Source organism: Herbiconiux solani NBRC 106740, assembly GCF_001571005.1.
GTDB lineage: Bacteria > Actinomycetota > Actinomycetes > Actinomycetales > Microbacteriaceae > Herbiconiux > Herbiconiux solani.
In genome coordinates, this window is record NZ_BCST01000006.1 from 277,274 (window position 1) to 363,756 (window position 86,483).

Consider the following 86,483-nt stretch of genomic DNA (forward strand, 5'->3'; position numbering starts at 1 on the left):
ACGGGCCTCTCGCGCTGACCGGCAGCCAGGCGTTCCTCGGAGCGTCGGTCGCGGCCCTGCTGCTGGCGGCGGGACTCGGTGCGCTCCTCGTGGTGCGCCGCCGTCGCCGGGCACACGGAGCGAACTGACCCGGGCGTCCTGACGCGTGAACGACCGACGGCGGCCATCCTCACGGGTGGTCGCCGTCGGCGTCTGTCCGGGCGCGTGTTCGGCGGTGTCCGGGAGGCCGGGGCGGGCCGGCGCTGCCGTACTGCCGTGGCGGTGCGGGCCGGTCAGCCCGCGAAGGTGTCGCAGGCCTGGGCGCCGGACTCGAGCCCGGTCTGGAACCACTGCTGACGCTGCTCGCTCGAGCCGTGGGTCCAGGTCTCCGGGTTCACCTGCTGGCCGCTCTGCTGCTGGATGCGGTCGTCGCCGATCACGGACGCGGCGTTGAGCGCATCCGCGATCTGCTCGCCCGACAGCGGGTCGAGGAAGGTGACGCCGTTCTCGTCTTTGACGGTCGACGCGGATCCCGCCCAGGCGCCGGCGTAGCAGTCGGCCTGCAGCTCGATGCGCACCGAGTCGGAGTCGGCGCCCGTGCCGCTGCGGTCGGTCGTCTCGTTCAGCCCCGCCAGCTGCTGGATGTGGTGGCCCCACTCGTGCGCGACCACGTAGAGCTGGGAGAGGCTTCCGCCGCTCGCACCGAACCGGGTGCGCAGCTCGTCGAAGAACGAGGTGTCGACGTAGATCGTCTCGTCCGGCGGGCAGTAGAACGGGCCGGTCGCGGCCGAGCCCTGACCGCATCCGGTGCTCGTCGACTGGTCGAAGAGCACGAAGTCGGCGGGGCTGCGGTAGGTGAGCCCGAGCGCGGGCGCCTCGGCGGCCCAGTAGGTGTCGAGCGAGCTCGCGGCACCGACCATCAGGCAGTCGGTCTCGGAGTTGGCGGCCGCGCCGGTGGTGCAGCGGTCGAGCGACTCCTCCTCGACGCTCTGCCCCTGGCCGCCGCCGGCCTGGCCGGCCAGCCCGGTCAGGTCGACCCCGAGCAGCTGCGACAGCACCAGCAGGCCGACGACCACGAGCGCGCCGCCGCCGCCCCCGATCAGGGCACCGCGCTTGCGCCGCGACACCTTCGAGGGGTCGAGCTTCGAACTGTCGTTGAAGGTCATGCTCCGACGGTACTGCGAACCGCCGAGTTCCCCACGGGTGGGCCGGACCCGCCGGATGGGCGAGAGAGGGGAGACGGTCGATTCTGCGAGGATGTCGCCTGTGATCAAATGGGCGGCGCTGGTGGGGGCGATCCTCACCGAGGTGACCGCGACGCTGTGTCTGCGCGCCTCGCTCGAGCATCCGGTGTGGGTGGTCGGGGTGGTCATCGGGTATCTCGCCGCGTTCGGGCTGCTCGTGGTGGTGCTGCGGCACGGGATGCCGATCGGGGTCGCGTACGGGATCTGGGGCGCGGGCGGGGTCGCGCTTACCGCGATCGCCGCGTTCGTGATCTTCGGGGAGCCGCTGACCTGGCTGATGGGGCTCGGGATCGTGATCGTGGTGGCGGGGGTGCTGCTGGTCGAGATCGGGTCGCAGCGGGCGCAGGCGGCGGCTGCGGCTGCCGCTGCTTCGGCTGCTGCTGCCGCGGCTCCTCGAGAGGGCGAGACCTCGTGAGCTACCTCTTCCTCGCCGGGGCGATCCTGCTCGAGGTGTCGGGCACGCTGGCGCTCCGGCAGTCCGAGGGCTTCCGCAAGAAGAAGTGGATCCCGGTCGTCGCCGTGGCCTACGTCGCCGCGTTCCTCTGTCTGAGCGGGGCGCTCGCCGAGGGGATGCAGGTGGGGGTCGCGTACGGGATCTGGGCCGCCACCGGGGTCGCGCTCACCGCGGTGGCCGCGCGCATCCTCTTCAAGGAGCCGCTCACGGCGCTCATGGGCCTCGGAGTCGTCCTCATCGCGGGCGGCGTCCTCCTCATAGAACTCGCCGCCCAGTCCGTCGCGGCATGATAAGCTGAGTAATCATCAGCAGCCTTGCGGGGACTGCTCGGCGGAGGCTTCTCATGACTCTCGTTATACCGCGTTATACTCTCCCCATGAAGACCGCGATCTCGGTGCCGGATGCGACGTTCCACCGCGTCGACAAGAAGGCGGCCGAGCTCGGGCTCAACCGTTCCGAGTTCTACTCCCTCGCCGCAGAGCGCTACCTGCGCGAGCTGGAGGCGGACGACCTGACGACGCGGCTCGATGACGCGCTCGCCCGGTCCGGCCACGCGGCCGAGAGCGAGGCTAAAGACTTCGCGGCGCACGCCCGACGGCATGCCGACGAACTCGCCGAGTGGTGATCGCGCGCGGCGAGATCTGGTGGTCGCAGCTGGGCGAACCGCAGGGGAGTGAACCGGGAGGCCGGCGACCGGTTCTGATCATCCAGTCCGACGCCTTCAATCGCAGTGCGATCGCCACCTGCATCGTCGTCTCCGTGACGTCGAACACGAGCGTCGCCGGGCACCCGGGCAACGTCTTCGTACCGAGTTCCGCGTCGGGGCTCCCTCGGGATTCGGTCGTCAACGTATCCCAGGTGGCGACCGTGGATCGTGCCGTCCTCGTCGCCCGAGCGGGCTCCCTGCCCGCCTATCTTCTCGAGGAGGTCGAGCGCGGGATGCGCGTGGTTCTCGACGTCTGACGGAAGGGCTGGGCGGGGGCCGACGTACGCTGGGGGTGTGGCTGACGAACCCCTTCTGCTCGACGGCGCCGGGCTCGACCCGATGAGCGAACGGGTGTACCTCGACCTGCTGGCGCAGGGCCGGGGGAGCGCCGCCCACTCGGCCGAGAAGTTCGGGCTCGGGGTGCCGGCGGCCTCCGCGATCCTCGAGAACCTGCGGGTGCAGGGTCTCGCCTCCCGCCTCGAGGGCGAGGAGCGCGAGTACGCCGCGGTCGACCCGGGCTACGCGCTCCGCGCCATCGCCGACCGGATGGGCGACCAGGTGCTGCGCCTGCGCGACGCCCTGCCCCGCCTGGTCGAGATCTTCGAGCGGGTGCCGCCGACGGGCATCGACCAGACCCAGACGAGCATCCTCACCGACGCGGATGCGGTCGCCGCCTGGTACACGCGCCTCCAGCACCAGGCGCGCACCGAGTTCCTCGCCTTCGACCGGCCTCCCTACGTCTCGGCCTCGCTCGACCCCGTCGAGGCGACCGCCCTCGACCGCGGGGTCAGCTGGCGCGCGATCTACACGATCGAGAGCTTCGACGACGGCACCACCTGGGAGGAGGTCGCCGAACTCGCCGAGCAGGGCGAGCAGGCCCGCATCGCGCCCGAACTTCCCGTCAAGCTCGCGATCGTCGACGGCCGCGCCGCCCTCGTCTCGCTGACCCTCGAGCCCGGGCGCATCTCGGCGCTCGTCACCTCGTCGGCGCCGCTGATCGATGCGCTGCGGCAGCTGTTCGAGTTCCACTGGGCCCGCTCGCTGCCGCTGGCCGAGGCTCGCGCGCAGGACCACCCGCAGGATCGGCCGCAGCATCCAGGCGATGACCGTACGACGGAGGGGGCGCCGGCACGATTCTCGCCGGTCGTGCCCGAGGGGTCGATCGCGGGTGCCGGCCGCACCCGCATCCCGACCCCGGAGGAACGCGCCCTGATCGCCCTGATGGCGGTCGGGATGAAGGATGACGCAATCGCTCGCCAGCTGCAGATCTCGCCGCGTACCCTCCGCCGCCGCAGCCAGGAGCTGATGCTCGAACTCGAAGCGACGACCCGCTTCCAAGCAGGTCTCGAAGCCGGCCGTCGGGGCTGGTTGTAAGGGGCAGATTGCCCGCGTGTAACGATCACGTTTCCGGGCCTGGCCGGTAGCGGCCGTTGGCCGATCTCGGCCAACACCCCCCGTTCGGGGTTCCACAGAATGGGACGACTGCACGCCGACCATCGACCAAGGGATCTCGTGAACTCGCTTCCTCCGGCACCACAACGCACCGCGCGTCGCACCACGACCGCGCGCTCCCGGCTCCTCCCGCTCCCGTCCCGGCTGCTCGCCGCGGGCGCCGTCGCCCTGCTCGCCTCTGCGGCCGCGGTCGCCGGGGGCGGAGGCGCCTCCGCCGCCCCGCTCGCGAGCGCGACGACCGCAACGACGACGGGGACGAGCGCATCCGCGAACGCGACCGCCTCCGCATCCACCCCCACCCCCGACTACACCGACGGCCGCTACATCGTGACCCTCCGCGACGACGCCGTCGCCGGCTACCGCGGCGGCCTCGCGAAGCTCCCGGCCACGCAGCCCGCCCCCGGCGACGAGCTCGACCTGCAGTCGCGCCGGGCGGTCGACTACACCTCGTACCTCGAGACCGAGCAGCAGTCGCTCGCCGCCTCCGTCGGCGCCCGGATCACGACCTCCTACACGGTCACGACCAACGGCTTCTCGAGCGCCCTGACCGCCGATCAGGCGACCTCGCTCGCCCGCGACCCGCGCGTCTCCGCCGTCATCCCTGACGAGCTGCTGCACCTGCAGGCCACCTCGTCGACCGACTTCCTCGGCCTCTCCGGCTCGGACGGCGTCTGGCAGCAGACCGGCGGCGTCGAGCACGCGGGTGACGGCATCGTCGTAGGCGTGATCGACAGCGGCATCGCGCCCGAGAACGCCTCCTTCGCCGGCGACGCCCTCGGCACCGCCGCCGGGGATGCGCCCTACCGCGACGGCGACTCGATCGTCTTCGACAAGTCCGACGGCACCACCTTCCGCGGTGCCTGCGAGACCGGCGAGGGCTTCGACGCGGGCGACTGCTCGACCAAGCTCGTCACCGCCCGCTACTTCGTCGACAGCTACGGGGCCGACACGATCGGCCGCGACCGCGGAGAGTACCTCTCACCCCGCGACGGCAGCGGCCACGGTTCGCACACCTCCAGCACCGCAGCCGGCGACGCCGGTGTGGATGCGACGGTGGCGGGCCGCGAGTTCGGCGCCATCTCGGGCGTCGTGCCGGGCGCCAAGATCGCGATGTACAAGGCCTGCTGGACGGGACCGACCGAGTCGGACGACGGTTGCCAGACCGGCGACCTCCTCGCGGCCATCGACGCCGCGGTGGCCGACGGAGTCGACGTGATCAACTTCTCGATCGGCGGGGGAGCGGCGCAGACCACGATCTCGGCGACCGACGAGGCGTTCTTGAACGCCGCGGCCGTCGGCGTCTTCGTCGCCGCCTCCGCGGGCAACGACGGCGCTGCTCCGTCGACCGCCGACAACGCCGCGCCGTGGGTCACCACGGTCGCCGCCACGACGATCCCCTCCTACGAAGCCACCGTGCGCCTCGGCGACGGACGCGTCGTGCTCGGCGGCTCGATCACCGTTCCGGCCGGCGCCCCGGTGAAGGGCCGTCTCGTCGAGGCCGCCGCTGTCGCCGCGGCCGGCGCCGAGGATCCGCAGCTCTGCGGCCCCGGCTCCCTCGACCCCGCGAAGACCGCCGGCCTGATCGTGCTCTGCGACCGCGGGGTCGTCGACCGCGTCGCCAAGTCGGCCGAGGTCGCCCGCGCCGGCGGCATCGGCGTCGTGATGGTGAACCCCACCCCCAGCTCGATCGACCTCGACACCCACTCGGTGCCGACGGTGCACGTCGACGCCGAGTCGTTCGGTCTGCTGCACGATTACGCGAAGACCGCCGGCGCCACGGTGACGCTGGAGGACGGCAACACCGCAGGGCTGCCCTCGCCGGCGACCCCGCAGGTTGCGGGCTTCTCGTCGCGCGGTCCGATCCTGGCCGACGGCGGTGACGTGCTGAAGCCGGACATCGCGGCACCGGGCGTCGCGATCCTGGCCGCCTACGCGAACGCGCCGGGCAAGGCGGGCCAGTACGCATTGCTCTCCGGCACCTCGATGGCCTCGCCGCATGTGGCCGGACTCGCCGCGCTCTATCTGGGCGAGCATCCGGATGCCACGCCCGACGAGATCAAGTCGGCCATGATGACGACGGCCCACGACACCGTGGACGCCTCGGGCGACGCGGTCACCGACCCGTTCGCCCAGGGTGCGGGCCAGATCGACCCGACGCGCTACTTCGACCCGGGGATGCTCTACCTGAACGGGCCGGACGACTGGTACGGCTACGCCGAAGCGGTGACCGGCCTCGACCTCGGGGTCGAGAAAGTCGACCCCTCCGAGCTCAACCTCGCCTCGATCAGCGTGGGCGGCCTCGCCGGCACCGAGACCGTGACGCGCACCGTGACCTCGACGCGGGCCGGATCCTTCACGGCGGCGCCCGTCGACATCCCCGGTGTCGACGTGGTCGTCTCGCCCTCGACGCTGAGCTTCGGCGCGGCGGGCGAGTCGCAGGACTACACGGTCACCTTCACCCGCACGGATGCGCCGCTGGACGAGTTCGTCACCGGCGTGCTGCGCTGGTCGGACGACGCGAGCGGGCAGACGGTCACCACGCCGCTCGCGGTGCGGCCGATCACGCTCTCGGTTCCGCGCGAGATCGCCGGAGAGGGCACGGACGGCTCGGTCGCCATCCCGGTCGGCGTGGGCACCACGGGCGAGATCCCGTTGACCAAGGCGGGGCTGGCCGAGGGGCACACGGTCCGCGGCACCGGTCACGCCGGCGGCGCGCACGATCGGTACCTCGTGACAGTGCCCGAGGGCACGACGCTGTCGCGGTTCGTGCTGACCAGCGCCGACCCGACCGCCGACCTCGATCTGTACCTGTCGCGCTACGACTATCAAGCGGGCCTGCCGCTGTACTCGAGCGCCACTCCGAACTCCGGCGAGAAGCTCGACGTGCCGGCGATGGATGCAGGAACCTACGTTCTCGACGTGGACTTCTACTCGGGAACGGGCGACCTGGGCTATTCGCTGACCAGCTACCTGCTCGGCTCGTCGACGACCGCGGGCGCGCTCACCCTGAACCCGGAGACGCTCGAGACGACCCTCGGTCAGCCGGCCACCGAGCAGGTGTCGTGGACCGGTCTCGAGCCGGGGGCGAGTTATCTCGGCCGGATCGGGTTCGGCCAGACCGGGTCCAGCACGAACGTGACCGTGACGACGCCGGGTGCCCCCGCGGCACCCGCGCCGGCCGATCCGTCCATCCTGATCGACCGCGCGACCACCCGGCCGGGCACCGACGTGGGGTTCCAGGCGAGCGGCATCGTGCCGGGCGATCCCTACCAGATCGCGCTCGACGGCCAGGTGGTGGCAATCGGCCTCGGTTCGGCCGACGGCACCGCCGACCGGGCGTTCCTGCTGCCGGCCGACATCGCCCTGGGCGACCACCTGGTGACCCTCGTGACCCGAGGGCTCACCGCGAGGGCCACGCTGACCATCGCCCCGATGCTCGTCTTCTACCAGCTCGACAACCCGCAGTACGACTCGGACGGAGCCGCCACCGTGGCGATCGAGACCCTGGTCGCCGGCACCGGGACGCTGAAGGTGACGGTCACGGGTTCGACGGGAACGGTGCTCGACGAGCTGCTTCCCGTCGACGTCGACCCGACCTTCTCGATGGACTCCGTGATGTCGTCGCGGGTGGCGGTCTCGCCAGGCGTCTGGACAGCGGATGCGTGGGCGGTGGGCGCTGACGGCTCGCTGAGCCAGCACGTGCAGCACTCGTTCACGATCCTGGCGTACGCCCCGAGCGAGGTCTCGATCACGCAGAATCCGAGCGATCCGAACCTCGCGGATCTCGTCTACCTCAACCCCTCCGAGGACAGCATCGAATTCTCGCTCCGCTACAAGCTCTGCAGCGGTCCGGTCGTGTTCGCAACGGTGCCGACCAACGAGAGGGACATCCACACGACCTTCGACATGACGGCGGTCACCTCGGTCGAGCTGATCCGTCCCGACGGGAAGGTCATCGCGGGCTACCTCAACACCGGGCCGGCGCGCTGTGCCGCGGAGCCGCACATCACCCAGGACTATTGGGCGACGTTCCGCGACGTGCCGTCGGCCGCCGAGCCGGGCAAGCCGATCTCGATGACCTTCAGCAACCGCTACCCGGCCTGGAGTGGTGGCTTCTCGTTCACTGCGGGAACCGGGACGAGCTACCGCCAGGGACAGTTCTACTCGCAGGCGGTCTCGCACCCGGTGGTCACCGAGGTCGGGCCGGTGGTGGACATCACGCTCGCCGTGCCGGAGGACGAACCGATCTGGACCAGGGCGTTCTACGAGGTGCTGACCCCGGACATGCAGCTGACGGCGCACCGCGTGATCTATGCGCAGGCGCTGGATCTCGCGATGCTGCAGCCGGTCGTCGACCCGGCCGATCCGGGGACGCCGGCCGATCCCGGGATCCCGGCCCAGCCGGGCACTCCCGGGAACCCGGGCACGCCTGTCGACCCGGGCACGCCTGTCGACCCGGGCACGCCGGGTGACGGTCCGGGCACTTCGACCGGCGCGGATGCAGCCCATACCGGCGACCTCGCGTCGACCGGCTGGGCGGCGGCACCCGGCATCGTGATCGCGCTGGTGCTGCTCGGGCTGGGCGGCGGGGCGATCCTCCTCCGCCGTCGGCGGGCGCACCGCGCCTGACCCCGCCCGACCCGCCTATGTGTCCGCCATCCGTCACTTGTTGCCGCTTCGAGCCCCCGATAGCGGCAACAAGTGACGGATCGGCGACAGTCGGGGGCGGGCCGGGGGCGTGCGAGCGGGGGCTGCGGGCGCGTTAGGGTTTTCTCATGTCCAAGGTTCTCAGCAGTCTCCCCGTCGGCGAGCGTGTCGGCATCGCCTTCTCCGGAGGGCTCGACACCTCCTGCGCGGTCGCCTGGATGCGCGAGAAGGGCGCCGTGCCCTGCACCTACACGGCCGACATCGGCCAGTACGACGAGCCCGAGATCGACAAGGTCCCGGCGCGTGCCCACGAGTACGGCGCCGAGGTCGCCCGCCTGGTCGACGCGAAGAGCGCGCTGGTCGAGGAGGGCCTCGTCGCCCTGCAGTGCGGCGCCTTCCACATCCGCTCCGGCGGCAAGACCTACTTCAACACCACGCCGCTCGGCCGTGCCGTCACCGGCACCATGCTCGTGCGGGCCATGAAGGAGGACGACGTCGACATCTGGGGCGACGGATCCACCTACAAGGGCAACGACATCGAGCGGTTCTACCGCTACGGCCTGCTCGCGAACCCGCGCCTGCGCATCTACAAGCCCTGGCTCGACGCCGCGTTCGTCGGCGAGCTCGGCGGCCGCACCGAGATGAGCGAGTGGCTCGTCGCCCGCGGCTTCCCGTACCGCGACTCCACCGAGAAGGCGTACAGCACCGACGCCAACATCTGGGGCGCCACCCACGAGGCCAAGAAGCTCGAAGAGCTCTCCGCCGGCCTCGACCTCATCGAGCCGATCATGGGCGTCGCCGCCTGGCGCGACGACGTCGAGGTCGCCACCGAGGTCGTCTCGGTGCGCTTCGAGGCCGGCCGCCCGGTCGCCCTCAACGGCGTCGAGTACGCGGATGCGGTTGCCCTCGTCCTCGAGGCCAACACCATCGGCGGTCGCCACGGCCTCGGCGTCTCGGACCAGATCGAGAACCGCATCATCGAGGCCAAGAGCCGTGGCATCTACGAGGCGCCCGGAATGGCCCTGCTGCACATCGCCTACGAGCGCCTGCTGAACGCCATCCACAACGAGGACACGGTCGCGAACTACCACACCGAGGGCCGCCGCCTCGGCCGCCTGATGTACGAGGGCCGCTGGCTCGACCCGCAGTCGCTGATGCTCCGCGAGTCCATCCAGCGCTGGGTCGGCTCGGCCGTCACCGGCGAGGTCACCCTGCGCCTGCGCCGTGGCGACGACTACACGATCCTCGACACCACCGGCCCCGCCCTCAGCTACCACCCCGACAAGCTCTCGATGGAGCGCGTCGGTGACGCCGCCTTCGGCCCCCAGGACCGCATCGGCCAGCTCACCATGCGCAACCTCGACATCGCCGACTCCCGTGCGCGGCTCGAGCAGTACGCCGCCGCGGGCATCATCGGTGGCGCGACCGCCGAGCTGGTCGGAGAGCTCGAGGTCGGCGAGGCCAGCGAGATCCTCGACCCCACGGTGTCGCCGACGGCGGCAGCGGATGCGCTGGAGCGGGCGACGGATCTGGCGTCGGAGGGTGCGGCGTTTGATGCGGGAACTGACTGATCGCCGGTAGGTGAAGGCGGCAAGACGGGCTTTTGCGTGCCGGCAGGTGGGGGCGGCTTAGACGGTCTTTTTCGTCCCGACAGGTGAGGGCCGCAAGACGTCCTGCTGTGCTAGCTGCCGGGATGCGCGTGCTTCGCGCGCGTATCCCGGGCTGCGCCGGTCCCTGCCCGGCGCAGCGCGACATGTTCGGCCTCGGTCGCTGGCGCGGCCAAGGCCTCACCCTGGGGCGTCGGGTACGGCCTGCTGGCCAGGACTTTCGTGCCGAGGTGCTTGGGGCCGGGCGGTACCCTGGCTGCATGACGCTCAGCCGGGAGGACCTGCTCGAGGCGTGCGCGGCCCTGCCGGCGACGACGGATGAACGGCCTTTCGGACCCGAGACCGCCGTCGCGAAGGTGGTGGGCAAGGTGTTCGCGCTGATGCCGCTCGACGGGGACGTCGTCAGCATCACGCTCAAGGCTCAGCCCGCCTTCGGCGAGGCGCTCGTGCGGGACCATGCGTGGATCGCGCCGGGGTACCACATGAACAAGCGACACTGGATCACGGTGACCCTCACGCCCGACTCCGACTCCGAACTCGTGCGCGACCTCATCGTGAACTCCTACGACCAAGTCGTGGCCGGCCTCCCGCGCGCCCAGCGGCCCTGACCCGGACCGCCCGGCCCGCCCGTCCGGGCGGTTTTTCAGCCGCGCTCCCTAGGCTGTCCTGACCATGGACGACCCTCCGCATCACAGACCCACGCCCCCTCGACCGAAGGGGGCTGCCCCGTGTACGAACTGATCATGATCGGCGTGGGCCTCGTGCTCACCGTCGGCACCGGCCTGTTCGTGGCCAGCGAGTTCGCCCTCGTGAACCTCGATCGCAGCGAGCTCGAAGCGCGCCAGGCCCGCGGTGAGCGGCGGCTCGGCCCGACGATCGCGGCCCTCCGCATCACCTCCACCCACCTCTCGGGTGCGCAGCTGGGCATCACGCTGACCACCCTCCTCACCGGCTACACCTTCGAGCCCGCGATCTCGGCGCTCCTCGCCGGCCCGCTCACCGCGGCCGGGCTGCCCGCCGCGGTGGTCCCCGGTTTCGGAGCCGTGCTCGGCATCCTGATCGCCACCGTCTTCTCGATGATCGTCGGCGAGCTCGTGCCAAAGAACTTCGCCCTGGCGCTCCCGCTCGCGACCGCGAAGCTCGTGGTGCCGTTCCAGAGCGCCTTCACGGCGGTGTTCAAGCCGATCATCCTGCTGTTCAACTCCACCGCGAACGCCCTGATCCGCGCCCTCGGCATCGAGCCGAAGGAGGAGCTCTCGGGCGCCCGCTCGGCCGACGAGCTCAGCTCCCTCGTGCGCCGCTCGGCCCTCGAGGGCGTGCTCGACCGCGACCACGCGACCCTGCTCGACCGCACCCTGCGCTTCGCCCGCCGCGACGCCGACGAGGTGATGACCCCGCGGGTCAGGATGACCGCGGTCGGCCCCCACGAGACCGCGGCGGGCCTGCTCGCCCTCGCCGGGCGCACCGGGTTCTCGCGCTTCCCGGTGGCCGGCGCATCCGTCGACGACATCGTCGGGCTGGTGCACGTCAAGCAGGCCTTCGCCGTGCCGCTCGAGGAGCGCGAGACCACGACGGTCCAGAGCCTCATGGTGCGACCGCTGTTCGTGCCCGAGTCGATGGGCACCGACACGCTGCTCGGCCTCCTGCGCCGCGGCGGCTACCAGTTCGCCGTGGTGACGGATGAGCACGGCGGCACAGCCGGTGTCGTCACGCTCGAGGATCTGGTCGAGGAGATCGTCGGCGAACTCGTCGACGAGCACGACCGGATGACCGCGGGCGTGCTGCGGCAGGGCTCGGCGATCTCGTTCGACGCCGGGCTGCGGCCCGACGAGCTGCTCGAGCGCACGGGCCTCCGGATCCCGGGGGAGGGCGACCACGAGACGGTCGCCGGGTACGTGATCGACGTGCTCGACCGGCTGCCCGAGGCCGGTGACGAGGTGCCTGTCGAGGGCGGGATGTTGCGGGTCGAGCGGCTCGAGGGCCGCCGCCTCGCGCGACTGCGCTTCGTGCCGGCTGCGGACGCGGACGGAGACGCGGACGCCGACGGAGCGCCCGGCGCCGCCGCCGTGCCGACCACGGCTGAAGCCCGCGAGACCGGAGGCCCCCGATGAGCGACATCGTCCCCGGCCTGGTCTGGCTCGTTGTGCTGCTGGTCGTCAACGCCTTCTTCGTCGGAGCCGAGTTCGCCGTGATCTCCGCGCGCCGCTCGCAGATCGAGCCACGTGCCGAGGCCGGGAGCAAGGCCGCCAAGACCACGCTCTGGGCGATGGAGCACGCCACCCTGATGCTCGCGACCAGCCAGCTCGGGATCACGGTGTGCTCCCTGGTCATCCTGAACGTCTCCGAGCCCGCCATCCACCACCTGCTGGAGTACCCGCTCGCCCTCACACCGCTCAGCCCCGAGCTGATCGGCGGGGTCGCGTTCGTGATCGCGCTGGTGGTCGTGACGTTCCTGCACGTGGTGTTCGGCGAGATGGTGCCGAAGAACCTGAGCTTCTCGGTGCCCGACCGCGCCGCGCTGCTGCTCGCGCCGCCGCTCGTGCTCGTGTCGATCCTCGTGCGGCCGGTGATCTGGGTGCTCAACGGCATCGCGAACCTCGTGCTGCGGGCGTTCGGGGTGCAGCCGAAAGACGAGGCCACGAGCAGCTTCACGCTCGAGGAGGTCGCGACGATCGTGGCGCAGTCGACCCGCGAGGGCTCGCTCACGGATGCCTCGGGCACCCTAGGCGCCGCGTTCGAGTTCACGGCCAAGACGGTCGGCGACGTCGAGGTGCCCCTCGGTGAACTCGTGCTGCTGCGGGCGGATGCGACCCCTCGCGACCTGCAGACCGCGGTCGCCACGCGCGGCTATTCGCGCTACGTACTGACGGATGCGGCGGGCGCGCCGACCGGGTACCTGCACGTGAAGGACGTGCTCGACCTGACCGGCGAGGCCTTCGACCGCGCGGTGCCGGTCGCGCGCATCCGGCCGCTCGACTCGGTGCGGCGGGGCGACGACCTCGAAGACGCCCTGGCGGCGATGCGGCGGAGCGGCGCGCATGTGGCGCGGACGCTCGACGGCGACGTCGTCGAGACCGGCGCGGTCACCGGCGTGCTCTTCCTCGAGGACATCATCGAGGAGCTCGTCGGCGAGGTGACCGACGAGACGAGTGCGGCGGGCGCGGCGGGCCCGCTCCGCGCCTGATCGTCTGCCCAGATCTTCCCGCCCGGCCGATGCGTGATCGTGCCGGCCGCGGGAGGCTGGGGGAGACGAAGGAGGGCACGTGAAGATCGCCGTCATCGGGGCATCCGGGAACCTGGGCACCGCGCTGCTGCGCCGGCTCGCGAAGGAGGACGGGGTCGAGGTGGTCGGCGTGAGCCGCCGGGCCCCACGGCCCGAGGGCCCCTACGCCGGAGTCGCCTGGCACGAGATCGACGTGGCCGACGCCGACTCACGGGAGCGTCTCGCGCCCGTGCTCGCGGGCGTCGACGCGGTCGTGCACCTGGCCTGGGCGCTGCAGCCGAACCACGACGAGCACGCGCTCTGGACCACGAACGTCCACGGCACCGCCGCGCTTCTCGACGCCGCCGCCGACGCGGGCGTGCCGCACGTGCTCGTGGCCTCCTCGGTCGGCGCATACAGCCCCGGACCCAAGTCGCGCCGGGTCGACGAGTCGTGGCCGACGGGCGGTCTGCCCGCCTCGCACTATTCCCGCCACAAGGCGATCAACGAGCGGCGGCTCGACGACTTCGAGCGCCGGCACCTCGGCACCGTGCTGACGCGGATGCGGCCGGGCCTCGTCTTCCAGGCCGGCGCCGCCTTCGAGATCGCCCGCCTGTTCGCGGGGCCGCTCGTGCCGAAGCGCCTGCTCGGCCGGCTGCGGGTGCCGATCGTGCCACTGCCGACCACGCTGATCTCGCAGGTCGTGCACGCCGACGACGTCGCCGAGGCGTTCTGGCTCGCGATCCGGGGGCGGAAGGGCGGAGCCTTCAACCTCGCCACCGAGCCGGTCGTCACCCCCGAGGTGCTGGCCGGAGCGGTCGGCGGCCGGCCGGTGCCGTTCCGCCGCGCAGTGCTCCGGGCGATCATGTGGGCGACCTGGAAGGCGCGGGTGCAGCCGAGCGATCCGGGCTGGCTCGACATCGCGACGAGCGTGCCGGTGATGTCGACCGAGCGGGCTCGCGCCGAGCTCGGCTGGGTGCCGACGGTCTCGGCCGAGAGCGCGCTGGCCGAACTGCTCGAGGGGCTGGCCGGCGCGCACACCGTTCCGGCGTCGCCGCCGCTGCACTGAGCCGCCGGTGGCAGCGCCGACGCTGCACCGAGTCGAGGGCACCGGCGCCGACGCGCATCCGGGCTGCGGCGGTCACCGCTCCGCTCTCCGTTCGGACATGATGGACACATGACGAACGCCGGATCGTGGAGCGCCGACCGTTTCGCCACGGTCTTCCAGCCCGTCGTGCACCTCGACTCGGGGTCCGTCGTGGCGTACGAGGCCCTGACCCGGGCTTGGGCGGGCGAGGACTCGCTGCCGATCGCCGACCTCTTCGCCGAGGCGCACCGCGACGGGACGGCCCGGGCCCTCGACGAGACCTGCGCCCGGCTGGCCCGGCGCACGGCTGCCGAGCAGGGGCTGGATGCGGCCCACGCGCTCTTCCTCAATCTCGAGCCGGCGACGCTGGCTGCATCCGACGACCCGGAGAGCCTCCGTGGCCCGCGGGTTGTCGTCGAGGTGACCGAGCGGGCTCTCACCAGCGAGCCGGGGGCCCTCATCCGCTCGACCGAGCGCATCCGCGCGGCGGGCCACCGGATCGCGGTCGACGACCTCGGCGCGCAGCCGGCGTCACTGGCGCTGCTGCCTCTGCTCGAGCCCGACGTCATCAAGCTCGACATGGGCCTCATCCGCGGCCGGCCCGACCGGGACGCTGCCCGCATCATGACCGTGGTCGCCGGGTACGCCGAGTCCGGTCGCTCGATCGTGCTGGCCGAGGGGGTCGAGACCGAGCGGCAGCTGGTGACGGCACGCGCTCTCGGCGCCACGCACGCCCAGGGCTGGCTGTTCGGCCGCCCCGAGGCGGAGATCGGCCCGGTGGCCGCCGGAGTGCCGTTCGCCACTGATCCGCCCCAACCGTCCGGCACCGACACGCCGTTCGAGATCGTCGCGGAGAACACCCCGCTCCGGTTCGCCGATCGTGCCCTGCTGGTGCAGCTGAGCCGTTTCCTCGAGGATCGCGCCGAGGAGGGCGGGGACAGCGCCGTGCTGCTGACGACGTTCCAGGCCGGTGACAACCTCATCCCCTCGACCCGCAGCCGGTACGAGCGGCTGGCGGCCGGGGGCGCGCTGGTGACGGTGTTCACGCAGGGCCCGGCGCCCGAGCTCGCGTCGGCGATCACGCACCGCGACATCCCGCTGGGCGATCCGCTCGCCGAGGAGTGGGACGTGGTGCTGCTCACCGCCGACTACGCCGCAGCACTCGTCGCGCGAGAGCGGGACCCGGGTCAGCACGCCACGGGCGACTACGAGTTCGCGCTGACGACCGACCGCGCGCTGGTCAAGGCGACCGCGGTCGCGCTGCTGACGCGATAGCGCGCCTAGTGCGTGCACGAACGGGCTGAAGAAACGCGTCAGGCGTGCATATAGCGCGCAACGACGCGATCTTCAGCCCGTTCGAACGGCCTCCCGCTGGCGTCAGTGCACCGGCACGGCGGCAGCCCCATCGCCGGCCGGCAGCAACGCCGACTTCGGCCCGCGGATGAACACGGCTGCGACGACCGCGCCCGCCACCATCACGACGGCGGCGGCGAAGAACACGGCGCCGTACCCCGTGGTGAACGCCACGAGCTGCGACGGCCCGTCGGTCACCGGCACGCCGGCGACGGCCGAGGCGTAGATCGCGGTGAAGACCGACAGCCCGATCGACCCGCCGATCTGCATCGCCGAGTTCGCGGTGGCGGAGGCCGCACCCGCGTCGTGCGGGGCGACGCCGGAGAGCGCGAGGTTCTGCAGCGGCACGAACACGAAGGCCATGCCGATGCCCATCAGCACCAGGCCGGGCAGCACCTGCACGAGGTAGTCGCCGTCGGCGGTGATGAAGCTGAGCCAGACCAGGCCGGCCGCGACGATCAGCGGCCCCGCGATCATCAGGGGCCGCGGGCCGATGGCCGGCAGCAGCTTCGTGGCGATCGGGGCGATGACCATGATCACGAGCGTGAGCGGGAGGTTGGCGAGGCCGGCCTCCAGCGGCGGCATGCCGAGCACGATCTGCAGGTGGAACGCGAGGTACAGCGTCGCGCCGATCATGACGCAGCCCGCGATGGCCTGGATGAGGAACGCGCCGCCGCGCACCCGGTCGAGCACGACCCGGAGCGGCAGCAGCGGCTGCGCCACGCGGGTCTCGATGAACACGAAGAGCACGAGCAGCCCGGCGCCGAGCGCGAGGAAGCCGATCGTGTCCGGCGAGCCCCAGCCGCCCTCGGCGAGGCTGAACCCGTAGACGAGCGAGCCGAGTCCGAGCGTGACGGTGATCGCACCGAGCACGTCGTAGCGGTTGTCGCCCTCGGCCTTGGACTCGGTGACGAGGAAGATGCCGCCGACGAAGCCGACGATCACGAAGGCGACGTTGACGAGCAGGCACCAGCGCCAGTCGGCGTACTCGGTGAGCACCCCGCCGAGCACCAGGCCGACTGCGGCTCCGGCGCCCGCGACCGTGCCGAACACGGCGAAGGCGGTGTTGCGCTCCCGGCCGTGCGTGAAGGTCACGGTGAGCAGCGCGAGCGCGGCGGGTGCGAGCAGGGCCGCGAACAGCCCCTGGAACCCGCGGGCGATGATCAGCTCCATGCCGTTCTGGGCGAGACCGCCGAAGGCCGAGGCGACGCCGAAGCCGACCATGCCGACGAGGTAGGTGCGCTTCCGCCCCCAGTAGTCGGCGATCCGGCCGCCGAGCAGCAGCAGGGCGCCGAAGGCGAGTGCGTACGCGGTGACGACCCACTGGCGCTGCCCGTCGCTCAGGCCGAGCTCCTGCTGGGCCTGGGGCAGGGCGATGTTGACGATGGTGCCGTCGAGCACGACGACGAGCTGCGTGAGGGCGAGCACGACGAGTGCGAGCCAGCGATTGGGCGTGCGGGCAGGGGACATGGGATTCCTCCGGGCTTCGATGCGGATGCGGGATGCCGGAGGTTTCCAGCCTCGGATCGACCGCACTCGTGGCAGCTCGGCTGCCGGCACACGTCGACCACACCGACCCGAGGGTCGGTCAGGCCATCAGTCTACCCGTTACGCCAGCGTGGGTCAGCAGAGCTCAGTCGTACCAGACCTTGACCTTGCCGACCGTGCCGTAGAGCGCCGAGAGGAGGGCGAGGAACGGCACGAGGATGCGGAGGAAGTAGCTGATAGCGGTGAGCTCGAGGAAGTCGCCGAGCGCGAAGAGCCCGATGGCGACGAGGCCGGCGATGAGCACGTTGCGGAAGGGGGTGCGGTAGCCGAGCTTGGCCACGCCGAAGCCGACCGAGGCGAAGACGATGCCGCTGTCGATCAGGAACGCGCCCCAGAGCGGGTTCGTCATGAACGGCGCGATCACCCAGAGTGCGATGGCGACGAGCCAGAACAGCACGAAGACCCCGCCCTTCAGCGGCTTCGCCAGCTCTTTGCCGGGCTTCTCGTCAAAGACCACAACCGTCACGTCGCATGCTCCTTCAGGGATGTGCGTGACGTCGTGCCGGTCACGCGCTTCACCCTCACTCTACCGGTCGAAGCGCGCCCGGCTCGCTTCGATCTCGTCGCGGTGGTCGACGGTCCACTGCACGAACGCGCGCACCGGTCCGCTCAGAGTCTCGCCGAGCGGGGTGAGGGCGTACTCCACCCGCGGCGGCGACTCGGCGTACGCGGTGCGCGACACGAGGCCCGCGCGCTCGAGCGAGCGCAGGGTGCGGGTCAGCATCCGGTGCGAGATTCCGTCGACGGCCGCCATCAGGCCGGTGAACCGCACCGGCCCCTCGCCGAGCGCTCTGATCACCGCCATCGACCACTTGTCGCCGGTCATCGCGAAGACGTCGCGCACCAGCGAGCGGGTGTCTTCGGATGCGCAGACGCCGCCGGGTGCGAAATCGGCGCCGACATCGGTGATCGCGGGCTCAGGCGACATGGCGCGAGACGTCCTCTCGTGTTCGTGACGCACTTCGAAGTGCGGGGCCGTCGGTGGGACTATTTCCGCCGGTGGCCGGTTCAGTACGGGTGACAACGTGCGATACGCACGAAAAGTTCCCGACCTCGCAAGGAGACCTCATGACCACGATCGGCATCATCCTCGGCAGCACCCGTCCCGGCCGCAACGGCGAGGCGGTCGCGAAGTGGGTACTCGAGATCGCGCAGCGGCGGGCGGATGCGGAGTTCGAGCTCGTCGACCTCGCCGACTACCCGCTGCCCCACCTCGACGAGCCCGGATCCGCCGCCTGGGGCAACTACCAGAACGACCACACGAAGGCGTGGTCGGCACGCATCGCGGAGTTCGACGGCTTCGTCTTCGTCACCCCCGAGTACAACCACTCGACCTCGGGTGTGCTGAAGAACGCGCTCGACTACCTCTACAAGGAGTGGAACAACAAGGCGGCGGCCTTCGTCAGCTACGGCGGAGTGGGCGGCGCCCGTGCGGTCGAGCACCTGCGGCTGATCGCGTCGGAGCTGCAGCTGGCGACGGTGCGGGCACAGGTCGCGATCTCGCTCATGACGGAGTTCGAGAACTTCTCCGTGTTCGCGCCGCACGACTACCTGCTGCCGCAGGTCGACACGATGCTCGACCAGCTCGTCGCCTGGTCGGACGCGCTGCGCCCGCTGCACGCCCCCGTCGAGGTCCCCGCGCCCGTCGAGGTCTCCGCGGCCTGACCGACTGTCCTCGATCCGTCAGTTGTTGTCGCCAAAGCGCTCGGATAGCGACAACAAGTGACGGATCGCGGACATTCGTGGGGGTCAGGGGGCGGGGACGGGGGCCAGGGAGCGGCCCTCGGTGGCGAGACGGCGGATGCGGGACATGGCCGCCGCCTCGGTCGAGGAGGCGTCGCCCATGAAGGAGCGCACCACCGCGAGCACCCGGCCGGTCGCCCAGATCACCGGGAGCGGCGACCGGCGGAGGCCGAGCATCCGCCGGTACTCCTTCGGCAGTGACGCGACCGCACCCGCGAACATCACGCGGTAGGCCGGCATCATGCCCTTCGCGAGCGGGGGCCGGCGGATGAAGCGCACGGCCTCCGCGACGCGCTCGTCGCTCTTCAGCACACCGGCCACCCGGAAGCCGTCGATCTGCGCCCTCAACCGCGCCGCGCTCCGGGGCGGGTCGGGTACCCCGATCAGCTCGCCGGCGGTCGCCCACTCGTCGACGTAGCGGTCGGCTCCGCCCTCGGGAAGCGGCTTGTCCCAGCGCAGGTGGCTCGCGAGGAACGCATCGGTGAAGACCAGGTGCACCCAGCTCAGCAGCTCGGGGTCGCCGGCGCTGTAGGGCACGGTCTCGCCGCGTGCATCCACGTACTCGCCGCGCACGCGGTCGTGGAAGTGCGCGACCCGCCCGGACTCGCGGCGGGCGAGCGCCGTGTCGGCGAAGGTCACGGTCACCAGCCAGCGGATGGTGCCGGTCAGCCGGCCGAGTGGGTCCTCCTTGTAGCGCGACCAGTCGTGCACACCGGCCATGGCTCCGGGATGCAGCGTCTGCATGAGCAGCGCTCGGATGCCGGCGACCATGGTCGCCATGCCCCCGTGCACCGCCCAGGAAGCCGAGCCCGGGCCGAAGAAGCCGACGTCGTCGCCCTGCTCGACAGCATCCACCCATTCGGGCCGGCCGTCGGAGCGACCGGACAGGGTGGAGAGCAGGTGGGAGCGCCAGCGGTCGGCGATCGTTCCGGAGGATCGTGCCATGACCTCACCGTACGACCGGCCGAGTTTGCCGCCACACCGCGGGGTCGGTTGTCGAGAAGGCTCCCAGCCGCCAGAGTGGAGGGGCCACTCGTGAAGGGGACCACGCATGACAGATCCATCCGCCGCGCCCACGCCCGCGCAGGCACCGACGCCCGCCGCAGCGCCCGCACCCACGCCCGCCGCCGGCACCACCGGCACCGCCGCGATGCAACTCACCGGCCTGACCAAGCACTTCGGCCAGAAGCTCGCCGTCGACGCCCTGAGCCTGACGGTGCCGGAGGGCTCGTTCTACGGGCTCGTCGGCCCGAACGGCGCCGGCAAGACGACGACGCTGTCGATGGCCACCGGCCTCCTCCGCCCCGACGCCGGCCAGGCGCTCGTGCACGGCGTCGACATGTGGCGCGACCCGATCAAGGCGAAGGCGCTGATCGGCAACCTCGCCGACGGCGTGAAGCTCTTCGACCGCCTGAGCGGCGAGCAGCTCGTCACCTACAACGGACTGCTCTTCGGCCTCGACCGCGCCGAGGTCGCCGACCGCGTCGCCGACCTGCTGCGCCTGCTCGACCTCGAGTCGGCGGCCGGCTCGCTCGTCGTCGACTACTCCGCCGGCATGACCAAGAAGATCGCGCTCGCCTGCGCCCTGGTGCACGCTCCGCGCGTGCTGGTGCTCGACGAGCCGTTCGAGTCGGTCGACCCGGTCTCGGCCGCGAACATCCGCGACATCCTCACCGGCTACGTGCAGAACGGCGGCACGGTCATCGTCTCCAGCCACGTGATGGACCTGGTGCAGCGGATGTGCGACCACGTCGCCGTCGTCGCGAACGGCAGGGTGCTGGTCGCCGGCACCGTGGACGAGGTGCGCGGCGGATCCACTCTCGAAGACCGCTTCGTCGAGCTCGTCGGCGGTCGCACGCACGCAGAGGGGCCGGAATGGTTGCGACGCTCGTAAAGCTGCGGTTCCTGCTGCTGCGCAACTCGCTGAAGCGCAGCGCCTGGCAGCTGGTCGCCGTGATCATCGGCGCCCTCTACGGCCTCGGCGCGCTCGGACTCGCGGTGCTGGGGCTCGTCGCCCTGCGGTTCGCGCCGCTCGAGTTCGCCACGACCGTGGTCATCCTCGCCGGCTCGGCCGTGATCCTCGGCTGGATCGTGCTGCCCCTGATCGCCTTCGGTATCGAGCAGTCGGTCGATCCCGCGCGCCTGCGGGTCTTCCCGATGTCGATGACCCAGCTGCTGGTCGGCCTGACCCTGGTGGGCCTGCTCGGCGTGCCCGGAATCGTCACCTCGATCGCCGCGCTCGCGACGGTGGTCACGTTCTCGGTCTCGCTGCCGGCGGCGATCGCCGCGGTCATCGGCGCGATCCTCGGGGTGCTGACCGCGGTCATCGCCTCGCGCACGGTCGCGGCCCTCAGCACGAGCCTGCAGTCGCGCCGGCGGTTCCGCGAGCTCGGCGGCATCCTGATCTTCATCCCGATCCTGCTGCTCGGCCCGCTGCTGGCCTGGTTCACCCGGGGTGTGGCCGACTCGGCGGATGCTCTGCCCGGCCTCGCGCGCGCCCTCAGCTGGTCTCCGCTCGGCGCCCCGTTCTCGATCGCCCCCGATGTCGCGATCGGCGACTACGGCCCCGCCGCGCTCAAGCTGCTGATCAGCCTCGCGACCCTCGTGCTGCTCGTGCTGGTCTGGCGCCACTCGCTCGCGGTCAGCCAGGTGAACCCGCCGGCCGCCGCCCGCAAGCAGGCCGCCCGGGGCAAGACCGGGCTGTTCGGCGTGCTGCCGGCCACCCCGGCCGGTGCCGTCGCCGCGCGCTCGCTGACCTACTGGCGACGCGACCCGCGCTACGCACGCCAGCTGATCATCGTGCCGCTGGTGCCCGTGCTGTTGTGGTTCTACTCGGTCAACAACGACGCCCCGGCCCTGCTCAACCTCACCGGCCCGGTGCTCGCGTTCTTCCTCGCCGTGTCGATCTACACCGACATCTCGTTCGACGGCACCGCGTTCGCGACCCACCTCGCCGACGGCGTACGCGGCCGCGACGACCGGCTCGGCCGGCTCGGCGCGCTGGCGATCATCGCGGTGCCCCTGGTGCTCCTCGGCACGATCGTGCCGATGTTCTGGACCGGGTCGTGGAACCTGCTGCCGATCTTCCTCGGCCTCTCGGCCGCGGCGCTCCTCGGCGGCTTCGGGGTGGTCAGCGTCTCGTCGTCGCGGATCGTGATCCCGGTGCCGCAGGCCGGCGACAACCCGTTCCGCTCGGCGCCGGGTGCGAGCTTCACCACGGCGCTGTCGGGCTTCGCCACCTGGGGCGTCGCCCTGCTGCTCGCGCTGCCCGCGACCATCCTGGCCGTGTGCGCCCTGATCTTCTCGTCGGCGCTGCTCGGCTGGCTGACCCTGCTCGTGGGCGTGGTGCTCGGCGCCGTGTTCCTCGTGGTCGGCGTACGGATCGGCGGCGCCGAGCTCGACCGGCGCGGCCCCGACCTGCTGATGCGGCTCAGGATGCTCCGCGGGGCGTGAGCGGGACGGTGTCGGCCGGTCGCCCGGCCACGTCGCTCAGAGCTTCGCGAGCCGGGCGCGCACGCCCAGGTACACGCCGTAGGCGATCAGCCCGATGCCCACGGCCACGAGCACGGCCACACCGAACGGCAGCCCGACGAGCGCCTTGAGCGCCCCGTCGAGGCCGGAGGCCTTCTCGGGGTCGTAGGTGAAGGCCGCGACGACGAAGAGCACCCCGACGACGAACAATGCGATGCCCTTGGCGATGTAGCCGACCGTGCCGAGCACGACGACCGCGCGCCCGGCCTGTCCCGCAGGCACGTGGATCTGCTTGCGGAAGGTGCGGCGGATGCCGATCACGACGAAGCCGATCCCGCCGCCGACGACCGCGAGTCCGATCGCGACCAGCAGGAAGACGCCGCCGGGTGTCTCGAGGAGCCGCGCGCTCAGGGTCTGACTGGAGTCGGACGAGTTCGACGACCCGCCGAGCGCGAAGGTCAGCGCAGTGACGCCCAGCGCGATGTAGACGACGGCCTTGCCCGCCTCGGAGGCCCGCCGCCCCCACTTCTTCTTCGCATCCGGATCGTCGACCAGCCGCACCTGCACGATCTGCCAGAGGCCGAGCGCGAAGAGCCCGATCACCGCGACCCAGAGCACGAAGAGCCCGCCCGGGGTCGAGGAGACCTGGCGCAGTGCGCCGGACTGGTCGGCCTCCCCGCCGCTGCCGCCGCCGGCTCCGGAGAGCGCGACGCCGATGGCGATCCCGCCGATCAGGATGTGCAGCAGGCCGTTGACGGCGAAGCCGCTCCGGGCCAGCACCTGGAAGACCGGGTTGTTGCTGGCATCGCGGGCGGCGTTCTTCGTAGGGGTCGACATCCTTCCAGCGTGGCATGGCGCACGGGGAACGGCCCCCTCCGTCGCGCGGAGAGGGCCGTTCAGGGTGCCCGGCTCGAGGAGCCGACGCGATGGTGCGCTGGGGTGGGGGACCTAGCGCACCGGCTTCTTGCGGATCGCGAAGGCGACGACGCCGCCCAGCATCATCAGCGCGACGGCGCCGATGGCGAGCGGGGCCGCCTCGGAGCCGGTCTCGGCCAGTGCGCCCGTGTTCGACACCTGGGCCGAAGCCGGGGTGCTGGGAACCGACGGCACGACGGCGGCGGGGGTCGCCGGCGTGGTGGCGACCGGGACCTCGGGGGTGGGGGTCGGGGTCGGGGTCTCGACGACGGCCTTCAGGCACTTCTGCACCGAGACGGTGCCGGAGCTGGTCTGCTCGGTCACGGCATCGGTGACGGTCGCGGTGTACTCCATGCCGGAGGGAATGCCCTCGAAGGTGACGGTTCCGGGCTTGTCGAGCGAGCGGGACTGCACCGCGGTGCCGGTCGCATCGGCGATGGTCACGTCGAAGCCGTGCTTCTCGTCACCGCCGGCGACGACGGTGATGGTGCCGTTTCCGACACCGGTCACCGGGTCACAGCTGGTGACGGCGCTCGAGACGGTGACGACGGGCGGCACCGGGGGAGTGGTGGGAGGCGTGGTCGGCGGCGTCGTGGGCGGCGTGGTCGGCGGCACGCACGGGGTCGAGCTGCCCTTCTCTGTGACCGAGTAGCCCTTCGAGCCGTTCGGGTCGTCCGAGGTCTTGATGGCGACCACGTAGTCGTGCGCGACCGTGCGGTCGGCGAAGTCGTAGGTCTTCGAGAACTGGGTGTCGAACGACGTCTTCGGCTGGACGTCCTTGCCGTCGATGGTCACCGTGATGGTGTTGTCGGCGTTCGCGCTGTAGTTCGCGGTCTTCACCGAGAGGGTGTCGCAGGTCGACGACACGGTGGGGGTGTGGGCGGATGCCGGGCTCGCCACGGCGAGGCTGAGCCCCGTCGCCGCGAGGGCTGCGACGGCCAGGCCGGCCGCCAGGGTCAGGGCTCTACGGGTGAGCGGGGGTCGGGTCGAATTGTTTTCGGGCATGCCGAAGTTGTCCTCTCGATCAGAGATCGACGCTGCGGGTGACAGCAGTCGGGAGGGCTGCGGGGAATGGCAGCGCTCCGTTCCACATTCGCAGGCCTCACCCGGATCGGATGGGTCGCCGAGGGGTTAGATCGAGGGTGACCGGTGGGTGATCCCGAGGCGATGCCCCATCTGGATCGCCTCATCCCGGGAGGCCACGCCCAGCTTCCGGTAGATGTGTCGGAGGTGGGTCTTCATCGTATTCGGCGAGATGAAGAGTTCCTGCGAGAGTTCCCGGGCCGTCCTCCCCTCGCCGAGCGCGACCAGGATCTGGTGCTCCCGCTCGCTCAGCCGCAGCACCGGCTCGGCCGCCGACTCGAAGGTGGCGCCGAGCTCGTCCAGGAGCGCCACGACCGCCGCGGGCTGAGGGCGCGTCCGGGCCGAGGCCAGGAGCGGCACGAGCTGGGCGAGCGGCAGGTGGAGGAAGGCCCGCCGGATGCCGCTCTCGGCGCCGAGGGCGAGCGCGTAGTCGAGGCTCGTCGCGCTGCCGACCGCGTCGCCGAGGGCCGCGCGAGCGGTGGTGTCGATCAGCAGCACGTCGATCAGCGTGCCGCGCGCATGCCCGTCGCCGAGCCGGATGCACTCCTCGATCTCCTCGATCGCCTCCTGATACTGCCCCTGGCTGAGCTGCAGCCAGCCGAGGTAACGGCCCGAGCAGAAGACGTGGCGGGCATCCGTCGTCCGACCCGCGACGGGGTCGACGGCGTGCGGGCGGCGGAGGCCGATCTCGATGCCGAGGCGCACCCCGTAGGAGAGGGCGTCGAGGAGGATGGCGTCCTCCCACTTGCGCGAGAGCTGCCGCGCCAGGCGGAGCGACTCGAGCGCGTCGGTGTAGCGGCGGAGGAGCAGCAGACGGGTCGCGGTGAAGACCGCGGTGTAGGCGCGCCACTCGCTGCCCGTCGAGAGGCGTTCGAGCAGCGGCACGACCTCTCCGGCCGCGTCGAGCCGGCCCCGGTCGAGGAGGGTGAGGGCGTGGGCGAACAGTGCCGGCGCCATCGCGGTCGACTCGGCCAGCGGGATCTCGCTCGGATCGCTCCCGAGCTCGGTCGCCTCGGCGGCGGCCAGAGCCCGGTCGAACCAGAGGTCGGCGCGCTCGGGATTCTCGGCGATGACGGCCTGGAGACCCGCGAGTCCGTAGGCGGCGACCTGCTCTTCCGGATAGAGGGAGTCCTCGGCGAGGGCGAGGGCGGGCCCGATCGAGGAGTCGCCGGTGTCGAAGCCGGCCCGGTGCCAGTCGACCAGTGACAGCTCGAGCTGGAGTCGTGCATCCATCGCCAGCCGCCACTCGAAGGGGACGTCGTCGGTGAGGGCGAGTGCGGTGGTGAGCTCGTCGAGCTCGGCGGCCGCGCGGTCGAAGCGGCCGATGCTCCGCTGGTGCTTGGCGAAGCCGAACCGGGTCATCAGCTCGATCTCGGCCGAGACGCCCGGCGGGCGGCCGAGCGCGACGAGCCGTTGCGACTCCTTGAGGAACAGGGTGGCGCCGGCGCGTTCGACCGAGTCCGGGGAGCCGTACGACGAGGAGGCGAGGCCCAGCAGGAGCCAGGCGTCGGCCTGCCAGAGCGAATCCGGCAGGGCCTGGATGGTCTCGCGGACGCAGGACGGATCGGTGGTCACGAGGGCCGACCACTCGTCGCGCACCAGGGCCGCTGCGGCCTCGACATCGCCCGCGTCGAGGGCCTGCCGAACCGTGCGCGACCAGGCGCGCGCGCGTCGTTCAAGCACGTGAGCCCCCGAATCCCCTACGCCGCACCGATGCGCGTTCTGTTGAATATAGCTCGGTGCGCCCCGCCCCGTAGAATCGGGGGGTCATGAGTGCTGCTTCCTCTTCCCAGACCCATCCCTTCTCCGACGCCACCGGGGCCGATGTGCGCGTGCGGTTCTGCCCGTCGCCGACCGGCACGCCGCACGTCGGACTGGTTCGCACGGCCCTGTTCAACTGGGCCTATGCGCGGCACACGGGCGGGAAGATGGTGTTCCGGATCGAGGACACGGATGCGGCGCGCGACTCCGAGGAGAGCTTCGAGCAGATCGTCGAGGCGCTCACCTGGCTCGGCCTGAACTGGGACGAGGGGGTCGGTGTCGGGGGACCGCACGCGCCCTACCGTCAGTCCGAGCGCTACGGCATCTACCGCGAGGTGATCGCCGCGCTGCTCGAGTCGGGCCACGTCTACGAGAGCTTCTCGAACGCCGAGGAGATCGATGCCCGCAACGAGGCCGCGGGCCGGGCCAAGCAGCTCGGCTACGACAACTTCGACCGCGACTTGTCGGAGGAGCAGAAGGCCGCCTTCCGTGCCGAGGGCCGCTCGCCCGCGCTCCGCCTGCGGGTGCCGGACACGGATCTCTCGTTCGACGACCTGGTGCGCGGCGAGATCACCTTCCCGGCCGGCTCCTTCACCGACTTCGTGATCGTGCGGCCCAACGGGCACCCGCTCTACACGCTCGTCAACCCGGTCGACGACGCGTTGATGGGCATCACTCACGTGCTGCGCGGCGAAGACCTGCTCTCCTCCACCCCGCGGCAGATCGCGCAGTACCACGCGCTGATCGACATCGGCGTGACCACGTTCGTGCCGCGCTTCGGGCACCTTCCCTACGTGATGGGCGAGGGCAACAAGAAGCTCTCCAAGCGCGACCCCGAGTCGAACCTGTTCCACCACCGCGACCGGGGCTTCATCCCCGAGGGGCTCGTCAACTACCTGGCACTGCTCGGCTGGTCGCTCGCGCCTGACCGCGACGTCTTCTCGCTCGAGGAGATGGTCGCGGCCTTCGACGTCGTCGACGTGCTGCCCAACCCGGCGCGCTTCGACCTGAAGAAGGCGGAGTCGATCAACGGCGACCACATCCGGCTGCTCGACGTCGCGGACTTCGCGGCCCGGCTCGTGCCGTACCTCGAGACCGCCGGCATCGTGACCGCACCGCTGACCTCGGCGCAGGAGGGCGTGCTCGCCGCCGTCGCCCCGCTGGTGCAGACCCGCATGGCGCTGCTCGGCGAGGCGCCTGAGCTGCTCGCGCCGTTCTTCGTCGACGCCGCCGCGCTCGAGTACGCTCCGGATGCGCTCGCCTCGCTCCCCGAGAACGCCGGCCTCGTGCTCGCCGCCGCGATCAACGGTCTCGAAGAGGTGCCGCTGTCGGAGTGGGATGCCGCGACCATCCAGGCCGCGCTCGTCTCGGCCCTGATCGAGGGCCTCGCGCTCAAGCCGCGGGTCGCCTACGGGCCGCTGCGGGTGGCCGTCTCGGGTCGCCGCGTGTCGCCGCCGCTGTTCGAATCGATGGAGATCCTCGGCAAGGAGGAGACGATCGCGCGTCTCGACCGGCTCGTGAACGCGCGATGAGCGGGTCGGGCGACTCCGGCAGCTTCGGCGACGTGGCGGGCGACCGCTACGACGTCGTCATCATCGGCGGCGGGCCGGCCGGGCTCTCGACCGGCCTCAACCTCGTGCGGGCGCGCCGGCGCGTGCTCATCCTCGACAGCAACCGGCCACGGCACTCGGCGACGCTCGTCTCGCACGGGTTCCTGACCCGCGACGGGGTCTCGCCGCTCGAGCTGCGGGCGCTCGGCCGTGAGGAGTTCGCGGGGTACCCGACCGCCGAGTTCCACCAGGGGCTCGTCGACTCCGTGACGCCGACCGCGTCCTCGGCACCGGCGGCCTCGCCCTCCTCGTCGTCTCCGACCTCGGCCGGTGCGGACGACTTCACGATCACCTCGCGCGGCGTGCGCGGTTCGGCCGACCGGGTGGTCACCGCCCCCGTCGTCGTGCTCGCGAACGGGCTGGCCGAGACGCTGCCGGCGCTGCCGAGCATCCGGGCTTACTACGGCACGAGCCTGCACAGCTGCATCGAGTGCGACTCGTTCGAGAAGAGCGGGCAGCCGCTCGCCCTGATCGGCACGACCGCCGACCTCGCCGAGCGCGCGGTGCTGATCTCGCAGGTCACCGACGATCTCGTCGTCTTCACGAACGCGTCCCCGGATGCGGTCACGCCCGCCGAGGAGGCGGCGCTCGCCGGTCGCGGCATCGGTGTCGAGCGCCGGCCGATCGCCGACGTCGTGGGCGACCGCTCGGGCCTCACGGGTGTGGTGCTGGAGGACGGCACGACCATCCCGCGCACCGGCGGTTTCGTGCGCCCGCTCTGGAGCGTGCCGCTCGACTTCGCCGACGCCCTCGAGCTCGCGGTCGACGGCGAGGGGCACGTCGTGGTCGACGACCGTGGCGCCACCTCGGTGCCCGGCGTCTACGCCGTGGGTGACATCACGCCTCCCGGGTCGCAGCAGCTCATCGTGGCGGCGGGGGCCGGCGCGCGGACGGCGGCGGCGGTGAACCGGCACCTGCTGGGGCCGCTGCTCTAGCCCTCGCGCTGTCTCCCTCGCGCTGTCTTCCTCAGGGCTGTCGGCCTCGCGCCGGTGCGGGGCTTATGGTCGAGTCATGGCGCATGCGGACCTCTTCAACCTTCAGGAGACGATCCAGGGGGCGGGCGGCTGGGGGCTGCTCGTCGTGTGCGCGATCATCTTCGCCGAGACGGGCCTCTTGATCGGCTTCTTCCTGCCGGGTGACACCCTGCTGTTCTTCACCGGCCTGCTCACCTTCACGGGAGCCATCCCGCTGCCGCTGCCCGTGGTCATCCTGGCCGTCTTCGCCGCCGCCTTCCTCGGCGACCAGGTCGGGTTCGTGATCGGCCGGAGGGCGGGGCCCGGCATCTTCGAGCGGCGCGACTCGGGGTTCTTCAGCCGCAAGAACGTCGAGCGCACGCAGGGCTTCTTCGACCGGTTCGGCGGCTGGGCGGTCACGATCGCGCGGTTCGTCGCCGTCGTGCGCACCTTCGCTCCCGTCGCGGCCGGCGTCGGCAAGATGCGGTACTCGCACTTCGTCGGGTTCAACGCGCTGGGAGCCGCGATCTGGGCGACGCTGATCATCGGGGTCGGCTACGCGCTCGGGAACATCCCCGAGGTGGCCACGGTCGTGGAGCAGTACATGGAGTGGGTGCTGATCGGGCTCGTCGTGATCACGGTCGGGTCGGGTGTCGTGGCGTACCTGCGGCAGCGAGGTCGGGCGCGGAAGGAGAAGGCGGCGGGGGCTTCGGGGTCTTCCGGGGACTGAGGCCACCAGCGCCGCGGGTCAGAGCAGCTTCAGCTTCTTGACGATGCCGTCGACCGTCTCGCGCGGGCCCACGATGCTGATCGCGCACACCTCGAGATCCTCCGGCTGCGTGCCGGCGAGTTCGGCCAAGTACTCGTCGTAGACCCGGTTGGTCTGGGCCGAGAGTGGCATGTCGGCCACCCACACGCCCGTGGCGGCGACCGCCTTGGCGCGCGTGTTGGCGAGCCGCTCGGCCGTGGCGCCCAGCACCGTGCATCCGGCCCAGGCGAGGCCCGGATGCGGGTAGCCGCTCGCGTCGGGGCCGCCCGGTCCCTGCATCCCCTCGATCGCCTCGCCCGTCGCGGCGGCGATGCAGGCAACGGCGTTGACCATGCGGCCCGCGGGCAGTGCGCTGTCGACGACGATCGCCCACTTCAGGCGCGCCGAGCGGGTGGGTTCGCTCGTGACGATCTCGTCGGGGGCGTAGGCGGGGATGTCGGGCAGGGACTCTTCTGGCACGGCGGTCTTCTTTCGATCGGATGGAGAACAGAATCCTATGCACACATGCATCTGCGCTACCGTGGTCCCGTACTTAATCCTGCTGGAGGTGCCGAATGGCGATGCTCGACGAACTAGATACGGCCATCCTGCGCGAACTGCAGGCGGATGCACGGCGCACGAACCGCGACATCGCCGCGGCCGTCGGCGTCTCGCCCACCACGGCCCTCGACCGCACGCGCTCGCTGCGGGAACGCGGGGTGATCCGCGGGGCGGCGCTCGAGGTCGACCTGCCCTCGATCGGGCGGCCGGTGCAGGCGATGATCGCGGTGCGCATCCGTCCGCCGTCGCGGCGGAACATCGAGGGCTTCCGCAACTGGGTCAGCGCCCTGCCCGACACGCTCGGGGTGTTTGTGACCTCGGGCAACGAGGACTTCCTGGTGCACGTCGCCGTGCCCGACAACGACAGCCTCTACGCCTTCGTGATCGACCGCCTGACGGAGCGGCCCGAGGTGGCCGACGTGCGCACGTCGGTCGTGTACGAGCACCTGCAGAACCGGGGCATCCGCCCGGTCTGAGTCCGCCGCCGGCCTCGTGCAGCCGGGTCAGGCAGGGTTCTGGATGATGGTGAGTTGGGTGCCGTCGAGGTCGATCAGGAACCCGGCGCGCTGGCCCCAGGGCTGCACGCGCACGGGGTGGAGGCGGGGGCTGCCCGTCGTCCGCTCGTCGACGCCGGCGGCACGGATCGCGGCGTACAGCGCATCGAGGTCGTCGACCCGCACGGTGCACCGGAAGGAGCTCTCCTCGGGGACGAGCTCGGGGTGCGGGAAGAACTCCAGTTGCAGGTCACCGCGGCGGAGGATCAGCCACCCGTCGTCCCGATGCGCGACCTCGAACCCGAAGCCGCCGTAGAACGCCGTCGTGGCATCGAAGTCCCGCGACGGGAGGTTCGGGACGGCGCGATCGACCATGCGGCCAGGCTACCCACCGTCGTCCCGGCCCGTCGAGCATCCCGTGCCGCGGCGACGGCGGAGTGGGCGGCGTCAGATCGGGGGCTGGGGGTCGTACTGGATGCCGCGGCGCACCTCGACGGCACGGTCGCGACCGGCCAGGCGGTCGACGAGGTGGAGGGCCATGTCGATTCCGGCCGAGACGCCGGAGGCCGTGATGAGGTCGCCGTCGTCGACGAAACGGTCGTCGCCCCGCACATCCGCGGTCGGCTCGAGCTCGGCCAAAAGGTCGAGCGACCCCCAGTGCGTGGTGGCGGGACGGCCGGCGAGCAGGCCGGCGGCGGCGTAGACCAGGGAGCCGGTGCAGACGCTCGTCATCAGCGGCACGGTCTCGCGCTGGGCGCGCACCCAGGCGAGCTCGGCCGGATCGGCCAGCCGTGGCCGCGTGCCCCGCCCGCCCGGGTAGACGAGCACCTCGAGCGGCGGTGCCTGGGCGAGCACCGTGTCGGGCAGCATCCGCAAGCCTTTCGCGCAGGTGACGGGCCCGGGGTCGGCCGCGAGCATCCTGACCTCGTAGCCGTCTTCGGGGTGATTACGGGTCCAGTAGGAGAGCACCTCCCACGGGCCGACGGCGTCGAGTTCTTCGACGTTCTCGAACAGCAGGATGCCGATCGTCTTCACGCTGGTCATGCCCACCACGCTAGTGCCGGCCACCGACGGCACGCCGAGCTGAGGCGATTTGGGCGAGCGCGGTTCGATGGGCTAAAGTAAACAGTCGGCTCGGGCTGAGGCTCGGATCGGTGGGGTATGGTGTAATTGGCAACACGGCTGATTCTGGTTCAGTTGTTCTTGGTTCGAGTCCAGGTACCCCAGCAAGCAATGGTCCACTTCGGTGGGCCTTTTTTGTTGCCTATTTGGTTGGGGTTGTTGGGCCTCGGTTTTGGGTGGGTGGGCGGCCGTGGAGCGGGTATTCCGGGCGAGCCGCAGTCCCACGTCCGCTGCGCGGACGTCCGCCAGACCCGATGCCTGCGGCTCGCCCGGAACACCCGCTCCACGGCCGCCGGCGCTCTGCGCGGCAAGCTGCCGGGACCCTGCGGCAATCGCCGGCGCTTCGCGCGGCGGGGTGCCGGGAGCTTTGGCGTTCGAGATCGTGCTCGGCCATCAGTGGTGTTGACGCCCTGGAAGGGGGTGTATCACGGGTGATACGCTCTTCGTATGTCTACTGTCAGCGTGCGGGAGCTTCGGAATCATGGGGGGGACGTGTTGGCGCGGGTGGCTCGAGGGGAAGAGCTGGTCGTGACGAGTGATGGGGCGGCTGTGGCGGAGTTGCGGCCGGTGCGACGGCATTCGCCGTCGACGCGGCAGCTGATCGAGCGGCGGCGGCGGTTGCCGGTGGTGGATGCGGACGCCCTGCGGTCCGACATCGACGAACTGATCGATCCGTCGCTGTGAGCGACGTGGCGCGTGGGTTGCTCGACACGTCGACGGTGATTCTGCTGGGGCGGATCACGGATCCGGATGCGCTGCCCGATGAACTTGTGATCAGCACGGTCACGATCGCCGAGCTGAGCGTGGGGCCGTTGGTCGCGACCGACGACAGCGTGCGGGCCGCGCGTCAGGCGCACCTGCAGCAGGCCGAGGCCGACTTCGAGCCGCTTCCCTTCGACGCCGCCTCCGGGCGAGCCTTCGGGCAGGTCGCCGCGGCACTGCGGGGCGCCGGCCGGAAGCCGGCCGCTCGCGCGTATGACGCCCTGATCGCCGCCATCGCGATCGCCAACGACCTCCCGGTCGTGACGGCGAACCCTCGGGACTTCCAGGGCATCCCGGGACTGACCGTGATCCCGGTCGACGTTCCCGCCTGACTCCCCGCTCGTCAGGGGGGCGTGAGGCGGAAGGGGTCTTCCTTGTCTTGGGTGACGAGGGCTGTGGTGTCGGTGGAGACGGAGCCGTCGGCGCCTAGGGCTACCGAGTGGCCGTCGGGCCAGGTGCAGGTGACTCCGGCCAGGGCTGCGGTCTCGACGGCGAGGATGGGGTCGCAGTCGGCGTCGGTGAAGGGGAGCCAGGTGCCATCGGCCGCGATGATGCCGTCGCCGAGGTCGGCGTTGCCCTCGGGATATGCGCTGGGTCGGCCGGCGCTGCCTGCCGTGGTGGTGCCGGCGGCCGCGTCGGTGGCGGCGGGGGCGCTGTCTGCGGCTGTGCGGTCGGCGCTACCGGCGGCGAAGCCCGCGGCCGCCGAGATGACGGCCACCGCCGCCAGGGCCGCGGCCGCAGACAGGGCGATGACAGCGGGCTTCCATCGGGGGCTCGACGCGGGGCCGCTCTTCTGTCCGGCGCCCGCGGCGTCGGGATCCGGCTCAGCGGGATCGGGGTGTGCGGGAGCCGGCCGGGCGGGATCGGTCTGCTCGCGGCTCGGCGGTTCTCCCGTGCGGACGGCGGGGTCCGTGCGGGCGGCGGGCGCGGCGTGGCGGCGGTGGAGCTCGGCTCGCTCGGCATCCGTCAGGGGCGGCTGGCCGGGGCCGTAGGCGCGGGTCTGGAGGTCGTCGCTCTCGCTTGTCGCCATGGAACGACGTTACGCCGGTCGGGCCACTTCTGCCGGACGGGCGCGACACGCGGCGTCGGTGAGGCGGTGGCCATCGCGGAACTCGAGCTCGCCGAGTGGTGCACGCGCAACGGCAGGGTCAGCCTGCCGCCGTGACGGCCTCGTCGAGTTCGGGCCCGGGTGCAACCGTGGCAGAGTGTCGGGGTGGATGACGCGACTGTTCAGGATGGCCCGACCGTCGCCGTGAGCGCCTACGCCCCGGCCGATGCGCCCGGCACGCTGGACCTCTTTCTGGCCGCGGTGACCGAGACGGCCGCCGCCGATTACACGGCCGCGGAGATCGACGCCTGGGCCGACCGCGAACGGCGCGACCTCGGGCGGTGGGATGCGGCGATGCGGGCGCGCGGCGCTTTCGTCGCCGAGATCGGCGCCGAGCTGGCCGGGTTCTCCGATGTCGGCCCGGAGGGCTACGTGGACATGATGTTCGTGGCGCCGCGCTTCCTCCGGCGCGGGGTCGCGCGGACACTCATCGCGCACGGTGAGGCACTCGCCCGTGGGCGCGGAGTGAGCGAGCTCTCGGCCGACGTGAGCATCACGGCCCGCCTCTTCTTCGAGAGCCAGGGCTTCGCGGTCGAGGCGCAGCAGGCGCCGGTCCGTCGCGGTGTCACCCTCACCAACTTCCGCATGCGCAAGCCCCTCACCTGACCGCCGGGTGACGCAGCGCGGCGGGCGTCCGCGGTGCTCGTACGCTGGAGGCATGACCGCGCGCATCCGCCTCGCTCGGGCCGACGATCTCGCGGCGTTCGAGCAGCTCGAGAACGACGCCGATCGCATCCTCATCGACCGCCTGAAGCCGGAGAACTGGGGTGCTGCACCGACGGGCGCGGAGCGCGCGGCCCAGCCCGGGTTCCTGCTGGTGGCCGAGGTGGATGACGCGGGCGGGGTCGGTGCTGTCGGCCAGGACGGCGGGGTCGGCGAGGCGGGCGGGGCCGGTGAGGCAGGTGGGGCCGGCCGGGCGGGTGGGGTCGTGGTCGGCTTCGTGCACGTTCTCGAGGTCCACGGCTGTGCGCATCTCGAGCAGCTCTCGGTCGCCCCGGCGCACGCGCGGCACGGCATCGGGCGGGCGCTCGTCGAAGCGGCGATGCGGGAGGCGTCCGACCGGGGCTATCGTCGGCTGTCCCTGCGCACGTACGCCGAGGTTCCGTGGAACGCGCCGTTCTATCGCACGCTGGGCTTCGTCGATGAGGAGCCCGCATCCCCATTCCATCGGGCGCTCGCCGCCGTCGAAGCCGAGGCCGGTCTCGATCGACTCGGGACGCGCATCCAGCTCGCCGTCGACCTCGACGAACAGCAGCATCGGTCAGGTGGTTCGCGGCGGGTGCCGGCGCCGACCGAACGCCTGAGGTTTCGCGAGATGGGGGAGGGCGATCTGGATGCGATGGCCGCCCTGCTCGGCGACCCCGCGGTCATGCGCCACTACCCCGCTCCGAAGACGCGCGAGGGCGCGGCAGCGTGGATCGCCTGGAACCGCGCGAACTACGAGACCCACGGCTACGGCCTCTGGATCGTCGAGACCCACGCGGGCGAGTTCGTCGGCGACTGTGGTCTCACCTGGCAGGAGGTCGGCGGTAAGCCGGCGCTCGAGGTGGGCTATCACGTCCGGGCCGAGCTGCAGGGCCGCGGGTACGCCACGGAGGCCGCGATCGCCTGCCGGGAATTCGCCGCCGAACGTGGTCTCGCCGATTCGCTCGTGGCGATCATCCACCCCGAGAACCGGCCGTCGCAGCGGGTGGCGGAGAAGGTGGGGATGGTCCGGCTGGCGGATGACGACGACGGCCCCGCCGGTGCCACGCGCCGGGTCTACGGCCTCACGTTCAGCCGGTCGGCGGGCTGACCCGGCCTCCACCGCCCGTCAGCGGAAGCGGCGGCGGTAGACGACGATCGCCAGGGCGTAGGCGACGACGAGGATGCCCCCGAGCCACCCCAGCGCCACCCAGATCTCGCCGCCGACGGGCTGCTGAGCGAAGAGCGCCCGGATCGTGTCGACGATCGACGTGACGGGCTGGTTCTCGGCGAACCAGGCCACGGGCGCCGGCATCGACGCGGTCGGCACGAACGCCGAGCTGACGAACGGCAGGAAGATCAGCGGGTAGCTGAAGGCGCTGGCGCCGTCGACGCTCTTCGCCGAGAGTCCGGCGATCACCGCCACCCAGGTCAGGGCCAGCGTGAACAGGATGAGGATGCCGGCGACCGCGAGCCAGGCACCGACGGAGGCCCCGCTGCGGAAGCCGAGCAGCAGCGCCACCCCGGTCACGATCGCGATCGAGACGAGGTTCGCCGCCAGCGAGGTCAGCACGTGCGCCCACAGCACGCTCGACCGGGCGACCGGCATCGACTGGAAGCGCTCGAAGATGCCGCCCTGGAGATCGAGGAAGAGGCGGTAGGAGGTGTACGCGATGCCCGACGCGATCGTGACGAGCAGGATGCCGGGGAGCAGGTAGTCGACGTACGAGGTGCCCGGTGACGTGCCGGACGCGGTGCCGGCGCCGGTGTCGATCGCGCCGCCCAGCACGAACACGAACAGCAGCATCAGCGCGACCGGGGTGACGGCCGTGGTGAGGATCGTGTCGGGGCTGCGCAGGATGTGCCGGAGCGACCGCCCGGTGAGGATGCCGGTGTCGCCGAGGGCGTGGGTGGTCATGATCGGTCGCCTTCCTGCCCGACGAGCGCGAGGAACACGTCCTCCAACGACGGCTGCTTCTCGACGTACTCGACGCGGGCCGGCGGCAGCAGCCGCTTCAGCTCGGCGAGCGTGCCGTTCTGGATGATCGTGCCCTCGTGCAGGATCGCGATGCGGTCGGCGAGCTGCTCGGCCTCGTCGAGGTACTGGGTCGTGAGCAGCACGGTCGTGCCGGAGGCGGCGAGGCCGCGGATCGTCTCCCAGACCTCGATGCGCGCCTGCGGGTCGAGCCCGGTGGTCGGTTCGTCGAGGAAGATCACGGGCGGGTCGCCGATCAGGCTCATCGCGATGTCGAGGCGGCGGCGCATCCCGCCCGAGTAGGTGCCCGCGCGGCGGCGACCCGCCTCGGTGAGCCCGAACCGGTCGAGCAGGCCGTCGGCGATCTCGGCGGGATGCGGGAGGTGCCGCAGCCGGGCCACGAGCACGAGGTTCTCGCGCCCGCTCAGCACCTCGTCGACCGCCGCGAACTGACCGGTGAGACTGATCGACTCGCGCACCTCGGCGGGCGAGCCGGCGACGTCGAAGCCGTGCACCGTGGCGGTGCCCGCATCCGCTTTCACGAGCGTCGAGAGGATGCGCACCAGGGTCGTCTTGCCGGCCCCGTTCGAGCCGAGCAGCGCGACGACCGTGCCCGGCTCGACGGTGAGGTCGATGCCTCTCAGCACGTGGACGTCTTTGAAGGACTTGGTGAGGCCTTCGATGCGGATGGCGGGGGAGGTCATGAGTCCTTCTCCTCGGTGGCCGCGACGTCAGCGCCGCCTGCCCCCACGGGCCCGCCAGCACCCGGCGCCCCGTCGGCCGCGTCGATCGCGTCGGTGAGGCGCGAGCGCTCCTTGTCGATCCAGTGCGTGCCCGCATAGGCGGCGGCGAACGACTCGGCGAACTCGACCGGATCGTCACCGACGATCTCGCGCACCGAGCGGCCGTCGACGGCGGCCTGCTCCCAGAGGTCGGCGTTGTCGACGATCATCTTCACCATCGTCTCGCCGTCGGTGATGCCGCTGGAGTAGAGGAAGTAGCGGTTGATCGCCTTGGCAGCCTCGCGGTAGGGCGAGGGGAGGGCGTCGGTGCGGGCGATCGCCTGCCGGTACTGCTTCTTCTGCTCGAGCGATCCGGTCAGGGCTTCGATCCATTTGGCGGCCATGTCAGTGGGCTCCTTCGGGGTGTGTCGTGGGCGCGGTCTGCGGCGCCTGAGGTGGGGGTGCGATCCGGTTCTGGATGGCGTCGATGCGTTCGGCGAGGAAGATCCAGCTCGCCCAGAACTCGGCCAGGTAGTCGCGGCCGGCGGCGTTCAGGGAGTAGACCTTGCGGGGTGGGCCCTTCTCGGAAGGCTCCTTGGTGACATCCACGAGGCCGCGCTGCTCGATGCGCACGAGCAGCGCGTAGATGGTGCCCTCGACGATGTCGGCGAAACCCTGCTCGCGCAGGCTCGCCGTGATCTCGTAGCCGTACGCCGGGCGCTCGGCGAGACGGGCGAGGACGATGCCCTCGAGGGTGCCCTTGAGCATCTCGGTCATCTGCTTGGCCATTGCGGCTCCTCTGCTACTCGGTGTTGCTGACTACCAGTAGATAGTAACGCCGGGTAGTGGTAGATAGCAAGACTGAATAGTGGGTCGGTTTCGCCATGCGGGTCGGGCCGCGGCCGATGGGTGGCCGGCGGCGGGTTCGGTCTAGGGTCGGTGCATGGCGTTTTCCGAGGCCGCGGCGCTGGAGTTCACCGGCGGCATCCCGTATGCGATGCGGCCGGAGGGTGCTCTGCGGCTCGATGTGCTGTCCCCGCCGGCGGCCCCGGGCACCGCCGGCCCGTCGCGGCCGGTCGCGATCTTCCTGCACGGCGGCGGCTGGCACGAGGGAGATCGCGGTGCGGCCATGCATCCCTGGCTCGCCCCGCTTCTTGCGGCGAGGGGTTTCGTGACCGTCGCGCCCACCTATCGGCTGAGCGGTACGGCGACCTGGCCGGCGCCGCTCGACGACGCGATGGATGCGGTGGCCTGGGTGCACGAGCACATCGCGGAGTTCGGCGGCGACCCGTCGCGCATCGGGCTCTGGGGCTACTCGGCGGGGGCGCACCTCGCGGCGCTCGCCGCACTGGCCGGGCCGTCCGTGCCTTCCCCGGGGGCATCGCCGCATCCGCATGCTCACCCGCCGGTGCGGGCGGTCGCGCTCGCCGCCTGCCCGAGCGACCTGCGCGACACCCCCGCCGATCCCGGCAACGAGGTGAACCGGCTCCTCGGTCACCGCGGGACGCCGGCCGAGTTGAGCGCCATCAGCCCGGTCTGCCAGGTGCGGGCGAGTCCGCCGCCGGTGCTGATCGCCCACGGAACCGCCGACCAGATCGTGCCCTTCGCGCAGGGCGAGGCGCTCCGCGACGCCGTGCGCGCCGCAGGTGGCGTGGTCGAGTGGCACCCCATCGAGGGCGGATCGCACAGCTGGGCCGACGCCCCCGTCGCGGGCCTGGACGAGTCGGCGCCCAGCTTCGGCTCGCTCGCCGCGGCCTTCTTCGATCGGACCCTGGCCTCGTGACACGACGAGACGAGGTGCGCTGATGCTGTCTCCGCAGACCCTGAGCGAGCACGACCGCCGGGTCGTCGCCGCCTGGGCGGCCGACTGCGCCGAGCGGGTGCTGCCGCTGTTCGAGGCCGAGGCTCTCGACGACGAGCGCCCCCGTGACGCCATCGCGCGCGCCCGGGCGTTCTCGCGGGGCGAGTTGGATGCAGCGGGCGAGATCCGCCGCCGCTTCGTCGCGAACCGCGCGACTCAGGTCGTGAGCACCCCCGCAGCCAAGGCCGCCGCCTGGGCCGCGGGTCAGGCGGCCGGCGTCGCGCACATGGGAGCGCACGCCCTCGGCGCCGCCGCCTACGCCGCGAAGGCCGCCGCCCTGGCTCCGCCCGAGGCCGGCTCTGCTGACGCGGGCGCGGCCGAGATCGCCTGGCAGCTCGCCCACCTCACCGACCCGCAGCGCGAGGCCCTGCGCCGTCTGCCGCTCCTCGGCACCGACCCCTCCGGACCCCTCGGCACCGGCCTCCTGGCCTCGGGCGTGCTCGGCGCGAACATCCGCGCCATCCAGGCCGGCCTCTGACCGAACCCTCCCGAAGCGCGGGTCACGAGCCCGGGATGCGAAGCCGAGCGGCGCCCCGGCGACACGACTGGGGTCGACCTCGGATTCGCATCCGCCGGCACTGTGCTCCACTGCAGTGAGCGCCGACCGGCGCCACCGGGGAGAGCCGCACGGCAGAGCCACCGGCAAGACCCATCGAGCAGAGGAGACACGACGTGAGCCGAAGCTACGGGTGCATCGCCTTCACCGACAGCGTCGACGCCGAGCAGGAGTCGTACGGGAGCGCCGAGTTCTTCCGCCGCCTCGTGTCCACGCGGGCCGACTCCCGCGATGCGGGCTCCCGAGAGCCCGACGCCCGAGACCCGGATCCGCTCGGTCCGCGCGAGGCGCAGTTCCTCCGCACCCGCGACTCGTTCTACCTCTCCACCGTCGGCGAGACGGGCTGGCCGTACGTGCAGTTCCGGGGCGGCCCGGCCGGGTTCATCCGGGTCGACGACAAGCACTCCTTCAGCTGGGCCGACTACCGCGGCAACCTGCAGCACGTCAGCACCGGCAATCTCCGCACGGATGCCCGGGTCGCGATCATCGCGATGGACTACCCGACCAGGCGCCGGCTCAAGATCTTCGGCACGGCACGGGTGGTGCGCCTCGAGGACGACCCGATCCGCGTCGAGGTGCTCCGGCATCCCGACGATCCCGAGGCCGTCGTCGAGCGGGCCGTCACGGTGACGGTCGAGGCCTTCGACTGGAACTGCCCGCAGCACATCACGCCCCGATTCACCGCTGCCGAGCTCCAGGATGCGGTCCGACCGCTCCGTGAGCAGATCGCCGCGCTCACCCGTGAGAACGAACGCCTCCGTCAGGCCGAGCTCTGAGCTGAGGCGGTGCCCGGGATGGGGACTGGGGTGTCTCCCTGATTCGCCGCGGGCCCGGACGTGGTTCTGTTGCCAGACCTTCCGACTCGAAGAGGAGCACCGATGGCCACCATCACCGTGGGCGACGAGAACGCGTCGCCGATCGAGCTGTACTACGAAGACCACGGCAGCGGCCGCCCGGTCGTGCTCCTGGCCGGCTGGCCGTTCGACGCGCGCTCGTGGGAGCCGCAGCTGCATCCGCTGCTCGAGGCCGGCTACCGGGTCGTCGCCGTCGACCGCCGCGGATTCGGCCGCTCGAGCTTCCCGACCGTCGGCTACGACTTCGACACCCTCAGCGCCGACGTCGACATCCTGATCCGCCACCTCGACCTGAACGACGCCACGCTCGTGGGCTTCTCGCTCGGAACCGGCGAGGTCGCCCGCTACATCGGGCGCTTCGGCACCGAGCGACTCGCGAGCGCCGTGCTGCTCGAGAGCCTGACGCCGACCTTCAAGCAGAGCGACGACAACCCCAAAGGGGTCGACGAGGCCGGGGTGAAGGGTGTGCAGCAGGCCATCCTCGACGACCGGTTCGCGTGGCTGACCGGGATGATGGGCAACTTCCTCAACCTCGACGACTACCAGGGCACGCTTGTCAGCGAGGACACGGTGCGATCGATGTGGTCCGCCGGCGCCGAAGCCTCGCCGTACGCGACCTGGGCCTGCCCCCAGACCTGGCTCGAGGACTTCCACGCCGATCTCGAGCGCTTCGACGTGCCGACGCTCATCATGCACGGCACGGCCGACCGCATCCTCTCGATCGACGGCCAGGGGGCGCGAGCCCACGAGGCCCTGCCCGCGGCTCGCTACATCGAGGTCGAGGGCGGCCCGCACATCAATCCCGTCACGCACTCCGCCGAGGTCAATCGCGAGCTCCTCCGCTTCCTCGCGGATCCGTCCTGACGACGGCGACAGGATTTCGAGCACAGCGGATGCCGAGCCAAGCGGATACCGAGCGAGTGAACGAGGTGATGACCGGATGTTCGAGCACTTCAGCGCCCGCCTGATCGACGTCGACCGCGGTCAGGTCTTCGCGCGGGTCGGCGGCGACGGGCCGCCCATCCTGCTGCTCCACGGTTATCCGCAGACCCATGTCATGTGGCACGCCGTCGTCGACCGGCTCACCGGGAGCCGCACGGTCGTGGTGGCCGACCTCCCCGGATACGGCCGCTCGTTCCGGCCCGAGACGGTCGCGGATCACAGCGCGTACTCCAAGCGCGCCCTCGCCCAGGACCTGGTGCAGCTGATGGCGGCCCTCGGCTTCGACCGCTTCGCGGTCGCCGGGCACGACCGGGGCGGCCGGGTGGCCTATCGGATGGCGCTCGACCATCCCGAGGCGGTCACGGCCGCCGGCGTCTTCGACGTGGTGCCCACGGGCGAGGTGTGGGCCCGCGCCGACGCCCGCCTGGCGCTCACCTACTGGCACTGGTCCTTCCTGGCCCAGCCCGAGCCGCTGCCGGAGGAGCTGATCGACGCGAACCCCGGGGCGTTCTTCGACCGGCACGTGCGGGCATTGGGGCTCGGCCGTGCGGCAGACCGGTACCCGCCCGAGCTCATGGCGCAGTACCGGGAGCTGCTCGACGACCCGACCGTGGTGCACGGCATCTGCGAGGACTACCGCGCCGGCGCCGGGATCGACCGGATGCACGACGACGCCGACAAGGCCGCCGGCAACCGGATCACCTGCCCGCTCCTCGTGCTCTGGAGCGCCCGCGGCGCGCTGCCGAAGTTCTACGGCGACGTGCCGCAGGTGTGGAGCGACTGGGCCACCGACATCCACGGGCGGGGGCTGGAAGCCAGCCACTTCCTCGTCGAGGATCAGCCGGAGGAGGTCGCCGACGAGCTGCTCCTGCTCCTGGCCCGCCCGTGATCCGGCCCCGACCCGAACCCCCCCCCATCGAAAGGCGCGAACATGACCACCCCGCACTCCGACGACACCGACCAGCTCTCCCGGACGCTCAAGCGCACCGAGTTGCAGCACGCCTCCTCCTCGATCCCGGGCCGGGACATCGTGCAGGTGCTGACCGAGATCCCGGTCGACGTCTCCTCCGGCTGGCACCACCACCCGGGCGAGGAGGTCGGCTACATCGTCGCCGGCACCGTGCGGATGGAGCGGCGCGACCGGGAGACCGTCGTCCTGAACGCCGGCGAGGGCTTCCTCATCCCGCCCGGCGTGCCGCACAACGCCACCGACCTCGGCCCGGACACCGGCCGGATGCTGTCGACCTACATCGTCGAGACCGGCGAACCCGTCTCCACCCTCGAACCCTGACACCCGAGCGAAGGAAGCCCCATGTCCACCGTCATCCTCGTCCACGGCGCGTTCGCCGACTCCGACAGCTGGAACGGCGTGATCGCGCCGCTCCGGGCCGACCACCGGGTGATCGCCTATGCGAACCCCCTGCGCGGCATCGACTACGATGTCGCTCCGCTGAACGACCTGATCAGAACACTCGACGGGCCGATCCTGCTGGTCGGGCACTCCTACGGCGGTGCCGTGCTCACCGCGGTCGATCCGGATGCCGGTGACGTCGTCGGGCTCGTCTACGTCGCCGGCTTCGCGCTGGCACCGGGGGAGAGTCCCGCGACCGCCTCCGCGCTCGCGCCCGGATCCACCCTGGCGGACACGCTCGTCCAGGTGCCGCTCGCCTCCGGCGGCGCGGACCTCTACATCGACGAGGACAAGTACTGGCATCAGTTCTGCGCCGACCTCGGCGAGGAGCAGGCGCGGGCCATGGCGGTCACGCAGCGGCCGGTGACCGGCGCGGGCCTGAACGATCCGCTCTCCACCGGCGCGCTCTGGCAGTCGGTGCCGAGCTGGTTCGTCTTCGGCGAGGACGACCGCAACATCCCCGCCGGTGCCCACCAGATCATGGCGGACCGCGCCGGCGCTCGCCGCACGGTGCAGGTCGCAGGAGCCTCGCACGTCGTCGGGATCTCGCATCCGGACGAGGTCGTCGCGCTCGTCGGCGAGGCCGCGTCGGCCGCCCGCTGACGGGTCGCCCGGGAGAGGTGCGGGAACGGCGAGGCCGCGGCGATGGAACCCGGGACGGTCGTCGCCTGGGTGGTGGCGTTCGTGCTGCTCGCCGTCGTGGTCACCGGTCTCGCCCGGCGCGCGGGCTGGTCGGCGCCGGTGCTGCTGGTCGCCGTCGGGGCGGCGGTCTCCTTCATCCCGGGCATCCCTCCGGTGCACGTCGAGCCGGAGTTCGTGCTGTACGGCGTGGTGCCGCCCCTGCTGTTCGCGGCCGCGTTCGGCACCTATGTGGTCGACGTCGGCGCGCGGCGCGACTCGATCGTGCTGCTGTCGGTGGGGCTGGTGGTGTTCACCGCCTTCGCCGTGGGGTGGGTCACCTACCTGCTGCTGCCCGCGATCGGCTTCGCCGCCGCGTTCGCCTTCGCAGCGGTCGTGTCGCCGACCGATGCGAGCGCCGTGACCGCGATCGCGGGCCGGCTGAAGCTGCCGCACCGGGTGGTGACCGTGCTCGAGGGCGAGAGCCTCCTGAACGACGCGACGGCCCTCGTGCTGCTGAACACCGCGATCGCCGCAATCGTCTCGACGACCGGACCGGGACTCATCGCGGCCGACCTGGGGCTCGCGGTGGTGGGAGGGGTCGGCGTCGGGCTGGCCGTCGGCTGGACGGTCTCGACGGTGCGCAGCCGCCTGAGGTCGCCGGTGCTCGACACGAGCCTCGCGCTGATCACCCCGTACCTCGCCTTCATCGCCGCCGACGCGATCCTCGGCTCCGGGGTGCTCGCGGTCGTCATCTCGGCGCTGTACCTCGGGTTCCGCTCCCCTCGGGTGCAGTCGGCGGAAGCCCGGGTCGCGGAGGCGGTCAACTGGCGCACCGTCTCCTTCCTGGTCGAGAACGCCGTCTTCCTCTTCATCGGCCTGAACGCCGCGGGGATCGTGCGGGGCGCGGCGGTGCAGGTCGACGGGTTCTGGCTGACGGTCGGCGTCTGCGCGGCCGTCATCGTGGCGCTGTTCCTGTCGCGCGCGCTCTTCGTGTTCGCCATGGTCGCCGTGTTCCGGCACGGATCCCGGTACATGCGCGCCCAGGACCTGCGCTGGAAGTACGCGGCGGTCGTCTCGGCCGCGAACGTGCGGGGCGTTGTGACGCTGGCCGCCATCTTCCTGCTGCCGCCGGAGACGCCCGGGCGGGAGCTCCTGCAGCTGATGGCGTTCGTGGTGGTCGTGGTCTCGTTGCTCAGCGGCATCCTCCTTCCGGCCCTGATCCGCGCGCTCCACCTCGCGCCACCCGACGAGACGCGCGAGTTCGCGGATTGGGAGACCCTGATGGCCGAGGCGCGGGCCCGAGGGCTGGAACGTCTGGAGTCGGTGGCGACCGACGCCGACCACGACCGGGTGCTCGAGCAGCTGCGCGCCAGTGCCTCGCTCATCGCGGACTCGTTGGAGCACGAGGCCGAACGGATCTCGGAGGACGAGGCAGGGGCCGGGGACGAGGCCGCCTCCGCCTCCAGCGGCGAGAGCTACGTCCTCGCCTACCGGCGGCTGCGGCGCGTCATGATCGCGGCGGAGCGCCAGTACGTGATCGACAAGCGACGCGAGCGCCGCTTCCCCGAGACGGTCGTGGCCGCGGCGCTCCGCTCGATCGACATGGAGGAGTTGAGCATCCGCGCGGCGCCGGTGCTCGAGGATCCGGAGCCGTCCGAGGACGACGGAGCCGCATCCTGATGCCCCTCACCGGAGGATCGGCGCCAGCTGCCTCCGTGAAGTGATGTCGAGCTTCTTGAACACCTTGCTCAGGTGGTATTCCACCGTCGAGGTCGTGAGGAACATCTGCACGGCGATCTCCGAGTTCGTCGCGCCCGAGGCCGCCAGGCGGGCGACCTGCGCCTCCTGCGGGGTCAGCCCGGCGTCGACGGTGCCGGTGGGAGTCAGCCCCATCGGCGTGAGTCCCGCGGCGAGCAGCTCGGCGCCGGCCCGTTCGGCGAACGCCCCCACTCCCATCGCCTCGAACGACCGGTACGCCGTGGACAGCTGCACCTGCGCGTCGCGGCGCCGGCGGCGACGCCTGAGCCACTCGCCGTACAGCAGCTGCGATCGGGCCACCTCCACCCGCAGCGACGTCGAGCAGAGCAGCTCGATGGATTCGAGGTACCAGTGCTCGGCCTCGGCGACCGGCGCGACCAGTGCGCGAGATCGTGCGAGCATCCCGAGCGCCCACGGTGTCGCACTGGCGAGCGCGCGCTCCTCGAGTCTGCCGAGGGCGGCCCGTGCGGTGTCCGGCCGGCCGACGCGCATCGCGGCCTCCACCACGTCCGGGAGGATGGTGCTGCCGAATCCGAGGGTGTCGCGCTCGGCGATCTCCAGCGCCGAGTCGAGGGCCTCCTGGTAGTTCCCGAGGCCGATCTCGAGCACGGCGAGGCCCGACCAGGCGAACATCTCCATGTACAGCGACCCCCACTGCCGGCCCCAGGTCGCGGCGTCCTGGGCGAGCTCCCGGCACTCCTTCTCGCGACCCTGCCAGGCGCGCATGTGGATGGCGGGCCCGAGCCCCGCGGGCCGGGGGATGCCCATGAGCGCCGTGATCTCGGCGGCCTCGAACCGGCTGAGCTCCGCGGCCGCCATGTCGCCGGCCCAGCACTGCGCCAGGCACCGACCGGCGAGGGAGACCTGCAGCACGTTCAGCACGCCGTGACGGCGACCCTCCCTGATGCCCCGGTCGAACAGCTCCCGACGCCCCTCGTCGTCCCAGATCTCGTCGGCGGCGAACCAGCCGGCGACGGGGGCCGAGTGGGCGTCGAGCGGCACCCCCTCGTCGGCGTAGAGCGCGGCGACCGATCGTCGCAGCAGGGGCAGCGCCTCGGCGTACCCCACGGCGACCCGGCTCGCGAGTCCCTCGAGCAGCAGGTCCCGCGCGGAGACCGGCGCCTGTTTGTCGCGCACGTAGACCAGGACGGTGCGGGCGATCTCCTTCGCGGTGACGCTGTCCTTGTTCTCGCCCGCGCCGAGGGCGGCCCGGAGTGCTTCGAAGAGCATCCCGCGGATGAGGTCCTCGTCCCGCGGATCGGTGTCCTCGACCGCCTCGAGGAGAATCGTCCACGCGTCGCGATAACGGTGGTGGAACATCGCCAGCAGGGCGCGCAGCCGCTGCACGTCGACGTGCCGGCCGGCCTCGTCGAGCCACGGCGCCGCTTTGTCGAGGAGGGCCTCGGCCAGGATCCCGTCGCCGGCGGCGAGGTAGGCCCGGGCCGCCCCGAACATCCGGTCGCTGCGTTCCTGCGGGCCGGGGGAGAGCTCGGCCGCCCGCGCCAGGAACCGGGCCTGGGCGAGCTGTCCGCCGCGACGCTCGGCGCGCTGGGCCGAGCGTTCGAGGCCGGCCGCGACGTCCTCGTCCGGGGCACTCGTCGCTGCCGCCCGGTGCCAGGCGGCTAAGTCGGCGTTGCCGTCGAGCTCGGCGATCGTCGCCATCGCCGTGTGCGCCAATCGGCGCTGCCGGGGCTCGGCCGCGTGGTAGACCGTCGAGCGGATGAGGGGATGCCGGAACGCCACCGTCTCGCCGATGGTCATGACGTCGAGGTCGTGCGCGTCGTCGGCTGCATCCCCGGGGAGACCGAGGAGCGCCGCGGCGCGCCAGAGTGTGGGCGGGTCGTCGGTCGACATCGCGGAGGCGAGCACGAGGAGCGAGCGCGTCTCCGGACTCAGCACCTCGAGCTGGCGCAGGAAGTGCGCATTCAGGCCGCGGCCGGTCGGCAGCTGCTGGGGCAGCGGGAGCCTCCCGGCGAGCTGCTCGGAGGTGAGCTGATGGAGCAGCTCGAGCATGGCGAGCGGGTTGCCCCCGGTCTCCCCGACGATCCGCGAGGCCACCAGCGGGCTCACCGCGCCGGGCCGGACCGTGTCGAGCAGCGCGTGCGACTCCTCGCGGTCCAGGCCGCGCAGATGGTGGGTCGGGAGACCGCGGAGGGTGTCCAGGGCGTCGACACCTTCGCGACCGGCGAAGACCAGGCCGAGGCTGTCGGCATAGACCCGCCTGGCCACGAAGCTCAAGACGTCGAGCGACTCGGGATCCAGCCACTGCGCGTCGTCGACCACGCAGACGAGCGGCTCGGTCCGTGCGGCGGCGGCGAGCACTCCGAGAGCGCTGAGCCCGAGGAGGAACCGTGGCGGCGGGGCCTGGTCCAGCGCTCCGAAGGTCGTGAGCAGCGCGGACTGCTGCGGGCCCGGCACGTCGGCGAAATGGTCGCGGAAGGGGAGGAGGAGGCGGTGCAGGGCGGCGAAGTCGAGGCTGAACTCGGACTCGATCCCGACGAGCCGGACGACACGGACCGACGAGGTCGAGAGGTGCTCGAGGAGTCGCGTCTTGCCGACCCCCGGTTCACCGAGGAAGACCAGGGAGCCGCTCAAGCCGCTGGCGACGGAGGTCGCGAGCTCGTCGAGGGCCCGGCGCTCGGGCTCCCGGCCGATCAGCGAGGTCGGGGCCGGGCGGATGGGGGCCGGCCGGATCGGGGCCGGGCGGATCGGGGCCGCGCGCGCCGGGGCCGGCCGGGTGGGGACCGATTCGTGGGCGCGCTCCGGTTCGGTCACAGCAGGTGCCCATACAACCCGAACATGGCTTACCAGTCCTTCGGTGCCGGATACCTGCCATTCATAGCGGAGTTCGCCCCCCGTCACAAGCGCATCACCGATGCGGCACCGATGACGGATGCGCGGCGCCGTCTGGTCACTGGGGTCTTTCCCGGATGCGGCGGCCGGGGATCCCGTGGTGCGATGGCAGCCGAGCCCACTTCACCTGGAGGCGGTCTGCCGATGAGCACCCCGGAACCGGCCCCACCCCGACGGCTCGTGCCGCGCATCCCGCTCAACACCCTCGCGATCGGGTTCGGCCTGGCGGGTCTCGCGTCGCTGTGGTCGACGACGACGAGGGCGCTCGAGTTGCCGCTCGCCATCCCGGTCGTGCTCTGGACGGGTGCTGCGACGGCCTGGGTCTGGCTGATCGTCGCCCACCTCGTGCGGGGTTCCCGGAGCCCGGACACCCTGATGTCGCAGCTGCGGCACCCGGCTCAGGGGCCGATCGCAGCGATCGTCCCTGCGGTCGGGATGCTCCTGGGGGCCGAGCTGTACCTCGTGTGGCCGGCGGGCGGCTTCGTGCTCGCGGCGGTGTCCTTCGCGGCCGCGACGGTCTTCGCCGGCTGGATCCTGTCGTACTGGCACACCGGGCACCTCAATCCGGAGGCGTTCCACGGGGCGTACCTGCTCCCGACGGTGGCGGCACCGCTCGTGGCCTCCGCGGTGGCGGCGAAGCTCGGGTTCCCCGTGATCGCGATGGGAGCGTTCGCCGTCGGCCTGTTCTTCTGGGTCGTGCTGGTGACGGTGCTCCTGTCACGGCTCGCGTTCTTCCCGCCGCTCCCGGGGCCGCTCGTGCCGACGCTCGCCATCCTCCTCGCCCCGCCCGGGGTGGCCGGTGCGGCCTGGTTCGCGATGAACGGCGCTCACGACGACGTGGTCTCGGTCGGGCTGCTCGGGATGCTGGCCCTGATGTTCGTGCTGCAGCTGTTCCTGATCGGCACCTACCGGCGGTTGCCCTTCTCGCTCGGCTTCTGGTCGTTCACCTTCCCTGCCGCCTCCGCCGCCTCGTTCCTCATCGAGTGGGTCGAACTGGCGGCCTTCGACGGGTGGCAGGTGGTCGCCGCCGTCGCCGCGGGGTGCGTGACAATCCTGATCGCCGCCATCGGCATCCGCTCGCTCGTGCTGGTCGGGTCGGTGCGTCGGGGAGCCCACCGGGCGGAGCAAGCGCTGCGCCGCGCCGACGACGCGGCCCGAGGAGGAGGAGGAGGAGGACGACATGACGATCGATGAGCATGGCCACGAGGCCGACGCCGCTGCCCCCGCCTCGGACGCTCCCGCCGGTGGCGCCGCTTCCGCCGAGCGCGACGCGGCGGCCTATCGGGAACTCGGGCGGCTCGACCCCCGGTTCGCCGAGCTGGTCGTGCGACTCGGGACGCCCGATCCGTTCCACTTCCCCGACGGCGGGCGCACGGCCGAGAGCAACTTCGCCGGGATGGTCATGCACATCCTGGCCCAGCAGATCGCGACCCGGGTCGCTCTGGTGCTGTACGACCGGCTCGTCGCCGCCACGGGAGGCACTCCCACCCCGGAATCGCTGCTGCGCCTGGACGTCGATCAGCTGAAGGCGATCGGCACCTCGCACTCGAAGGCGACGTACCTCCGCGCGCTCGCCGAGGCCGTCGCGTCGGGCGGGCTCGACATCGAACGACTGGACGCGGTGGGCGACGCGGAGGTCGAGGACTCGCTGACCGCGATCACGGGGATCGGGCCGTGGAGTGCGGAGATGTTCCTCATCCACCAGCTTCACCGGGCCGACATCCTGCCCGCCGGTGATCTCGGCATCCGGACCGCGGTCCAGCGCCTGGACTCGCTCACGGCCGTGCCGTCGATCGAGGAGGTGCGCCGGAGGGGTGCGGCATGGAGCCCGTACCGCACCTACGCGGCCGCGCTGCTCTGGCGGTCGCTCGCCCCTGCGGTCAGCGGGTGACCAGGGCCGCCAGGCTCGGGAGGTCGCGGGCGCCCGCGAAGGCGCGTTCGGTGACGGCCTCGACGTCTGGCCCGTGCCCGCCGAACGCCTGGCGGAAGATCTCCATGTCGATCACCTGCAGGCGGCTCAGGTGCTCGGCGTTCCCGGTCGTGATCGCCGAGCCGAGCGACTGCAGCGCGCGGCTGGACCCCGTGCCGCTCCGGAGCACGTCGACGAGCGCGGCGATGTCGACGTGCTCGGCCGTCGCGAGGCCGAGGAGGTCGCTGATGTTCTTCTGGTTGGCCATGAGCATCGCGTTGTTGATCAGCTTCCCGACCTGGCCGGCCCCGGCGCCACCCATGTACGCGACGCGGGTCGAGTAGGTCTCGAAGAGGGGCCGGAGCGAGTCGACGACCGCCCGGTCGCCGCCGACGATCGTCGTGAGCTGCTTCGCGACCGCCCCGGCATGGCCCCCGCTGACCGGGGCGTCGATCACCTGCACGTCCCGCGTCGCAGCGGTGCGGGCCAGCTCGACGGCGGCCGCGGGCAGCCCGGTGCCGAGGTTGATCAGCACGGTGCCGGGCCGCAGCGCGTCGAGCAGCCTGCCGTCGACGAGCACTGCGGTGTTGTCCTTGTCCTCGCTCAGGCACAGGCCGACGATGTCGCTGACGGGGCCGAGTTCGGCCGGGGAGGGGTGCGCCGTGTAGGCGACGGCGGGTTCCTCGCCGAGCGCCCCGACTCGGCCGCTCCGCGACCAGACGTGCAGCGGATAGCCGGCCTCGGCGATGGCCCGGGCGATCGGGCCGCCCTGGTCGCCGAGACCGATCCAGCCGATGGAGGGCTTGTCGGGTGTCTCGGGCATGGGGTGTCCTTCCGTCTCGGTCGGGGGTACAGGTCTGGGGTGCTGAACGGGGTGCTCAGTGGTGCCGCTCGGTCGGGGCTGCTCGCGCGGCGCGCTCAGGACAGCGCGTTCTGGCTGACCTGCCAGAGCTGGTCGGCGGCATCCTCGTCGAGCGCGTAGTCGGCGACCTTCGTCGAGAAGATCGTCAGGTCCTCGGGCCGGTGGTCGGTGACCTCGGCCTCTTGGTTGTCGTTGAAATACCGCCCGCTGACCCCTTCGAGAAGAGGGGATGCGGCCAGCAGAACGGTCGTCGCGGCTCCCTGCTCGGCCGTCTTCTGCTGGTCCTCCGGCGTCGCCAGAGCGCCCCCGACGTGCCGCTGGAGCGGGGTCGGGATGGCGCCCGGGTTGAGGGTGTTGACCGTGATCCCGTCGTCCGCCCAGCGCCGCGCGGCACCGACGCCGAACAGGATGACGGCGGTCTTCGACTGCCCGTACGCCAGCCGCGCGTCGTAGGGGCGGAAGGCGAAGTTGATGTCACCGAACACGACAGGGGAGAAGAGGTGGGCCGACGAGCTGACCGAGACGACCCGCGATCCGCCCGCGGCGGCGAGGAAGGGGTGGAGGCCGGCCGCGAGGGCGAAGTGGCCCAGATGATTGGTCGCGAACTGCGTCTCCCAGCGCTGCGCCAGTGTGCGGTCCTGGATGGCCATGACGCCCGCGTTGTTGATCAGCAGGTGCAGGGGTTCGTCCCAGCCGTCGACGAAGCGGCGCACGGAGGCGGGGTCGGTGAGTTCGAGCTCGCGGACGTCGATGCGGTCGTTGCCGGTCTCGGCCGTGATGCGCTCGGCGACCTCTCGGCCGGCCTCCGTGTTGCGCACGGCGATGGTGATGGTCGCGCCGCGGCGGGCGAGGGTCGCGGTGGTGGCGACCCCGATTCCGGATGCTCCTCCCGTCACGATCGTGCGCCGTCCGGTCAGATCGACTCCCGCGCTGACCTCGTCGGCGGTCGACCGGGCATCGAACGGGGTGGTGATGCGTGGGGGCATGAGGTGATCCTCTCGGCGCGGTTCGGGTGCCCCCATCCCATCAGCCGGTGCGGATCGGCGAATCCCGGAACGCCCCCAGTCGGCACCGGGCTCCACCCCGGTGGGGCGCGCCCGAGCCCCCCCCGTCGGCGCGCGCGGCGCTGGACCGACGTGGCCCTGGCGCTCGTCAGCGCCGACGTGGCGGGGTGCGGCGGCGGGCGATCGTCTCGGCGTCGAGGTCGACACGGAGGGGCGTGACCGACGTCAAGCCCAGATCGACCAGGAGGGCTCGGAGGTCGTAGGGCCCGGGCTCCAGCTGCTTCCAGGCCGCGCCGTCGATCGAGACCGGGACGCGGGCGTACTCGCCGGGATCGAGCGGCACGGCGCGGCCCTGCCCGAGGGCCGCCCAGCCGAAGGCGGCGTCCGCGACCCCGGGTGCGGTGAAGGTGCCGACGACCAGGAAGCCGTCGCCATCCGGTCGCCAGCGAGTGTCACCGGTGTTCACGATGTCGACGGCGAACTCGCCGCCCGCCGCCGAAGCCGCGCCCGGCTCGGTCATGACGGCCGGCCAGCGCAGCTCGAGGCCACGCCGACGCTCCTGTCGGCCGGGGCGAAGCGGGAGAGGGTCGGGGTGGATGCTGAACCTCGGCCGGGCGCCGGCCGATCCCTCCGCCGCGTTCGCGGGTTCTTTCTCGAGGTGCGCCACCCGCCAGACCCGGCGGTCGTCGTCCACGGGCGCGCCGAGAACCGTGCTCCGATCCCGGACGTGGAGCACCCGCCAGCCCTCGGCCGGGGGATCCTCGACCGGCAGGCCCGACCGGGTCCGGCCCGGCGACGACTCCGCATCCACCTCGAATCCGAGTTCGCGGGCGAGTTCGGGGAGCGGGACACCCGGTGCCTCGACGTCCGATGCCGCCACGTCGACGTACCCGAGCTGGAAGAGGTCGCCCTGCGGGTGCTGGTCCATACTCGACCCTCCCACGCCGCCACCCCGCGAACCCTGGGCGATCGGCGGGAATCGGGAATCGGACCACGGCTCGGCCGGACGCGCGCGGTCAGGGCGCCGGCGCGCTCGTGGCCGGTTCGGGCTGGGGATCGCAGGTGTCGCAGTAGACGTATTCGCCCCGCACGTGCATCCACCCGTCGGCGCACTGGGTGCACTTCACGTTGAGCGGAATGGTGGGCATGACCTGAGCGTAGATCCCCAGCGCCCGAATGCACCCGGTTCCCGGAAATCCCGTGGCTGCCGAGGTGGGGTTTCGTGGCTAGGCTGGCGCTCGGGCAGCGAGATCGAGGCGCCGGCGGAGGCGCGCTCGCCGCCCGAGAGGGAGGCGCACGGTGCCCGACGAGCAGAAACTGAGCCGATTCGAGACCGCGCGCGGGTTCCTTGCCGCCCTCGACCAGAGCGGCGGCAGCTCTCCCAAGGCGCTCGCGCAGTACGGGATCGACGCGTCGCAGTACTCGACCGACGCCGAGATGTTCGATCTGATCCACGCCGAGCGGGTGCGCATCGTCACCGACCCGGCGTTCACCTCGTCGCGCATCCTCGCCGCGATCCTCTTCGAGGACACCCTCGACCGCGAGGTGGAGGGGCGCCCGTCGGCCGCGTACCTCTGGGAGGTCAAGGGGATCATCCCGTTCCTCAAGATCGACAAGGGCCTGCTCGACGAGGAGGACGGCGTGCAGCTCATGCGCGACATCCCGGGGCTCGACGACCTGTTGCCGCGCGCCCGGGAGGCCGGGGTGCTGGGCACGAAGGAGCGGTCGGTCATCCACTCGGCCCACCCCGACGGCATCCGGCGGATCGTCGCGCAGCAGTTCGACGTGGCCCGCGCCGTGCTCGCGCACGACCTGCTCCCCATCCTCGAACCCGAGATCGACATCCACGCGCCCGACAAGGCCGAGGCCGAGGTGCTGCTGAAGGCCGCGATCCTCGAGCAGCTCGAGACGCTCGACGAGGGGCAGAAGGTGGGGGTCAAGATCTCCCTGCCGTCGGTCAACGACTTCTACCTCGACCTCATCCGGCATGCCCGCGTCGCGCGGGTGGTGGCGCTCTCGGGCGGGTACGACCGCGACGAGGCGGACGCCCTGCTCGCGAAGAACCACGGCCTGATCGCGAGCTTCAGCCGGGCGCTGCTCGAGGGCCTGACGGCGCAGCAGAGCGACGCCGACTTCACGAAGACCCTCGACACCTCGATCGAGTCGATCTACCGGGCCTCCCTCGCCCCCTGACCCAGCCGTCGCCGACCGCTCGTCGCCGACCGCTCGTCGCCGACCACCGCCCGTCGCGGGGCGGCAGCGGGGTTCAGGATGCGGGAACGAGCCCGTCCTTCTGCAGTGCCTCCACGAGACGGCGGGAGAGGACCTCGTGGCCGAGCTGGGTGGGGTGGATGCCGTCGGGCGCGATGAGTTCGGGCGAGCCGTCGAGCCACGGGTCGGAGAGGGCGCTGATGTACGGGAGCTCTGCTGCGCGCGCCGCGTCGCCCACCGCGGCGTCGAGGGCCGAGACATCGGCCGGCACGGAGCGGGACGTCCAGATCGGGCCGACGACCACGATCTCCGCCTGCGGGAGCCCGGCGCGGAGCCTCGAGAACACGTCAGCCGCTGCCGACCGCACCTCGGCCGGGTCGGCCCCGAGATCGTTGCGTGTTCCGGCGATCACGACGACGTCCGGGTGGGCGGCGATCACCGCATCCACCCGCGAGCCGTAGGTGAGGTCGGGGGAGGGTTGCACGTAGCCGGTGCCGCCGATCGCGAACGGCTCGTAGACCCAGCCCAGGTCGCGCGCGGCGAGAGCGGTGAAGGAGTCGCCGGGGCCGTCGGCCCCCTCGCCCGCGGTGTACGAATCGCCGAGGAAGGCCGCCACGGGGGAGGACTGATCGGCCGGCCCGCCGCCGGTCGAGTCCGGGGACGGCGCACTCCCCACCGATCCGGAAGAGCCTGCGCTCGCGGCGGTCGCGGCGCCGAACCCGTAGGCCGCGGCGACGAGGCCGATCAGCGCCACGAGGGCCACGCCGATCGCGGCGAGGATCGCCCAGGGCGGACCGAGTCGGCGCGTCAACCGTGTGCTCGTCCCGCGCATACCGACGAGCATAGAGGCCCGTGCTCTGCCGAAGCTCCGAAGCGGGTCAGGAACCCACGAGGTCGGTGGGGGCGGGAGCCGCGGTCGGGATCGCGCCCGATGCTCCAGACGGTGCCACGGCCGCACCGACTGCCGGCCCGAGCGTGCTCGCGGGGTTGCGGCGGTACCTGGTCTTGCGCCGACGCGTGATCGAGCCGACACGGGTCTGCGGAACGGCGGCGGCGCGGCGGGACGGTCCTGTCCCCGTGCGGCGCGAAGGCGGAGCACCCGGGACGGCCGCGGGGCCGCCCGGAACGCCCGACGCCCTCCGCGCCCCGGAGCGCGCTCGCTTCTTCTTGCCCCACCCGAGCACGGCGTTGCGGCCGGGGATCTCGACGAACTTCCACAGCATCCAGGCCAGGCCCAGAGCGACCGTGAAGGCGAGCAGCGTGAGCGCCGCCCCGAGCAGGAGCGGGGCCTGCGGCGCACCACCGGGCCAGGCCGAGGCGATCACCCCGACGACGAGGAGATGGATGAGGTAGAACGCGAACGAGATCTCGCCGAGCCGCACGAGCGGTCGCGAGGAGAGGACGGTGAAGCGGCCCGACAGGTCGGCGCGGGCGAGCGCGGCGATCAGCAGCGCGTATCCGACCACCGTGATGGCGGCGAAGCCGTAGGGGTTCATCGGATAGAACTGCGAGTAGGCGTAGCCGGCGAGGGCGATGACGGCCGCCGGAAGCAGGCGCGGACCCCGCCAGGCGCCTCGGCGCATCAGGGCGCCGAGGGTGACGCCGAGCACGAACTCGGGCAGCCGGGCCAGCGGCGAGGCGCTCGAGGCGACGAGCGAGGGCAGCTGCCACCAGAAGGTCGGCAGTGCGAAGACGAGTCCGAGCGCGACGGCCCCGAGCAGCCACAGGCCCGCGTTGTTCAGCACGCGGACGTAGCGGATGACGAACGGGAACAGCAGGTAGAAGAAGGCCTCGACGGCGAGCGACCAGCTGACCGGGTTGCCCGCCTGGTACCACTCGGCGCTCCAGACGTTGGTGAGCGTGAGGTTGGCGAGGGCGGCGAGCGGATGCGGCGAGGCGATGCCGGGCAGGATCGTCGCCGCCAGCGCGAGCGCCACCGCGAGGCACACGAGGTGCAGCGGGTAGATGCGGGCCACGCGGCGCTTCCAGAAGCCGGCGATGGAGACGCCCGGCCGATCGGCCCAGGCGAGCACGAAGCCGGAGAGCAGGAAGAACAGCGACACCCCGGTGTAGCCGCCGCCGAACACGTAGCTCATGGCTGTGTAGCCGCCGCCGTTGAAGTAGTTCAGATTGCGGATGTGGTACGCGAACACCACGAACGCGGCGATCCAGCGGAGGCCGGTCAGCGACTGGAGGGCAGGGACGCGGACGGCGTGGTCGATCGACGGCGCGAACGCACCCCCGGCCGGAGCCTGGTCGAGCACGCGGCTCACCGGACGGGGAGACCCTGCTGCGCGATGCCACGGACGTGCTTCCGGGCCGCCGGCGAGCCGGCCGATCCCGCGCCCGTGGGGATGAATTGCCGGCCCCGGGTCATCCGGGATCCCGTCCCGGCCAGACCGTTACCGCGCATCGTCATGAAAAAAGCATAACTGACGATCAACACCTGTCGACACATGTGCACACCGTCCACCGCGTGGCGGCCCCGGCTCAGGATGCCGCGCATCCCGTGGCCCGTGGCCGGGTCTGCGTGCGCGGGTCGGGGCCGGGGCGGTAGCGTGGCGACAGCACGATCGGGGGGAACGGCGATGGCGGGTGCGGGCGGGGCGACGAGGGAGCCGGGACGGTGGCTTCGGCCGGCGACGGCGGATGCGCGACGGCAGCCGGTTCGACGGCAGCCGGTGCGGCAGCAGCAGGTGCGGCCGGCCATCGTGGAGGGGCGGCAGCGGCTGCTGCTGTTCGTGATCGCGGGCGGGCGGCAGGTGCCGTGGCAGCGGCTCACTCCGGCGAGCCGGTTCGCCTTCACGCACAGCGGGCACGTCAGCGTGCGCGCGCTCCTCACGAGCGCCGTCGCCCGCGGGTGGCGGGGCCTCCTGATCGCCTTCGTGCCCCTCATCGTGCTGGCCGCGACCGCACTGCTCTGGGGTTCGCCGGGGTGGATGACGTGGCTCTGGTGCAGCGCGCTCTGTGCGATCAACGCCGTGTTCCTGGTCGGCGGCCCCATCCTCTGGAACGGCCTCATCACGGCCGGCATCGCGATCGACCAGCTCGAGCTGGCGCCGGGGGACAACCGGGCCGTCGCCGACTGGCTGCGCACGAGCTATGGCCGTCGCGGGTGGCAGGGGTTCTGGATGCTCGTCGGGTCCGCGATCGGCGTCGCCCTGCTCTGGTGCATCAACCTGGCGTCGGAATTCGCCTTCACGCTCGGCATCGGCGAGTACCTCACCATGGCGGTGACCGCCGGTCTCGCGGTCAACGGCCTGTGGATCCTGTGGTGGATCGCCGGCCTCATCCCGACGCTCGGCGAGCAGCCGAGTCTGCGGCTCGACTGGCACAACCCGGCCCGCACCCCGGCGATCGTGTTCCTCAACCGGGCGCTCTGGAAGGCGAGCACGGCCATCTCGATCGGGATGATCCTGCTGGCCTTGGCCGTGCAGGGCCAGCCGTCGCCGTTCACTCTCGCCGAGGGCATTCCCGCGCAATGGTACGCGGCGGTGATCGTGCAGTTCATCGCCTTCCTGATCGTCGGGGCGGTCTTCGTGCGCGACGGGTTCTGGGCGCAGTGGAAGGTGTTCCGCCTCGTGCGGGTGCACATCGACAACGGCCGGAAGCCCATCGACGAGAAGCTGGTCGCCCTCACGGCGACCTTCTCGGCGCACGGGCGCCGCAGCCCGAAGGTGCTCTACTACGCCGAGCTCGACCGGCACTTCGACTCGCTGCGCGCCGTCGACCTCAAGCTCGGCTGGGCGCTGACCTGGGCGACGAGCATCGTGGGCGCGCTGGTGAGCGTGCTCGCGTCGGCGATCAAGCTGACGCCGGGCTGAGGCCGGACCGAAGGCTCAGCGCCGCCGGATGACGTTGAAGGCGATCTCGCTGCTGCGGTGGTAGTCGAGCGCATAGAGCACCCGCTGCCCGTCCCGGGTCAGGCAGGTCTCCTCGACCAGCAGCCACGGGTCGTACTTCTGCAGCTCGTGCTTCCCGGCGTACTCCGCGGGCAGGTTCGTGGCGCTGATCCTCGCGATCGACGACACGATGCTGTGCCCGTGCCCCTCGAGCGCACCCGTGACCGACACCCCCCAGTCGCGATACTCCAGCGGCCCGGGCAGGCTGTCGCGACGGATGATGTTGATGCTGAACACCATCGGCTCGTCGTTGCCGAGCCGCAGCCGCACCAGCCGGATCACCGGGTCGCCGACCTCGAGCCCCAGCTCGTGGGCCACGTGCGCATCCGCTACGTCTTCGCTCACCCCGAGCACGACGTTCGTCACCGCGTAGCCGAGCCCCTCGAGCATCTCGGTGATGCTCTCGTAGATCGTCACGGGCCGCTCGATCGTCATCGAGCCGAGCGCCGAGAGGAACCGCCCGCGGCCCTGGATGGCGTTGACCAGCCCGTCCTGCTCGAGCAGCTTGAGCGCCTCCCGCACGGTCGACCGTGAGGCCGAGAACCGGTCGGCGAGCTCGGGCTCGGTGGGCAGCTGGTCTCCCGGCCCGATGCCCTCGGAGGCGATCATGTCGAGCAGATCGTCCTTCAGGCGGTGGGCCAGCGGAGCCTTCTTCGTGCCCGGCACCTTGGAACCATTCACGGCAACCCTCTTTCGGCTACGTCAGCGCGTGAGCGCTCCCAGTGTAATGAGATTCATCGGATGATCGACGGATGTGTCCTATGTCCGGTCCGTGCCGCACCAGTCGATGGCCGCGCGGGCGATCATCCGGGCGGCCAGCGCGATGTTCTCGATCGCCACCCGCTCGTCGGTCGCGTGGGCGACGCGCACGTCGCCGGGGCCGCAGACCAGCGCCGGGATGCCGTAGGCCTCGTAGAAGTTGGCGTCCGACTGGGCTGCGGCCGTCACCGGCTCCTCCAGCGGCGGGACCGCCGGTTCCACGGCGGCGAGCTCGGTGCGCGAGGCCATCACCGAACGGGCGAAGTCCCCGGCCGGGTCGGTGAACGCGGGCGGCCAGGTGTCGGTCCAGGTGAACTCCACCGGATGCTCGCGCAGCCACGGATCCATGGCCGCCGCGTGCCCCACGTGCTCCTCGATCTCGGCCGCGATCTCGGCCGAGGTGTACCCGGGCGGGAAGGAGAGCAGGTAGTCGATCCGCGCGCGGTCGGGGAAGTAGGGCGCCGCCTCCACGCCGATGTCGGCCCGCAGCACCCCGGGATGGATGATGAAGGCGCCCGCCGGGAAGCTCGGGTGCGTCTTCGTGAACGCCCACTGCTCCTCGAGCTGCCGCATGGCGTTGTAGACCTGCACGATCTTGTCGATCGCGTTGACTCCGATCTCGTCGCCCGGTCCGCCTGCACGGATGGCGAGGTTCCGCGAGGCCCAGTGCGTCGACTTGCCGCGCACGGCCACCGAGAACAGGTAGTTCCCGGCCGCCGCGTTGGCCACCCGCAGGAGGTCCGGCGCGGTCGAGGTGGGCTCGGGCACGATCGCGCCGTCGACCAGGTACCCGGCCTCGAGGATCGCCGTGGTGCCGATCTCGTGGCTCATCGTCTCCTCGCCGACCACCGAGTGGATGTGCAGGTCGCCGGCGAGCGTGACGCCCGCTTTCTGCAGCGCACGGGCCGCGAGCCACATCGCCGCGTGCCCCGCCTTCATGTCGGTGGCGCCCAGGCCGTAGAGCCAGCCGTCCTCGATCACGGCCGTCCACGGGTCGTCGAAGCGGCCGGCCTGCGGCGAGACGGTGTCGATGTGCCCGTTCAGGGCGAGCGACCGCCCGCCGCCGGATCCCGGCAGGATCGCGACCAGGTTCGGCCGGCCCTCGGCCGCCTCGACCCATTCGATGCCGAAACCGAGCGGGCGGAAGGCCTCGGCCAGCAGCTCGTTCGCGCGCTTCTCCTCGCCCGCGTAGAGCGAGCCGTCGACACCGGGCTGCAGCGGGTTGACGCTGCGCACGGCGACGAGTTCGATCAGCAGGGCGGTGGCCTCGGCGGCGAACTCGTCGACCGCGGCGTCGACGGCCGCGTACCGGTCGGCGGCGACGCTCTGCGCGCCGCTGCGGGAGGCCGCGTCGCCGTCAGCAACATCGCCATCACCCGCGTCGCCGTCGCGCGCGTCGCTGTCAGCCACGTCGCCCTCGGGCTCCGGATGCGCCCACCCGGCCGGATGCGACACCGTCACGGCCGCGCGGCGCGCACCGTTCTCCAGCGCCTGCCCGACGTCGTCGCGTCGCAGCTGCGCCGCGATGAACCCGGCGATGAAGCTGTCGCCCGCACCGGTCGTGTCGACCACCTCGGCGGGCAGCGCATCCTGACTCCAGGTCGACGAGCCGTCGCTCGCGATCGCCCCGTCGGCACCGCGGGTCACGACGGCGAGCGGGACACCCGCCGCCACGGTCGTCTGGGCGATCGCGAGGGCGTCGACCCCCTCGCCGGCCGAGAGGAAGGCGACGTCGAGGTTGCCGAGTCCCGAGGCGACCGCGCAGTCCTGGCTCACCACGCCCTGCCAGCCGGTGAGGCGGCGCGCGGCCAGCCGCCCGCGGAAGTCGTCCGCATCCGGAAGCATGCCGATGTGCACCCAGGCGGCCGACGAGATCGACTCGAGTGCGTCGTCGCCGGGCCGGTACGCCGCCGTCACCCCGAAGTCCTCCCGCTCGAAGACCCGGTCGCCGGTCTCGGTGACGCGGATGAGGGTGATCGCGGTCTCGCCGGGCATCACCTCGAGGTCGTCGACCGCGATGCCGTTCCGCCGCAGCCCGCGGCGGATGATCTCGGCATCCTCGTCGGGCCCGACCGCGCCGAAGTAGCGTACGGCCACGCCCTGGGCGGCCAGCTGAACCGCGACGTTGAAGGCGTTGCCGCCCGAGTACTCGGTGGCGGCGGCATCGAGGTAGCGGTCGACGGTGTTGTCGCCGACGACGGCGACCCAGGGGGAGGAGGGCGGGGTCATGCGGTCTGGGCTCCTGTCATGATGGCGACGGCCTCGGTCATCGAGTGGGACTGCGGGGTGATGGTCGCCGCGCACTTGCCGAGCCGCTGGATGTGGATGCGGTCGGCGACCGCGAAGACCTGCGGCATGTTGTGACTGATGATGATGACCGGGATGCCCCGGTCGCGCAGGGCCTTCACCAGCTCGAGCACCTGGTTCGACTCCCGCACGCCGAGCGCGGCGGTGGGCTCGTCGAGCACCACGACCTTGGAGCCGAACGCGGCCGCGCGGGCGACGGCGACGGCCTGGCGCTGCCCGCCGGAGAGGTTCTCGACCGGCACCGTCACGTCCTGCAGGGTCGAGATGCCGAGCTCGGTGAGCTCCTTCTCGGCCTTCGCGCGCATGCCCTTGACGTCGAGCATCCGGAACACCGAGCCGAGGATCCCGCTCCTGCGCTCCTCGCGGCCGAGGAAGAGGTTCGAGGCCACGTCGAGCGCGGGCGAGACCGCGAGGTTCTGGTAGACCGTCTCGATGCCGGCGGCCCGCGCATCCTGAGGCCGTTTGAAGGTGATGGGGCGGCCGTCGAGCAGCAGCTCGCCGGTGTCGGGCACCTCGGCGCCCGTGAGGCACTTGACGAGCGTCGACTTGCCGGCGCCGTTGTCGCCGATGATGGCGAGCACCTCGCCGGGGAAGAGCTGCAGCCCGACTCCGTCGAGGCCGACCACCCGGCCGTAGGTCTTGACGAGCTTGCGCGCCTCGAGGATCGGGGTCCGGGTGCGGGGTGCGGTTTCGGTCGAGGTCATGAACGGGCCTTCCTGATCCACTGGTCGACGGCGACCGCGACGATGATGAGCACGCCCACGGCGAGGGTCTGGTAGAGCACGTCGAGGCCCGCGAGGGCGAGACCGTTGCGGAAGACGCCCACGATCAGGGCCCCGAGCAGGGTGCCCCAGATGGCGCCGCGGCCGCCGAAGAGGCTGGTGCCGCCGATCACGACGGCGGTGATCGAGTCGAGGTTGAGGTCGAGGCCGGAGTTGGGGCTGGCGGCGTTCGTGCGGCCGATCTGGATCCAGGCGGTGATCGCGATGATCGCTCCCGCGGCCAGGTAGACCGAGAAGAGCACCCGGTTGACGCTGATGCCCGCGAGGCGCGCGGCCTCCTTGTCGTCGCCGACGGCGTAGACGTGGCGGCCCCAGGCGGTGCGGTTCAGCACGTAGGCCATCACGACGTAGAGCAGCAGCATGATCACGACGCCGGCGGTCAGGCTGATGCCGCCGATCGTGAAGGTGGTTCCGGTGAAGGTGAGCAGCGGCGGGATCTCGGCTCCCCGCACCGTCGTACCGCCCGTGTAGAGCAGCGTCACGGCGGTGAAGATGCTGAGCGTGCCGAGGGTGACGATGAAGGGCGGCAGCTTCAGCCGGGTGACGAGCAGGCCGTTGAGGGCGCCGGCGGCGATGCCGACGACCAGTCCGAGCAGCAGGCAGAGCACGGGCGGCAGGCCCGAGGTCGACGCGGTCTGCGCCATCACCATGGCGGCGAGGATCATGATCGCGCCGACCGAGAGGTCGATGCCGGCGGTCAGGATGACGAGGGTCTGGGCGATCGCGAGCGTGCCGACGACGGCCACCTGCTGCGTGATCAGGGAGAGGTTCTCGGGCCGGAGGAAGCGGTCGTTCAGCAGCCCGAAGACGATGATCGCCACGACCAGCACGAGCGCGGGGCTGATGGCGGGATGCCGGTGGAGGATGCCCCGGATGCGGGTGGCGGGTGTCGTTCGGTCGAGGAATTCCTCAGCCAGGTCGACGGAACCTGTCTTGGGTGCGGCGTCGGTCACGATGCTTCTCCTGGTCGGGATCGGGGGAGGAGCGGGCCCCCCGTGAGGGGAGCCCGCCCGCGATGCGCTCCGGTGTCGTGCGGAGCGGAGTGGATCAGAAACAGACTTCCTGGCCCTCCGTGACGTCGATGCTCGGCACGCCGGGCATCGGGTCGTTCGTGATCAGCTGCACGCCGGTGTTGAAGAACTCCTTGCCGTCCTCCGGCTTGGGGGCGTCGCCGGTGGTGACGAGGTCGTAGATCGCCTGCACCCCGAGTTCGGCCATCTTGAGAGGGTACTGCTGCGCGGTGGCCTGCAGGATGCCGTCCTGCACGTACTGCGCGCCGTCGCACGATCCGTCGATCGAGACCGTGATGAGCCCGTCGGTCTTGCCCGCGGCCTGCATCGCCTGGTAGCCGCCGTAGGAGGCCGGCTCGTTGATGCCGTAGATCACGTTGATGTCGGGGTTCTTGCTGAGCAGGGTCTCGGTCGCGGTGCGGCCGCCCTCCTCGGTGCCCTGCGTGGCCAGGTTGCCGACGATCGTGTACGAACCGCCCTTGCCGCCGGTGTAGGTGCCGGTCGGGGCCTCGTCGCCGTTCTTCGCCGGGTCGCCGACGTCGATGCCGAGACCGTCGAGGAAGCCCTGGTCGCGGTCGTAGTCGACCGTGAGCACCTTGTCGTCGAAGAGGTCGAGCAGCGCGATCACGGCGTCGCCGCCGTCGAGCTTCTGGGCCGTCCACTGACCGACCAGCTGGCCGGCGAGGAAGTTGTCGGTCGCGAAGGTGATGTCGACCGAGTCGGCCGGGTCGGGGACCGTGTCGAGCGCGATCACGTAGAGGCCGGCATCCCGGGCCTTCTGGATCGCGTCGAAGACCGTGGGACCGTTGGGGGTGATCAGGATGCCCTGGTCGCCTCGCGAGATCGCGTTCTCGATCGCCTGGATCTGGGTGTCCTCGTCGCCGTCGACCTTGCCGGCGGCGACCGTGAGGTTCACGCCCAGCTCGTCGGCCGCGGCGGTCGCGCCGTCGGCCATCTCCTGGAAGAAGGAGGTGCCCTGGGTCTTGATGATGAGGGTGACCGCGACGTCGTCGCCCGCGGCCGCCGTCGAGGGGGCGCCGGTGCCGCTCGAGGAGCATCCGGCGAGGGCGAACAGGGCGAGGCCGGCTGTGGAGGCCGCGGCGACTCGCAGCCGCAGGGCCGCTTTGGAGCTGAGTGAGGTGATCATGAGGGGTCCTAACCCGGCGGCTTTTGCCGCGCGATGGGGGTCGATGGTTCTGGGAAGAGGTGCAGGGTGGGGCTTTCGGTTCGGATCGGTGCGGGTGGTGCATCGGGGATGGAGACGCAGGGCCTCCATCCCCGGGTGGGCTCAGTAGTCGAGGCGGCGGTAGTAGCGGCGGGTGGTGAGCGGGTGGTCGCGCACGACCTCGAGATGCGCACTGTAGCGCTCGAGCACCGTGGCGAGCACGATGTGCGAGATCAGGGCGCGCACCCGGGGGCTGATGCCGGGCAGCTCGACGGTGGCCGAGTCGATCACGGTCAGGTCGCGGGTCACGGTCGGCACGAAGGCCTCGACGCGGTCGGCGAGCGGCCGCGTCGCATCCTCGCCCTTCAGCAGCACGACGCTCACGCCCTGCTCCACCAGCTCGAGGGTGCCGTGGAAGAAGTCGGAGGCGTGCACCGGGCGGGTGCGCACCCACTGCATCTCCTCGAGGATGCAGGTGGCGAAGTACCACGCCTCGGTCCAGGCCTCGCCGGCGCCGGTGAAGATGTGGTACCCGACATCCTTCGTCTGGATGGCGAGCTCCTCGGCGCGCGGCTCGAACGCGCGCTTGGCCTCGACGAGCAGCTCGGGCAGCAGGGCCAGCTCGGCGATCACGGCGTCGTAGTCGGGCAGCTCGCCGCGACGGCGGATGATCGAGAGAGCCAGTTCGAGCGACTGGAGGTAGAACGACTCCGACGAGGTGTCGTCGGCGGCGTAGTTGGTGAAGTCGTGGTCGGCGGCCTGGGCGACCGGGGTGTCGGCGTGGCCGGTGAGGGCGATCGTCGTCGCGCCCTTGTCGCGGGCGTACTCGACGACCTGCACGGCCTCCTTGGTGGTGCCGGAGAGCGAGGGGACGACCACGATCGACCCGGGGCCGAGGTTGACCGAGCCGACGGCCATCAGCTCGGCGGCGTTCTCGAGGTAGGCCGGGAAGTCGGAGTTGCGCCTGATCAGCTGCGCGGCGGGCTGCATGAGCACGCCGGCTCCGCCCGCGCCCAGGAAGAAGATGTTGGTCGCGCCCTTCTCGAGCAGGTCGCCGACGAGGTCGTCGAGCGGGCCGGACAACGCCACCGCGCCGGACTGGATTCTGGTGAAGCGGGCTTCATCGAAATTGAGCATTAGGAGCCTTCTGATTGCAGTTGTCTGATGACTGTGTTTGTCATTGGACACAATGATGAAGTGATCGAAAGACCGCTGTCAATACCCCGTTCGAGGATTTACCTGCCGGATACATTCCGCGGGGGGCATTTGGCGGGGGTGCTCGGCGGGCTGCGTCACCGGCAACCCGGTGGGTAGGGTGACGGCATGTCAGAGGGATTCGATGTCGCCGGAGAGCTCAACCGACTCGTCGAGCAGGGGCTGGTGACGGAGGAGGCGCTGGTCGCGATGACCGGGATTCCGGGGGAGAGCATCCGCGCGTTCCTGCGCTCGCCGGCCTCCGCACGAGCGGGGATGACCGCCGGGCCTCAGCCGCTCGCGCCCTCAGAGGGCGCGCCGCTCGGGCTGCTCGCGGCGCAGCTGACGGAGGGGCTGCGGATCGGCGACGACGAGCGGCTGAGGGGCATCCTCGAGTCGCTGACGATCGAGTGCCGGTTGTCGGTCGAGAACCTCGCGCGGCTGGCCGGTGTCACCGTGGCCGAGGTGGAGGCCGCTCTGCGCGATCCGGCCGCGCTACAGTTCGAGGCGCGCTACGCCCTGATGAGCCGCGGGTCGTACCTCGTGAACGCGGTGAACACGGCGCGCGGGCGCTGAGCTGCGCGCGCTGGGTTGCGGCGCGCTTACAGCGTGAGGGTCTTGGCGTACCAGCGGTCGGAGTAGGGGTCGGCGTTGAAGGGGGCGACGCGGGTGAAGCCGAGGCGTTCGTAGAGGGCGCAGGCCTCCGCGAGCTCGGCGCGCGTGTCGAGGCGCAGGGTGCGGATGCCGCGTTCGCGGCAGTGCTGCTCGAGGGCCCGGATCAGGCGCGACCCGGTGCCCGTGCCGCGGTGGGTGGGCAGGGTGAAGACCTTCGTGAGCTCGGCGACGGTCTTGGTCTCGGTCTCGTCGTCGGGATCGGCGGCGGTGAAGCGTGCGCCCGCGCATCCGACCGGCAGGTCGTCGTCGTAGGCCACGAGGAAGAGGCCCGTGTCGCCGGTGAGGTCATCGAACGGTTCGTCGAGCAGGGCCTGGTCGACCTCCGCAGGCGTCGCCGGGCGGCCGAACCAGCGGGACGCGACATCCGTCAGGTACGCCCGAATGATCAGGTCGGTGTCGGGGGAGTCGGGGCGGGTGGATTCGATCGTGATCATCGTCAGGCGGGCGACGGCGCGCTCGGCACCGCGTACTTGAATCCGATGTGAGAGTCGACGAAGCCGAGGCGGCGGTAGAAGCGGTGGGCGTCGACCCGGGCCGCGTCGGAGGTGAGCTGCACGAGCGAGGCGCCGAGGGCGGGGGCCGCGACATCCGTGGTCCAGCGCATGAGGGCGCTGCCGATGCCCGAGGAGCGTTCGGCACTCGAGACGCGCACGGCCTCGACGAGCAGTCGCGTGCTGCCGCGGCGGGCCATGCCCGGGATGAGGGTGAGCTGGAAGGTGCCGACGACCTCGCCTGGGCTAGAGGCGCGGGCGGCGACCAGTAGTTCGTTGCCTCGGTCGGTCAGGATGCGGTCGAGCGCTGCGGCGTAGGCCGGCTCGTCGTCCGCACTCCCCACGTCTCCGCGTCCGGCGCTGACCGGGTCGTCCGAGAGCAGCCGCATGATCGCGCCGAGGTCGTCGCGGCTCGCGCGTCGCAGATCGAGGGCCTCTGCTGCATGGAGGGTGACGGGCAGTGTCAGGCGATTGAGCATCCACTCATCCTTCCACCGAACCGATCAGTCCTCCTGCGCCGGGTGAGGCCGCGGCGCCGCGGATCGCCGCGAGCACCACGTCGTCGACCACCGCCACGAAGAAGTCCCGGCGGGTGCCGGCGCGGGTGGCGCCGGCGAGCTGGAGGTCGCTCATCGCGGGGATGACGGCGGCCAGGGTCGGGATGCGCGGGGTCAGCCCAGCGGGCAGCTCGCCTCGGTCGACGGCCCGCTCGAGGAGCCGCCGGTAGATCGCGACGTACGGCTCGGTCACCTCGGTGCGGACGAGGGCGGCGAGCGGTTCGGAGCTGCGGGCGGCGGCGCTGAGCCCGGTGAAGAGGGCGGACCGGCGGTCGGGGCCGCCGAGCCAGGGGGAGTCGATGACCGCGAGCAGGTCGGCGCGGAGGGATCCTCGGTCGGGCAGCTCGCCGTCCTCGGGTGGGCGGCCCATCGAGCGCACGGCCGCCAGCACGAGCTCGTCCTTCGTCGCCCAGCGGCGGTAGAGGGTCGTCTTGGCGCGGCCGGTGCGGGCGGCGACGTCGTCGAGGGTGACCCGGCCGTAAGGATGCTCGGCGAGCAGGTCGAGGGTCGTCGCCAGCACGAGGGCGTCGCGTGAGCGGTCGTAGGGGCGGCCGGGGCGCGGGTCGGCCGTGTGGTTCATGGGATCAGCCTAGGGGAGGTGGATTAATAACGCTACTGAAGAGTAGCGTTATTCGAGGTCGGCGATTCCGACCGCATCCCGACCCTGAAGGAACCTGCTCATGGACATCGAAGACCGCGTCGTCATCATCACCGGAGCCTCCTCGGGGATCGGCGAGGCGACCGCCCGCGCTGCGGTGGCGGCCGGGGCGAAGGTGGTTCTGGCGGCTCGGCGGGCGGATCGGCTGTGCGATCTCGCGGCCGAGTTGGGTGGTGCGGGTGGTGCGTCGGGTTCGGGTGGTGCGTCGGGCTCGGACGGCGTGCGCGCGATCGCCGTGGCCTGCGACGTCACCGACCAGGCCCAGGTGTCCGCGCTGGTGCACGCCGCGCTCGAGGCCTTCGGGCGGATCGACGTCGTCGTGAACAACGCCGGCCAAGGCCTGCAGGCCGAGGTCGAGCAGATCGGGCTCGACGACTTCCGGGCGATCCTCGAGCTCAACCTGGTGGCGCCGCTCGCGGTGATGCAGGCGGTGCTGCCCATCCTGCGTCGGCAGGGCTCGGGAGCGATCGTCAACGTCAGCTCGGGCACGACCTTCGGCGACGTGCCGGGCACCGGCGGCTACGTCGCGAGCAAGATCGCCCTCGAGCGCCTCTCGGCCATCGCCCGCAACGAGCTCAAGGGCACGGGCGTCACGGTCTCCACCCTCATCCCGTTCGCGACCGACACCGAGTTCTTGCGCTCCATCCGTGCCGGCCGGGCCGACGCCGAGGCCATGACGGAGGGCGCCGTCTTCGACACCCCCGACCAGGTCGCGGTCGCGGTCCTCGACCTCATCCGCACGCAGGCCCCGCGCCTCGACCTCGTCCCCACCGCCTACGGCGGCAGCCGCTGACCTCGCTGACCTCGCTGAGCTTGCGGCTCAGGGCAGCGCGAGCCAGCGGGTGAGGGCGGTGGTGAGGGCGGGCTCGAGGGAGGATGCCGCGGTGCCGGGCGGGAGGGTGATGACACCGCGGATGTCCGAGAGCCAGCGGATGAGGCCCGTGTCGTCGGGCATCAGGGGCGGGGCGGCGCGGTCTTCGGGGCGGGCCGTGTCGAAGTGCAGGATGAGCTGCACGGCACCCGCCTTGTTGCGGGTGTTGACGGTGATGCGGTCGATGCCGTCGTGCACGTAGCTGGGCGAGTTCCACTTGATGTGCTCGGTCACGGGCGGCCGGAGGGCCAGGATGATCCGCCGAAGATCCTCGACCTGGGCGCGCGGTTCCGGCTCCAACGCGCCGAGGAAGTCGTCGACGCTCTTCACGGTGGCCGCCATGGGTCGATGGTAGCGGTGGCGGTGGGTGTCGCGCGGCGCGGTGCCGGTGGTGCTTTCGGGGTTCGCGCAGGCGGGGGCGGTTTGCTGTGCGGATGAGGAGCTCGAGCCGCGGTGCCCCCGGCAGCCGCCGTGTCCGCGGTGCCCACCGTGCCGTCGGCGCCGCGCTGTGCCTCTCGGTGGTCGGGGCGACGCTCGCCGGGTGCTCGCTGAGGCCCGATCCTCCGGCGGAGCTGAAGGCCGCCGCCGCCGAACTGGCCGGGAGCGTGGATGCCGTGCCCGGCATCCGTGCCGTCGACGTCACCGTCAGGGACGTCGACTTCAAGGACAAGCCGGGCGAGTGGTACCTCGACCTCCGGGCCGACGCCGACACCGCCGCCGGCATCGAGACCGTGCCGGCCGAGCTCGCCCCCGTGCTCGCCGACGCCCGGCGCGAAGGCCTCACCGTGCGGCTCGCCCTCCGCATCCCGGGCGGCACGGGGGCCGCACCCACCACTCTCGGCGCGATCACCGACGGTGCCGTGCGGGCGGCTGTCGCCCTGCGGTCGGACGCGAGCATCTCTTCGGTCGACGGCGCCGTCTACGGCTCGACCTATCTGTTGACCGTGGATGACGCCACCTCGCTCACCGCGGTCATCCCCGCACTGCGCGACGCCCTGACCGCGGGCGAGGGAGCCGTGCCGGCGGTCAGCGCATCCTGGAACGCCGAGGCGAGCGCGCACCACATCTCCATCGAGGTGACACCGACCTGGCCCTCGGCCGAGCTGGCGGCGGTGCTCGAGCAGATCGGCACGGTGGCCTCGCTGAGCTCCCTCTCGACGTCGGCGGAGACCGTCGGCGAGACGGGCGCATCCGTCGTCGTGGATGTCGACGACCCCCGGGATGCATCGACGGTCGCCGACCTGCTGCTCGATGTGGCCGACGGCGGCACCGTGGTGCCCGCGCACTTCTGGGTGCACGGGCCCGACGGAACCGACTTCGACGGCATTCTCGGCTGACCCGCCGCGCTGACCCGATGCCTGCGTCACCCCGCGCGCGGGAGTTCAACCTCCGACGTGCGGTGCGATCAGCTGCTGCAGCGTCGTGGCCGCGTCGATCCCGTCGGGCATCCCGGTGATCAGGACGACGCTGGTCACCCGCCCGAACCTCGCCGCGATTCCGGCTGTGCCGACCAGGAACGACTCGTCCCCGATGCCCGCGTCCGGCCCCTCCGCACCCATCGAGACGAGCGCGGAGGAGGCGCCGTCGTCGCTGCCGTGGTCGATCACCTGGTAGGTGATGCCCCGCCCGTACGGAGCGTCCGCGGTCGGGTCCGTGCCGAAATTGCAGTCGTCGATCGCGCCGACGTGGCCGGAGGTGGCCCCGGTGGCGGTGATGGGCGCGCCGAGGACGGCGGCCGCGTCATCCGTCGAGATCCATTCGCAGCCCGCCGTCTGCGTCGGTTCGGAGGCATCCCCTGCCTCCCCGCTGTCTTCGCCTTCCGCCTCGGTGACGCCCGATTCGGACTCGGGTTCTGTGACGGAGGTCTGGCCGGAATCCGCATCCTGAGCCGTCGACCCCTCGCTGTTCCTCGTGCTGCACCCGGCGAGGAGCAGGGAGATGATGACGGCCCCTGCGGCCATCGCGGCGAGCGACGACCTGCTCGACGACCTCGCCGCTCGATGATGCGCTGACCTGCTCATGCGGATCCCCCCGGTTCCCCTTCCGGGCACGCTCGATCGCGGGCCCGTGTGTTCACATTAGCGTCGACCGTGCGAGCGCTGCGAGCGCTGCGGGCGGCGCGGGCGGCGCGGGCTGCAGGCGGGACGGCTCAGGTGAGGAGGTGGGGGGCCGCCGTGACCGCGCGGATGGCACCCTCGCGATCCCTCACGCCCAGCTTGCGGTAGATCGAACGCACCTGCGTCTTCACCGTGTTGGGCGACACGTGCTCCGCACCCGCGATCGCCGCCAGGCTCTCGCCCTGCACGAGGTGGCGCAGCACGACCCGCTCGCGCTCGGTCAACGGCACGACGGGGGCCGCCGTCTCTGGGCGCGGGCCCGAGTCGAGCAGGCCGACCAGGCGCGGACCCAGCGCGTCGTGATGGGGCGCGAGGAGCGTCGCCCGCTCGGCCGGCGTCAGGCGCAACAGGATGATCGCCATCTTCTCCGAGACGATCAGATCGAGACAAGCGGCGAAGTGCTCGCGGGCCTCGTCGGTCTGGCCCAGCATGAGGCTCGCCGTGGCCAGGATCAGCAGGAGCTCGGCCGTGATGCGCGGGCTCGTCAGGGGCTCCGACAGTCCCGGCGCCGCCAGCACGAGCGCCGCGCGGGCATCGCCGCGCCGAAGAGCGGTCCAGGCGCGCAGGATGCTCGGGGGATCCGTGGCCACGCGCACTCCCGACCCGCCGAGCTGCGTCAGAGTGCGGTTCGCCGCGACCACGTCGCCGAGCGCCAGCTGCAGCTCGGTGGTGGCCATCGCCGTCAGCCAGCCGTTCAGACCGGTCGTGCGGTGCCGCTCGGGCTGGGTGGTCAGCGTCGCGCCGACCCGGGCGAGCTGCGGGCGCGCGTGACCCGCGGCTCGGGCCAGGGTCGACTCGACGAACAGCCGGAGCGCCCACGTCTCGCGGTCGATCTCGACCGAGGGCGCCGCATCCAGGGCCGCCTGCGCCTCGGCGAAGCGCAGGTCGTTCGTCTCGAGCAGGGCGCGCGCGAGTCCGCCCGTGGTCAGGATGGTGTCGGCCTGCAGGGTGTCGGCCGACACGTCGAACCCGGCGTGCTCCTGGCGGTTCAGCCACTGCTCGGCGGCCTGCCGGTTGCCGCCGAGGGCGTAGTTGAGCGCGAGGGAACCGGCCGCCTTGGCCGCGATCCGCCGGTTGTCGAAGGTCACCGCCTCGTCGAAGGTGCGCTCGTAGGCCCGGTTCGCGTCGACGAGCTCACCCGCGAGCTCGAGCGTGATCGCCCACTGCAGGCGGATGTCCGGGAGCACCGGGCGGATCGCCGCGATCGCGTCGTCCGAGACCTCGGCGATCGTCTGGTGCGCCTCGCGGACGAGGGCGACGGCCTCGGCCGGATTTCCCTGGAACCGGGCGGTGACGCTCCGGCTCGTGAGGTCGGCGAGCACGTCGAGCAGACCACCGCGCCCGGCCGTGGCCGCGTGCTGGAAGCGGAGCGGCCGAGCGTCGCCGTTCACCGGGAGGTAGTTCACGTAGGTCTTCGCCGCGACCAGCCGGGGGTTCTCGGCGAGCACGCCCGCCGGCAGGGCGTTGATCGACTCGACCAGCAGAGCGTGGTTCGTCTGGGTCAGAACGCCCCAGTTCTCCTCGATGACTTCGATCACCGCGGTCCACTCTTTCGAACCGAGTGCCGTGCGGAGCTTCACATCAACCGACGAAGATGTCATGGATCACGAGTGTAGACGAGGGGCTCGGCGGGTCACGGGATCCCGGGCGTGTCCAGAGCTCCCCTCAGCTTCGCCCGGGCGCGGGCGTGGCGGCTGCGCACCGTCGCGGGTCGGAGGCCCAGGATGCTCGCGGCCTCCGCGAGGCCGAAGCCGTCCCAGTAGACGAGCTCGATGATCTCCTGGTCGGTCTCGTCGAGCAGCCGCTCGATCAGGTCGCGGAGGTCGGCGCCCGGCGCGGCCGGCACGGCGACGGTGGACGCGGCCGGCATCGCGACGGTGAGTTCGGCCGCGAGGCGCGCCGTCAGAGCCTCGCGGCGGCGGCGGGATCTGTGCTGGCCGGAGAGGACTTTTCGGGCGACCCCGAACATCCACATGCGTGCCTGGATCGGGTCGTCGGGAACCGCCCGCTCGCGGCGCCAGACGATCAGCAGGGTCTCGCCGAGGAGGTCGGCCGCGTCCTCCGCGGTCGTGGTGCGGCGGAGGAAGTAGTCGAGCAGGTCGCCGGCCTCGCGTTCGACGAGCTCGCTGATGCGGGCGCTGCGCGCTGCGTTCGCGGCACCTGCCGGGTCGGCTTTCGCGGCAGCCACCGGGTCGGCCTTCACGTCGTCGCCGGTTCGGGATGACGCGTCCCGGCCCAGGCCCGCCCGCACGGCCTCTCCGAAGCTCAATGCAGTTCTCCGGTGCAGTCCGAATCGGCGCCGTAGTGGTCGCCGTCGGTCATCACCTGGTCGTGGAGGGCGGCGAACATCACGTCCTCCTGCGCGGTCAGGAAGGCGCGGTGCTGGATGGTCGCGGCATCCGTGGGGTGGTCGCTGTTCAGTTCGGAGCCCAGCCAGGCCGGGTCGTTCTCGTACCCGAGCGCCACGTCGTAGACGCGCTGGCCGACGCCGGTCCAGTCCTGGGCCTCGAGCCAGGCGACGGCCGTGAGCGACTGCTCCCGGTAGTCGATCTCACCGTTGTAGAAGTCGATCGAGCAGGCGATCTGCTTGCCGGTGTCGGTCGTGTACGCGATCGGGATGCTGAAGTCGGGCACGAGGCGGGGCTCGGTGCTGGCGGTGGTGACGAGGCCGATCACCGGGATGCCGAGCACCGGCACGGCGAGCCACCACAGCCGGCGGCGGCGGTGCGGCGAGCGGCGGGGCGAGGTCGGCCGCTCGCCCGCCAGCACGCGCGCTTCGGCCGCGACGCGCTGCAGCTCGGCGGCGACGCGCGGGTCGCGGGATCGTCGGGGCGGCGCGCTCGTGGTGAGCAGGTCGTCGAGGGTGGTGTCGTCCATCAGGATCATCCTCCGTACTCAGGGCTGTTCTCACTCAGTACCTGGCCGGCCGGCCCCCAAACGTTGCACGCTCCCCGAATGACGGATCCGGTCTGCGGGATCACGCGACGTGTTTCCGGGTCGGTCGGGGTCTATCGCTCCAGGGTGTGGCGACGTAGAGTCAGGGCCATCGCGTTGCACCCCGGACCCTGGTGGATTGTGATCCCAAAGACGGGGCAGCAGCGCGTGTCACCCCCACGTTGTCGTGCGCTGCTGCCCTCTACGACACGTGGATGGGACGGTAAGAGTGATGCTCGGTTTCGGGAGCCGGCAACTGAGCGCCGTACAGATCTCGGCGGCGCGCGACCTGGGCGCGGAGCACGCCGAGGCGCGCAGCCCCTCGGCCGACGGCCAGGAGCTCTGGACAGCCATCGTGGGCCAACCGCGTGAGGACTACGAGTTCGGTTCGTTCGGCGTGCTCGTCGACTCCTACCACGCGGCCTACCGCGAGTTCTGGTGACCCTCATCCCGCGTGGGCGGGGGCTGAGGATGCGAAACGGCCGGGTGGAGTGCCACCCGGCCGTTTCGTGCCGTTCGCGTGATTCGCGCCGCGGGCGTGCCCGCGTCGGTTAGGGGCGGTCGGTCAGGTCGAGGCTGTCGAGTCCGTCCGTTCTGTCGGGACCTTTCGCCGAACCGGCCGGGCCGGCCGGGGAGGGCGCGGCCGCGAGAAGGCGACGGCGGCGGAGGAGGACCACCGCGGCTCCGAGCGCGAGGAGGAGGGCGGAGAGGCCCGCCACCGTCAGCACGTTGAAGCCGGTCGTCGCCAAGTCCGACCCGCCGGTCGAGCCGGAGCCGGAGCCGGAGCCGGTGCCCGAACCCGTGCCGCTGCCGGTGCCCGTGCCGCTGCCGGTGCCGGTGCCGGTACCCGAACCGGTGCCGGGATCACCGGCCGGCGGGGTCGCGGGGGTACCGGTGGGCGGGGTTCCGGTGCCCGGAGGCGTCGTTCCCGCGCCCGCCGCGACGGCCGCCGTCGGCGTGCTCGTGACGCTCTGGGTGACGTAGCCCGGCCGAGTGCCGGTGGCCTCGACGGTGATTCGCGCTCCGAGATCGGCGTCGGTCAGCAGCAATGTGCCGGATATCGCATCCGGTATCGCGACCCCGTCGCGGAGCCAGCGGTACCCGACCGCCACATCGCCGACACCCCAATCGCCCACGGCCGCCGTCAGGGTCGACCCCACCCGGGCGTCGCCCGCGATCGTCGCCGAAGGCGTCGTCGGGAACGGGATGGCGGCGATCGCCGCGGTCTCGGCACTCGTCGTCGAGACCGGCGTGAGGCCGGCACCCGAGACCGTCGCCGTGACCGACAGTCGGTGGCCGAGGTCGTCGGCACCCGCCTGGTAGGTCGACGCGGTGGCGCCGTCGATGGGGGAGCCGTCGCGCAGCCACTGGAACGCCGTCGACGACCCGGCCGCCGCATCCCACTCGCTGAGGTCGGCGGTCAGAGTGCTGCCGAACGACGGCGTACCGGTCACCGCGACGCGGCCCCCGGTCACCTCGAACGGCACCTCGGTGCTGACCCCGTTCATCGTCAGCATCGCGTGGCCGCTGCCCGAGCGCAGGCCCGTGAGCACGTGCGTCTCGGGGTCGAGGGCCGCGACCGCGTCGTTCGGCGCATCGGCCACCGACCCGACGAACAGCGAGTCGCTGCCGGTCCAGGCCCAGCTCATCGGCCAGGCGACATCCCGAACCCGGGTGCCGTCTTGCGTGACCGTCGGGGCGAGAGCCGCCGTGCGACCGGATGCGAGGGGCCCGGTGGGCGCCACGGTCGCGAGGCTGTCGACGCGGGTCTGCGTCTCGACCTCGAGCCAGGCGTTGCCGTCGGTCGCGGTCGAGCCGGCAGAGCCAGAGCCATCAGCGGCAGAAGCAGAAGAAGAAGCCCCCCTCCACACCCCCGCCCCCGGGTCGATCCCGAGCATCGTCCACCCCGTGAACTCGCCGAACTCCGGCGACTCCGACGGCGTCTTGCCCGAGTTGCCGTTGATCACGTAGGGGATGCCGTCCTCCACCTTGGAGTGGAAGGTGCCGACGTGCCCGTTGACCATCGCGATCGACTTGCCCGAGCTCTCGCGGAAGTCCTCGATCCAGCCCCGCTCGAGCTCCGCATCCTGCCGGTTCACCAGCTGGCTGGCCTTGTTCACCAGCGGGTCGTCGATCGGCATGTGCTGGAGAACGACGACCCCGGTGATGGCCGGGTTCGACGCCGCGTCGTCGAGCTGCGCGCGCAGCAGCTGCAGCTGCGAGAACCGCTTCGACAGCGAACCGGTCGAGGTGTCGAGCAGGAGGAAGCGCGTGCCGCCCTGATCGACGGCCTTCACCGGATCGCCGAACACGTTCGTGAAGTTCGTGAGGTCGGAGGTGCCCATCATCTCGTGGTTGCCCGGGATGTAGTACCAGGGGAAGTCGACCCCGGCCAGCTCCTCGTCGAGGATCGACTTGGCCAGCGCGAAGTCGGCGGGGGAGGCCTCGTCGACGAAGTCGCCGTCGATGAACATCACGTCGGGCTTCGAGGCCACGATCTCCTTCAGCGCGCGGTGCGCGGCCTGCACCTGGCCGCTGTTCGGGTCGCGGGCGACGAACTGCGCATCCGAGATCACGGCGACCCGCTGGGCATCGTCATCGGTCGCACCGTCGGCGGCGATGATGTGGCTGGTCTCCAGCGGCGCGATCGGCAGGTCGACGTCCGGCGCCACCTCGGCGGTCGCGTCGTCGAACCACATCTCGCCGCGGTAGAGCTGGTCGGCGTTGGTCTCGTAGGCCGCGACCTGGGTGAACTCGATCGGGTACGCGGTGCCCTGCGGGATGGCGTACTCGATCTGCTGCCAGCCGTTGCCGGCCGGTGCGGTGGAGTACGAGAACTTCGTGCTGCCGTTCGCGTCGCGGTAACCGAGGTAGGTCTCGGCGTTCGCGCCGATCGAGGACGTTCCCTTGACCCAGACCTTCACCTTCTGCGGCTGGCCCGGGATGGGGTATCGCGCCGGCGGGATGGCGTTGGCCGTGCGCGTGCCCGGCTGCTGCGAGAAGTCGTAGCTGATGTGCACCGAGGTGCCGCCGGTGCGTCCGGCGTCCGAACCGATCGTGACCGTCGAGCGGGCTGAGGTGACCCGCCAGGAGACGACGTCGTCGAAGGTCGAGATCGCGGCGTCGCTGACGCCCACGGTCACCGCGACGTCGACCGTCTGCCCCTGCACCGCGAAGTGCAACTCGGTGCTGCCCTTGGCGACGTTCGAGGTGATGCGGAAGGTGCCGTCCGTGCCGGGCACGAGGGTGAACTGGCCGCCGTCGTCACCGGTGACGGTGACGTCGGCCGGGTCGATCGGAGCCTCGTACCCCTGGGCGTCGTGACCGACGAGGGTCAGCGAACCGGCCGAGGTCGAGTCGACGAGGGCGACGAGCGAGGTGGATGCGGTGACGCGCTGCAGCGGGCCGAGCACCTGGATGCCCGTGGTGCCGGTTGCGGCGGGGGCCGCCCCGACTGCCGCCCCGGTCGTCGCGCTCACGGTCGCCTGGCCCGGCGTCACGCCCTCGACCGTCGCGGAGGATCCGTCGTGACCCGAGACGGCCACGGCGGGGGAGTCGGCCGTCCACGCCGGCGTCGTGCCGGAGACCGGGGCGTACATCTCGTCATAACCGCGGGCGGTCAGCGACCGGTGGAGTCCCGGGAAGACGCGGGATGCATCCGTCGTCGTGTGCTCGGTGACCACGCGGTACCCCGCGACGGTTCCCGAACCCGGGGCGACGAAGAGGCCGAGCCCGTTGGGCACGAGGCGCTCGGCCCCGTCGGAGGGGTTGTGCAGCAGAGTGGCCGCCGAGTCGCCGGCCTGACGGGCGAGGATCGTCGAGGATCCGCCACCGTCGAGGTTGACGGCGCTGTCGGCTCCCAGGTCTTTGAAGAACTGGCCGAACTGGGTGAGCTTCATGCCGATGCTCGTGGTCTGCCGGCCGTCGACGACCGCGAGGATCATCGTGTGCCCGCCGTCGGCGAACCCGACGCCGGTGCGCGGCTCGACCGAGGGGTCGCCGTTGTCGGTGACCGTGCCGTCGGTGAGCAGGGTCTGGTTCGCGCCGATCGCGGCGACGACGTTGCCGGCGTTCGCGCTCAGCCCGTAGGCGATCGTGGCGGGGGCTCCGACGGCGAGGGCGCTGAGCGCATCCGTGTTCGCCCCGGTCCCGCGCGAGACGAGGATCTGCGTGCCGGCCGGGATGGCGCCCGAACCGACCTCGGTCGTGACCTTGGTGACATGGCCGTCGACGACCCAGACCTCGACACCCGGATCCTTCCCGGCGCCGTTCTGCAGCACTCGGGCGCGGTTGCCCTCGCCCCAGGCCGAGTTGAACAGGGCGATGTGACCGGGGTTCAGCACCGCGGTGTTGACGCCCGAAACCGTCAGCTTTCCGGCGGCGCCGAGGTCGACCGACCCCTCGAGCATGAGCTGCGCGAAGGCGCCGAGGCCGTCGGCGCCGAAGGTGACGGGGTTGCCGCCCTCGGTGCTGCCGTCGGGAGCGGTGACGACGCCCTCGCCGGTGCTGACGCCGATGCCGTTGGGGGCGTTGGTGTTGTTGATGTCGAAGAAGCTGCCGTTCACGCCGGCGACCGCACCCGTGCGGCTCAGCATGTCGCGCACGGTCTCGGCCGACGACACGGCGCCCGGGTAGAGGTAGTCGGCGTGCACGGCCGAGTCGGCGCCGAGCTTCGCGACGAGGATCTCGGCGTGCAGCGGTCCGGCGGCCGAGATGCGGCGGAGGCTCACGCGGTCAAGGCCCGGTGCGATCACGGTGTGCTCGGCCTGGGTGACGATGGCGGAGCCGTGGTCGTCGAGGACGAGGCCCGACAGCAGGTCGTCGGAGGTGACGCCCGCAGCGGCGGTGCCGGCGGCCTGGCCCCCGGCCGTCTGGGTGGCGGCGTCGGCCGCCTGAGCGGGAAGCGCGCCGCCGAGGGCGGCCGAGCCGACGACCGCGAGGCCCGCGAGTCCCGCGAGGGTCGTGGTCCAGCGGGCTCTCCCGCTCGAGCTGGACAGGGATGTTCGTGGGCTTCGCCCCGAGGTAGTTAGCACGAGGCAAGAAGTTACGGAGCCTGGATGAACCGCCCGAGGTCGACAGATGAACTCGGGATGAATCGCGGCCGGAACGAAGGAAGGTGCGCCCCGGGATCACCGTGGGCGCACCTTCCGGCGCAGCGACGCCGGCCGCAGTGAGGCGGCCGGCAGTGCGGACTACTTCTGGATGAACGCCAGCAGGTCCGGGTTGATCACGTCGGCGTGCGTGGTGAGCATGCCGTGCGGGTAGCCCTCGTAGATCTTCAGCTCGGAGTTCTGGAGCAGTTCGTGCTGCTTCAGCGACGCATCCTTGTAGGGCACGATCTGGTCGTCGTCGCCCTGGGTGACCAGGACGGGGACGGTGATGGCCTTGAGGTCGTCGGTCTGGTCGGTCTCGGAGAAGGCCGCGATGCCGGTGTAGTGGGCGAGAGCGGCGCCCATCATGCCCTGGCGCCACCAGTTGGCGACGACGGGCTCGGAGAGCGTGTTCTGGGGCCGGTTGAAGCCGTAGAAGGGGCCGGAGGCGACGGCCTGGTAGAACTCGGCGCGGTTCGCGGCGAGGGCGCTGCGGAAGCCGTCGAAGACCGAGATCGGGGTGCCGTCGGGGTTGGCGTCGGTCTGCACCATGAGCGGGGGCACCGACGAGACCAGGATGGCCTTGGCGACGCGGCCCTGGGGCTCGCCGAACTTGGCGACGTAGCGGGCGACCTGGCCGCCACCGGTCGAGTGACCGATGTGGATGACGTTCTTCAGGTCGAGGTGCTCGACGACGGCCGAGGCGTCGCTGGCGTAGTGGTCCATGTCGTGGCCGGTGCCGACCTGCGACGAGCGGCCGTGGCCGCGGCGGTCGCTGGCGATCACGCGGTAGCCGTGCTCAAGGAAGAAGAGCATCTGGGCGTCCCAGTCGTCGGCCGAGAGGGGCCAGCCGTGGTGGAACATGATGGGCTGGGCGTCCTTGGGGCCCCAGTCCTTGTAGTAGATCTCTACACCGTCATCCGTTGTCACAAATGCCATGATCAACCTCCGTGTTCATGTCGAGCCGAGCGGCACTCGGACGACTAAGGGGAATTCCCGCTCCTCGGTGAGGCGGCGAGTTGGTCCCAACGTATCGCCGCGAACCGGCCGGGCGGGGGGCATCATCCGATGTTCCGACACTTGTTCAGGGAGTGTTCGGCAGACGTCCGGTCAGGGCGCCTTCCGGGCCTCTTCGGCCGCCGCGGCGTGCACGACAGGTGTCGCCCCGGCGACCCCGGCGACGTCGGCGATGCGGTGGATGCGGGCGAGCGGCGAGAGCACGACCCAGACGACCGTGGCCAGACACAGCCCCGCGCCGAGCCCGAGGGCGGCGCGCGTGCCGAGCCACTCACCGGCGAGACCACCCGCGAGTGCGCCCAGCGCGACTGTGCCGTAGGTGACGGTGCGCATCGACGCGTTGACCCGGCCGAGGAGCCACGAGGGGGTCCGCAGCTGCCGGATCGTGATGAGCAGCACGCTCGACACCCCGACTCCCGCTCCGTTCAGTGCCCAGACCCCGGCGAGCACCGCGATCATCGTAGGGACGCCCCACCCGGCGTCGACGAGCGGGATCACCAGCAGGGCGCCGCACTCGACCACTGCGCAGGCGACGAGCAGGTGGCCGGCGCGGAACCGGCGGGTGAGTGCCGGGGTCAGTACGGCGGCGGCGAGGGCTCCGGCGGCGCCGAGGGAGAACACCAGACCGATCTGGCCCGCGTCGAGGCCGAGCTCCCGGATGCCGTGCAGCGTGAACAGCACGACGATCCACTGCGCGAAGGGGTTGTAGAGGGCTGAGAAGCCCACGTTCGCGAGCAAGTAGCGGTCGTGGAGCACGTGGTGGATGCCCTCGCGGAGGTCGCCGAGGAAGGCGCTGCGGGCGCTGCGGGCGCTGCGCGGGCGGCGTCCGCCGCTCTCGCCGCCCGCGTCGGCCGGGTCGGTCGCGCGCTCGGGCTTCGGCTCGGGGGCACGGATGCTCGCCGCCGCGATGCCCGAGACCGCGTACCCGACGGTGGTCGCCAACAGCGCGATCGGAGCGCCGAACCCCTGGGCCAGCAGGCCGGCGAGGCCGGGGCCGCCGATCTCGGCTCCGGATGCGGTGGCCTGCAGCCGCGAGTTCGCCCCCTCGAGCGCCTTCTGCGGCACGAGGGAGGGGACGACGGACTGGTAGCAGACCTCGTAGAGCACCGCGAAGGCGCCGAGTGCGGCGACGAGGGCGAGCAGCAGCGGCAGGCTGAGGCCGCCGAGTAGCGCGGCGCCGACGACGCCGAGCATCAGCGCCGCCCGTGACCACTGGCTCAGCACGATCAGCCGACGCCGGCGGCGCCGGTCGGCGAGCACGCCGAGGGGCAGTGCGAGCAGGAGGAAGGGCAGCCACTGCGCCAGGCCGATGAGCCCGAGCTCGGCCGCCGAGGAGCCCAGAACGGTGATCGCCACGAGGGGCACGGCCAGCTCGCGGATCTGCTCGCCCGTGAGCGACGTCGCCTCGGCCAGCCAGAACCGCCGGAAGTCACCCCGCCACGATTCTGTAATGCCTGATCTCCGTCTCATGCATTACACACTGACATGAATCGCTAATGCCCGAAATGCCGAACACGCGTTAAAGTAGAAGAATGAGCGATCGAGACACGGCCGACCGGGCGCCCGGGCGCACCTACTCGGCGATCGCCGGGCATCCGCTGCTCGACCTCGTGAACACCGTGGCCTGGCGGTTGAGCTCGACGCGGTGGGACGACCGGCTGATCGACTACGGCGACCTCCTCGCGTGGGCGCTCCAGTTCGGCTTCGTGGACGCCGCCGAGGCGGAGGTGCTCCGAACGCGTGCTCGCGACCATCCCGTGGTGGCGGCTCGGGAGCTGGCCCGCGTCTCCGGCCTCCGCGAAGCCCTCTACGCCGCCACCTACCCCGCCGCGCCCGCCGGCCGACGGGAGGGTGGGGCGCAGCCGGGCGCCGAGGAGCTGGCCGCCGAGAAGCCGGCCGCCGGGCAACTGGCCGCCGAGCAGCTGGCCGCCGAGTACGGCGAGGCGATCGGCGCCGGCCGGCTGGAGACGGCCGTTCCCTGGTCGTGGCGGTTCGACGTCGACCTCAGCCTGCCCCGCCGCCGGCTCGCGCTCGCGGCTGTCGACTTGCTCGCGACGGTCGACCCGGATGCGCTGGGCCAGTGCGCCGACGACGAGTGCGGCTGGGTGTTTCTGGACACATCCCCCCGGCACAACCGCCTCTGGTGCGTCTCCGCCGACTGCGGCAACCGCAACCGGGTCCGCCGGCACAACGCCCGCACGCGCCGGTCCGCCTGACGCGCCGCCCTGAACGACGCCCCGCGGTTAGAGCCAGCCGTTCTGCTCCGCGACCCGCGCCGCATCCGCCCGGTTCCGGGCTCCCGTCTTCCCGATCACGGCCGACAGGTGATTGCGCACGGTGCCCTCCGACAGGTGCAGGATCCGCGCCAGGTCGGCGATCGACCCGCCGGTGCGTGCGGCCGAGAGCACGTCGGTCTCCCGCTCGGTCAGCGGCGAGTCGCCCTGCGCGAGCGACTCGGCGGCGAGCGACGGATCGACGACCCGGAACCCGTTCGAGACCCGCCGCACCGCGTCGGCGAGCTGGGCCGAGGGGGTGTCCTTCACCACGAATCCCGAGGCCCCCGCCTGCATCGCCCGCACGAGGTACCCGGGCCGGCCGAAGGTCGTGACGATCAGCACCCGGCACGCGGGCAGGGCGGCCCGGAGCTCCGCGGCCGCCTGGATGCCGTCCATCCCGGGCATCTCGATGTCGAGCAGGGCGACGTCGGCGCCGGAGTCGCGGGCCGCATCGACCACCTCGTCCCCGCGCCCCACCTCGGCGACGACCTCGATGTCGGCCTCGAGCGAGAGCAGGGCGGCGAGGGCGCCCCGTACGAGCGCCTGGTCGTCGGCGATGAGCAGCCGGATCACGAGCGGCCTCCCGTCGCAGTGGGTCGGGCTGCAGTGGGCCGGGTCGCGCCGGGCAGTGTCACGGCCAGCGCGAATCCGCCGAGCTCGCTCGGCCCCACCCGCATCCGGCCCCCGGCCGACTCGACCCGCTCGCGGAGTCCTCGCAGCCCCGTCGATGCGATCGACGCCGACTCGGCCGGATGCGCGGGTCCGCGCCCGTCGTCGTCGATCGTGACCGAGGTGGCCGACAGCTGGATCCGGCACCGGTGCGCCCCCGCGTGGCGCACGACGTTCGTGACGCCCTCGCGGATGACCCAGCCCACGAGTTCGCGGTGCGCCGCGGGCACCGCATCCGTCGTCGACGGCAGCTCGGCCTCCACCCCGGCGGCGTCGAGCGCGCCCCGGGCGGCGACGAGCTCGCCGCTGGCGGTGGTGCCCCGGAACCCGGACACGGTCGCCCGCACGTCGGCGAGGGCTCCGCGGGCGAGCGCCTCGACGTCGTCGATCTCGGAGCGGGCGCGCGCGGGGTCGACGTCCAGCAGTCGGGAGGCGAGCTCGGACTTCACGGCGATCACGGTGAGCGAGTGGCCGAGGATGTCGTGGATGTCCCGCGCCACCCGCCCGCGCTCCCGCTCGGCGGTCACCGCCTCGAGTTCGTCCTGCGTGGCCCGCAGCTCGTTCACGACCGCGATCGTGCGGGCGAACGCCGACATCATGAGCGAGATCGACAGGATGATGACCGGCCGGATCAGCAGTGCGTCCGACCACGGTTCGGTCAGCACCAGCCAGAGCAGCGCGACCGCGGTGAGCCCGCCGATCAAGGCGATCGTGCGGTCCCAGGGGAGGACGCACATGCCGACGATCACGCCGACGTAGGTCCACAGCCCGACCACGTCGGCGCCGAGCCAGGGCACGAAGCCGAGCGACAGCGCGAAGACGGCGGCGCAGACGAGCAGGCGGCCGCGCATCCCGAGCGTCCAGGCGACCGGCGCCGCCACCATGAAGCAGACGACGAACACCACTACCAGGGCGACGCCTGCGATGGCGGACGCGGTCGAGCTCGAGGCCCGCAGCAGGTCGGGCACCATCGAGAAGACCCAGAACAGCGAGAAGGTCGCCCCGAGGTACCAGCTGGACGCCCGGCGCGAGGTGAGCGCCGCGGGCAGGACCGTCGTCGGGTCGGGGCCGGCGCTGGCCGGCCTGATCGGCCAGCCCGGGCCGTACCGTCGCGGTTCCTGGATCTTCGTCACGCGCCCACCCTAGATCGCGCAGGCCTGCGCCGTGCCCGCCGCACGCATTCTCAGACCCGCTTCGTGTCGCGACGGAAGAAGACGACCGTGCCGACCAGGAAGATCGCGAACCAGACAAGCGCGTTCACGAGCGCGACGACGTCGAAGCCGTCGCCGGTCAGCGGCGCCCTGGCCAGCTCGCTGATGCCGTAGACCGGGGTGAAGGCCGCGATGGTCTGCATGAAGTCGGGCATCCCGCTGACCGGGTAGAACAGTCCGCCGATGAACGCGAGCAGCACGATCGCGAGGCTCGTCACCTGCGCGGCGTTCTCGCCGGGAACGAGGTAGCCCACCATCAGCCCGAGCGTCGTGAACACCGCGCTGGCGAGCAGCCAGCCCACGAGGCCGGTCGAGATCCACTGCACGGCCGAGAGCTCGACCCCGCTGAGTGCGCCCGCGATGTAGGTGGCGACGACCGCGACGAGCCCGAGCAGCATTCCGGCGATCATCTTGATGATCACGTTCACGAGCGGGTTCAGCGGGGTCAGCCGCAGCTGCCGGCTCCAGCCTTGCGCCCGTTCGACGGCGACGGATGCGCCGGTCTGGGTCGCCGACATCATCGCGCCGTACATCGCCATCGACACCATGATGAACGCGGCGACCGAAGGACCACCCGCGCTGATCGGGGTGTCGGTGAGCGGGGTGTCGCGGAGCGGGTAGCCGATGATCAGGAACATCGTCACCGGGAAGATCAGCGTGAAGATGAGGGTGCGCCGGTTGCGGAGCTTGCGCGCCAGCTCGATGCGCAGATAGGTCAGGGTGAACCCGCCGAACGGCGGCACCCGGCGGTCGAGACGGACGGCGTCGACGGTCATGCGGATGCTCCTTCTGAGGTGAGGGCGAGGAAGACGCTCTCGAGGTTCTGGGGGGTGATCTCGACGTCGCGCGCCGCGGTGCGGGTGAGCAGGTGGCGGGCGAGGGCGTCGGAGTCGCTGGTGTGCACGGTGATGCGGTCGCCCTGCACCGTGACCTCCTCGACGCCGGGGAGGTCGGCGACGAGGGCCGGGTCGGTTCCGGCACCTGGCAGGGTGGCCTGCACGATCCGGCCCGAGACGAGGTTCTTGATCTCGGAGGTGGCGCCGTCGGCGACGATGGTGCCCCGGCTCATCAGCACGATCCGGTCGGCGTACTCGTCGGCCTCGTCGAGGTAGTGCGTGGCGAAGAGCACTGTGCGGCCGCGGTCGGCGTCGGCGCGGATGGCGTTCCAGAACGCGCGCCGCCCCTCCACGTCCATGCCGGTGGTCGGCTCGTCGAGGATGAGGAGTCCCGGGTCCGAGAGCAGGGCCATCGCGAAGCGGAGCCGCTGCTGCTGGCCGCCGGAGCAGAGACCCACCTTGCGCGAGGCGATCTCGATGATGCCGGCCCGCTCGAGCACCTCGGCCACGGGCCGGGTGTCGGCGAACAGGCTCGCGGTGAGGTCGAGGGTCTCGCGCACGGTCAGGTCTTTGAGGAGCCCGCCGCTCTGGAGCACGGCGGAGACGAGCCCGTGGGCGATGGCCGCGCGCGGCGCCATGCCGAACACGCGCACATCGCCCGAGTCAGGGGCCGTGAGGCCGAGAAGCATGTCGATCGTCGTGGTCTTGCCGGCGCCGTTCGGCCCGAGGAAGGCGACGATCTCGCCGGGTCGCACGGTCAGGTCGACGCCGGTGACGGCGCGCACGGCGCCGAAGCTCTTGACGAGCGCGGTCGCCTCGATGGCGGGAGCGGGGGAGGAGGTCATGGCCTCAGCCTGGCAGCGGCCGGTCGCCGGCACGTCCGAGGAGTGTCACGTCCCACCCATGACATCCATCACGGTCGGGGCGGGTTCCTGTGAGTCCGCGGCGGTCTCGTCGGGCCCGTCGGGGGTACGATAAAGTGATATCACTTTTCACCGATGCGAAGGAGATGCGCATGAGCACCGAGACAAGTCCCACGACGGTCGAGACGGTTCCCGTCGGTCACGACGGGGTGCGGGTCGACATCACCGAGCGCACGGCGGCATCGCTGCCCGGCGGGGTCGGGCTCGCGCTCGCAGCGGCCCTGCTGGCCGTCGGCATCCTGACGCTCGCCCTGCTGCCGGAGGGCGCGAAGGTCGTCTCGATCCTGTTCTTCGCCGCGGTCGTGCTGGCACTCACCTCGCTTGTGATCGTGCAGCCCGGCCAGACGAAGGTCGTGCAGTTCTTCGGCCGTTACGTCGGCACCGTGCGACGCACCGGGATGTCGATGGTGATGCCGCTGTCGACCCGGCGCAGCGTCAGCGTGCGGGTGCGCAACTTCGAGACCAACCGCCTCAAGGTCAACGACGCCGACGGCAGCCCGGTCGAGATCGCGGCGATCGTCGTCTGGCAGGTGGCCGACACGTCGAAGGCCACCTACGCCGTCGACAACTACGTCGACTTCGTCTCGGTGCAGGCCGAGTCGGCGCTCCGGCACATCGCCACCACCCACCCGTACGACGGGTCGGAGGCGGGCGGCACGTCGCTGCGGGGCTCGACCGACCAGGTCGCCGACGAGCTCGCCCACGAGGTCGCCGAGCGGATCTCGCTCGCCGGCGTCGAGATCGTCGAGGTGCGGATCAGCCACCTGGCGTACGCGGCCGAGGTCGCCCAGGCGATGCTGCGGCGCCAGCAGGCGAACGCCGTCGTCGCGGCCCGCACGCGGATCGTCGAGGGCGCGGTGGGCATGGTGGATCTCGCGCTCACCAAGCTGAGCGAGGACGACATCGTCGAGCTCGACGACGAGCGCAAAGCGGCCATGGTGAGCAACCTCATGGTCGTGCTCTGCAGCGACCAGCCGACCTCGCCGATCGTCAACACCGGGACCCTCTACTCGTCGTGAGCGCCGAGCGTAAGCAACTGCTGCTGCGCATCGACCCCGCTCTGCACGACGCGCTCGCCCGGTGGGCCGCCGACGACCTGCGCAGCGTGAACGCGCAGATCGAGATGATCCTGCGTCAGGCGCTCGCGAAGGCCGGGCGTGCTCCGGCCGGTCTCAAGCCCCCGAACCCGCGGGGCCGCCCGCGCAA

Annotated in this window: 88 protein-coding genes and 1 tRNA gene (1 of these 89 cut by a window edge); 44 read left to right on the top strand and 45 right to left on the bottom strand. The window is 71.6% G+C overall.

Translation table 11 applies throughout. From position 1 onward, the window contains the following. A protein-coding gene (locus tag HSO01S_RS12980; protein ID WP_066042043.1) for a GH92 family glycosyl hydrolase crosses the window boundary here: on the top strand, nt 1-128 show its 3' portion. The gene continues 3,955 nt to the left of window position 1, outside the view; 128 of the gene's 4,083 nt are visible here — the last part of the coding sequence; the start codon falls outside the window, past its left edge; it ends in the stop codon at nt 126-128. A gap of 144 nt (nt 129-272) precedes the next feature. On the opposite strand, the gene ypfJ is transcribed toward HSO01S_RS12980, so the two are convergent. Then, nucleotides 273-1,145 carry a KPN_02809 family neutral zinc metallopeptidase gene (gene ypfJ / locus HSO01S_RS12985; protein WP_066042045.1) on the bottom strand — a complete coding sequence of 291 codons (873 nt, stop codon included), beginning with the start codon at nt 1,143-1,145 and terminating at the stop codon, nt 273-275. Between the two features lie 100 nt (nt 1,146-1,245). Here ypfJ and HSO01S_RS12990 point away from each other — a divergent pair, with 100 nt between their 5' ends. From HSO01S_RS12990 to HSO01S_RS13045, 12 genes are all read left to right on the top strand, one after another. Beyond that, nucleotides 1,246-1,638: a DMT family transporter gene (locus HSO01S_RS12990; protein ID WP_066042047.1), complete on the top strand. Its 393-nt coding sequence runs from the start codon at nt 1,246-1,248 to the stop codon at nt 1,636-1,638. Continuing rightward, nucleotides 1,635-1,967: a DMT family transporter gene (locus HSO01S_RS12995; RefSeq protein ID WP_066042049.1), complete on the top strand. Its 333-nt coding sequence runs from the start codon at nt 1,635-1,637 to the stop codon at nt 1,965-1,967. Before HSO01S_RS12990 ends, HSO01S_RS12995 begins: the two co-directional genes overlap by 4 nt. Before the next feature lie 86 nt (nt 1,968-2,053). Then, nucleotides 2,054-2,302: an antitoxin gene (locus tag HSO01S_RS13000; RefSeq protein WP_157079063.1), complete on the top strand. Its 249-nt coding sequence runs from the start codon at nt 2,054-2,056 to the stop codon at nt 2,300-2,302. Then, a complete protein-coding gene (locus HSO01S_RS13005) occupies nt 2,296-2,640 on the top strand; it encodes a type II toxin-antitoxin system PemK/MazF family toxin (protein ID WP_066042054.1) in 345 nt (114 codons plus the stop codon). Before HSO01S_RS13000 ends, HSO01S_RS13005 begins: the two co-directional genes overlap by 7 nt. Before the next feature lie 37 nt (nt 2,641-2,677). Beyond that, entirely contained in the window at nt 2,678-3,757 is a 1,080-nt protein-coding gene (locus HSO01S_RS13010; protein ID WP_066042055.1) for a helix-turn-helix domain-containing protein, read from the top strand. Between the two features lie 138 nt (nt 3,758-3,895). Further along, complete coding sequence (locus HSO01S_RS13015) at nt 3,896-8,464, top strand: S8 family serine peptidase (protein WP_066042057.1); 4,569 nt, start codon at nt 3,896-3,898, stop codon at nt 8,462-8,464. A 146-nt stretch (nt 8,465-8,610) separates the two neighbouring features. After that, nucleotides 8,611-10,053 (top strand): argininosuccinate synthase, encoded by a 1,443-nt coding sequence (gene argG / locus HSO01S_RS13020; RefSeq protein ID WP_066042059.1) that lies wholly within the window; start codon nt 8,611-8,613, stop codon nt 10,051-10,053. Between the two features lie 296 nt (nt 10,054-10,349). Next, complete coding sequence (locus HSO01S_RS13025) at nt 10,350-10,697, top strand: MmcQ/YjbR family DNA-binding protein (protein ID WP_066042061.1); 348 nt, start codon at nt 10,350-10,352, stop codon at nt 10,695-10,697. A 120-nt stretch (nt 10,698-10,817) separates the two neighbouring features. Next, nucleotides 10,818-12,200, top strand: a complete 1,383-nt coding sequence (locus tag HSO01S_RS13030) for a hemolysin family protein (protein WP_084361650.1) — start codon at nt 10,818-10,820, stop codon at nt 12,198-12,200. After that, entirely contained in the window at nt 12,197-13,273 is a 1,077-nt protein-coding gene (locus HSO01S_RS13035) for a hemolysin family protein (protein WP_066042062.1), read from the top strand. Before HSO01S_RS13030 ends, HSO01S_RS13035 begins: the two co-directional genes overlap by 4 nt. 79 nt (nt 13,274-13,352) lie before the next feature. Further along, nucleotides 13,353-14,360 (top strand): NAD-dependent epimerase/dehydratase family protein, encoded by a 1,008-nt coding sequence (locus HSO01S_RS13040; RefSeq protein ID WP_066042064.1) that lies wholly within the window; start codon nt 13,353-13,355, stop codon nt 14,358-14,360. A gap of 108 nt (nt 14,361-14,468) precedes the next feature. Then, entirely contained in the window at nt 14,469-15,653 is a 1,185-nt protein-coding gene (locus tag HSO01S_RS13045; protein WP_066042066.1) for an EAL domain-containing protein, read from the top strand. Between the two features lie 102 nt (nt 15,654-15,755). Here HSO01S_RS13045 and HSO01S_RS13050 read toward each other — a convergent pair whose 3' ends face one another. The 3 genes from HSO01S_RS13050 to HSO01S_RS13060 form a co-directional block, all read right to left on the bottom strand. Further along, nucleotides 15,756-17,201 (bottom strand): MFS transporter, encoded by a 1,446-nt coding sequence (locus HSO01S_RS13050; protein ID WP_084361651.1) that lies wholly within the window; start codon nt 17,199-17,201, stop codon nt 15,756-15,758. Between the two features lie 163 nt (nt 17,202-17,364). After that, nucleotides 17,365-17,745, bottom strand: a complete 381-nt coding sequence (locus tag HSO01S_RS13055; protein WP_157079064.1) for a hypothetical protein — start codon at nt 17,743-17,745, stop codon at nt 17,365-17,367. A 60-nt stretch (nt 17,746-17,805) separates the two neighbouring features. Continuing rightward, entirely contained in the window at nt 17,806-18,207 is a 402-nt protein-coding gene (locus tag HSO01S_RS13060) for a winged helix-turn-helix transcriptional regulator (protein WP_084361652.1), read from the bottom strand. Between the two features lie 140 nt (nt 18,208-18,347). Here HSO01S_RS13060 and HSO01S_RS13065 point away from each other — a divergent pair, with 140 nt between their 5' ends. Then, complete coding sequence (locus HSO01S_RS13065) at nt 18,348-18,944, top strand: NADPH-dependent FMN reductase (RefSeq protein WP_066042069.1); 597 nt, start codon at nt 18,348-18,350, stop codon at nt 18,942-18,944. Nucleotides 18,945-19,028: 84 nt separating this feature from the next. Here HSO01S_RS13065 and HSO01S_RS13070 read toward each other — a convergent pair whose 3' ends face one another. Further along, nucleotides 19,029-19,967 carry an oxygenase MpaB family protein gene (locus HSO01S_RS13070; RefSeq protein WP_066042073.1) on the bottom strand — a complete coding sequence of 313 codons (939 nt, stop codon included), beginning with the start codon at nt 19,965-19,967 and terminating at the stop codon, nt 19,029-19,031. Between the two features lie 106 nt (nt 19,968-20,073). On the opposite strand from HSO01S_RS13070, the gene HSO01S_RS13075 reads away from it, so the two are divergent. Together HSO01S_RS13075 and HSO01S_RS13080 are read left to right on the top strand one after the other, a co-directional pair. After that, a complete protein-coding gene (locus HSO01S_RS13075) occupies nt 20,074-20,916 on the top strand; it encodes an ABC transporter ATP-binding protein (RefSeq protein ID WP_084361653.1) in 843 nt (280 codons plus the stop codon). Further along, a complete protein-coding gene (locus tag HSO01S_RS13080; RefSeq protein WP_066042074.1) occupies nt 20,898-22,475 on the top strand; it encodes a hypothetical protein in 1,578 nt (525 codons plus the stop codon). Before HSO01S_RS13075 ends, HSO01S_RS13080 begins: the two co-directional genes overlap by 19 nt. Nucleotides 22,476-22,511: 36 nt before the next feature. Here the strand turns inward: HSO01S_RS13080 and HSO01S_RS13085 are convergent, their stop codons facing one another. The 3 genes from HSO01S_RS13085 to HSO01S_RS13095 all read right to left on the bottom strand — a co-directional run bounded on the left by HSO01S_RS13085 (nt 22,512) and on the right by HSO01S_RS13095 (nt 26,174). Further along, nucleotides 22,512-23,330: a DUF1206 domain-containing protein gene (locus tag HSO01S_RS13085; protein ID WP_066042076.1), complete on the bottom strand. Its 819-nt coding sequence runs from the start codon at nt 23,328-23,330 to the stop codon at nt 22,512-22,514. A gap of 111 nt (nt 23,331-23,441) precedes the next feature. Next, nucleotides 23,442-24,413, bottom strand: a complete 972-nt coding sequence (locus HSO01S_RS18795; RefSeq protein ID WP_066042077.1) for a hypothetical protein — start codon at nt 24,411-24,413, stop codon at nt 23,442-23,444. A 126-nt stretch (nt 24,414-24,539) separates the two neighbouring features. Beyond that, nucleotides 24,540-26,174 carry a helix-turn-helix transcriptional regulator gene (locus HSO01S_RS13095; RefSeq protein ID WP_066042080.1) on the bottom strand — a complete coding sequence of 545 codons (1,635 nt, stop codon included), beginning with the start codon at nt 26,172-26,174 and terminating at the stop codon, nt 24,540-24,542. A gap of 86 nt (nt 26,175-26,260) precedes the next feature. On the opposite strand from HSO01S_RS13095, the gene gltX reads away from it, so the two are divergent. From gltX to HSO01S_RS13110, 3 genes are all read left to right on the top strand, one after another. Continuing rightward, on the top strand, nt 26,261-27,784 hold the full coding sequence (gltX, locus tag HSO01S_RS13100) for a glutamate--tRNA ligase (protein WP_066042081.1): 1,524 nt from the start codon (nt 26,261-26,263) through the stop codon (nt 27,782-27,784). Next, on the top strand, nt 27,781-28,797 hold the full coding sequence (locus tag HSO01S_RS13105; RefSeq protein WP_066042083.1) for an NAD(P)/FAD-dependent oxidoreductase: 1,017 nt from the start codon (nt 27,781-27,783) through the stop codon (nt 28,795-28,797). Before gltX ends, HSO01S_RS13105 begins: the two co-directional genes overlap by 4 nt. Nucleotides 28,798-28,873: 76 nt before the next feature. After that, a complete protein-coding gene (locus tag HSO01S_RS13110) occupies nt 28,874-29,545 on the top strand; it encodes a DedA family protein (protein ID WP_066042086.1) in 672 nt (223 codons plus the stop codon). Nucleotides 29,546-29,563: 18 nt separating this feature from the next. On the opposite strand, the gene HSO01S_RS13115 is transcribed toward HSO01S_RS13110, so the two are convergent. Then, nucleotides 29,564-30,043, bottom strand: a complete 480-nt coding sequence (locus HSO01S_RS13115; RefSeq protein ID WP_245636001.1) for a DUF2000 domain-containing protein — start codon at nt 30,041-30,043, stop codon at nt 29,564-29,566. Nucleotides 30,044-30,138: 95 nt separating this feature from the next. Here HSO01S_RS13115 and HSO01S_RS13120 point away from each other — a divergent pair, with 95 nt between their 5' ends. Beyond that, the gene (locus tag HSO01S_RS13120; RefSeq protein WP_066042088.1) at nt 30,139-30,600 is read left to right on the top strand and encodes an Lrp/AsnC family transcriptional regulator; all 462 of its coding nucleotides are present in this window, start codon (nt 30,139-30,141) and stop codon (nt 30,598-30,600) included. A gap of 27 nt (nt 30,601-30,627) precedes the next feature. On the opposite strand, the gene HSO01S_RS13125 is transcribed toward HSO01S_RS13120, so the two are convergent. After that, nucleotides 30,628-30,993, bottom strand: coding sequence for a bleomycin resistance protein (locus HSO01S_RS13125; protein ID WP_066042089.1), 366 nt, complete (start codon nt 30,991-30,993; stop codon nt 30,628-30,630). A gap of 72 nt (nt 30,994-31,065) precedes the next feature. Then, nucleotides 31,066-31,662, bottom strand: a complete 597-nt coding sequence (locus tag HSO01S_RS13130) for a DJ-1/PfpI family protein (RefSeq protein ID WP_174522990.1) — start codon at nt 31,660-31,662, stop codon at nt 31,066-31,068. A gap of 111 nt (nt 31,663-31,773) precedes the next feature. On the opposite strand from HSO01S_RS13130, the gene HSO01S_RS13135 reads away from it, so the two are divergent. From HSO01S_RS13135 to HSO01S_RS13145, 3 genes are all read left to right on the top strand, one after another. Continuing rightward, nucleotides 31,774-31,845, top strand: a tRNA-Gln gene (locus tag HSO01S_RS13135). 342 nt (nt 31,846-32,187) lie between these two features. Continuing rightward, the gene (locus tag HSO01S_RS13140) at nt 32,188-32,424 is read left to right on the top strand and encodes a type II toxin-antitoxin system Phd/YefM family antitoxin (RefSeq protein WP_174522991.1); all 237 of its coding nucleotides are present in this window, start codon (nt 32,188-32,190) and stop codon (nt 32,422-32,424) included. Continuing rightward, nucleotides 32,421-32,834, top strand: a complete 414-nt coding sequence (locus tag HSO01S_RS13145) for a type II toxin-antitoxin system VapC family toxin (RefSeq protein WP_245636002.1) — start codon at nt 32,421-32,423, stop codon at nt 32,832-32,834. The genes HSO01S_RS13140 and HSO01S_RS13145 overlap by 4 nt, the downstream gene beginning before the upstream one ends. A gap of 11 nt (nt 32,835-32,845) precedes the next feature. On the opposite strand, the gene HSO01S_RS13150 is transcribed toward HSO01S_RS13145, so the two are convergent. Beyond that, nucleotides 32,846-33,532, bottom strand: coding sequence for a hypothetical protein (locus tag HSO01S_RS13150; protein ID WP_066042091.1), 687 nt, complete (start codon nt 33,530-33,532; stop codon nt 32,846-32,848). A 183-nt stretch (nt 33,533-33,715) separates the two neighbouring features. Between HSO01S_RS13150 and HSO01S_RS13155 the strand changes: the two genes are divergently transcribed. Beyond that, a complete protein-coding gene (locus HSO01S_RS13155; protein ID WP_066042094.1) occupies nt 33,716-34,216 on the top strand; it encodes a GNAT family N-acetyltransferase in 501 nt (166 codons plus the stop codon). Between the two features lie 52 nt (nt 34,217-34,268). Beyond that, nucleotides 34,269-35,405 (top strand): GNAT family N-acetyltransferase, encoded by a 1,137-nt coding sequence (locus HSO01S_RS19685; RefSeq protein WP_306306985.1) that lies wholly within the window; start codon nt 34,269-34,271, stop codon nt 35,403-35,405. Nucleotides 35,406-35,423: 18 nt separating this feature from the next. Here the strand turns inward: HSO01S_RS19685 and HSO01S_RS13170 are convergent, their stop codons facing one another. The 4 genes from HSO01S_RS13170 to HSO01S_RS13185 are packed head-to-tail and all read right to left on the bottom strand — an operon-like array spanning nt 35,424 to nt 37,780. Next, entirely contained in the window at nt 35,424-36,212 is a 789-nt protein-coding gene (locus HSO01S_RS13170; protein WP_066042096.1) for an ABC transporter permease, read from the bottom strand. Beyond that, the gene (locus HSO01S_RS13175; protein WP_066042097.1) at nt 36,209-36,973 is read right to left on the bottom strand and encodes an ABC transporter ATP-binding protein; all 765 of its coding nucleotides are present in this window, start codon (nt 36,971-36,973) and stop codon (nt 36,209-36,211) included. The genes HSO01S_RS13170 and HSO01S_RS13175 overlap by 4 nt, the downstream gene beginning before the upstream one ends. Beyond that, the gene (locus HSO01S_RS13180; protein ID WP_084361656.1) at nt 36,970-37,395 is read right to left on the bottom strand and encodes a DUF1048 domain-containing protein; all 426 of its coding nucleotides are present in this window, start codon (nt 37,393-37,395) and stop codon (nt 36,970-36,972) included. The genes HSO01S_RS13175 and HSO01S_RS13180 overlap by 4 nt, the downstream gene beginning before the upstream one ends. A 1-nt stretch (nt 37,396) precedes the next feature. Then, complete coding sequence (locus tag HSO01S_RS13185; protein WP_066042099.1) at nt 37,397-37,780, bottom strand: PadR family transcriptional regulator; 384 nt, start codon at nt 37,778-37,780, stop codon at nt 37,397-37,399. A 154-nt stretch (nt 37,781-37,934) separates the two neighbouring features. Between HSO01S_RS13185 and HSO01S_RS13190 the strand changes: the two genes are divergently transcribed. The 8 genes from HSO01S_RS13190 (at nt 37,935) to HSO01S_RS13225 (ending at nt 44,916) form a co-directional block, all read left to right on the top strand. Beyond that, a complete protein-coding gene (locus HSO01S_RS13190; protein ID WP_066042100.1) occupies nt 37,935-38,774 on the top strand; it encodes an alpha/beta hydrolase in 840 nt (279 codons plus the stop codon). Nucleotides 38,775-38,796: 22 nt separating this feature from the next. Next, nucleotides 38,797-39,330, top strand: coding sequence for a putative immunity protein (locus HSO01S_RS13195; protein ID WP_066042101.1), 534 nt, complete (start codon nt 38,797-38,799; stop codon nt 39,328-39,330). Nucleotides 39,331-39,524: 194 nt separating this feature from the next. After that, nucleotides 39,525-40,184, top strand: a complete 660-nt coding sequence (locus HSO01S_RS13200; RefSeq protein WP_066042103.1) for a pyridoxamine 5'-phosphate oxidase family protein — start codon at nt 39,525-39,527, stop codon at nt 40,182-40,184. A 102-nt stretch (nt 40,185-40,286) separates the two neighbouring features. Beyond that, the gene (locus HSO01S_RS13205; protein ID WP_066042104.1) at nt 40,287-41,126 is read left to right on the top strand and encodes an alpha/beta fold hydrolase; all 840 of its coding nucleotides are present in this window, start codon (nt 40,287-40,289) and stop codon (nt 41,124-41,126) included. Nucleotides 41,127-41,202: 76 nt separating this feature from the next. Then, nucleotides 41,203-42,093 carry an alpha/beta fold hydrolase gene (locus HSO01S_RS13210; protein WP_066042106.1) on the top strand — a complete coding sequence of 297 codons (891 nt, stop codon included), beginning with the start codon at nt 41,203-41,205 and terminating at the stop codon, nt 42,091-42,093. A gap of 42 nt (nt 42,094-42,135) precedes the next feature. Beyond that, complete coding sequence (locus HSO01S_RS13215) at nt 42,136-42,495, top strand: cupin domain-containing protein (RefSeq protein ID WP_066042108.1); 360 nt, start codon at nt 42,136-42,138, stop codon at nt 42,493-42,495. 21 nt (nt 42,496-42,516) lie between these two features. Next, entirely contained in the window at nt 42,517-43,218 is a 702-nt protein-coding gene (locus tag HSO01S_RS13220) for an alpha/beta fold hydrolase (protein ID WP_066042110.1), read from the top strand. Between the two features lie 42 nt (nt 43,219-43,260). Next, the gene (locus HSO01S_RS13225; protein WP_066042112.1) at nt 43,261-44,916 is read left to right on the top strand and encodes a cation:proton antiporter; all 1,656 of its coding nucleotides are present in this window, start codon (nt 43,261-43,263) and stop codon (nt 44,914-44,916) included. Between the two features lie 6 nt (nt 44,917-44,922). On the opposite strand, the gene HSO01S_RS19630 is transcribed toward HSO01S_RS13225, so the two are convergent. Then, nucleotides 44,923-47,769 (bottom strand): helix-turn-helix transcriptional regulator, encoded by a 2,847-nt coding sequence (locus HSO01S_RS19630; protein ID WP_157079065.1) that lies wholly within the window; start codon nt 47,767-47,769, stop codon nt 44,923-44,925. A gap of 222 nt (nt 47,770-47,991) precedes the next feature. Between HSO01S_RS19630 and HSO01S_RS13235 the strand changes: the two genes are divergently transcribed. Next, on the top strand, nt 47,992-49,041 hold the full coding sequence (locus tag HSO01S_RS13235; protein WP_169799984.1) for an SLAC1 family transporter: 1,050 nt from the start codon (nt 47,992-47,994) through the stop codon (nt 49,039-49,041). Further along, the gene (locus HSO01S_RS13240; RefSeq protein WP_066042116.1) at nt 49,028-49,738 is read left to right on the top strand and encodes a DNA-3-methyladenine glycosylase family protein; all 711 of its coding nucleotides are present in this window, start codon (nt 49,028-49,030) and stop codon (nt 49,736-49,738) included. Before HSO01S_RS13235 ends, HSO01S_RS13240 begins: the two co-directional genes overlap by 14 nt. On the opposite strand, the gene HSO01S_RS13245 is transcribed toward HSO01S_RS13240, so the two are convergent. The 4 genes from HSO01S_RS13245 to HSO01S_RS19635 all read right to left on the bottom strand — a co-directional run bounded on the left by HSO01S_RS13245 (nt 49,728) and on the right by HSO01S_RS19635 (nt 52,770). Continuing rightward, a complete protein-coding gene (locus HSO01S_RS13245) occupies nt 49,728-50,579 on the bottom strand; it encodes an NAD(P)-dependent oxidoreductase (RefSeq protein WP_066042118.1) in 852 nt (283 codons plus the stop codon). The genes HSO01S_RS13240 and HSO01S_RS13245 overlap by 11 nt on opposite strands. 95 nt (nt 50,580-50,674) lie before the next feature. Next, nucleotides 50,675-51,604, bottom strand: coding sequence for an SDR family NAD(P)-dependent oxidoreductase (locus tag HSO01S_RS13250; RefSeq protein WP_066042120.1), 930 nt, complete (start codon nt 51,602-51,604; stop codon nt 50,675-50,677). A gap of 166 nt (nt 51,605-51,770) precedes the next feature. After that, nucleotides 51,771-52,550, bottom strand: a complete 780-nt coding sequence (locus HSO01S_RS13255; RefSeq protein ID WP_066042122.1) for a hypothetical protein — start codon at nt 52,548-52,550, stop codon at nt 51,771-51,773. A gap of 88 nt (nt 52,551-52,638) precedes the next feature. Next, on the bottom strand, nt 52,639-52,770 hold the full coding sequence (locus tag HSO01S_RS19635; protein ID WP_281177824.1) for a hypothetical protein: 132 nt from the start codon (nt 52,768-52,770) through the stop codon (nt 52,639-52,641). A gap of 151 nt (nt 52,771-52,921) precedes the next feature. Between HSO01S_RS19635 and HSO01S_RS13260 the strand changes: the two genes are divergently transcribed. Then, nucleotides 52,922-53,815, top strand: coding sequence for a fructose bisphosphate aldolase (locus HSO01S_RS13260; RefSeq protein WP_066042124.1), 894 nt, complete (start codon nt 52,922-52,924; stop codon nt 53,813-53,815). Between the two features lie 73 nt (nt 53,816-53,888). On the opposite strand, the gene HSO01S_RS13265 is transcribed toward HSO01S_RS13260, so the two are convergent. From HSO01S_RS13265 to HSO01S_RS19095, 3 genes are all read right to left on the bottom strand, one after another. After that, nucleotides 53,889-54,644, bottom strand: coding sequence for an SGNH/GDSL hydrolase family protein (locus HSO01S_RS13265; protein WP_066042125.1), 756 nt, complete (start codon nt 54,642-54,644; stop codon nt 53,889-53,891). 67 nt (nt 54,645-54,711) lie between these two features. Beyond that, nucleotides 54,712-56,106: an acyltransferase family protein gene (locus tag HSO01S_RS13270; protein ID WP_066042127.1), complete on the bottom strand. Its 1,395-nt coding sequence runs from the start codon at nt 56,104-56,106 to the stop codon at nt 54,712-54,714. Continuing rightward, complete coding sequence (locus tag HSO01S_RS19095; protein ID WP_169799985.1) at nt 56,103-56,252, bottom strand: hypothetical protein; 150 nt, start codon at nt 56,250-56,252, stop codon at nt 56,103-56,105. The genes HSO01S_RS13270 and HSO01S_RS19095 overlap by 4 nt, the downstream gene beginning before the upstream one ends. A gap of 139 nt (nt 56,253-56,391) precedes the next feature. Here HSO01S_RS19095 and HSO01S_RS13280 point away from each other — a divergent pair, with 139 nt between their 5' ends. Beyond that, nucleotides 56,392-57,657 (top strand): hypothetical protein, encoded by a 1,266-nt coding sequence (locus HSO01S_RS13280; protein WP_157079066.1) that lies wholly within the window; start codon nt 56,392-56,394, stop codon nt 57,655-57,657. 15 nt (nt 57,658-57,672) lie between these two features. Here the strand turns inward: HSO01S_RS13280 and HSO01S_RS13285 are convergent, their stop codons facing one another. From HSO01S_RS13285 to HSO01S_RS13310, 6 genes are all read right to left on the bottom strand, one after another. Next, a complete protein-coding gene (locus tag HSO01S_RS13285; protein WP_218003809.1) occupies nt 57,673-58,416 on the bottom strand; it encodes a GntR family transcriptional regulator in 744 nt (247 codons plus the stop codon). A gap of 78 nt (nt 58,417-58,494) precedes the next feature. Beyond that, nucleotides 58,495-60,723: a PfkB family carbohydrate kinase gene (locus HSO01S_RS18380; protein WP_084361660.1), complete on the bottom strand. Its 2,229-nt coding sequence runs from the start codon at nt 60,721-60,723 to the stop codon at nt 58,495-58,497. After that, nucleotides 60,720-61,505, bottom strand: coding sequence for an ATP-binding cassette domain-containing protein (locus HSO01S_RS13295; RefSeq protein WP_066042135.1), 786 nt, complete (start codon nt 61,503-61,505; stop codon nt 60,720-60,722). The genes HSO01S_RS18380 and HSO01S_RS13295 overlap by 4 nt, the downstream gene beginning before the upstream one ends. Next, nucleotides 61,502-62,536 carry an ABC transporter permease gene (locus HSO01S_RS13300; protein WP_084361661.1) on the bottom strand — a complete coding sequence of 345 codons (1,035 nt, stop codon included), beginning with the start codon at nt 62,534-62,536 and terminating at the stop codon, nt 61,502-61,504. Before HSO01S_RS13300 ends, HSO01S_RS13295 begins: the two co-directional genes overlap by 4 nt. 94 nt (nt 62,537-62,630) lie before the next feature. Continuing rightward, a complete protein-coding gene (locus HSO01S_RS13305; RefSeq protein WP_066042139.1) occupies nt 62,631-63,740 on the bottom strand; it encodes a substrate-binding domain-containing protein in 1,110 nt (369 codons plus the stop codon). Between the two features lie 141 nt (nt 63,741-63,881). Next, nucleotides 63,882-64,895 (bottom strand): SIS domain-containing protein, encoded by a 1,014-nt coding sequence (locus tag HSO01S_RS13310; protein ID WP_066042141.1) that lies wholly within the window; start codon nt 64,893-64,895, stop codon nt 63,882-63,884. Between the two features lie 186 nt (nt 64,896-65,081). Here HSO01S_RS13310 and HSO01S_RS13315 point away from each other — a divergent pair, with 186 nt between their 5' ends. Beyond that, nucleotides 65,082-65,528, top strand: coding sequence for an HTH domain-containing protein (locus tag HSO01S_RS13315; protein ID WP_066042143.1), 447 nt, complete (start codon nt 65,082-65,084; stop codon nt 65,526-65,528). A 26-nt stretch (nt 65,529-65,554) separates the two neighbouring features. Here HSO01S_RS13315 and HSO01S_RS13320 read toward each other — a convergent pair whose 3' ends face one another. The 3 genes from HSO01S_RS13320 to HSO01S_RS13330 are packed head-to-tail and all read right to left on the bottom strand — an operon-like array spanning nt 65,555 to nt 67,255. Further along, the gene (locus HSO01S_RS13320) at nt 65,555-66,061 is read right to left on the bottom strand and encodes a GNAT family N-acetyltransferase (protein WP_066042145.1); all 507 of its coding nucleotides are present in this window, start codon (nt 66,059-66,061) and stop codon (nt 65,555-65,557) included. 2 nt (nt 66,062-66,063) lie between these two features. After that, nucleotides 66,064-66,597, bottom strand: coding sequence for a GNAT family N-acetyltransferase (locus tag HSO01S_RS13325; protein ID WP_066042147.1), 534 nt, complete (start codon nt 66,595-66,597; stop codon nt 66,064-66,066). A 4-nt stretch (nt 66,598-66,601) separates the two neighbouring features. Further along, nucleotides 66,602-67,255, bottom strand: coding sequence for a TetR/AcrR family transcriptional regulator (locus HSO01S_RS13330; RefSeq protein ID WP_066042148.1), 654 nt, complete (start codon nt 67,253-67,255; stop codon nt 66,602-66,604). Between the two features lie 100 nt (nt 67,256-67,355). Between HSO01S_RS13330 and HSO01S_RS13335 the strand changes: the two genes are divergently transcribed. Then, complete coding sequence (locus tag HSO01S_RS13335; RefSeq protein ID WP_066042150.1) at nt 67,356-68,126, top strand: SDR family oxidoreductase; 771 nt, start codon at nt 67,356-67,358, stop codon at nt 68,124-68,126. A 27-nt stretch (nt 68,127-68,153) separates the two neighbouring features. On the opposite strand, the gene HSO01S_RS13340 is transcribed toward HSO01S_RS13335, so the two are convergent. Further along, nucleotides 68,154-68,546 (bottom strand): DUF1801 domain-containing protein, encoded by a 393-nt coding sequence (locus tag HSO01S_RS13340; RefSeq protein WP_066042152.1) that lies wholly within the window; start codon nt 68,544-68,546, stop codon nt 68,154-68,156. Between the two features lie 92 nt (nt 68,547-68,638). Between HSO01S_RS13340 and HSO01S_RS13345 the strand changes: the two genes are divergently transcribed. Beyond that, the gene (locus HSO01S_RS13345) at nt 68,639-69,541 is read left to right on the top strand and encodes a hypothetical protein (protein ID WP_066042154.1); all 903 of its coding nucleotides are present in this window, start codon (nt 68,639-68,641) and stop codon (nt 69,539-69,541) included. Nucleotides 69,542-69,586: 45 nt separating this feature from the next. On the opposite strand, the gene HSO01S_RS13350 is transcribed toward HSO01S_RS13345, so the two are convergent. The 4 genes from HSO01S_RS13350 to HSO01S_RS13365 form a co-directional block, all read right to left on the bottom strand. Continuing rightward, nucleotides 69,587-70,225 (bottom strand): hypothetical protein, encoded by a 639-nt coding sequence (locus HSO01S_RS13350; protein WP_157079067.1) that lies wholly within the window; start codon nt 70,223-70,225, stop codon nt 69,587-69,589. Between the two features lie 128 nt (nt 70,226-70,353). After that, a complete protein-coding gene (locus HSO01S_RS19515) occupies nt 70,354-71,859 on the bottom strand; it encodes a helix-turn-helix transcriptional regulator (protein WP_157079068.1) in 1,506 nt (501 codons plus the stop codon). 95 nt (nt 71,860-71,954) lie between these two features. Then, nucleotides 71,955-72,590, bottom strand: a complete 636-nt coding sequence (locus HSO01S_RS13360) for an RNA polymerase sigma factor (protein ID WP_066042158.1) — start codon at nt 72,588-72,590, stop codon at nt 71,955-71,957. Continuing rightward, nucleotides 72,587-73,198 (bottom strand): hypothetical protein, encoded by a 612-nt coding sequence (locus HSO01S_RS13365; protein WP_066042160.1) that lies wholly within the window; start codon nt 73,196-73,198, stop codon nt 72,587-72,589. Before HSO01S_RS13365 ends, HSO01S_RS13360 begins: the two co-directional genes overlap by 4 nt. Before the next feature lie 289 nt (nt 73,199-73,487). Between HSO01S_RS13365 and HSO01S_RS13370 the strand changes: the two genes are divergently transcribed. Continuing rightward, the gene (locus HSO01S_RS13370) at nt 73,488-73,697 is read left to right on the top strand and encodes a hypothetical protein (protein ID WP_066042162.1); all 210 of its coding nucleotides are present in this window, start codon (nt 73,488-73,490) and stop codon (nt 73,695-73,697) included. 109 nt (nt 73,698-73,806) lie between these two features. Here HSO01S_RS13370 and HSO01S_RS13375 read toward each other — a convergent pair whose 3' ends face one another. From HSO01S_RS13375 to HSO01S_RS13385, 3 genes are all read right to left on the bottom strand, one after another. Next, nucleotides 73,807-78,288 carry a phosphodiester glycosidase family protein gene (locus HSO01S_RS13375; RefSeq protein ID WP_066042164.1) on the bottom strand — a complete coding sequence of 1,494 codons (4,482 nt, stop codon included), beginning with the start codon at nt 78,286-78,288 and terminating at the stop codon, nt 73,807-73,809. A 159-nt stretch (nt 78,289-78,447) separates the two neighbouring features. Further along, nucleotides 78,448-79,284, bottom strand: a complete 837-nt coding sequence (locus HSO01S_RS13380; protein WP_066042166.1) for an alpha/beta fold hydrolase — start codon at nt 79,282-79,284, stop codon at nt 78,448-78,450. A gap of 171 nt (nt 79,285-79,455) precedes the next feature. After that, entirely contained in the window at nt 79,456-80,832 is a 1,377-nt protein-coding gene (locus HSO01S_RS13385) for an MFS transporter (protein ID WP_066042168.1), read from the bottom strand. Between the two features lie 62 nt (nt 80,833-80,894). On the opposite strand from HSO01S_RS13385, the gene HSO01S_RS13390 reads away from it, so the two are divergent. Then, complete coding sequence (locus tag HSO01S_RS13390; protein ID WP_066042169.1) at nt 80,895-81,578, top strand: CGNR zinc finger domain-containing protein; 684 nt, start codon at nt 80,895-80,897, stop codon at nt 81,576-81,578. A 27-nt stretch (nt 81,579-81,605) separates the two neighbouring features. Here HSO01S_RS13390 and HSO01S_RS13395 read toward each other — a convergent pair whose 3' ends face one another. From HSO01S_RS13395 to HSO01S_RS13410, 4 genes are read right to left on the bottom strand one after another with little or no spacing between them, the layout of a single operon-like run. Then, the gene (locus HSO01S_RS13395; protein ID WP_066042170.1) at nt 81,606-82,211 is read right to left on the bottom strand and encodes a response regulator transcription factor; all 606 of its coding nucleotides are present in this window, start codon (nt 82,209-82,211) and stop codon (nt 81,606-81,608) included. Continuing rightward, nucleotides 82,208-83,440, bottom strand: a complete 1,233-nt coding sequence (locus HSO01S_RS13400) for a sensor histidine kinase (protein WP_066042171.1) — start codon at nt 83,438-83,440, stop codon at nt 82,208-82,210. The genes HSO01S_RS13395 and HSO01S_RS13400 overlap by 4 nt, the downstream gene beginning before the upstream one ends. A 50-nt stretch (nt 83,441-83,490) precedes the next feature. Next, nucleotides 83,491-84,294, bottom strand: a complete 804-nt coding sequence (locus HSO01S_RS13405) for an ABC transporter permease (protein ID WP_066042173.1) — start codon at nt 84,292-84,294, stop codon at nt 83,491-83,493. Further along, nucleotides 84,291-85,199: an ABC transporter ATP-binding protein gene (locus HSO01S_RS13410; protein ID WP_066042174.1), complete on the bottom strand. Its 909-nt coding sequence runs from the start codon at nt 85,197-85,199 to the stop codon at nt 84,291-84,293. Before HSO01S_RS13410 ends, HSO01S_RS13405 begins: the two co-directional genes overlap by 4 nt. 170 nt (nt 85,200-85,369) lie before the next feature. On the opposite strand from HSO01S_RS13410, the gene HSO01S_RS13415 reads away from it, so the two are divergent. Together HSO01S_RS13415 and HSO01S_RS13420 are read left to right on the top strand one after the other, a co-directional pair. Beyond that, complete coding sequence (locus HSO01S_RS13415) at nt 85,370-86,296, top strand: SPFH domain-containing protein (protein WP_066042178.1); 927 nt, start codon at nt 85,370-85,372, stop codon at nt 86,294-86,296. After that, nucleotides 86,293-86,483 (top strand): type II toxin-antitoxin system antitoxin (locus HSO01S_RS13420; protein ID WP_066042179.1); only part of this gene is annotated, 191 nt, incomplete at its 3' end. The genes HSO01S_RS13415 and HSO01S_RS13420, both read left to right, overlap by 4 nt.

Bases quoted from the DNA above. Each gene is read 5' to 3' on its own strand.
- HSO01S_RS19685 (WP_306306985.1), top strand. From the start codon at position 34,269: ATGACCGCGCGCATCCGCCTCGCTCGGGCCGACGATCTCGCGGCGTTC.
- HSO01S_RS13305 (WP_066042139.1), bottom strand. From the start codon at position 63,740: ATGATCACCTCACTCAGCTCCAAAGCGGCCCTGCGGCTGCGAGTCGCC.
- HSO01S_RS13070 (WP_066042073.1), bottom strand. From the start codon at position 19,967: ATGGCACGATCCTCCGGAACGATCGCCGACCGCTGGCGCTCCCACCTG.
- HSO01S_RS13210 (WP_066042106.1), top strand. From the start codon at position 41,203: ATGTTCGAGCACTTCAGCGCCCGCCTGATCGACGTCGACCGCGGTCAG.
- HSO01S_RS13235 (WP_169799984.1), top strand. From the start codon at position 47,992: ATGAGCACCCCGGAACCGGCCCCACCCCGACGGCTCGTGCCGCGCATC.
- HSO01S_RS13340 (WP_066042152.1), bottom strand. From the start codon at position 68,546: ATGGCGGCCACCGTGAAGAGCGTCGACGACTTCCTCGGCGCGTTGGAG.
- gltX (WP_066042081.1), top strand. From the start codon at position 26,261: ATGAGTGCTGCTTCCTCTTCCCAGACCCATCCCTTCTCCGACGCCACC.
- HSO01S_RS13250 (WP_066042120.1), bottom strand. From the start codon at position 51,604: ATGCCCCCACGCATCACCACCCCGTTCGATGCCCGGTCGACCGCCGAC.
- HSO01S_RS19095 (WP_169799985.1), bottom strand. From the start codon at position 56,252: ATGACGATGCGCGGTAACGGTCTGGCCGGGACGGGATCCCGGATGACC.
- HSO01S_RS13220 (WP_066042110.1), top strand. From the start codon at position 42,517: ATGTCCACCGTCATCCTCGTCCACGGCGCGTTCGCCGACTCCGACAGC.
- HSO01S_RS13125 (WP_066042089.1), bottom strand. From the start codon at position 30,993: ATGGTCGATCGCGCCGTCCCGAACCTCCCGTCGCGGGACTTCGATGCC.
- HSO01S_RS18380 (WP_084361660.1), bottom strand. From the start codon at position 60,723: ATGACCCCGCCCTCCTCCCCCTGGGTCGCCGTCGTCGGCGACAACACC.
- HSO01S_RS13130 (WP_174522990.1), bottom strand. From the start codon at position 31,662: ATGACCAGCGTGAAGACGATCGGCATCCTGCTGTTCGAGAACGTCGAA.
- HSO01S_RS13150 (WP_066042091.1), bottom strand. From the start codon at position 33,532: ATGGCGACAAGCGAGAGCGACGACCTCCAGACCCGCGCCTACGGCCCC.
- HSO01S_RS13350 (WP_157079067.1), bottom strand. From the start codon at position 70,225: ATGAGCAGGTCAGCGCATCATCGAGCGGCGAGGTCGTCGAGCAGGTCG.
- HSO01S_RS13330 (WP_066042148.1), bottom strand. From the start codon at position 67,255: ATGAACCACACGGCCGACCCGCGCCCCGGCCGCCCCTACGACCGCTCA.
- HSO01S_RS13345 (WP_066042154.1), top strand. From the start codon at position 68,639: ATGAGGAGCTCGAGCCGCGGTGCCCCCGGCAGCCGCCGTGTCCGCGGT.
- HSO01S_RS13335 (WP_066042150.1), top strand. From the start codon at position 67,356: ATGGACATCGAAGACCGCGTCGTCATCATCACCGGAGCCTCCTCGGGG.
- ypfJ (WP_066042045.1), bottom strand. From the start codon at position 1,145: ATGACCTTCAACGACAGTTCGAAGCTCGACCCCTCGAAGGTGTCGCGG.
- HSO01S_RS13225 (WP_066042112.1), top strand. From the start codon at position 43,261: ATGGAACCCGGGACGGTCGTCGCCTGGGTGGTGGCGTTCGTGCTGCTC.
- HSO01S_RS13380 (WP_066042166.1), bottom strand. From the start codon at position 79,284: ATGGCATTTGTGACAACGGATGACGGTGTAGAGATCTACTACAAGGAC.
- HSO01S_RS13205 (WP_066042104.1), top strand. From the start codon at position 40,287: ATGGCCACCATCACCGTGGGCGACGAGAACGCGTCGCCGATCGAGCTG.
- HSO01S_RS13185 (WP_066042099.1), bottom strand. From the start codon at position 37,780: ATGGCCAAGCAGATGACCGAGATGCTCAAGGGCACCCTCGAGGGCATC.
- HSO01S_RS13050 (WP_084361651.1), bottom strand. From the start codon at position 17,201: ATGTCCCCTGCCCGCACGCCCAATCGCTGGCTCGCACTCGTCGTGCTC.
- HSO01S_RS13190 (WP_066042100.1), top strand. From the start codon at position 37,935: ATGGCGTTTTCCGAGGCCGCGGCGCTGGAGTTCACCGGCGGCATCCCG.
- HSO01S_RS13075 (WP_084361653.1), top strand. From the start codon at position 20,074: ATGACAGATCCATCCGCCGCGCCCACGCCCGCGCAGGCACCGACGCCC.
- HSO01S_RS13105 (WP_066042083.1), top strand. From the start codon at position 27,781: ATGAGCGGGTCGGGCGACTCCGGCAGCTTCGGCGACGTGGCGGGCGAC.
- HSO01S_RS18795 (WP_066042077.1), bottom strand. From the start codon at position 24,413: ATGCCCGAAAACAATTCGACCCGACCCCCGCTCACCCGTAGAGCCCTG.
- HSO01S_RS13035 (WP_066042062.1), top strand. From the start codon at position 12,197: ATGAGCGACATCGTCCCCGGCCTGGTCTGGCTCGTTGTGCTGCTGGTC.
- argG (WP_066042059.1), top strand. From the start codon at position 8,611: ATGTCCAAGGTTCTCAGCAGTCTCCCCGTCGGCGAGCGTGTCGGCATC.
- HSO01S_RS13385 (WP_066042168.1), bottom strand. From the start codon at position 80,832: ATGAGACGGAGATCAGGCATTACAGAATCGTGGCGGGGTGACTTCCGG.
- HSO01S_RS13000 (WP_157079063.1), top strand. From the start codon at position 2,054: ATGAAGACCGCGATCTCGGTGCCGGATGCGACGTTCCACCGCGTCGAC.
- HSO01S_RS13120 (WP_066042088.1), top strand. From the start codon at position 30,139: ATGGCGATGCTCGACGAACTAGATACGGCCATCCTGCGCGAACTGCAG.
- HSO01S_RS13365 (WP_066042160.1), bottom strand. From the start codon at position 73,198: ATGGACGACACCACCCTCGACGACCTGCTCACCACGAGCGCGCCGCCC.
- HSO01S_RS19635 (WP_281177824.1), bottom strand. From the start codon at position 52,770: ATGCCCACCATTCCGCTCAACGTGAAGTGCACCCAGTGCGCCGACGGG.
- HSO01S_RS13310 (WP_066042141.1), bottom strand. From the start codon at position 64,895: ATGCTCAATTTCGATGAAGCCCGCTTCACCAGAATCCAGTCCGGCGCG.
- HSO01S_RS13045 (WP_066042066.1), top strand. From the start codon at position 14,469: ATGACGAACGCCGGATCGTGGAGCGCCGACCGTTTCGCCACGGTCTTC.
- HSO01S_RS13325 (WP_066042147.1), bottom strand. From the start codon at position 66,597: ATGCTCAATCGCCTGACACTGCCCGTCACCCTCCATGCAGCAGAGGCC.
- HSO01S_RS13085 (WP_066042076.1), bottom strand. From the start codon at position 23,330: ATGTCGACCCCTACGAAGAACGCCGCCCGCGATGCCAGCAACAACCCG.
- HSO01S_RS13060 (WP_084361652.1), bottom strand. From the start codon at position 18,207: ATGTCGCCTGAGCCCGCGATCACCGATGTCGGCGCCGATTTCGCACCC.
- HSO01S_RS13295 (WP_066042135.1), bottom strand. From the start codon at position 61,505: ATGACCTCGACCGAAACCGCACCCCGCACCCGGACCCCGATCCTCGAG.
- HSO01S_RS13195 (WP_066042101.1), top strand. From the start codon at position 38,797: ATGCTGTCTCCGCAGACCCTGAGCGAGCACGACCGCCGGGTCGTCGCC.
- HSO01S_RS13410 (WP_066042174.1), bottom strand. From the start codon at position 85,199: ATGACCTCCTCCCCCGCTCCCGCCATCGAGGCGACCGCGCTCGTCAAG.
- HSO01S_RS13025 (WP_066042061.1), top strand. From the start codon at position 10,350: ATGACGCTCAGCCGGGAGGACCTGCTCGAGGCGTGCGCGGCCCTGCCG.
- HSO01S_RS13370 (WP_066042162.1), top strand. From the start codon at position 73,488: ATGCTCGGTTTCGGGAGCCGGCAACTGAGCGCCGTACAGATCTCGGCG.
- HSO01S_RS13140 (WP_174522991.1), top strand. From the start codon at position 32,188: ATGTCTACTGTCAGCGTGCGGGAGCTTCGGAATCATGGGGGGGACGTG.
- HSO01S_RS13405 (WP_066042173.1), bottom strand. From the start codon at position 84,294: ATGACCGTCGACGCCGTCCGTCTCGACCGCCGGGTGCCGCCGTTCGGC.
- HSO01S_RS13065 (WP_066042069.1), top strand. From the start codon at position 18,348: ATGACCACGATCGGCATCATCCTCGGCAGCACCCGTCCCGGCCGCAAC.
- HSO01S_RS13255 (WP_066042122.1), bottom strand. From the start codon at position 52,550: ATGGACCAGCACCCGCAGGGCGACCTCTTCCAGCTCGGGTACGTCGAC.
- HSO01S_RS13415 (WP_066042178.1), top strand. From the start codon at position 85,370: ATGAGCACCGAGACAAGTCCCACGACGGTCGAGACGGTTCCCGTCGGT.
- HSO01S_RS13110 (WP_066042086.1), top strand. From the start codon at position 28,874: ATGGCGCATGCGGACCTCTTCAACCTTCAGGAGACGATCCAGGGGGCG.
- HSO01S_RS13175 (WP_066042097.1), bottom strand. From the start codon at position 36,973: ATGACCTCCCCCGCCATCCGCATCGAAGGCCTCACCAAGTCCTTCAAA.
- HSO01S_RS13315 (WP_066042143.1), top strand. From the start codon at position 65,082: ATGTCAGAGGGATTCGATGTCGCCGGAGAGCTCAACCGACTCGTCGAG.
- HSO01S_RS13320 (WP_066042145.1), bottom strand. From the start codon at position 66,061: ATGATCACGATCGAATCCACCCGCCCCGACTCCCCCGACACCGACCTG.
- HSO01S_RS13080 (WP_066042074.1), top strand. From the start codon at position 20,898: ATGGTTGCGACGCTCGTAAAGCTGCGGTTCCTGCTGCTGCGCAACTCG.
- HSO01S_RS13390 (WP_066042169.1), top strand. From the start codon at position 80,895: ATGAGCGATCGAGACACGGCCGACCGGGCGCCCGGGCGCACCTACTCG.
- HSO01S_RS13170 (WP_066042096.1), bottom strand. From the start codon at position 36,212: ATGACCACCCACGCCCTCGGCGACACCGGCATCCTCACCGGGCGGTCG.
- HSO01S_RS13215 (WP_066042108.1), top strand. From the start codon at position 42,136: ATGACCACCCCGCACTCCGACGACACCGACCAGCTCTCCCGGACGCTC.
- HSO01S_RS13180 (WP_084361656.1), bottom strand. From the start codon at position 37,395: ATGGCCGCCAAATGGATCGAAGCCCTGACCGGATCGCTCGAGCAGAAG.
- HSO01S_RS13245 (WP_066042118.1), bottom strand. From the start codon at position 50,579: ATGCCCGAGACACCCGACAAGCCCTCCATCGGCTGGATCGGTCTCGGC.
- HSO01S_RS13240 (WP_066042116.1), top strand. From the start codon at position 49,028: ATGACGATCGATGAGCATGGCCACGAGGCCGACGCCGCTGCCCCCGCC.